General features: G+C 64.6%; 114 protein-coding genes and 1 pseudogene (2 of these 115 cut by a window edge). 48 read left to right on the top strand and 67 right to left on the bottom strand.

Annotated features, from left to right (window positions below; genetic code table 11):
* Window positions 1-432 carry the beginning of a GntR family transcriptional regulator gene (locus OOJ09_RS08455; RefSeq protein ID WP_269904747.1) on the bottom strand. 507 nt of this gene lie to the left of the window's left edge, so only the first 432 of its 939 coding nucleotides appear in the window; its start codon is at window positions 430-432; its stop codon lies beyond the left edge, outside the window.
* Between the two features lie 238 nt (window positions 433-670).
* On the opposite strand from OOJ09_RS08455, the gene OOJ09_RS08450 reads away from it, so the two are divergent.
* The 9 genes from OOJ09_RS08450 (at window position 671) to OOJ09_RS08410 (ending at window position 8,789) form a co-directional block, all read left to right on the top strand.
* Window positions 671-1,735 carry a polyamine ABC transporter substrate-binding protein gene (locus tag OOJ09_RS08450; RefSeq protein WP_269904746.1) on the top strand — a complete coding sequence of 355 codons (1,065 nt, stop codon included), beginning with the start codon at window positions 671-673 and terminating at the stop codon, window positions 1,733-1,735.
* A 360-nt stretch (window positions 1,736-2,095) separates the two neighbouring features.
* Window positions 2,096-2,938, top strand: coding sequence for an ABC transporter permease (locus OOJ09_RS08445; protein WP_269904874.1), 843 nt, complete (start codon window positions 2,096-2,098; stop codon window positions 2,936-2,938).
* Window positions 2,931-3,725, top strand: a complete 795-nt coding sequence (locus OOJ09_RS08440) for an ABC transporter permease (protein WP_269904745.1) — start codon at window positions 2,931-2,933, stop codon at window positions 3,723-3,725. Before OOJ09_RS08445 ends, OOJ09_RS08440 begins: the two co-directional genes overlap by 8 nt.
* Window positions 3,722-4,795 carry an ABC transporter ATP-binding protein gene (locus tag OOJ09_RS08435; protein WP_269904744.1) on the top strand — a complete coding sequence of 358 codons (1,074 nt, stop codon included), beginning with the start codon at window positions 3,722-3,724 and terminating at the stop codon, window positions 4,793-4,795. Before OOJ09_RS08440 ends, OOJ09_RS08435 begins: the two co-directional genes overlap by 4 nt.
* Window positions 4,796-4,807: 12 nt before the next feature.
* A complete protein-coding gene (locus tag OOJ09_RS08430) occupies window positions 4,808-6,082 on the top strand; it encodes a glycosyltransferase (RefSeq protein ID WP_269904743.1) in 1,275 nt (424 codons plus the stop codon).
* Between the two features lie 73 nt (window positions 6,083-6,155).
* The gene (locus OOJ09_RS08425; protein ID WP_269904742.1) at window positions 6,156-6,506 is read left to right on the top strand and encodes a cupin domain-containing protein; all 351 of its coding nucleotides are present in this window, start codon (window positions 6,156-6,158) and stop codon (window positions 6,504-6,506) included.
* Window positions 6,507-6,519: 13 nt separating this feature from the next.
* A complete protein-coding gene (locus OOJ09_RS08420) occupies window positions 6,520-6,861 on the top strand; it encodes a cupin domain-containing protein (RefSeq protein WP_269904741.1) in 342 nt (113 codons plus the stop codon).
* A gap of 22 nt (window positions 6,862-6,883) precedes the next feature.
* Window positions 6,884-7,228: a cupin domain-containing protein gene (locus tag OOJ09_RS08415; RefSeq protein ID WP_269904740.1), complete on the top strand. Its 345-nt coding sequence runs from the start codon at window positions 6,884-6,886 to the stop codon at window positions 7,226-7,228.
* Window positions 7,229-7,280: 52 nt separating this feature from the next.
* Window positions 7,281-8,789, top strand: a complete 1,509-nt coding sequence (locus OOJ09_RS08410) for an aldehyde dehydrogenase family protein (protein ID WP_269904739.1) — start codon at window positions 7,281-7,283, stop codon at window positions 8,787-8,789.
* A 53-nt stretch (window positions 8,790-8,842) separates the two neighbouring features.
* Here OOJ09_RS08410 and uxuA read toward each other — a convergent pair whose 3' ends face one another.
* Window positions 8,843-10,027: a mannonate dehydratase gene (gene uxuA / locus OOJ09_RS08405; protein ID WP_269904738.1), complete on the bottom strand. Its 1,185-nt coding sequence runs from the start codon at window positions 10,025-10,027 to the stop codon at window positions 8,843-8,845.
* 181 nt (window positions 10,028-10,208) lie between these two features.
* On the opposite strand from uxuA, the gene OOJ09_RS08400 reads away from it, so the two are divergent.
* Complete coding sequence (locus OOJ09_RS08400; protein ID WP_269904737.1) at window positions 10,209-10,994, top strand: SDR family NAD(P)-dependent oxidoreductase; 786 nt, start codon at window positions 10,209-10,211, stop codon at window positions 10,992-10,994.
* 32 nt (window positions 10,995-11,026) lie between these two features.
* On the opposite strand, the gene OOJ09_RS08395 is transcribed toward OOJ09_RS08400, so the two are convergent.
* The gene (locus OOJ09_RS08395) at window positions 11,027-13,099 is read right to left on the bottom strand and encodes a 3-hydroxyacyl-CoA dehydrogenase NAD-binding domain-containing protein (RefSeq protein ID WP_269904736.1); all 2,073 of its coding nucleotides are present in this window, start codon (window positions 13,097-13,099) and stop codon (window positions 11,027-11,029) included.
* 118 nt (window positions 13,100-13,217) lie between these two features.
* Window positions 13,218-14,930: an MFS transporter gene (locus tag OOJ09_RS08390; protein ID WP_269904735.1), complete on the bottom strand. Its 1,713-nt coding sequence runs from the start codon at window positions 14,928-14,930 to the stop codon at window positions 13,218-13,220.
* Window positions 14,931-15,093: 163 nt separating this feature from the next.
* Between OOJ09_RS08390 and OOJ09_RS08385 the strand changes: the two genes are divergently transcribed.
* A complete protein-coding gene (locus OOJ09_RS08385; RefSeq protein WP_269904734.1) occupies window positions 15,094-15,621 on the top strand; it encodes a TetR family transcriptional regulator in 528 nt (175 codons plus the stop codon).
* A gap of 9 nt (window positions 15,622-15,630) precedes the next feature.
* Here OOJ09_RS08385 and OOJ09_RS08380 read toward each other — a convergent pair whose 3' ends face one another.
* The 7 genes from OOJ09_RS08380 to OOJ09_RS08350 all read right to left on the bottom strand — a co-directional run bounded on the left by OOJ09_RS08380 (window position 15,631) and on the right by OOJ09_RS08350 (window position 23,268).
* The gene (locus OOJ09_RS08380; protein ID WP_269904733.1) at window positions 15,631-16,578 is read right to left on the bottom strand and encodes an ABC transporter permease; all 948 of its coding nucleotides are present in this window, start codon (window positions 16,576-16,578) and stop codon (window positions 15,631-15,633) included.
* A 4-nt stretch (window positions 16,579-16,582) separates the two neighbouring features.
* Complete coding sequence (locus tag OOJ09_RS08375; protein WP_269904732.1) at window positions 16,583-17,563, bottom strand: ABC transporter permease; 981 nt, start codon at window positions 17,561-17,563, stop codon at window positions 16,583-16,585.
* Window position 17,564: 1 nt separating this feature from the next.
* A complete protein-coding gene (locus tag OOJ09_RS08370) occupies window positions 17,565-19,034 on the bottom strand; it encodes a sugar ABC transporter ATP-binding protein (RefSeq protein ID WP_269904731.1) in 1,470 nt (489 codons plus the stop codon).
* Window positions 19,035-19,083: 49 nt separating this feature from the next.
* Complete coding sequence (locus tag OOJ09_RS08365; protein ID WP_269904730.1) at window positions 19,084-20,097, bottom strand: substrate-binding domain-containing protein; 1,014 nt, start codon at window positions 20,095-20,097, stop codon at window positions 19,084-19,086.
* 93 nt (window positions 20,098-20,190) lie between these two features.
* Complete coding sequence (locus OOJ09_RS08360; protein ID WP_269904729.1) at window positions 20,191-21,081, bottom strand: SMP-30/gluconolactonase/LRE family protein; 891 nt, start codon at window positions 21,079-21,081, stop codon at window positions 20,191-20,193.
* Window positions 21,082-21,253: 172 nt separating this feature from the next.
* Window positions 21,254-21,988 carry a response regulator transcription factor gene (locus tag OOJ09_RS08355; RefSeq protein WP_269904728.1) on the bottom strand — a complete coding sequence of 245 codons (735 nt, stop codon included), beginning with the start codon at window positions 21,986-21,988 and terminating at the stop codon, window positions 21,254-21,256.
* A complete protein-coding gene (locus OOJ09_RS08350; RefSeq protein ID WP_269904727.1) occupies window positions 21,988-23,268 on the bottom strand; it encodes a sensor histidine kinase in 1,281 nt (426 codons plus the stop codon). The genes OOJ09_RS08355 and OOJ09_RS08350 overlap by 1 nt, the downstream gene beginning before the upstream one ends.
* Window positions 23,269-23,505: 237 nt before the next feature.
* Here OOJ09_RS08350 and OOJ09_RS08345 point away from each other — a divergent pair, with 237 nt between their 5' ends.
* The 5 genes from OOJ09_RS08345 (at window position 23,506) to OOJ09_RS08325 (ending at window position 29,781) form a co-directional block, all read left to right on the top strand.
* On the top strand, window positions 23,506-25,923 hold the full coding sequence (locus tag OOJ09_RS08345; protein ID WP_269904726.1) for a glucan 1,4-alpha-glucosidase: 2,418 nt from the start codon (window positions 23,506-23,508) through the stop codon (window positions 25,921-25,923).
* Window positions 25,924-25,972: 49 nt separating this feature from the next.
* The gene (gene gnd / locus OOJ09_RS08340) at window positions 25,973-26,989 is read left to right on the top strand and encodes a phosphogluconate dehydrogenase (NAD(+)-dependent, decarboxylating) (protein WP_269904725.1); all 1,017 of its coding nucleotides are present in this window, start codon (window positions 25,973-25,975) and stop codon (window positions 26,987-26,989) included.
* Window positions 26,990-27,011: 22 nt separating this feature from the next.
* Window positions 27,012-28,388 carry a glucose-6-phosphate dehydrogenase gene (zwf, locus tag OOJ09_RS08335; RefSeq protein WP_269904724.1) on the top strand — a complete coding sequence of 459 codons (1,377 nt, stop codon included), beginning with the start codon at window positions 27,012-27,014 and terminating at the stop codon, window positions 28,386-28,388.
* A 12-nt stretch (window positions 28,389-28,400) separates the two neighbouring features.
* Entirely contained in the window at window positions 28,401-29,105 is a 705-nt protein-coding gene (locus tag OOJ09_RS08330; RefSeq protein WP_269904723.1) for an ROK family protein, read from the top strand.
* A 214-nt stretch (window positions 29,106-29,319) separates the two neighbouring features.
* Window positions 29,320-29,781, top strand: a complete 462-nt coding sequence (locus tag OOJ09_RS08325) for a MucR family transcriptional regulator (protein ID WP_269904722.1) — start codon at window positions 29,320-29,322, stop codon at window positions 29,779-29,781.
* A gap of 61 nt (window positions 29,782-29,842) precedes the next feature.
* On the opposite strand, the gene OOJ09_RS08320 is transcribed toward OOJ09_RS08325, so the two are convergent.
* Window positions 29,843-30,757 (bottom strand): AraC family transcriptional regulator, encoded by a 915-nt coding sequence (locus OOJ09_RS08320; protein ID WP_269904721.1) that lies wholly within the window; start codon window positions 30,755-30,757, stop codon window positions 29,843-29,845.
* A gap of 100 nt (window positions 30,758-30,857) precedes the next feature.
* Here OOJ09_RS08320 and OOJ09_RS08315 point away from each other — a divergent pair, with 100 nt between their 5' ends.
* The 4 genes from OOJ09_RS08315 (at window position 30,858) to OOJ09_RS08300 (ending at window position 35,205) form a co-directional block, all read left to right on the top strand.
* Entirely contained in the window at window positions 30,858-31,586 is a 729-nt protein-coding gene (locus tag OOJ09_RS08315; RefSeq protein WP_269904720.1) for an SDR family oxidoreductase, read from the top strand.
* A 104-nt stretch (window positions 31,587-31,690) separates the two neighbouring features.
* Complete coding sequence (locus tag OOJ09_RS08310) at window positions 31,691-32,791, top strand: pyridoxal phosphate-dependent aminotransferase (protein ID WP_269904719.1); 1,101 nt, start codon at window positions 31,691-31,693, stop codon at window positions 32,789-32,791.
* Window positions 32,792-32,952: 161 nt separating this feature from the next.
* A complete protein-coding gene (locus OOJ09_RS08305; protein WP_269904718.1) occupies window positions 32,953-34,191 on the top strand; it encodes an MFS transporter in 1,239 nt (412 codons plus the stop codon).
* 831 nt (window positions 34,192-35,022) lie between these two features.
* Window positions 35,023-35,205 (top strand): hypothetical protein, encoded by a 183-nt coding sequence (locus tag OOJ09_RS08300; RefSeq protein WP_269904717.1) that lies wholly within the window; start codon window positions 35,023-35,025, stop codon window positions 35,203-35,205.
* Between the two features lie 30 nt (window positions 35,206-35,235).
* On the opposite strand, the gene OOJ09_RS08295 is transcribed toward OOJ09_RS08300, so the two are convergent.
* The 7 genes from OOJ09_RS08295 to hemC all read right to left on the bottom strand — a co-directional run bounded on the left by OOJ09_RS08295 (window position 35,236) and on the right by hemC (window position 42,320).
* Window positions 35,236-35,805 carry a pyridoxamine 5'-phosphate oxidase family protein gene (locus OOJ09_RS08295; RefSeq protein ID WP_269904716.1) on the bottom strand — a complete coding sequence of 190 codons (570 nt, stop codon included), beginning with the start codon at window positions 35,803-35,805 and terminating at the stop codon, window positions 35,236-35,238.
* A gap of 434 nt (window positions 35,806-36,239) precedes the next feature.
* Window positions 36,240-36,977: a glutamine amidotransferase gene (locus OOJ09_RS08290; RefSeq protein WP_269904715.1), complete on the bottom strand. Its 738-nt coding sequence runs from the start codon at window positions 36,975-36,977 to the stop codon at window positions 36,240-36,242.
* 15 nt (window positions 36,978-36,992) lie between these two features.
* A complete protein-coding gene (locus OOJ09_RS08285) occupies window positions 36,993-37,472 on the bottom strand; it encodes a TerB family tellurite resistance protein (RefSeq protein ID WP_269904714.1) in 480 nt (159 codons plus the stop codon).
* Between the two features lie 36 nt (window positions 37,473-37,508).
* Complete coding sequence (locus OOJ09_RS08280) at window positions 37,509-39,107, bottom strand: heme biosynthesis protein HemY (RefSeq protein WP_269904713.1); 1,599 nt, start codon at window positions 39,105-39,107, stop codon at window positions 37,509-37,511.
* Between the two features lie 10 nt (window positions 39,108-39,117).
* Complete coding sequence (locus tag OOJ09_RS08275) at window positions 39,118-40,563, bottom strand: COG4223 family protein (RefSeq protein WP_269904712.1); 1,446 nt, start codon at window positions 40,561-40,563, stop codon at window positions 39,118-39,120.
* A gap of 111 nt (window positions 40,564-40,674) precedes the next feature.
* Window positions 40,675-41,391, bottom strand: coding sequence for a uroporphyrinogen-III synthase (locus OOJ09_RS08270; RefSeq protein WP_269904711.1), 717 nt, complete (start codon window positions 41,389-41,391; stop codon window positions 40,675-40,677).
* A 2-nt stretch (window positions 41,392-41,393) separates the two neighbouring features.
* Window positions 41,394-42,320, bottom strand: coding sequence for a hydroxymethylbilane synthase (gene hemC / locus OOJ09_RS08265; RefSeq protein ID WP_269904710.1), 927 nt, complete (start codon window positions 42,318-42,320; stop codon window positions 41,394-41,396).
* A 225-nt stretch (window positions 42,321-42,545) separates the two neighbouring features.
* On the opposite strand from hemC, the gene tsaD reads away from it, so the two are divergent.
* From tsaD to OOJ09_RS08230, 7 genes are all read left to right on the top strand, one after another.
* Window positions 42,546-43,631 carry a tRNA (adenosine(37)-N6)-threonylcarbamoyltransferase complex transferase subunit TsaD gene (gene tsaD / locus OOJ09_RS08260; protein WP_269904873.1) on the top strand — a complete coding sequence of 362 codons (1,086 nt, stop codon included), beginning with the start codon at window positions 42,546-42,548 and terminating at the stop codon, window positions 43,629-43,631.
* Complete coding sequence (locus tag OOJ09_RS08255) at window positions 43,628-44,659, top strand: NAD(P)H-dependent glycerol-3-phosphate dehydrogenase (RefSeq protein WP_269904709.1); 1,032 nt, start codon at window positions 43,628-43,630, stop codon at window positions 44,657-44,659. Before tsaD ends, OOJ09_RS08255 begins: the two co-directional genes overlap by 4 nt.
* A 37-nt stretch (window positions 44,660-44,696) precedes the next feature.
* The gene (locus tag OOJ09_RS08250) at window positions 44,697-44,993 is read left to right on the top strand and encodes a YciI-like protein (RefSeq protein ID WP_269904708.1); all 297 of its coding nucleotides are present in this window, start codon (window positions 44,697-44,699) and stop codon (window positions 44,991-44,993) included.
* Between the two features lie 100 nt (window positions 44,994-45,093).
* A complete protein-coding gene (locus tag OOJ09_RS08245; RefSeq protein ID WP_269904707.1) occupies window positions 45,094-45,519 on the top strand; it encodes an EVE domain-containing protein in 426 nt (141 codons plus the stop codon).
* Window positions 45,516-46,172 (top strand): class I SAM-dependent methyltransferase, encoded by a 657-nt coding sequence (locus OOJ09_RS08240; protein ID WP_269904706.1) that lies wholly within the window; start codon window positions 45,516-45,518, stop codon window positions 46,170-46,172. Before OOJ09_RS08245 ends, OOJ09_RS08240 begins: the two co-directional genes overlap by 4 nt.
* 52 nt (window positions 46,173-46,224) lie before the next feature.
* Window positions 46,225-46,641, top strand: coding sequence for a DUF1761 domain-containing protein (locus OOJ09_RS08235; RefSeq protein ID WP_269904705.1), 417 nt, complete (start codon window positions 46,225-46,227; stop codon window positions 46,639-46,641).
* Window positions 46,642-46,659: 18 nt separating this feature from the next.
* A complete protein-coding gene (locus OOJ09_RS08230) occupies window positions 46,660-47,406 on the top strand; it encodes a glycosyltransferase family 25 protein (protein WP_269904704.1) in 747 nt (248 codons plus the stop codon).
* A 25-nt stretch (window positions 47,407-47,431) separates the two neighbouring features.
* On the opposite strand, the gene gcvA is transcribed toward OOJ09_RS08230, so the two are convergent.
* Window positions 47,432-48,364: a transcriptional regulator GcvA gene (gcvA, locus tag OOJ09_RS08225; protein ID WP_269904703.1), complete on the bottom strand. Its 933-nt coding sequence runs from the start codon at window positions 48,362-48,364 to the stop codon at window positions 47,432-47,434.
* Between the two features lie 163 nt (window positions 48,365-48,527).
* Here gcvA and OOJ09_RS08220 point away from each other — a divergent pair, with 163 nt between their 5' ends.
* On the top strand, window positions 48,528-48,764 hold the full coding sequence (locus OOJ09_RS08220; protein WP_269904702.1) for a hypothetical protein: 237 nt from the start codon (window positions 48,528-48,530) through the stop codon (window positions 48,762-48,764).
* A 95-nt stretch (window positions 48,765-48,859) separates the two neighbouring features.
* Here the strand turns inward: OOJ09_RS08220 and OOJ09_RS08215 are convergent, their stop codons facing one another.
* On the bottom strand, window positions 48,860-49,444 hold the full coding sequence (locus OOJ09_RS08215; RefSeq protein ID WP_269904701.1) for a L,D-transpeptidase family protein: 585 nt from the start codon (window positions 49,442-49,444) through the stop codon (window positions 48,860-48,862).
* Between the two features lie 96 nt (window positions 49,445-49,540).
* On the opposite strand from OOJ09_RS08215, the gene OOJ09_RS08210 reads away from it, so the two are divergent.
* Both OOJ09_RS08210 and OOJ09_RS08205 read left to right on the top strand, forming a co-directional pair.
* Window positions 49,541-50,224, top strand: coding sequence for a response regulator transcription factor (locus tag OOJ09_RS08210; RefSeq protein ID WP_091576052.1), 684 nt, complete (start codon window positions 49,541-49,543; stop codon window positions 50,222-50,224).
* A 222-nt stretch (window positions 50,225-50,446) separates the two neighbouring features.
* On the top strand, window positions 50,447-50,902 hold the full coding sequence (locus tag OOJ09_RS08205) for a cyclic nucleotide-binding domain-containing protein (RefSeq protein ID WP_269904700.1): 456 nt from the start codon (window positions 50,447-50,449) through the stop codon (window positions 50,900-50,902).
* 95 nt (window positions 50,903-50,997) lie between these two features.
* Here the strand turns inward: OOJ09_RS08205 and OOJ09_RS08200 are convergent, their stop codons facing one another.
* The 7 genes from OOJ09_RS08200 to tesB form a co-directional block, all read right to left on the bottom strand.
* On the bottom strand, window positions 50,998-51,804 hold the full coding sequence (locus OOJ09_RS08200; protein WP_269904699.1) for an exodeoxyribonuclease III: 807 nt from the start codon (window positions 51,802-51,804) through the stop codon (window positions 50,998-51,000).
* A 245-nt stretch (window positions 51,805-52,049) separates the two neighbouring features.
* Entirely contained in the window at window positions 52,050-52,730 is a 681-nt protein-coding gene (locus tag OOJ09_RS08195) for an outer membrane lipoprotein carrier protein LolA (protein ID WP_256752001.1), read from the bottom strand.
* A gap of 152 nt (window positions 52,731-52,882) precedes the next feature.
* Window positions 52,883-55,537, bottom strand: a complete 2,655-nt coding sequence (locus OOJ09_RS08190) for a DNA translocase FtsK (RefSeq protein WP_269904698.1) — start codon at window positions 55,535-55,537, stop codon at window positions 52,883-52,885.
* A 219-nt stretch (window positions 55,538-55,756) separates the two neighbouring features.
* A complete protein-coding gene (locus OOJ09_RS08185; RefSeq protein ID WP_269904697.1) occupies window positions 55,757-56,032 on the bottom strand; it encodes a hypothetical protein in 276 nt (91 codons plus the stop codon).
* Between the two features lie 328 nt (window positions 56,033-56,360).
* On the bottom strand, window positions 56,361-57,716 hold the full coding sequence (locus tag OOJ09_RS08180) for an ammonium transporter (protein ID WP_420107498.1): 1,356 nt from the start codon (window positions 57,714-57,716) through the stop codon (window positions 56,361-56,363).
* 31 nt (window positions 57,717-57,747) lie between these two features.
* Complete coding sequence (locus OOJ09_RS08175) at window positions 57,748-58,086, bottom strand: P-II family nitrogen regulator (protein WP_013528889.1); 339 nt, start codon at window positions 58,084-58,086, stop codon at window positions 57,748-57,750.
* 310 nt (window positions 58,087-58,396) lie between these two features.
* Entirely contained in the window at window positions 58,397-59,257 is an 861-nt protein-coding gene (gene tesB, locus OOJ09_RS08170; RefSeq protein WP_269904696.1) for an acyl-CoA thioesterase II, read from the bottom strand.
* 97 nt (window positions 59,258-59,354) lie between these two features.
* On the opposite strand from tesB, the gene OOJ09_RS08165 reads away from it, so the two are divergent.
* A complete protein-coding gene (locus OOJ09_RS08165) occupies window positions 59,355-60,614 on the top strand; it encodes a ubiquinone biosynthesis hydroxylase (RefSeq protein ID WP_269904695.1) in 1,260 nt (419 codons plus the stop codon).
* 9 nt (window positions 60,615-60,623) lie between these two features.
* Here the strand turns inward: OOJ09_RS08165 and OOJ09_RS08160 are convergent, their stop codons facing one another.
* Entirely contained in the window at window positions 60,624-60,980 is a 357-nt protein-coding gene (locus tag OOJ09_RS08160) for a YciI family protein (protein WP_269904694.1), read from the bottom strand.
* Between the two features lie 2 nt (window positions 60,981-60,982).
* A complete protein-coding gene (locus tag OOJ09_RS08155; protein ID WP_269904693.1) occupies window positions 60,983-61,201 on the bottom strand; it encodes a hypothetical protein in 219 nt (72 codons plus the stop codon).
* A gap of 220 nt (window positions 61,202-61,421) precedes the next feature.
* Between OOJ09_RS08155 and OOJ09_RS08150 the strand changes: the two genes are divergently transcribed.
* Complete coding sequence (locus tag OOJ09_RS08150) at window positions 61,422-61,847, top strand: OsmC family protein (RefSeq protein ID WP_269904692.1); 426 nt, start codon at window positions 61,422-61,424, stop codon at window positions 61,845-61,847.
* A 197-nt stretch (window positions 61,848-62,044) separates the two neighbouring features.
* On the opposite strand, the gene OOJ09_RS08145 is transcribed toward OOJ09_RS08150, so the two are convergent.
* From OOJ09_RS08145 to OOJ09_RS08115, 7 genes are all read right to left on the bottom strand, one after another.
* On the bottom strand, window positions 62,045-62,677 hold the full coding sequence (locus OOJ09_RS08145; protein ID WP_269904691.1) for a YceH family protein: 633 nt from the start codon (window positions 62,675-62,677) through the stop codon (window positions 62,045-62,047).
* Between the two features lie 13 nt (window positions 62,678-62,690).
* Complete coding sequence (locus OOJ09_RS08140; RefSeq protein ID WP_269904690.1) at window positions 62,691-63,470, bottom strand: succinate dehydrogenase iron-sulfur subunit; 780 nt, start codon at window positions 63,468-63,470, stop codon at window positions 62,691-62,693.
* On the bottom strand, window positions 63,470-63,907 hold the full coding sequence (locus OOJ09_RS08135) for a DUF3052 family protein (RefSeq protein ID WP_269904689.1): 438 nt from the start codon (window positions 63,905-63,907) through the stop codon (window positions 63,470-63,472). Before OOJ09_RS08135 ends, OOJ09_RS08140 begins: the two co-directional genes overlap by 1 nt.
* 2 nt (window positions 63,908-63,909) lie before the next feature.
* A complete protein-coding gene (gene sdhA, locus OOJ09_RS08130) occupies window positions 63,910-65,748 on the bottom strand; it encodes a succinate dehydrogenase flavoprotein subunit (RefSeq protein ID WP_269904688.1) in 1,839 nt (612 codons plus the stop codon).
* Between the two features lies 1 nt (window position 65,749).
* Window positions 65,750-66,145, bottom strand: coding sequence for a succinate dehydrogenase, hydrophobic membrane anchor protein (sdhD, locus tag OOJ09_RS08125; protein WP_269904687.1), 396 nt, complete (start codon window positions 66,143-66,145; stop codon window positions 65,750-65,752).
* A gap of 2 nt (window positions 66,146-66,147) precedes the next feature.
* Window positions 66,148-66,567: a succinate dehydrogenase, cytochrome b556 subunit gene (gene sdhC / locus OOJ09_RS08120; RefSeq protein ID WP_269904686.1), complete on the bottom strand. Its 420-nt coding sequence runs from the start codon at window positions 66,565-66,567 to the stop codon at window positions 66,148-66,150.
* Window positions 66,568-66,813: 246 nt separating this feature from the next.
* Window positions 66,814-67,212, bottom strand: a complete 399-nt coding sequence (locus OOJ09_RS08115; RefSeq protein WP_269904685.1) for a hypothetical protein — start codon at window positions 67,210-67,212, stop codon at window positions 66,814-66,816.
* 336 nt (window positions 67,213-67,548) lie between these two features.
* On the opposite strand from OOJ09_RS08115, the gene OOJ09_RS08110 reads away from it, so the two are divergent.
* Window positions 67,549-67,911: a hypothetical protein gene (locus OOJ09_RS08110; protein ID WP_269904684.1), complete on the top strand. Its 363-nt coding sequence runs from the start codon at window positions 67,549-67,551 to the stop codon at window positions 67,909-67,911.
* Window positions 67,912-68,110: 199 nt separating this feature from the next.
* Here the strand turns inward: OOJ09_RS08110 and OOJ09_RS08105 are convergent, their stop codons facing one another.
* From OOJ09_RS08105 to rplS, 9 genes are all read right to left on the bottom strand, one after another.
* A complete protein-coding gene (locus OOJ09_RS08105) occupies window positions 68,111-69,328 on the bottom strand; it encodes a sensor domain-containing diguanylate cyclase (protein WP_269904683.1) in 1,218 nt (405 codons plus the stop codon).
* Window positions 69,329-69,404: 76 nt separating this feature from the next.
* Window positions 69,405-70,601, bottom strand: a complete 1,197-nt coding sequence (locus OOJ09_RS08100) for a sensor domain-containing diguanylate cyclase (RefSeq protein WP_269904682.1) — start codon at window positions 70,599-70,601, stop codon at window positions 69,405-69,407.
* A gap of 199 nt (window positions 70,602-70,800) precedes the next feature.
* Entirely contained in the window at window positions 70,801-72,210 is a 1,410-nt protein-coding gene (leuC, locus tag OOJ09_RS08095; protein WP_269904681.1) for a 3-isopropylmalate dehydratase large subunit, read from the bottom strand.
* A 293-nt stretch (window positions 72,211-72,503) separates the two neighbouring features.
* The gene (locus OOJ09_RS08090; protein WP_269904680.1) at window positions 72,504-73,139 is read right to left on the bottom strand and encodes a class I SAM-dependent DNA methyltransferase; all 636 of its coding nucleotides are present in this window, start codon (window positions 73,137-73,139) and stop codon (window positions 72,504-72,506) included.
* A 103-nt stretch (window positions 73,140-73,242) separates the two neighbouring features.
* Window positions 73,243-74,058, bottom strand: a complete 816-nt coding sequence (locus OOJ09_RS08085) for an amino acid ABC transporter permease (RefSeq protein ID WP_269904679.1) — start codon at window positions 74,056-74,058, stop codon at window positions 73,243-73,245.
* Between the two features lie 214 nt (window positions 74,059-74,272).
* Window positions 74,273-75,070, bottom strand: a complete 798-nt coding sequence (locus OOJ09_RS08080; protein ID WP_269904678.1) for a transporter substrate-binding domain-containing protein — start codon at window positions 75,068-75,070, stop codon at window positions 74,273-74,275.
* 172 nt (window positions 75,071-75,242) lie between these two features.
* Complete coding sequence (locus OOJ09_RS08075) at window positions 75,243-75,743, bottom strand: MarR family winged helix-turn-helix transcriptional regulator (RefSeq protein ID WP_269904677.1); 501 nt, start codon at window positions 75,741-75,743, stop codon at window positions 75,243-75,245.
* Window positions 75,740-76,174, bottom strand: a complete 435-nt coding sequence (locus tag OOJ09_RS08070; RefSeq protein WP_269904676.1) for an organic hydroperoxide resistance protein — start codon at window positions 76,172-76,174, stop codon at window positions 75,740-75,742. The genes OOJ09_RS08075 and OOJ09_RS08070 overlap by 4 nt, the downstream gene beginning before the upstream one ends.
* Window positions 76,175-76,335: 161 nt before the next feature.
* Entirely contained in the window at window positions 76,336-76,875 is a 540-nt protein-coding gene (gene rplS, locus OOJ09_RS08065; RefSeq protein WP_256752025.1) for a 50S ribosomal protein L19, read from the bottom strand.
* Between the two features lie 312 nt (window positions 76,876-77,187).
* Here rplS and OOJ09_RS08060 point away from each other — a divergent pair, with 312 nt between their 5' ends.
* A complete protein-coding gene (locus OOJ09_RS08060; RefSeq protein WP_269904675.1) occupies window positions 77,188-77,940 on the top strand; it encodes a sulfite exporter TauE/SafE family protein in 753 nt (250 codons plus the stop codon).
* Here OOJ09_RS08060 and trmD read toward each other — a convergent pair.
* Together trmD and rimM are read right to left on the bottom strand one after the other, a co-directional pair.
* Window positions 77,922-78,626 (bottom strand): tRNA (guanosine(37)-N1)-methyltransferase TrmD, encoded by a 705-nt coding sequence (gene trmD, locus OOJ09_RS08055; protein ID WP_269904674.1) that lies wholly within the window; start codon window positions 78,624-78,626, stop codon window positions 77,922-77,924. The two genes, OOJ09_RS08060 and trmD, sit on opposite strands and share 19 nt — an antisense overlap.
* Window positions 78,623-79,216 (bottom strand): ribosome maturation factor RimM, encoded by a 594-nt coding sequence (rimM, locus tag OOJ09_RS08050; protein ID WP_269904673.1) that lies wholly within the window; start codon window positions 79,214-79,216, stop codon window positions 78,623-78,625. Before rimM ends, trmD begins: the two co-directional genes overlap by 4 nt.
* A 412-nt stretch (window positions 79,217-79,628) precedes the next feature.
* Between rimM and OOJ09_RS08045 the strand changes: the two genes are divergently transcribed.
* Both OOJ09_RS08045 and OOJ09_RS08040 read left to right on the top strand, forming a co-directional pair.
* The gene (locus OOJ09_RS08045; protein ID WP_269904672.1) at window positions 79,629-80,567 is read left to right on the top strand and encodes a tyrosine recombinase XerC; all 939 of its coding nucleotides are present in this window, start codon (window positions 79,629-79,631) and stop codon (window positions 80,565-80,567) included.
* 132 nt (window positions 80,568-80,699) lie between these two features.
* On the top strand, window positions 80,700-81,770 hold the full coding sequence (locus OOJ09_RS08040; RefSeq protein ID WP_269904671.1) for a TraB/GumN family protein: 1,071 nt from the start codon (window positions 80,700-80,702) through the stop codon (window positions 81,768-81,770).
* 738 nt (window positions 81,771-82,508) lie between these two features.
* Here the strand turns inward: OOJ09_RS08040 and lpdA are convergent.
* From lpdA to mdh, 10 genes and pseudogenes are all read right to left on the bottom strand, one after another.
* Window positions 82,509-83,924, bottom strand: a pseudogene (gene lpdA, locus OOJ09_RS08035) (dihydrolipoyl dehydrogenase); the annotation flags it as partial.
* 76 nt (window positions 83,925-84,000) lie between these two features.
* A complete protein-coding gene (locus OOJ09_RS08030) occupies window positions 84,001-84,756 on the bottom strand; it encodes an SDR family oxidoreductase (RefSeq protein ID WP_269904670.1) in 756 nt (251 codons plus the stop codon).
* Complete coding sequence (locus tag OOJ09_RS08025) at window positions 84,753-85,268, bottom strand: hypothetical protein (RefSeq protein ID WP_269904669.1); 516 nt, start codon at window positions 85,266-85,268, stop codon at window positions 84,753-84,755. The genes OOJ09_RS08030 and OOJ09_RS08025 overlap by 4 nt, the downstream gene beginning before the upstream one ends.
* Before the next feature lie 7 nt (window positions 85,269-85,275).
* On the bottom strand, window positions 85,276-85,854 hold the full coding sequence (locus tag OOJ09_RS08020) for a hypothetical protein (RefSeq protein ID WP_269904668.1): 579 nt from the start codon (window positions 85,852-85,854) through the stop codon (window positions 85,276-85,278).
* 11 nt (window positions 85,855-85,865) lie between these two features.
* A complete protein-coding gene (gene odhB, locus OOJ09_RS08015) occupies window positions 85,866-87,146 on the bottom strand; it encodes a 2-oxoglutarate dehydrogenase complex dihydrolipoyllysine-residue succinyltransferase (RefSeq protein WP_269904667.1) in 1,281 nt (426 codons plus the stop codon).
* 30 nt (window positions 87,147-87,176) lie between these two features.
* A complete protein-coding gene (locus OOJ09_RS08010) occupies window positions 87,177-90,164 on the bottom strand; it encodes a 2-oxoglutarate dehydrogenase E1 component (RefSeq protein ID WP_269904666.1) in 2,988 nt (995 codons plus the stop codon).
* Between the two features lie 213 nt (window positions 90,165-90,377).
* Complete coding sequence (gene sucD / locus OOJ09_RS08005) at window positions 90,378-91,280, bottom strand: succinate--CoA ligase subunit alpha (RefSeq protein ID WP_269904665.1); 903 nt, start codon at window positions 91,278-91,280, stop codon at window positions 90,378-90,380.
* A 49-nt stretch (window positions 91,281-91,329) separates the two neighbouring features.
* Window positions 91,330-91,701 (bottom strand): cupin domain-containing protein, encoded by a 372-nt coding sequence (locus OOJ09_RS08000; protein ID WP_269904664.1) that lies wholly within the window; start codon window positions 91,699-91,701, stop codon window positions 91,330-91,332.
* 4 nt (window positions 91,702-91,705) lie between these two features.
* Window positions 91,706-92,899, bottom strand: a complete 1,194-nt coding sequence (sucC, locus tag OOJ09_RS07995) for an ADP-forming succinate--CoA ligase subunit beta (RefSeq protein WP_269904663.1) — start codon at window positions 92,897-92,899, stop codon at window positions 91,706-91,708.
* Window positions 92,900-92,929: 30 nt separating this feature from the next.
* Window positions 92,930-93,898, bottom strand: a complete 969-nt coding sequence (mdh, locus tag OOJ09_RS07990; protein WP_269904662.1) for a malate dehydrogenase — start codon at window positions 93,896-93,898, stop codon at window positions 92,930-92,932.
* Window positions 93,899-94,114: 216 nt separating this feature from the next.
* Between mdh and OOJ09_RS07985 the strand changes: the two genes are divergently transcribed.
* Entirely contained in the window at window positions 94,115-94,543 is a 429-nt protein-coding gene (locus OOJ09_RS07985) for a GNAT family N-acetyltransferase (protein WP_269904661.1), read from the top strand.
* Window positions 94,544-94,554: 11 nt separating this feature from the next.
* Here the strand turns inward: OOJ09_RS07985 and zapE are convergent, their stop codons facing one another.
* The 3 genes from zapE to OOJ09_RS07970 all read right to left on the bottom strand — a co-directional run bounded on the left by zapE (window position 94,555) and on the right by OOJ09_RS07970 (window position 96,966).
* Entirely contained in the window at window positions 94,555-95,754 is a 1,200-nt protein-coding gene (gene zapE, locus OOJ09_RS07980) for a cell division protein ZapE (RefSeq protein WP_269904660.1), read from the bottom strand.
* Between the two features lie 89 nt (window positions 95,755-95,843).
* The gene (locus OOJ09_RS07975; RefSeq protein ID WP_269904659.1) at window positions 95,844-96,383 is read right to left on the bottom strand and encodes a protease inhibitor Inh/omp19 family protein; all 540 of its coding nucleotides are present in this window, start codon (window positions 96,381-96,383) and stop codon (window positions 95,844-95,846) included.
* 139 nt (window positions 96,384-96,522) lie between these two features.
* Complete coding sequence (locus OOJ09_RS07970; RefSeq protein ID WP_269904658.1) at window positions 96,523-96,966, bottom strand: hypothetical protein; 444 nt, start codon at window positions 96,964-96,966, stop codon at window positions 96,523-96,525.
* A gap of 140 nt (window positions 96,967-97,106) precedes the next feature.
* Between OOJ09_RS07970 and OOJ09_RS07965 the strand changes: the two genes are divergently transcribed.
* The 9 genes from OOJ09_RS07965 (at window position 97,107) to OOJ09_RS07925 (ending at window position 105,017) form a co-directional block, all read left to right on the top strand.
* Window positions 97,107-98,126 (top strand): MBL fold metallo-hydrolase, encoded by a 1,020-nt coding sequence (locus OOJ09_RS07965; protein WP_269904657.1) that lies wholly within the window; start codon window positions 97,107-97,109, stop codon window positions 98,124-98,126.
* A gap of 69 nt (window positions 98,127-98,195) precedes the next feature.
* Entirely contained in the window at window positions 98,196-98,762 is a 567-nt protein-coding gene (locus OOJ09_RS07960; protein ID WP_269904656.1) for a hypothetical protein, read from the top strand.
* A gap of 98 nt (window positions 98,763-98,860) precedes the next feature.
* Complete coding sequence (locus OOJ09_RS07955; RefSeq protein WP_091576005.1) at window positions 98,861-99,022, top strand: DUF1328 family protein; 162 nt, start codon at window positions 98,861-98,863, stop codon at window positions 99,020-99,022.
* Window positions 99,023-99,094: 72 nt separating this feature from the next.
* A complete protein-coding gene (gene dapF, locus OOJ09_RS07950) occupies window positions 99,095-99,979 on the top strand; it encodes a diaminopimelate epimerase (RefSeq protein ID WP_269904655.1) in 885 nt (294 codons plus the stop codon).
* Window positions 99,979-101,307, top strand: coding sequence for a tRNA (N(6)-L-threonylcarbamoyladenosine(37)-C(2))-methylthiotransferase MtaB (mtaB, locus tag OOJ09_RS07945; RefSeq protein ID WP_269904654.1), 1,329 nt, complete (start codon window positions 99,979-99,981; stop codon window positions 101,305-101,307). The genes dapF and mtaB overlap by 1 nt, the downstream gene beginning before the upstream one ends.
* 12 nt (window positions 101,308-101,319) lie before the next feature.
* Window positions 101,320-103,086, top strand: coding sequence for a signal recognition particle-docking protein FtsY (gene ftsY / locus OOJ09_RS07940; RefSeq protein ID WP_269904653.1), 1,767 nt, complete (start codon window positions 101,320-101,322; stop codon window positions 103,084-103,086).
* 60 nt (window positions 103,087-103,146) lie between these two features.
* Window positions 103,147-103,812, top strand: a complete 666-nt coding sequence (locus OOJ09_RS07935) for a septation protein A (protein ID WP_269904652.1) — start codon at window positions 103,147-103,149, stop codon at window positions 103,810-103,812.
* Between the two features lie 10 nt (window positions 103,813-103,822).
* Window positions 103,823-104,443, top strand: a complete 621-nt coding sequence (locus OOJ09_RS07930) for a pyridoxamine 5'-phosphate oxidase family protein (protein ID WP_269904651.1) — start codon at window positions 103,823-103,825, stop codon at window positions 104,441-104,443.
* A 40-nt stretch (window positions 104,444-104,483) separates the two neighbouring features.
* A complete protein-coding gene (locus OOJ09_RS07925; protein WP_269904650.1) occupies window positions 104,484-105,017 on the top strand; it encodes an NADPH-dependent FMN reductase in 534 nt (177 codons plus the stop codon).
* Between the two features lie 28 nt (window positions 105,018-105,045).
* Here the strand turns inward: OOJ09_RS07925 and OOJ09_RS07920 are convergent, their stop codons facing one another.
* Complete coding sequence (locus OOJ09_RS07920) at window positions 105,046-105,255, bottom strand: tautomerase family protein (protein ID WP_091575998.1); 210 nt, start codon at window positions 105,253-105,255, stop codon at window positions 105,046-105,048.
* A gap of 33 nt (window positions 105,256-105,288) precedes the next feature.
* Window positions 105,289-106,206, bottom strand: coding sequence for an SMP-30/gluconolactonase/LRE family protein (locus OOJ09_RS07915; protein ID WP_269904649.1), 918 nt, complete (start codon window positions 106,204-106,206; stop codon window positions 105,289-105,291).
* Between the two features lie 313 nt (window positions 106,207-106,519).
* On the opposite strand from OOJ09_RS07915, the gene OOJ09_RS07910 reads away from it, so the two are divergent.
* Entirely contained in the window at window positions 106,520-106,687 is a 168-nt protein-coding gene (locus OOJ09_RS07910; RefSeq protein WP_140641097.1) for a hypothetical protein, read from the top strand.
* A 171-nt stretch (window positions 106,688-106,858) separates the two neighbouring features.
* Here the strand turns inward: OOJ09_RS07910 and OOJ09_RS07905 are convergent, their stop codons facing one another.
* The 4 genes from OOJ09_RS07905 to ccmA all read right to left on the bottom strand — a co-directional run bounded on the left by OOJ09_RS07905 (window position 106,859) and on the right by ccmA (window position 109,167).
* Complete coding sequence (locus OOJ09_RS07905) at window positions 106,859-107,437, bottom strand: DsbE family thiol:disulfide interchange protein (RefSeq protein ID WP_269904648.1); 579 nt, start codon at window positions 107,435-107,437, stop codon at window positions 106,859-106,861.
* Window positions 107,434-107,601, bottom strand: a complete 168-nt coding sequence (gene ccmD / locus OOJ09_RS07900) for a heme exporter protein CcmD (protein ID WP_269904647.1) — start codon at window positions 107,599-107,601, stop codon at window positions 107,434-107,436. Before ccmD ends, OOJ09_RS07905 begins: the two co-directional genes overlap by 4 nt.
* A 179-nt stretch (window positions 107,602-107,780) precedes the next feature.
* The gene (gene ccmB / locus OOJ09_RS07895; RefSeq protein ID WP_269904646.1) at window positions 107,781-108,446 is read right to left on the bottom strand and encodes a heme exporter protein CcmB; all 666 of its coding nucleotides are present in this window, start codon (window positions 108,444-108,446) and stop codon (window positions 107,781-107,783) included.
* Window positions 108,447-108,507: 61 nt separating this feature from the next.
* Complete coding sequence (ccmA, locus tag OOJ09_RS07890) at window positions 108,508-109,167, bottom strand: heme ABC exporter ATP-binding protein CcmA (protein WP_269904645.1); 660 nt, start codon at window positions 109,165-109,167, stop codon at window positions 108,508-108,510.
* Window positions 109,168-109,453: 286 nt separating this feature from the next.
* Between ccmA and acnA the strand changes: the two genes are divergently transcribed.
* Window positions 109,454-109,823: the 5' end (the start) of an aconitate hydratase AcnA gene (gene acnA / locus OOJ09_RS07885; protein WP_269904644.1), read on the top strand. Its footprint extends 2,321 nt past the window's final position; only the first 370 of its 2,691 coding nucleotides appear in the window; the start codon lies at window positions 109,454-109,456; the stop codon falls past the right edge of the window.

Genomic DNA, 109,823 nt, shown 5'->3' with positions numbered 1-109,823 from the left:
CGCGCGATCAAGCAGATTCTCTTCCGTCAGTTTGTTCAGAGCTTTTAGTACCGTCTTGCGCTCGGCATTGTACCGTCGCATCAGCCCCGCGGCGGTCACCGTCTGGTCCAGCCGCCGTGCCGAGCGGTCGCGCAGGATCGCTTCGGCCAGCTCGTCCTCCTCGGTAACAGGCAGCTCGGCGGCAATGGCCGGCTGCGCGGTGAGGTCGATCGCCAGGTGATAACCCGAATCCGCCTCCCAGCGCACGACGCCCCGGTCCGCGAGCAGGCTGAGCGCCGCGCGCACCGGCGTGCGCGAGACATTGCACAGTGAGGCGATCTGCTGCTCGGGCAGGCGTGCGCCGGGCTCGAAGCCGCGCTGCCGCGCCACATCCAGGATGCGCTGCGCCAGATCGAGGTGGTTGGTGCGAGGTCGTCGGGCTGCGGCTTGCATGACTGGTCTCGTGAGCGGACGTGACCGCGTTGATTTGACCGATCGCCAGCGCGGACGCAATCGGCCAGATTCCTCGGTCGCTTGGCAAATTATGGATTGACGTACTTTTTTCTGCAATAGTACTGTCAGTGCAATCGGCGATAAAAAGACCGAGGGAACGGGATCGAGGCAGCGGCACGAGTCGCAAGCGTTGGTCCGGCGAATGAAATTCGACGATCAACCGGAATGGGAGTCTGTCATGACCGCTACCAGCCTGCGGCGCCGTGCGCTGAGAACGTCTTCAATCGCACTCGGCCTTGCCTTGGCGCTGTCTGCGCCGGCGATGGGCGCCGACCTCGTCATTTCCAATTGGGATGGCTACATGGCGCCCGACGCCATGGCCGCCTTCAAGACCGCGACCGGCGTTTCCGGCGAAGTGGTGGTGCACGCCACCAATGAAGAGATCATGGGCAAGCTTATCGCCGCCGGCGGCAAGGGCTATGACGTGGTCTTCGTCTCCTCGCCCTTCGCCGAGGTGCTGAACAAGCTCGGCCTGACCGAGCCGATCGACCACGCCAAGGTCCCCAACCTCGCCAACCTCTATCCGGAAGCGACGAAGCTGCCGCACGATGTCGGCAACACCTTCTCCGTGCCCTACACCTGGGGTACGACGGGCCTCTGCTACCGCTCGGATCTGGTGAAGGTCGCGCCGACGAGCTGGAGCGACCTGCTCGCACCCTCCGATGACCTCAAGGGCAAGACCACCATGCTGGCGACCGATCGCTGGCTGCTGGCCGCCGGACAGCTCGACAAGGGCTTTTCGGTCAACGAGACCGATCCGGCCAAGATGGCCGAGGTCAAGGACCTGCTGATCTCGGCCAAGAAGACCCTGCTCGCCTATGACGACACCACCTTCTATTCGAAGCTGGTGTCGGGCGAGGCACTGATGGTGCAGGCATGGGACGGCTGGTGCAACTATGGCATCGCCGAGAAGCCCGAGATCAAGTACGTCATCCCCAAGGAAGGCTCGGACCTGTGGGTCGACACGATGGTGGTGATGAAGGCGTCCGCCAACAAGGATGCCGCCTTCCAGTTCATCAACTTCATGCTCGACGCCAAGAACCACGCCTGGGCGGCGCAGAACATCGACTACAAGGTGCCGAACAAGCCGGCCATGGAGAGCCTGCCCGCCGATTTCCTGGCCAAGTTCCCCAATATGGCGATGCCGGTGGCCGATCTCGTCAAATTCGAACAACTGCGTGACGTCGGCGACGCCCAGCGCGACTATTCGAAGCTCGTCAGCGAGATCAAGGCCGCGCAGTAAGCGGAGTTCCAGCAGCATCTTGGAATTAAGCTTGCGTTCCGTGTCGCCTCCCTCTGGCCTGCCGGCCATCTCCCCTTTAGCGGGGGAGATTCGCTGGCTTGCAGCCTTTCGCCAGCACCCCCTCATCCGGCCGCTTCGCGGCCACCTTCTCCCCGGCGGGGAGAAGAGGCAAGTGCCGGCGCTGGCGACCTCCTCTCCCCTCGGGGAGAGGTCGGATTGCCCCGAATTGCCCTTTGCAATTCGGCTGGCAATCCGGGTGAGGGGGCAACTGCCGAGACACCATTCCGACGCTGTTGAGATGCCCGGCAGGGCAGAGGGGGGTACTTCATGAAGCACCAACCCTCCCGTTCCTCCCTGCTGATGGCCCCGGCGCTGGTCTGGCTGACCGCGCTGATGGTGGTGCCGTGTGCGCTGGTGCTGGCGCTCGCCTTCTTCCGGCGCGGCATCTATGGCGGTATCGAATACACCTTCACGCTGGAGAATTTCGGGCTGGTCTTCGACCCCCTCTATGCCGGCATCTTCCTCAAATCGGCGCGCATCGCCGGCACGGCGACCCTGATCGCGGTGGTGATCGGTTATGCCGCCGCTTATGCGATCGCTGCCGCGCCGCGCCGGTGGCAGCCGGTGTTCCTGTTCTTCGCGGTGCTGCCGTTCTGGTCCAACTACCTGATCCGCACCTATGCCTGGATCGTGCTGCTCAACCGCGAGGGCCTCATCACCCAGCTGCTGCGCTGGTTCGGCTACACCGGCGATCCGCCGTCGATGCTCTACACCGAAGGCGCGGTCATCGCCGGCCTCGTCTACAACTATTTGCCCTTCGTCATCCTCGCCTGCTACGCGCCGCTGTCGCGGCTCAACCCGGAACTCGCCGAGGCCTCGCGCGACCTCGGCGCTTCCGCGATGACCACGTTTCGCCGCGTCATCCTGCCGCTGACCGTGCCAGGCATCGCCGCCGGCGCGGTCTTCGTCTTCGTGCTGTCGATCGGCAATTTCGTCACCCCCGCCCTGCTCGGCGGCGGCCGCTTCCAGATGATCGGCAATCTCGTCTACGACCAGTTCCTGACCGCCAATGACTGGCCTTTCGGCGCGGCGCTCGCCATGGCGCTGATCGCGATCATGCTGCTGGTGCTGATGGCGCAGGCGCTCCTCGCCGATCGCGCTTCGGGGCATGCCGCACAAGCCGCGGGTAGCGCCGATGGCTGAGCGCTCCCCCGCCACGCGGCGCACGCTCTGGCTCGTGCTCAGCCTCGTCTTCGCCTTCCTCTACATCCCCATCGCCGTACTGGTGGCGCTGTCCTTCAATGAAGGCGGTCTGCCGACGGCATGGTCCGGCTTTTCGCTGAAATGGTATGTCTCGCTGGCCGGCAATTCCGCCATCCTCTCCGCCGCCCTCAACACGCTTGTCGTGGCGCTGGTTTCCACGGCCATCGCCACATTGCTCGGCACGCTGCTGGCGATCGGCGTCGAGATGCGCCGGCAATACGGCAAGGGGCTCGAGGCGCTGATCTTCGCGCCGATGATCATTCCCGACATCGTGCTGGCGATCGCCCTGCTCTCGTTCTTCTCGATGCTCAACCTCACCATGGGGCTGCACACCATCATCCTTGCCCATGTCGTGTTCAACCTCGCCTTCGTCTGTTCGGTGGTGCGCGCCCGGCTGAAGAGTTTCGACTGGTCGATCGTCGAGGCCTCCGCCGATCTCGGCGCCTCCGCCGTCACCACGTTCCGGCGGGTAACCTTGCCGGTCATCCTGCCGGCGGTGATCGCCGGCGCGCTGCTTGCCTTCACCCTGTCGGTCGACGAGTTCATCATCGCCTTCTTCACCGCCGGCGCCGGCCGTGCCTCGACCACGCTGCCGATGCAGATCTACGCGATGATCCGCTTCGGCATCACACCGGAGATCAACGCGCTGGCGACCATCGTCATGGCGGTCTCGATCACCGCGCTGACCCTGTCGCAGCGGCTCAACCGAGGGATGATAGGCCAATGAGCGAACCCCGCACGCTGTTGGCCATCGATCATGTGTCGAAGAATTTCGGCCGGGTCACCGCCGTCGACGGCATCTCGCTCGATATCCGCGAGAACGAGTTCTTCGCGCTGCTCGGCCCGTCCGGCTGCGGCAAGACCACGCTGTTGCGCATGCTGGCCGGTTTCGAGACGCCCAGTGACGGGCGCATCCTGCTCGACGGCAAGGACATCGCCAGGACGCCGCCCAACAAGCGGCCGGTCAACCTGATGTTCCAGTCCTATGCGCTGTTCCCGCATATGAGCGTGCGCGCTAATGTCTCCTACGGGCTGGAGATGGATCGCTTGCCGGCTAAAGAAATCCGCTCCCGCGTCGACGCCATCCTGACGACCACCGAACTTGTCCCGTTCGCCGACCGCAAGCCGGAGCAATTGTCCGGCGGCCAGAAGCAGCGCGTCGCGCTCGCCCGGGCGCTGGTCAAGCGGCCCCGTCTGCTGTTGCTCGACGAACCGCTCGGCGCGCTCGACAAGAAACTGCGCGGCGCCATGCAGTTGGAGCTGAAGCGCCTGCAGCACGAGGTCGGCATCACCTTCGTCATCGTCACCCACGACCAGGAGGAATCGCTGGTCATGGCCGACCGCATGGCGGTGCTCAGGGATGGCAAGCTGCTGCAATGCGACACCCCGCACACGATCTACGAACATCCCGCCGACCGTTTCGTCGCCGACTTCATCGGCGTGATGAATTTTGTCCCGGGCAAGGTCGTCGCCGATGGCGTGGTGGCCGCGAATGGCGCGCGCATCGCCGGCAAGGTTCCCGCAGCGCTCTCGCCTGGCACTTCGGCGGTGGCTTCGGTGCGGCCCGAACGCATCCGGTTGTTCCCGGAGGCCCAGACTGCCAACCGCACCACCGGCACAGTCGAGGCGCTCGCCTATCACGGGCTCGACTTGCAGCTGCATGTCCGCACGCCCCTGTCGCCAAAACCGTTCCTGGTGCGCGTCACATCCGATGCGGCCGACCGCCGACCGGTCTCGTCGGGCGACCAGGTCGAACTCGGCTGGGACCCCGCCGACGTCAGAATTTTCGCAGAGTGAAGGAGAAGCTTGATGGCGCAGAAGACGATCGCGTTTTTTCCCGAAGCGGCCTACGGCCCGGCGCTCAATTCCGTCGGTATCGCCCAGGCGGTCGAGGCGCGCGGCCACAGGGCGGTGTTCCTGTCCGACCCCGGCTTCGTCGATGTCTACAAGGGCTACGGTTTCGAGGCGCATCCGGTGAACCTGTCCGAACCCATGCCGCCCGAGCAGATGGCCAAGTTCTGGGAGGATTTCATCAACGGCCACATCCCGAACTTCCGCAAATCGCCCTACGACCAGGTCGACAACTACGTCAAGGATTGCTGGACGGCGATCGTCGACAGCGCCAAATGGGCGCAGAAGGACCTGCCGCGCGTTCTGGCCAGCATCAAGCCTGACGTCATCTGCGTCGACAACGTCATCCTGTTCCCGGCGATCAAGCAGTTCGGCAAGCCGTGGGTGCGCGTCATCTCCTGCTCGGAAAACGAGATCGAGGACGAGGACATCCCACCGCATCTGTCGGGCTGCGGCGAGAACGACCATGCCGGCCACCAGCGCTACCGCGACCATTTCAACGCGGTGATCAAGCCGATCCATGACGATTTCAACGCGTTCCTCACCGCCAACAACGAAGCGCCCTATCCGATCGGCCAGTTCTTCGAGGCCTCGCCCTACTTGAACCTGCTGCTCTACCCCGAGGCGGCGAAGTTCAAGCGCCGCGATCCGCTCGACCCGGCAAGGTTCCAGTATCTCGAAGGCTGCGTGCGGCAGGAAAAACCCTACACGGTGCCGACCTTCGCGAAAAACAATGACGGGCCGCTGCTCTATGTTTCCTTCGGCAGCCTGGGCGCCGGCGATGTCGAGCTGTTGAAGCGCATCATCGCGACGCTGGGCAAGACGCGCTACCGCGCGCTGGTCAATGTCGGCGGCTACAAGGACCAGTACACCGACGTGCCCGGCAACGTCATCGTCGAGAGCTGGTTCCCGCAGCCTTCGGTCATCCCGCAGGTCGACGCGGTGATCCACCATGGCGGCAACAACTCGTTCACCGAGTGCCTCTATTTCGGCAAGCCGGCGATCATCATGCCCTATGTCTGGGACGGCCACGACAACGCAACCCGCGTGCAGGAAACCGGCCACGGCTTCGGCATGCCCCGCTATGACTGGAACGATGCCGAGCTGATCGCCAGGATAGAGACCTGCCTGACCGATCCGAAGATGAAGGCGAAACTGGCGAAGACATCGGGACAAATGCAGTCGCAGAACGGCCCGGAAAAGGCCGCTGGGTTGCTAGAGGCACTGCTGTGAGCGCGACGTTTGACATGCCGAGCCACGAGCGAAAATGCATCAGAATTCAGCATCGAGCTAGCGGAGCCTCCGCATGACCTCTTCCGCCCCACACCTCCACCAGGCCTCCACCCGCACCGACCTCGTCGACTGGGGCACCCAGCCCGATGCAGTGGAAGGCGCCTCGCATTCCACCGGCAGGCTGGTGCACAAAGGGCCGAACAATCAGCCTGAGTCCGGCATCTGGGTCTGCACGCCTGGACGCTGGCGCCTGAGCATCCCGCGCGACGAATTGTGCCATTTCGTCGCCGGTCGCGCGACCTACCGCTCGGATGTCGGCGAGGTGATAGAAGTCTCCCCGGGGACCGTGGTCATGTTCCCCGCCGGCTGGACGGGCGAATGCACGGTGCATGAGACCATGCGCAACATCTACATGCTGGCCTGACCGAGGAACTGATATGCCGACACCGCACTGGCCAAAGGCCTCAACCGTGGAACTGGACGACTGGGGCGCGGGCAGCAACACGCTTGCCGGCGCGCCACGCGCCTCCGGCAAGATCCTGTCGCAGAACCCGGACGGATCGAGCGAATGCGGCCTGTGGTCCTGCACGCCGGGCACCCGCAAGGTCACCTTCGCCGCCGACGAGTTCTGCCACTTCCTGTCGGGTCTCGGCAGCTATGTCCATGAGAATGGGGAGCAAATCCCGGTCGAGGCCGGCACGCTCGTGTTCTTCCCCGCCGGCTGGACCGGCATCTCCATCATCACGCAAACGCTGACCAAGGCCTTCATGTGCCGGTGAGCACTCTTTCAAGGAAATCGATATGACCACGCCGATCATGCAATCGCCGCTCGCCATCACCGACCTCGTCGACTGGGGCGTCATCCCGACGATGATAGAGGGCGAATCCCGCACCTCGGGCAAGCTTCTGTACAAGGGACCGGAAGGCCGCTCCGAATGCGGCCTGTGGGTCTGCACGCCCGGCAAATGGCACTGCCACGTCACCCGCGACGAGTTCTGCCACTTCCTCGAGGGCCGCTGCACCTACGTGCACGAAGCCGGCGAGGTGATCGAGATCGAGCCGGACACGGCGGCCTTCTTTCCGCAGGACTGGAAAGGCGTCTGCACCGTCCATGAGACGATCAAGAAGGTCTACATGATCCGCTGAGCCTCGGCAGGGCGAATCCTCAAAAAAGCTCCATAAGTGGAGAAGGACAAAAATGCATTTCTCCCCTGACCGGCCGACCTTCTTCGTCAATCCGGACTACCGGCCGATGGCCGGCGCGAACAAACCGGTGATCGATCCGGCCACGCTTGAAACGGTCGGCACCATCGCGGCGGCCAGCGACGACGAAATCGACGCCGTGCTCACCGCCGCGACCAAGGCTCAAGGTCCCTGGAAAAAGCTCGACGCCAAGAGCCGGGCGAAACACCTCCATGCCGTCGCCAACGCCATCGAGGCGGCGGACCTCACACGCTGCGCCGAGCTGATGGTGCGCGAGATGGGCAAGCCCTATCCGGAAGCCATCGGCGAGATCGCCAATTGCGCGCCGATCTTCCGCTACTATGCCGAGATGGCGCGCGACGACGCCGGCAAGATCGCCGGCACGACGCAGGCCGGTTCTTTCCAGTATGCGCGCTACGAGCCCTATGGCGTCTCCGTCCACATCATGCCCTACAATTTTCCGATCCTGTTGATGTGCTGGACCGTGGCGGCATCGCTCGCCGCGGGCAATGCCTGCGTCATCAAGCCGGCCGAGGCGACGACGCTGTCGACGCTGGACTATATGGCCGTGTTCCGCTCGCTGCCGGAAGGCCTGGTCTCCTGCCTGCCCGGTGGCGCGGCCACGGCGCAGGCGCTGATCGCTTCCGACCGCACCCATGCTGTCGCCTTCACCGGTTCGGTCGCCGCCGGCAAGGCGGTGGCGGTGGCATGCGCCGAGCGCATGAAGCCTTGCGTCATCGAGGCCGGCGGCAGCGATCCGCTGATCATCAGCGAGCATGCTCCACTCGAGGTCGCGGCGGCCGGCAGCGTCACCGCCGCCTTCCACCTCACCGGCCAGGTCTGCACCTCGGCCGAGCGCTTCTTCGTCGTCGACGCCGTGCATGACCGCTTCGTCGCGCTGTTCGCCGAAAGGACGCGCGCCCTGCGCATCGGCAACGGCATGGACAAGACCGAGATCTGCCCGCTGGTCAGCGAGGCGGCGCGGGCGAAAGTCATGCGGCTGGTTGACGACGCCATCGCGCACGGCGCCAAGGCAGTCACCGGCGGGCGCATCCCACCGGCGCATGACACCGGCTGGTTCTACGAGCCAACCATCCTCACCGGCGTCACCCCTGACATGGCGATCGTGCGCGAGGAGTGTTTTGGGCCGGTCGCCGCCATCTGCCGGGTCAAGGATTTCGACGAGGCGATCCGCCTCGCCAATGACAGCCCGTTCGGGCTCGGCGCCTCGGTCTTCACCACCGACCTCGCCGAGGCGCATGAGGCGGCCGAACGGCTCGAGGCCGGCATGGTATGGGTCAACAATCCGCTGATCGACAATGACGCGCTGCCCTTCGGCGGCTGGAAGGCCTCGGGCCTCGGTCGCGAGCTTGGACGCCAGGGGCTCGATGCCTTCCGCCGCTCGAAGATGGTGATCATCGACCACAAGCCGGCAATCCAGGAATGGTGGTACCCCTATCCCGACAGCTGGTTCCGCGAGACCGGCGGCCGCAAGCATGTCTGAGCGAGAAGCCGTCGAAGCATTCGTGCCGAAGGCGTTGACCCGCCCTGCGCGTATCAGGCCAGCCCGAACCTCTCCACCGCCCGCATGATGCCGCGCAATTCGGCGAGGCCCTTGAGCCGGCCGATCAGCGAATAGCCGGGGTTGATCCTGGTCTTGCCGATGTCGTCGGCAAGAAGGTGGCCGTGGTCCGGACGCATCGGTATGCGCCAGTCGGCCCTGCCCTCTTTGCGCCGGCGCGCCTCCTCCTTCATCAGCGCCAAGATGACATCAGCCATGTCGGTGGAGCCCTCCAGGTGCTCCGCTTCGAAGAAGGAGCCGTCGTCCTCGCGCGTCACGTTGCGCAGATGCGCGAAATGGATTTTGGGCGCGAATTCCCTGATCATCGCGACAAGGTCGTTGTCGGCGCGCACACCGTAGGAGCCGGTGCAGAAGGTCAGGCCGTTCGCCGGGCTGTCGACCGTCTCCAGGATGAAGCGCGCATCCTCCGCGGTGGAGACGACCCGCGGCAGCCCGAACAGCGAGAAGGGCGGATCGTCGGGATGGATGCACATGCGCGCGCCGACGTCCTCGGCAACGGGGACGATCTCCTTCAGGAACCAGGCCAGGTTGGCGCGCAATTCCGTCGGGCCGATCGCGTCATAGTCGGCGAGCGCCTCGCGCATCGTCTCGCGATTGTATTTGCGTTCAGTCGCCGGGAGCCCGGCAATCAGGTTGCGCTCTATCCTGGCGACCTGCTCGTCGCTCAGGCTCTTCAGCCGCGCTTGGGCCTCCTTGAGACGCGCCGGGCCGTAGCTTGCCTCGGCATTCCGGCGCTTCAGCACGAACACGTCATAGGCGGCAAAGTCGATCGCATCGAAGCGCAATGCAAAGCCGGTTGTCGGCAGCCGGTAGGCGAGATCGGTGCGGGTCCAGTCGACCACCGGCATAAAGTTGTAGCAGATGGTGGCGATGCCGGCCTTGGCCAGTGCCCGAATCGTGTCCTTGTAGAAGCCGGCATAGCGCTGCCGTTCCGCAGAACCGATCTTGATCGAGTTGTGGACGGGAATGCTCTCCACCACCGACCAGCTCAGCCCTGCCGCTTCGATGATGCGCTTGCGCTCGAGTATGTCGTCCAGGGACCACGCCCGGCCATCATAGATGTTGTGCAAGGCTGAAACGACGCCCGTCGCCCCAGCCTGTTTGACATGGTCGAGCGTGACCGGATCGTCCGGACCGTACCAGCGCCAGCATTGTTCCATGATTGCCTCATCCGTGGTTGCGATAGACCATATTGTCGGACCACAATGGCAGTCAAATCGAGCGATCGCGACAGGCTGGCTCGGCCATCCGCTGAACCAGCCTCCGGACTTTGCGCCACGGTTCCCGCAGGAGGGTCCGCCTCCCGGCAGAATCCCGGCGACCATTGAGGGAGTTTCAGCAATGAAGGATTTCGACGGCAAGGTCGCCCTGGTGACGGGGACGACCGGGATCGGCCTGGCAAGCGCCCGGCGGCTGGCGGCGGGCGGGGCAGCGATCCTCGCCTGCGGCATCGACGAGGCCGCCAATGCGGCCATGCAGGCCGAATTCGAGCGCGCCGGCGCCGCGGCTCTGGTGGCGACTGTGGATGTTTCCGTGCCGGACGAGGTGGCCGGGGCGATCGCAGCCGGTGTCGGGCGCTTCGGCGGGCTGGACATCATCGTCAATTCCGCAGCCGTGCATCCCTATGGCACCGCCACCAGCACGGATTTCGAAACCTGGAACCGGGCGATGTCGGTCAATGTCGGCTCCATCTATCTCACCGCCCGTTTCGGCATTCCCGAAATGATCAAGCGGGGCGGCGGCGCCATCGTCAACGTGTCCTCGGTGCAGGGGCATGCCTGTCAGCAGAACGTCGCCGCCTACGCCACCACCAAGGGCGCGATCCACACGCTGACGCGCTCGCTGGCGCTCGACTATGCACGCCAGGGGATCCGCGTGAACTCGGTCAGTCCAGGATCGATCCGCACGCCTATTCTCGAGCGGGCCGCGCGCGGCGACAACGGCACCGACGCTGACATCGAAGCCGCATTCAAGCGCTTCGGCGAAGCCCACCCGATCGGCCGCATCGGCGAGCCGGAAGAGGTGGCCGAGCTCATCGCCTTTCTGTGCTCGTCCAAGGCGGGCTTCTGCACCGGCGCCGACTACAAGATAGACGGCGGCCTGACCGCCGGCATCGGGGTGAAGTGAGAGGCGGGCCGCCGGCCCCAATCAGCGTTTGATCAGGCGGTCGCGCCGGCTTCCCAGGACCCGGTTTCAGCCATCCGCTTCAGCAGCGGCGCGGGCTTGAACACATCCTTGCCAGTCCGCTGATGCCAATATTCGAGGCGCTCGATGATCTTGCCCGCCCCTTCGAGACCAGCCCAGAACATCGGGCCGCCCTTGCCGATGGGAAAGCCGTAGCCGTTGACCCAGACGACATCGATGTCGGACGCGCGGGCCGCTATCCCTTCCTCCAGAATCTTCGCCCCCTCGTTGACCAGGGGATAGAGCGTGCGCTCGATGATCTCCGCGGCGCCGATCGTGCGCGGCGCGATGCCCTTCTCGGCGGCCTTGTCGCGGATCAGCGCCTCGACCTCGGGATCCGGAACCGGTGTGCGCGTGCCGGCCTCGTAGAGATAGAAGCCTCGGCCGGTCTTCTGGCCGAAACGCCCCAGCTCGCACAGCGTGTCGGCAATGTCAGCCGTCTGGCCGCGCGCCTTGCGGTTGCGCCAGCCGATGTCGAGGCCGGCGAGATCGCCCATCTGGAACGGCCCCATCGGCCAGCCGAAATCGGTGAACGCCTGGTCGATCTGGCGCGGCGTGGCACCCTCCAGCAGCAGCGCCTCGGATTCGGCGCCACGCGCCGCCAGCATGCGGTTGCCGACGAAGCCGTGGCAGACCCCGACGACGACGGCCACCTTGCCGATCCGCCGCGCCAGGTCGACCACGGTCGCCAGCGCATCGGGCGCGGTCTTCTCGGCCCGCACGATCTCCAGCAGCTTCATGACATTGGCCGGCGAGAAGAAATGCAGGCCAAGCACATCCTGAGGCCGCAAGGTCGAGGCGGCGATTTCGTTGATGTCGAGATAGGAGGTGTTGGTGGCGAGGATCGCGCCGGGCCTGGCTATCGCATCCAGCTTGCCGAACACCTCCTTCTTGACCGCCATGTCCTCGAACACGGCCTCGACGATCAGGTCGCAATCGGTGAGATCGGCATAGTCGGTGGAGCCCTTGAACTGGGCGAGCCGCTGCCGCCTGGCATCTTCGGTCAAGGAGCCGCGACTGACCGAGACGGCATAATTCCTGTCGATCGTCGCCAGCCCGCGCTGCAACGCCTCCTGGCTGGTTTCCAGCAATGTGACGGGATAGCCGCCATTGGCGAAGGCAATGGCGATGCCGCCGCCCATCGTGCCGGCGCCGATGACGCCGACACGGCCAATCCTGCGCTTGGGCGTGTCCTTGCCCGGAAGCTTTGCCGCCTCACGTTCGGCGAAGAACAAATGGCGCTGGGCGCGCGACTGGTCGCTGGCGACGAGCCCAGCGAATAGCGCGCGCTCCGCCGCCAGCGCTTCGTCGAAGGGCAGCGTGACGGCATTGCGCACCGCCTGCGCGCAGGCGATCGGCGCTTCGAGGCCGCGCGCCTTCCTGGCAAGATCCGCTGCCTCGGCGTCGAAGGCCGCCAGGTCGGTTTCCCCAAGCCCCTCATCGCGATCGCGCACCGGCGTGAAGGGGCCACCCTTGCGGGCTATCTCCCTGGCGAAGTTCACGACATGCGTGGTCAGATCGCCTTCGAAGACGGCATCGACGAGACCGGCGGCATGCGCCTCGGCCGCACCGATCGGCGCACCGGAAACGATCATCTTGAGCGCCTTCACCGCGCCGACAAGACGCGGCAGCCGCACCGTACCGCCACCGCCCGGCAGCAGGCCGAGCTTCACCTCGGGAAGGCCGAGCTTGGCGCCGGCATCGGCGACACGGAAATGGCAGCCGAGCGCCAGTTCCAGGCCGCCGCCGAGCGCGGTGCCGTGGATGGCGGCGACCGTCGGCTTGGCGATGGTTTCCAGCATGGCCACGATGGCACGCAGATCGGGCTGCTGCACCGGCTTGCCGAACTCGGTGATATCAGCGCCGGCGACGAACGTCCGGCCGGCGCAGGCGATGACAATGGCAGCAACCGAACTGTCATCGCGCAGCCCAACCAGCGCCTTCATCAACGGCTCGCGGACATGAAAACTCAGCGCGTTGACCGGCGGGTTGTCGATGGTGACGATGGCGACATCGCCGTCACGGTTGAGCTTCAGGAAATCGGACACGCAAAACCTCCCAGCAATGGTGCGCGGCCCATGGCCGCGCGAACCGGATTTACAGCGCCATGACGCGGATGGGAACCGGATGCCGGCCTGGCACAATGATTCCCGGCCTTGAAAGTGCCTAGGGCTGGCCGGCAGCCTCGGTCGCCATGATGTCGGGGATCGAGGCGCTGACAGTGCGTCCGCCGCGCCAGGAGGCGAAGGCCGCGATGAGATAGAGGATCGCCGAGAAGGTGAAGGCGAAGACGAGGCCATGCTTGAACGGTCCCGACATCAGCTCGGGGAAGAAGGCGTGGCCGGTCAGCGTATCGATGCTCTGCTGCGGCAGCGCGTGCAGCACATCGGCCGGGATCAGCTCGCCCATCGGATTGTAGCCGAGGAAGGCGGCGAACAGGCTGGCGACCGGCGGCATGTTGGCGATCTGGTGCGCGACCGCCTCCGGCACATGCTGCGCCAGCAACCCGGCCTCCATCGTCTGCGGCAGGCTGGCCGCGAGGCCGAGGATCATCAGGCTGAAGAACAGGCCGATCGACAGCACCTGTCCGGCATTGGTGGTGGTGGCGCGCATGCCCGAGGCCTGGCCGCGCTCGCGCGCCGGCACCGAGTTCATGATCTGCGTCGAGTTCGGCGCGACGAACAGGCCGGAGCCAAGTCCGTTGAGGAACAACAACGCGGCGAATACCGTGTAGGAGAAGTCGGCCGGCAACGCCATTAGCGCCACGAAACTTGCCGCGCCGACGACCATGCCGCCGACCGCGAACGGCACGCCGCCGACCCGGTCAGAGAAATAGCCGGACACCGGACCGGCGATCAGGAAGCCGACCGTCAGCGGCAGCATGAAGATGGCCGACCACAGCGGCGTCTCCTCGAACGAATAGCCATGCAGCGGCAGCCAGATGCCTTGCAGCCAGACGATCAGCATGAACTGCAGCCCGCCGCGCGCAATGCCCGAAGCCAGATTGGCGATGTTGCCATAGGCAAAACCGGGAATGCGGAACAGCTTGAGATCGAGCATCGGCTTGGCGACGCGCTGCTCGATGAACACGAAGGCGATCAGCGAGATGAAGCCGATGGCAAACAGGACAAGCACCTTCGGGCTGGTCCATGCCATGATCTGATCGCCATAGGGCTGCAGACCGTAGGTGATGGCGGTGAGGATGAGCACGAGGCCGAGCCCGAAGCTGATGTTGCCGAGCCAGTCGATCGTGTGCGTGGAGCGGTTCGGCGCATCGTGCAGCTTGAGGTACGCCCAGACCGTGCCGATGAGGCCGAACGGCACGTTGATCCAGAACACCAGCCGCCAGTCCGTGTCGGCAAGCAGGCCACCGATCAACAGGCCGACGAACTGGCCGCCGATGGCCGCCACGACATTGATGCCGAGCGCGAAGCCTCGTTCGTTTTCCGGAAAGGCATCCGTGAGAAGGGCCGTGGAATTGGCCATGATCAGGGCACCGCCGATGCCCTGGATGATGCGCACGCTGATCAGGTAGATCGCCGCGAAATCGCCCTGGCCGGGCAACAGGCTAAGTGCGATCGAGGCGGCGGTGAAGATGGCAAAGCCGAGATTGTACATTTTCGCGCGGCCGAACTGGTCGCCGAGCCGGCCGAAGGCGACGACCAGCACCGCCGTTGCGATCATGTAGCCGATGATCGCCCGGAGCAGGTAATTGATGTTGCCGGGGTCGAGTGCCTTGAGGCCGATGCCACGAAACACCGCCGGCAGGCTGATCAGCAGGATCGAACCGTTGATGGCGGCAGCCAGCATGCCGAGCGTTGTGTTGCTCAGAACCATCCATTTGTGGCTCTGTGGGCGGCTGTCTGCGGCGGTATTCATGACGGTAACGTCCGAAGGTGCTGGCATGGTTGGCGTCAGCGCTATATATGAGGATAGTCTCAGGTTTGGAAATATGAGGATGGCCTCGGAAAAAGCAAGAGCCTCGGTGTCAAATCCGCGTGCACCGCAGCAAAGAAGAGGGCGCGAGCGGGTCGCGGCACTGATGGCGAATGCAGCAATACTATTCGTCGAGAAGGGTTTCTATGCCACGACGATGACCGAGATCGCCGCCCGTGCCGGTGCGGCCATCGGCACGCTCTACCTGTTCTTCCCGACCAAGGAGGCGCTGGCGACAGCCATTCTGGCCGAACATGCGGAAAATCTCTCCACCCAACTCGACGCCTTGCAGGAGAGCGCCAAGGGCCTGGCGCCGGCTGCGATCGCCGATGCGTTGTTCGACGTGCTCGGCGACTTCCTGGCCACGCACCCGGCCTATTCAGCGCTGCTCGACCTGCCCGGCGACGATGGCTGGCGGCGCGCGATGCGGGTCCGGCGGCGCGGCCAGATCGCCGCCCTGTTCGCGCAGGCCGAACCGCCGCTGCCGGCGGGCCAGGCCGAGCGGCTCGCCGTCATCGTGCCGCAGCTGATGCGCATACCGCTGGCGCTGGTCGGTGAGAAGAAAATGCGTGACGGCGTGCTGGAGGAGTTGCGCCTGATGCTCGCCCGGCATCTGCGGGCGAGCGCGGAATAACGCGTAGCCTCAACGCAAGGCCTTCTGCCCACCCGCCGCCGTGATCACGCCAACGATAATCAGCCCGGTCAGCAGCAGGCGCACGCCGGCACTGACGCCGAACGTGTTGAGCATGGTCAAGAGCAGCACCAGGAACAGTGCCGCGCCCCAGACGCCCGGCACGTTGGCCTTGCCGCCGGCCACCGACGTGCCGCCGATGACGACGACGGCGATGGACGCCAGCAGATACTCGTTGCCGATATCGACATTGGCGCCGCGGAAATAGCCGGCGAGCAGCGCGCCGTCGATGCCGCCGAGCGCCCCCGACAGCGTGTAGGTGAGGAAGCGGATCCGGCCGACATTGACGCCGGCCAGCCACGCGGCACGGATGTTCTGGCCGATTGCCAGCACCGAGCGGCCATAGATCATGCGCTGCAGCGCGATGGCCGCGCCGATGGTGAACAGCACGGTGAGGACCGCCAGCACCGGAATGCCCAGGACCTGCGAGTTGGCGAAATCGGCGAAGCCTGGCGGCGGCTTGATCTGCAACCCGCGCCCATAGCTGATGTCGATCGACTGGATGATGAAGCTGGCCGACAGCGTGGCGATGATCGGCGGAATGCGCAGCGCCCAGATCAGCAGGTAATTGACGACACCGATCGCGGCACCGGTGGCGAGCGCCGCCAGCAGCCCGACCGCGATCATGGAATCGTTGCCGTCCATGACCTTCATGGCCACGGCGCTGGCAAGCCCGATATTGGCCGGCAGCGACAGGTCGACATTGCCTGGGCCAAGCGTGATGACGAACATCTGGCCGACGCCGACGATGACGGTGAACACCGCCAGCGACAGGGCCGCGGTGACCATGCCGCCGGCGCCATAGCCGCCGGTGAAGACGATCGTCGCCAGCCACACCAGCACCGCGCCGAGGAACGACCATATCCAGGGTCTGCCGAGCAGCGCCTTCACCGATACCATTGCCTCACCTCTCCCTGCGGCTGATCAGCACCCGCGCCGCCAGCACGATGATCAGGATGGTGCCATTGGCGGCCACCTGCCAGTCGGGTGGGATGTGCATGAAGGTGAGCAGCGGCGATGCGGCGAGCGCCAGCGTCAGTGCACCAAGCACCGCGCCGATCGGGGACACCCGGCCGCCGACGAATTCGCCGCCGCCAAGGATGACGCCGGCGATCGCCAGCAGCGTGTAGCCATTGCCGATATTGGCATCGGCCGAGGTGGTGATGCCGATCAGCGCCATGCCGGACAGCACGCCGAACAGGCCGGCCAGCGCGAACAGCACGATCTTGGTCTTGAGCAGCGACCAGCCGGCGCGCCCGAGCGCCGCCGGATTGCCACCGGAGCCGCGCAGGATCACGCCGTAGGAGGTGCGCATCAGGCCGAAATGAACGACGAGGCCGATCAGCAGCGCCGCGATGATCGGGAACGGCACGAGAGGCGGCTTGAACGCCATGATCGCCAGCAGCCAGTCCGGCGCCTTGCCGCCAGGCTTGGGCAGGACGAGGATGGCCAGACCCTGCCAGACGAAGCTCATGCCGAGCGTCACCACGATCGACGGCAGGTTGCGCAGATGGATCAGCGCGCCGAGCAGCGCATAGACGCCGATCGAGCCGAGCAGGATGGCGACGCCGATGAGCGGCGCGTCCTTCAGCCATGTCGCGGTGACGCAGCCGACGAAACCGACGAAGGTGCCGATCGACAGGTCGAGCTCGTTGCCGGCGATGACGAACATCTGCGCGATCGTCGCCAGCGCGATCGGGATCGCCAGGTTGAGCATCAGGCTGAAGCCGAAATAGCTGATGGCGCGCGGGTTGAGCCAGGCGATGGCGATCAGCACCAGCGCCAGCGACAGCGCCGGCAGCAGCCCGCGCAGCAGGCGGGCACGCGCCAGCGCTCCACGCTCGGAGGAAGCCTTAAGCCCGGTGTCGACGCTGGCGGCCGTCATCTCAGGCCGCGTCGCCGAACGAGGACTGGATGATCTTCTCTTCGGTCAATTCGTCGCGCCGCAAATTGGCGACGATCCGGCCGTTCTTGAAGACATAGATGTGGTCGCAATTGTCGAGCTCTTCGGTTTCCGTGGTGTACCAGAGGAAGGTACGGCCATTGCGGGCTTCTTCGCGCACGAGGTCGTAGACCTCCAGTTTGGTGCCGATATCGACGCCACGCATCGGGTCGTCCATCAGCACGACCTCAGCGTCGGAGCCGAGCGCACGGGCAAACAGCGCCTTCTGCTGGTTGCCGCCCGACAGCGAGAAGATGTTGTTGTTCATGTCAGGCGTGCGGATGCCGATCTTTTTTTGCCAGAACCCGGCGAGTTCGGCCTCACGCTGCGGCGAGATCAACAGCCCGTTGCGCAGGCGTGCCAGCGAGCGGATGCCGATATTCTGCGCGATCGACCATTGCGGGAAGATACCGTCCGACTGGCGGTCGCCGGCCACCAGCGCCACCGGCGCGGTCACCTCGATGCCGGCCCGGGCGCGCGACGCAGCCGCGAAGATCGCCAGCAGCAGGTCGGTCTGTCCATGTCCCGCCAACCCGGCGAGGCCGATGATTTCGCCGGCGCGGGCGACAAGCTCGGCTCCGTCCTTCTGCGCGGCGGGACGGGCCCGCACCCGCAGCGGACTGGCCTCGGGCTTGGCGGCGGCGACTTGCGCCGCGGCCTTCTGGCGCGCTTCCGCCCCGCCCATCGCCGTCACCAGCCGGTCACGGTCGAAGGCACTGGCGGCGGCGGCGACAACCACCTTGCCGTCGCGCATCACCACGATGCGGTCGGCATTCCGCAGCACCTCGCCCAGCACGTGCGAGATCAGGATGCAGCTTCTGCCGCCGGCGACGAAGCGGCGCACGAAAGCCAGCAACTGGCCGGCCGTATGCGCGTCCAGCGACGATGTCGGCTCATCGAGGATGACGAGGTCGAGCCGATCCTGGGTGACCGTGAAGGCGCGCGCCACCTCGACCATCTGGCGCCGGCCGATCGACAGGTCGCCGACAATGTCGGACGCCGAAATGCTATGCCCCGGAAAGATCTCGTCGAGCTTGGCGGCGATCAGCTCGGCCGCCTTGCGCCGCCAGCCGAAGCCGCGCAGCGAAGCGTGGTTGATGCGCGTGTTCTCGGCGACGCTGAGATTGGGACACAGCGACAATTCCTGGAAGACGCAGCGTATGCCGAGCTGCTGCGCCCGCGACACCGAGTAGTTGTCCTCGCTGCCGCCATGCACGCCGATCCTGCCGCTGTCGGGCGTCAAGGTGCCCGCCACCATGTGCATGAGTGTCGACTTGCCGGCGCCATTGTGGCCGACGAGACCGACGCACTCACCAGGGCCGACGTGAAAATCCACGCCGCCCAGGGCGCGAACGGCGCCGAAATGCTTTGCGGCGCCGTTCAGTCTGATGATGTCAGCGTTCCCCTCAGGCATGCTCAACGATATCCGCTCGGCGATACGGACGGCAACGCTGCCGCGACACTCACTTGATGTTGGCTTTGATGGCCGCGATGGCGTCTTCCTGCGTGTATTCGTGGCTGGCGACGCCGCCCTTGACGATCTTCGGCAGCTCGGCCTCGAAATCGTCCTGGGTGAAGGCCAGATACGGCACCAGCAGATCGTGCGGGATGTCCTTGCGGCCGTCGAGCACCTGCTGCGCCACCCAGAAGGCGAGCGACGACACGCCGGGCGCGATCGATGCCGACCAGGTCTTGTAGCCGTCCTTGTCCTTCTGCTCCTTCCACCACTGCAGCTCGTCCTGGCGGTTGCCCATGATGATGGTCGGGCGCGGCTTGCCGGCGGCGGCGAAGGCCTGCGCCGCGCCGTAGCCGTCACCACCCTGGTCGACGATGCCGACGACATCCGGCAGCGATGGCAGGATGGTCGCGACCGCCTTCTGCGCGGTGGTCTGATCCCAGTCGCCGGTCACCGAGCCGACGATCTTGAACTCGGGATGGGCAGCAACGCCCTCGAGGATGCCGGCATGGATGGCATCGTCGATCGAGGTGCCGGCAAGGCCGCGGATTTCCAGCAGATTGCCGCCCTTGGGCTGGAACTTGGCCATCTGTTCGACTTCCTGCTTGCCCATGTCCTTGAAGTCGACGACGACGCGATAGGCGCAAGGTTCGGTGACGGTTCCGTCGAAGGACACGACGGTGATGCCGGCGTCGCAGGCCTGCTTGATGGCGCCGTTGAGTGCGTCGGGCGAAGCGGCATTGATGACGATCGCGTCATAGCCCTGCAGGATCAGGTTCTGCACCTGCGCCGCCTGCGTCGGCACTTCCTTGTCGGCGGTGGTGAAGATGTCGGCGGCGCCAACCACCTTGTTGGCCACCGCTTTCTTGGTGACGATGCCATAGCTGTCGAGCATCGCCTGCCGCCACGAATTGCCGGCATAGTTGTTGGAAAAGGCGATCTTCTTGCCACTGGTGTCGGCAAGTGCCGTGCCCGAGGCGAGCATTGCCGCCAGGGCGCTCAAGACGATTAGTTTCTTCATGTCGTATCCTCCCAGATGTTGACTGCTGCAGTTCCTGCCGGCTTTGATCCCGGCCTCACTCCCAACCTGATTTGAGCACGGATGGTCGCGAGCTCAAAACAGTCTTAATCCCGGCACGCGCACCCTGAGCCGGTAAAGCGATGTCGACGCGGCGATGTAGAGGCTCCTCAGATCGTCGTCACCGAACGTGAAGTTCGCGCAGGGTTCCGGCGTCCGGATGACGCCAAGAATGGCACCCGACGCATCGAAGACATGAATGCCGCCGGGGCCGGTGCAATAGACATTGCCGCGGCTGTCGATCTTCATGCCGTCGGGCGCTCCCGGTCCGTCACCCTCGGTCACTGCCCATACCGCGCCGCCGTTGAGGTCGCCGTTCACTTCCACGCCGAACACCCTGATATGGCCGCGCTCGGTGTCGTTGATGAACAGCCGCGACTCGTCCAGCGAGAAGCAAAGCCCGTTCGGCTGGATGAAATCGTCGGCCAGCAATGTCAGCCGGGCGCCGTCGCTATCGATGCGGTAGACGCCCTGGAACGTCAGCTCCTGGCGACGTGGCACACCGTAGAATTCCATCCTGCCGTAGCCCGGATCGGTGAAGTAGATCGATCCGCCGGTGGCAACGACGATGTCGTTCGGGCTGTTGAGTTGCCTGTCCTGGTGATGTGTGGCGAGCACCGTCACGCTGCCGTTGGGCTCGGCGCGGGTCACCCGGCTCGTCGCGTGCTCGCAAGTGACCAGCCGCCCCTGGCGGTCCAGCGTGTTGCCATTGGCCTTGTGGCTCGGCTCGCGGAACAGCTCGATTTCGCCCTCCGCATGGCGCCGGTAGATGCGGCTTTCCGGAATGTCGCTGAACACCAGCCATTTCTCGTAAGGGTGCCACGCCGGCCCTTCGAGGAAACCGAAGCCGCTCGCCAGCATTTCGATCGTCGCATCGCCGACGACGTCGTCGAAGCCTGATTGGCGGGGGCGCGCCAGCGCCGACATCACTGGCCCCTGGCGGCGCAAACAGCCGTGCGAATCCGCATGGTGACGAATGGCATGAGCGCTTCCCCGATATGGTCTTTTTATGAGGTCGAGCGTAGTTGCGGCGCCGGCGTGGCGATACGGGTCAAAGCGCACGGCCGACTGTGCGTTTGCACAGTCGTGGCGGTTGGAGTCAGTGATCCGGCGGGGCCTGGGCCAGCCAGGCATCGAGCCGGTCCTGTTCGCGGCGCAGCGCGTCGATGTTGATCAGGCCGCGCGCCATGGCCAGATAGATCGCCCGTGTCCGCGAGTTGAACACGGAAGCGTCGCTTGCGCCGTCCTCCGCCGGCACGATGCCGAGCTTGTCGTAGACATGCTTGATGCGGCTCTGGGCACCACGGATCGACAGGCCGCGACGCGCCGCGATGGCGCGGTCGGTCAGGCCGAGCGCGATGTCGATCAGGCTTTCATATTCGCCGTCGGTGATGCCCTCGAACCGATCCTGGACGCGGTGCTGGATGCCGCGTATCTCGCGGTCGATGATGCAATGGCCTTCGCGGAAAACGCCGCGCAGGGCCGACCGCATGCCCTCCTCCGTCGCCGACTTGAGCACGTAGCCATAGACCGAACCCGGCGGCACGATGCGTGCCACCCCGCGTACATAGGCCTCGTCGGCGAAATTCGACCAGAACAGGATGTGCGTGCCGGCGCGGCGGTTCCAGATCGCCCTGGCAACCTCGATTCCCGTCGCCTTCGGCATCTGCAGGTCGAGCACGACATGCGGCGGCTCGCGCTCGGCGGCGAGGTTGATGGCGTCCTCGCCATCGCTCGCTTCGATCACCTCGACGTCGCCGGGCCACAATTGCTCGACGGTGCGGCGCGCGAATGTGCGGTGCAGCCCGTCATTCTCGGCGATCATCACAAGCATCACACACCCTCCGGCACGGCCCGCGGCGCGTGCTCTACTTCAGCCGCCGCATGGGGCAATTCCCGGGACGGCTGGCGGTCTATCTCGATGACGACACGCGTGCCGCCACCCTTGCGGCTGGCTTGACCGATGCGCAGCCGCGCCCCGATAAGAGCCGCCCGCGTGTGCATGTGGCCAATGCCGCCATGGGCGGCCGGATCAACAGTGCCGCATCCCTGGCCGTCATCGGTCACGATCACCCGCAGCATGCTCGCCGTCGACGCCAGCAGCACGTCGATGCGGCGCGGCGTGGCGTGGCGGACCGCATTGTTGATCGCTTCCTGCACGATCCTGTAAAGCGCGGTGCGGACCGGCTCGGGCAGGCTGTCGGCGCTGCCGTCGCTGGTGTCGGCGATGCGCACGGCAATCGGCGGCTTGGCCCTGGCGACACTGCGGTTGAGATGCGCCTCGACGGCGTCGCGCAGGCCGAACAGTTCAAGCACGCTCGGCCGCATGTCGTCGACGATGTGGCGCAGTTCCGTCAGGCAGCCGGCGACCTCCTGCTCGAGGTCGGCAAGCTGCGCCGCCCGCGCCACGCCCTGGCCGCGCAAGGCCGAAAGCTGGCGCGCGATGCGGGCGAGGTCGGCAAGCGTCTGGTCGTGCAGGTCCATGGCCATGCGCCGGCGCTCGCGCTCCATGCCTTCGGTCAGTTGCGAGGCGCCGACCCGCAGCAGTTCGACGCGATTGCGCGCTTCGCTCTCGGCAAGCATGGCCCGGCGCGCCTCCTCGGTCTGGATCAGCGCGAAGATATAGGGCGCGATCAGATCGGCGCATTGCTGGGCGACCTCGACATCGGCAAGCGTGTAGCAGCCGACCTCATGCCGGCTGATGTTGAGGGCGCCGATGATGCCGCCGCGCGCCCTGAGCGGCACGATGATGCGGCTGCGCAGCCTTGCAGCGAAGATCGGTTCGTCGAACGCCCCCGTGAAGTGGAAGCGCTGGTCGAAAAGAGCATCGTCCGCCAGCAGATAGGGCACCTCGCCCCACAGCACCGACCGGATCGGGCTGCCCTCCACCGGATGCTGCGACAGCTCGCTCCAGCTGGTGTGGAAGCCGGCTTCATAGCAGGCATGCATGCGCCGATCGTGCGACAGCACCGCCAGGTCGATATGATTGTGCGGAATGAGCGTACTGATCTCGATGGCCGTTGCGCGGAACGCCGTACCGGTATCGATGTGGCCGGCCAGCGCCCGCGAAATGGCAAGCAGCCGGTCGATCAGTATGGGAGATACTTCCGACATGGTTTTGCGACCTCCCATGACAACTGAACGGACCACGCCGGGCCAGCCGCGGCTCCCGTGCCCGAGCGCGCTGCCGATCCTCGATTTTCGCCAAGCCTCCCTGCCGTGGGAATAGTGGACATCTACGAACGGTGCTGTCAACGACGCCCCCATTGCGACGGTCGATCAACTTGCGGTGCAATGATTGAAAAGGGTTCGCGTCCTGGTCTAGGGAAGGGGCCAGGAGACCGAAACCGAATGCCAGTGACGCCAACCGTTGCTCCGGGCGCCCCGGGAATTCCGGCACGCTGGACGTCAAGCGCCAAGAGCGGCGTCGGAACCTCCCTTTCACCCGCCGGCCGGATCTGGTTCACGATCAGCCACGGCATTCTCAACGAGGTCTACTATCCGCGCGTCGACAGCGCCTGCACGCGCGACCTGGGTCTGATCGTCACCGGCCCCGACGGCTACTTCTCGGAAGAAAAACGCGACGCGGCGCACGCCATCGAACCGTTCGAGGATGGCGTGCCCGCCTACCGGCTGGTCAACACCGCGACCGACGGCGCCTACCGGATCGAAAAGCGCATCCTCGCCGACCCGGCCCGCCCCGCCTTGCTGCAGGAGATCACCTTCACGCCGCTCAAGGGTGCGTCCAGCGACTACCGCGTCTACGCCTTGCTGGCGCCGCATCTGGTCAACGCCGGCATGGGCAACACCGCCTGGGTCGGCGACCACAAGGGAAAGCCGGTGCTGTTTGCCTCGGGGCGCGGCATCTGCCTGGCGCTGGCCTCGTCGCTGCCATGGGCAAGCTGCTCGGCCGGCTATGTCGGCTTCTCCGATGGCTGGCAGCAACTCCACAATACCGGGGAACTCGACCCGGCTTGCCAACGGGCCGAGGACGGCAATGTCGCGCTGACCGGCGAAATCGGCTTTTCCGGCGTGAAGACAACGGCTTTGCTGGCTCTTGGCTTCGGCGCAACCTCTGACGAGGCTGCTGAAAATGCCTTCGCCAGCCTGAAGCGCGGCTTTGCGGCGACGGCCGGGTCCTACGTCCGGAACTGGCGCGCCTGGCAGGCCGGCCTGCTGCCGCTGGACCGGCATGGCGCATCCGGGATCAACTTCTATCGCGTCTCGACCGCGGTTCTGGCGACACACCGCTCGACCGCCGTGCCGGGCGCCGCGGTCGCCAGCCTGTCGATCCCATGGGGCTTCAACAAGGGCGACGACGATCTCGGCGGCTACCATCTGGTCTGGCCGCGCGATCTGGTCGAAACGGCGGGCGGCTTTCTCGCCGCCGGCGATGCCGCGTCGGCCCTGCGGATTCTGGGCTATCTGCGCTCCATCCAGCAACCGGATGGACACTGGCCGCAGAACGCCTGGCTCGACGGGTCGGCCTATTGGCCCGGCATCCAGATGGACGAATGCGCCTTTCCGCTGCTGCTGGCCGACGCGCTGCACCGCGCCGGGCACTTGCCGCGCGCCAGGCTCTCCACCTTCCTGCCGATGATCGAGCGCGCCGCCACCTATGTCGTGCGCAACGGACCCGTGACCGGCGAGGACCGCTGGGAAGAAGATGCCGGCTACAGTCCGTTCACGCTTGCCGTCGAGATCGCCGCGCTGCTTGCCGCGGCGGACCTGCTCGACGCCTGCGGCAAGAAAGACGCGGCGGCCTATCTGCGCGAGACCGCCGATGGCTGGAACGACCAGGTCGAGCGCTGGACCTACGTCACCGGCACGGCAATCTGCGAGGAAACCGGCGTCGATGGTTACTACGTCCGCATCGCGCCACCCGACAGCGCCGAGGCCGGCTCGCCGAAGGACGGCTATGTCCCGATCAAGAACCGGCCGCCCGGCGATACGGATCGGCCCGCCGAGGAAATTGTCAGCCCCGACGCGCTGGCGCTCGTCCGCTTCGGCCTGCGGGCGGCCGACGACCCGCGCATGATCGACACCGTCAAGGTCATCGATGCGCAATTGCGCTGCGATCTGCCGCAAGGACCGCTCTGGTACCGCTACAATGGCGACGGCTACGGCGAGCACGAAGACGGCGCGCCTTTCGACGGCACCGGCCAGGGCCGGCCGTGGCCGCTGCTCGCCGGCGAACGCGCCCATTACGAGCTGGCGGCGGGGCGCATGGACAAGGCGGCCGGCCTGCTGGCGGCGCTGGAAGGCTCGGCCGGGTTTGGCGGCCTGTTGCCGGAGCAGGTCTGGGACGGCGCCGACCTCGCCGAGCGCGAATTGCTGCATGGCCGCCCCTCGGGCAGCGCCATGCCGCTGGTCTGGGCACATTCGGAGCATATCAAGCTCCTGCGCTCGCTGCGCGACGGCGCTGTCTTCGACATGCCGCCGCAAGGCCCCAAGCGCTACATCGAGGACAGGACCGTATCGCCGTTCAGGACCTGGCGGTTCAACCACAAGATCCGTACGCTCCCCGTGGGCAAGACGCTGCGCATCGAGCTGCTGGCCGCGGCGACGGTTCGCTGGAGCACCGACAACTGGGCGACGGCCAGCGACAGCCAGACAAGAGAGAACGCTTTCGGCATCCATCTTGCCGATCTGCCGGTGTCCGGCCTCCCCGGCGCAACCACGCTCACCTTCACTTTTTTCTGGCCCGGGACCGGCGATTGGGAGAATGTCGACTTCTCCGTCATATCAACCGGGCAGGATAGCCGGTAAATCCTTCCTCTCCAAACCCAGCAAATCTCTAGGAAACAGGGACGAAACCATGCAGATCGGAATGATGGGACTGGGACGGATGGGCGCCAACATGGTCCGGCGCCTGATGCGCGACGGCCACCAATGCGTCGTCTACGACATCAACCCCGCCAGCGTGGCGGCGCTGGTGGCCGATGGCGCATCCGGAGCGGCATCGATGGCGGAATTCGTCGGCAAGCTCGCCAAGCCGCGCTGCGTCTGGCTGATGCTGCCGGCCGCGATCACCGGCAAGATCGTCGATCAGGTGGCGGCCCTGATGGAACCCGGCGACATCATCATCGATGGCGGCAATTCCTACTATCACGACGATGTCGATCGCGCGGCCAGGCTCAGGGACAAGGGCCTGAACTATGTCGACGTCGGCACCAGCGGCGGCGTCTGGGGTCTCGATCGCGGCTACTGCCTGATGATCGGCGGCCCTGACGAAGCGGTCCGGCATCTCGATTCGGTATTCGCCACGCTGGCGCCCGGTACCGATGCCGGCGCGCCCGCCCCGGACAAGGCAGCCGGCACCGCACCCTTCGGCTATCTCCATTGTGGCCCGAGTGGTGCTGGCCATTTCGTCAAGATGGTTCACAACGGCATCGAATACGGCGTCATGGCCGCCTATGCCGAGGGCATGAACATCCTCAAGGCCGGCAATGCCGGCAAGGTCAAGCGCGACGCCGACGCCGAGACCAGCCCGCTGCAGAACCCCGAATATTACCAGTTCGACATCGACCTCGCCAACGTCGCCGAGGTCTGGCGGCATGGCAGCGTCATCGGCTCATGGCTGCTCGACCTCACCGCCAGCACGCTGAAGTCAGATGCATCGCTGGCGAACTTTGGCGGCCGCGTCTCGGATTCCGGCGAAGGCCGCTGGACGCTGAAGGCGGCGATCGATACCGGCGTGCCGGCGCCGGTGCTGTCCTCGGCGCTGTTCGACCGCTTCTCCTCGCAAGGCGAATCCGAATTCGCCGACAAGCTGTTGTCCGCCATGCGCTATGCGTTCGGCGGCCATGTCGAGAAGCCGAAGGCCGGATCGTGACGGCGGCAGGGGAGACACGCGCATGAGCCAGGAACGGTCCGACACGCTGGTGCTTTTCGGAGCCACCGGCGACCTCGCCCACAAGAAGATATTTCCGGCGCTCTACCAGATGGTCGCCAAGGGCACGCTCAGCGAACCGGTGATCGGCGTCGCGTTCGATGCCTGGGATTTGAAGCAGCTGCAGGCGCGCGCCCGCGACGGCATCGTCAATGCGCTCGGCAAGATCGACGACAAGGTGTTTGCCAAGCTCGCGTCCCTGCTTCGCTACGTCAGCGGTGACTATCGCGATCCGGCCACTTTCGAGAGGCTGAAGGGTGCGCTCGGCGGCGCCCAGCGGCCGCTGCATTACATGGCGGTGCCGCCGACCATGTTCGAGACGGTCGTCCAGGGGCTGGAGCAATCGGGCACGGCGCACGGCGCGCGGCTGATGGTGGAAAAGCCGTTCGGCCACGACCTGCAGTCGGCGCGCTGGTTGAACCGGGTCCTGCACCTGGTGTTCGACGAACAGTCGATCTTCCGCATCGACCACTATCTCGGCAAGGAAGCGATCCAGAACCTGCTCTATTTCCGCTTCGCCAATTCCCTCCTCGAGCCGATCTGGAATCGCAACTTCGTCGAAAGCGTGCAGATCACCATGGCCGAGGATTTCGGCGTCGAGGGGCGCGGCCGCTTCTATGACGATGTCGGCTGCATCCGCGACGTCATCGAGAACCATCTGCTCAACATCCTGCTGCTGCTGGCCATGGAGCCGCCGGTCGGCCGCTCCGCCGACGACCTGATCGACGAGAAGGTGCAGGTGCTGCGCGCGATCCGGACACTGACGAAAGACGATGTCGTGCGCGGTCAGTTCAAGGGCTATCTCACCGAGCCCGGCGTGGCGCCGAATTCGCCGGTCGAAACCTTCGCGGCGGTGCGCTTCTTCGTCGACACATGGCGCTGGCGGGATGTGCCGTTCTTCATCCGCGCCGGCAAGAACATGCCGGTTCATGTCACCGAGGTGGTGGTGCGGCTGAAGCGGCCGCCGCTCGACGTCTTCGATCCGATCAAGCCCGCCGACCAGAACTACGTGCGCTTCCGCATCGATCCGCAGGTGGTGATCGCCATCGGCGCCCAACGCAAGGCGTCCGGCGACGACATGATCGGCGAGCAGGTCGAACTGACGGCGCTCGACGACAGCAAGGCCGACATGCCGCCCTATGAACGGCTGATCGGCGATGCCATGAACGGCAATGGTCAGCTGTTCACCCGCCAGGACGCCAGCGAACTTGCCTGGCGCATCGTCGGCCCGGTGCTTGGCGACACCACGCCACCGCACATCTACGAGCCGGGAACATGGGGCCCCGCCGATGTCATGAGCGGGTTCGGGCCGCCCAACGGCTGGATCGATCCGGTGAAGTGAGAGGATGACGCGATGACCAAAGCGGTGAAACAACCAGCATCGGATGTCGAAAAGATCGTGCTTTCGATCGATATCGGCGGTTCGCACGTCAAGATCCTGACCAGCGCCGGCGGCGCGGAGTGCCGCGCCGACTCCGGTCCCGGCCTGACGCCGCAGCAGATGGCCGAGGCGGTAAGGAAGCTCGCCGAGGGCTTGTCATACGACGTCATCTCCATGGGCTATCCTGGCCCGGTCACCCACAACAGGCCGTTGGCCGACCCCGCCAATCTCGGCAAGGGTTGGGCCGGCTACGATTTCGCCGCGCAGTTCGGCAAACCGGTGAAGGTGGTCAATGACGCTTTGATGCAAGCCATCGGCAGTTACGAGGGCGGGCGCATGCTGTTCCTCGGGCTGGGAACCGGTCTTGGCGCGGCGATGATCGTCGACAATGTCGCCCAGCCGATGGAAGTCGGCCACCTCCCCTACAAGAATGGCAAGAGTTTCGAGGACTATATCGGCGAACGCGGCCTGGAAAAGCGCGGCAAGAAGAAGTGGCGCAGACATGTCTTCGACGTCGTCGACCGGCTTCGCGCGGCCATGCAGCCGGACTATGTCGTCATTGGCGGCGGCAATGTCGACAAGCTCGATGAATTGCCCGCCGACAGCAGACGCGGCGATAACACACGCGCCTTCGAAGGCGGGTTTCGCCTGTGGCGAGACAAGGCGTTGATCGTCTGATATTGTTACTGTTTAGTATAGTTGTTCAAAATAACGTGTGTCGCCACACCAAGTCATTGCGTTGCGCAGATTTGCCGACTAGGAATTCCGCGCCTCAGTAACGCAGCTCGTCCCGCGAACGCCCAAACGACGCGGTAGCATTTTGATTTGCGCATGATCCTTTCCGGAAATCGAATCCGATTTTCAGGTCATTCGCCTTGGACGGAGAGATAGATTGACCGACGACCACGACAGCGCCCGCAAAGACATCGACCTTCTCGAACTGACCGCTCACATCGTGTCCGCTTACGTCGAGAAGAACCGCTTGCCCGCTTCCGGCCTGCCCGATCTCATCGCCAGCGTCAGCACGTCGATAAGCGGGCTCGGCAGGCCGGTGGTCCCGGTGGCGGCGCCGCTGGTCCCCGCGGTCAACCCCAGGAAGTCGGTCACGCCGGATTTCATCATCTGCCTCGAGGACGGCAAGAAGTTCAAATCCCTGAAGCGTCATCTCGGCGTGCATTTCGGCCTGACGCCGGACGCCTATCGCGCCAAATGGGGCTTGCCCGCGGACTACCCGATGGTCGCCCCCAACTATGCGGCCTCGCGCTCGCTGCTGGCGAAGTCGATCGGGCTCGGCCGCAAGGCCGCCCCGGTGAAGGCACCCGCCAAGGGCAGGAAGGCCAAGGCCTCGGCCTGAGCCGATGGTCTGATCTGCACCCAGCACTGGCAGGCGAAACACATCCAACGCCTGCCAGGCGCTATATGTATTCCGATCCCATCTGCTCCCGCGCATATCGCGTTGGCGCCATGCCGACATGGCGGGTGAATGCCACGCTGAACGTGCTCGCGGAGCCGTAGCCAACGCGTTCCGCAACGGAACCGACACCACCCTCGTTTCGGCGCAACAGATTCTTTGCCAGCGCCATGCGCCAGCCCAGCAGATATTCCATCGGGGCGACGCCCACCGCTTGCTTGAACCGCTCGAAGAACGCCGAGCGGGAAAGAGCCGCCTCTTTTGCCAATTGCGCGACGGTCCAGGATCGGGTCGGGCTCTCGTGCATTCGTCGTAGTGCTGCGGCGAGACGCCCGTCGGCAAGCCCGCGCAGCAGACCTGGCGACGCCTCCGTCTCGGCCGTGGAACGGAGCGCTTCGATGAGCAGGACCTCGAGAAGGCGTGCCAGGATGACATCCCGCGCCGGCCGCTGCTCCCTGGATTCGTCGCCCACCAGCTGCACGAGCGTGGCGAGCCTGCGTTCGCCGCGAATGTGCACGAGTTGCGGGAGCAGCGAAACCAGCAACGCTGCATCAGGCGAACCAAAGACGCAGTAGCCGACGAGCAAGCGAACATCGGGTGGGCCGCTTTGAGTGCCGAGCCTGAATTCGTCGTGCAGCAAAGCGACTGGCGAAGTCTCGATGTCCTCCAGTATCGGCGGCTCGAGGCTCGACATGGCGAAGCCATACGCCGAGGGGATCAGCACGAAGTCGCCCGCCTGGAGTGTGATCGGCTCGTGTCCGTCGACCTTGAGGCGCGAGGACCCCTCGACGATCGCACAGTAGAAGGGTTGCCCGGCTTCCGAGCGCCGGACACGCCAGCAACCAGCTCCAAGGACGACTTTCGAGAATCGGGCTCGGGGTTGAAGCAGCGTGACCATCTCTGCGAGAGGATCAACCATTTCCGGACTCCTGCAAATGATATCTGGACCTTCTATCGTAGCTAGTCCTGCGGATGCACTCTACCCTTCCCAGCACTGCAATCAACCACAGGAGTCCCCCATGAAGACCGTCCTGATTACCGGATGCTCGTCCGGATTCGGTCTGAAAACCGCCCGCTACTTCCTCGACCGCAATTGGAATGTCGTTGCATCGATGCGCACGCCACGCGACGACGTCCTGCCCCGCTCCGGGCATCTGCGCGTGCTTGCCCTCGATGTCACCGATCCTGAAAGCGTTCTCCAGGCCGTGGATGCCGCTGGACCGATCGATGTTCTGGTCAACAATGCGGGCATTGGCGTGCTGAACGCCCTTGAGGGCACTTCCATGGAAACCGCCCGCGACGTCTTCGAGACAAACACCTTGGGAACGATCGCGATGACGCAGGCGGTGCTGCCACAGTTCAGACAACGCAACGCCGGTGTCGTCGTGAACGTCACATCGAGTGTGACACTGAAGCCGCTGCCGCTGCTTTCCGTCTATACCGCAAGCAAGGCGGCGGTGAATGCGTTTACCGAGTCGCTTGCGCTTGAGCTTCGGCCGTTCAACATCCGAGTGAACCTGGTGCTGCCGGGACGGGCTCCAGAGACCCGTTTCGGTGAGAACGCACGGCCCCGGATGCAGGTCCCCGATGCTTATGCCGGCTTCACGCGGAGCGTCTTCACCGAAATGAGCCAGTCTCAAACGGTGACTCGGGCGCTTGACGTAGCAGAAGCGGTATGGAGCGCGGCGAACGACCCCTCGTGCCCGATACGCTTGGCCGCCGGCGCCGACGCTTTGGCGCTGGCCTAGTCTAGTCAGCTCAACTGGACAGAAGCCTGCCGGCGAATCCGCCTTGGCAGGCTTCACGTTTTTGTGGCTTGGATAACCGGACAGGTTCTTTGGGGGGTGAAGCAATGAACTACACCAGGATGGTGATCGAGAAAGAGGCGCCGGAGGAGTACGGCTACGACCGGATCCGCTATAATCTCTCCGAAAGTTCGATCGCCGACCAGAAGCTCTCCGACATCGGCCTGTCCCTGCCCGATCTCACGCTGTTCTACGGCGAGCATCGCGGCGACAAGGAGTTGCGCGCGCTGATCGCGGCGCAGGACGCCGGCGTCTCGCCGGATGATGTCCTGGTCACCGCTGGTGCCGCCGGCGCGCTGTTCATCATCTCGACCTCGCTTTTGTCGGCGAGCGACCATCTGGTCGTCATCAGGCCCAACTACGCCACCAACATCGAAACCCCGAGGGCGATCGGCTGCGCCATCGGCTTTGTCGACCTGGCCTTCGAGGACGGCTTCGCCATCGATGTCGAACGCGTCAAGGCGGCCATCCAGCCGAACACCAGGCTGATCAGCGTCACCTGCCCGCACAACCCGACCGGCACGATGATGAGCCGAACCGAACTCGACGCGCTGGTGGCGATCGCCGAGGCCAGCGGCTGCCATCTGCTGGTCGACGAGACCTACCGCGATCTCTCCTATGGCAAGCGCCTGCCCTCGGCGGCCTCGCTGAGCCCGCGGGCGATCAGCGTCTCGTCCCTGTCCAAGGCCTTCGGCATTCCCGGCATCCGCATCGGCTGGCTGATCACCAGGGATGCGGCGCTCCAGGAAAAATTCCTCGCCGCCAAGGAGCAGATCGGCATCTGCGGCAGCGTCATCGACGAAGGCATCGCGCGCGGCATGCTGGAGCGCCGGGACACCTTCCTGGCAACGCTGTTGCCCGAAATGGCCAAGCGCCGCGACATCGTCCAGGCCTGGATCGACAACGAGCCGCTGGTCGACTGGGTACGGCCGGAAGGCGGCGTCGTCGGCTTTCCCCGTCTGAACGTCGATGCCGGCTTCGACCTCGACCGGTTCTATGTGAACCTGCTGGAGACCCATGGCACCTATGTCGGACCCGGCCACTGGTTCGAAATGCCGAAGCGCTTCTTCCGCGTCGGCTTTGGCTGGCCGACGGAGGCGCAATTGCGGGGCGGGCTCGATGCCATTTCCGCTGGGCTGCGCGGGTAAACTTCGCGTGCGATCCGCCGGACAGGCCGAAAAATTCTTGATCGCCTCCTGATTTTGACGCACATCCCGCCGCGAACTTTGTTAGAAGTTCCATTGGCCGGACCAGCGCCCATCGTGGAAGTGCCCCGCCAACCGATGCCATCGCAACGGGGCCTCCGTCCATGACTGCCGCACGAACCTCGCCGGACCAGCGCTACGCCGCGTTCCGCCACCGCCCTTTCCTGAGCTATTGGGCGGCGCGTTTCCTCACCACATTCGCCACCATGATCGTTTCCGTCGCGGTCGGCTGGCAGATGTATGACCTGACCCGCGATCCGCTCGATCTCGGTCTGGTCGGCATCGTCCAGTTCCTGCCGTCGCTGGTGCTGGTGCTGGTCACCGGCGTCGTCGCCGACCGCTTCGGCCGCCGGCTGATCATGGCGCTGGCGGTGCTGCTCGAAGCCATCTATGCCCTGGCGCTGCTGCTCCTGACGCTGCGCGGCATCAGCGGACCGCTGCCGATCTTCGCCGTGCTCGCCATGTTCGGCGTCGCCCGCGCTTTTTTCGGCCCGGCATCAGCCTCGCTGTTCGCCAATCTGGTGCCGCCGCAGGATTTCGCCAACGCCATCGCCTGGAATTCCTCGGCCTGGCAGACGGCCACCATCGTCGGCCCGGTCGCCGGCGGCCTGCTCTACGGCGTGTCGGCCGAAGTCGCCTATGGCACCGCCGCTGCGCTCATGCTTGCCTCCGGACTGCTGATCTTCACCATCCCGAAGCCCTCGCAGCGCACGGAAACCGAGAAGCCGACGCTGCAGAACCTGTTCGGCGGTTTCAGCTACATATGGAGCGAGAAGATCGTGCTTGGCGCCATCTCGCTCGATCTGTTCGCTGTGCTTTTGTCCGGCGCTTCGGCGCTGCTGCCGGTCTACGCGCGCGACATCCTGCAACTCGGCCCCTGGGGCCTCGGCCTGCTGCGCTCGGCCCCCGGCGTCGGCGCCATCTGCGTCGCCATCTGGCTGGCCGGCCATCCGATCCGCAACCACGCGGGGCTGATCATGCTCGGCTTCGTCGCGGCGTTCGGCGCCTTCACCGTGCTGTTCGGCCTGTCGACCATCACCTGGCTGTCGATCGTCGCACTCGCCTGCCTTGGCGCCACCGACATGTTCAGCGTCTACATCCGGGAAACCTTGATTCAGCTGTGGACGCCCGACCATGTGCGCGGCCGCGTCAACGCCGTCAACCAGGTCTTTGTCGGCGCCTCCAACGAGGTCGGCGAATTCCGTGCCGGCACGATGGCGGCGTTGATCGGCACGGTGCCGGCTGTCGTGGTCGGCGGCGTCGGCGCGATCGTCGTCGCCGGGCTATGGATGGTGCTGTTCCCGCAACTGCGCAAGGTCCGCCATCTCGACGGGCGAAACTGAATCAACGCCGGATCCAGGCCGCTGGATCCGACGCTCAGGCCAATCAGGCTGCGCCGACTTACGGCTGATTTTTGGGCCGTAAGTTGAACGTCCGTTGTTGCGCAGCGTCGACCGGAAAGCTGCCTTTAGGCTGTGGACCTCGAAATCCCTGCATGTGGTGTGAGATTGAAGTCGAGTGCACGGGCTGGACGCGGACGCACTTCTATGGGGAGCCGGGCAAGGGCGCGAAACGCCCGAAGCACTGCAAGCAAGTACCAAACCGTATGAGCACGAGTAGTGGCCCCTGCAATCTCTCCGCTCTCTCGTGGGGCACCGACTAGAGAGTGTCAGACCACTTCCGGAAGGCACGCGGTACATAGGTCCACGGCCGGATGGCGTTCACCCCTAACGACTTCCAGCGAGAAATTCCATTTGTTGTTCACTCGGGGGCAAAGCCCGGTTCCTATTTTTCTAGAGGGACGATGGGCAGACAAGCCAAGTTCGAACCAAGACTTGAGAGCTGCAGTCGCTGCTTCCCTACCTTCGGGCTATTAGCGCTTCGTTTGGAGGTGCTCTTTCTAGCCTCTTGAGCAGACCCTTGCGCACAGGCCGGTCTTGAGTGGAATGAACATTCGAGACACGATAGCGTGCTAGGCCGTCACGTCAGAGCGGCTCGGGCAGGAAACCAAGTTGCTCAAGCGCCCCCGGCCATTGCCGTCGGCAAGGGCCCTACGGACACGCGCTGTCGATTCAAAAAAAACATTGCGACACGGCTGTGTGTAATTGTTCGCATTCAAACGACTTTACGACGCTATTTTTGCGCCCTCTCACTTGGTGATGGTGGAGGAAATCATGGAATCGCCCGAGCAGCACGCCGTCGAGATCATTCGCGACAAGAAATGGACTGTCCGCGTTACCGCCTACGGCAACACGCTGACAGTCCCATTCGAGGCTGAAGGTCACGCACGCTCCTATGCGGATGGCCAGGCGTTCCGGCTTGGCGTCGAAGTGGCGGAACGCAAGAAGAGCGCCTGAAAAGTCCAACGATCACTTGTCGGGCGGTCGTCAGAGATCGACCTTAGCATTGTCGCCCACATCCGGATTGGAGCCGGTGAGGGCCGCTAACGCCATCTTTGCCGTTGCAACGACCAGTCCAGGGCTGTCCCACAATTCGCCTTCGTCCGGCTTGACCGTTATCAGACGGATCTCGGGATCGTGGGCATTGTCCCACCAAGCCGCGTCGGTTTTCTCCCAAAGCTCGGCAATTTTCTTCCTGTCATTGGTCACAGCGGCGGGACCGGAAATGGTGACGTATTTGTAGTGGCTGCTGTCGCTCCAGGCCAATGTCACTTTCGGATAGGCCGACAGCTGCTTGTTCTTGGCGCTGTCATCATTGACGAGGAAGTAGATGGCGCTTTCTTCACGCGAGACGCGCGCGGAGAGCGGTCGAGCGCGATTGTATTCGCCGTCCCAGGTCACGAACATGCAGACGTCGATTTGCTTGGCGAGTTCCCAGATGCGGTCCGTCGCCTCGGCGGGTGTCAGCTCTGTCTTTTGCTCTCGACGCTTGGCCATAACATGTCCTCCAGGGTGAATGCGATCGCTTAAAACTTGCGTAACGCAGCGACGTTCCACCGTGAGTCCACCAAATCTCCCCGAGGTCGCGGCTAGCTCGCGATCCTACCCTATCTCCGACTGAAACCACCTCGGTCACCAACGTGGCATTGTGTTGTGGATTTTCGAATCTCGGGCATTTTGCAAATGGCTATCAAGCTACCTTTGGTGAACTACCATCGCTAACTTTGAGTCGGGCCAGGCGGCTCCAATAGTGGTCTTGCGTCGTCGCATTTGCCCTCGGTCACCACGACCAGCAGTAAACGATCGATCGAAGAACCGTTTTGGGTCGATAGTTGACCGTTGGAAATTCGAGCAACCACGACCCACAGCCCTGTGCTTGGATGTCGGCTTTGGGGAGCGGTAAAAACTAATCTAAACTTCCGAGAAGAGGCGCAAAGCGGCCGTCCACGCCTCAGCAGACGTGAGTCGCCTTCGGGATCAAGCTCGGCCGTTCAGAGTAATTGGGTTTTACTCTTGCCACCTACCGGCTTGCCGAAGATCATGCGCAGGAATTCATCCAGCCAGCGCTTGAGATGCATGTCCCAGATCAGCCGGCCGCCGAGATGATCGCGGCCGGGCTGCGCGCCCGGCAGTTCGAAACGGTGGGCGCCGCGCACCACCCAGCGCTGCATCATCATCCGGGTCAGTTCGCCATGGAACTGGATGCCCCAGGCATTGTCGCCATAGCGGAAGGCCTGGTTGGGATAGGTCTCCGCCGTCGCCAGCAGCGTCGCGTCGCTGGGCAGCGAGAAGCCCTCGCGATGGAACTGGTAGACCATCTCCGGCCAGTGCATCAGGTTCCTGCCGGCCTCGGTCGCCTTCAGCGGATACCAGCCGATCTCGACCAGCCCTTCGCCGTGACCCTCGACCCTGCCGCCGAGATGGTTGACCAGCATCTGCGCGCCCAGGCAGATGCCGAGGAACGGCCGGTTCTCCTTGAGCGGTATCTCCAGCCAGTTGGTCTCGCGGCGGACAAATTCGTCCTCGTCATTGGCGCTCATCGGCCCGCCGAACACCACCGTGCCGGCATGGCCATCCAGCGTTTCCGGCAAGACATCGCCAAGCGGCGGCCGGCGGATGTCGAGATCGAAACCCTCTTCCATGAGCATGTGGCCGACGCGTCCGGGGCTCGAATTCTCCTGATGCAGCACGATCAGGATCCTGGGCTTCGAACTCGTTCTGAGCGGCATGGGAAGGCGAAAACCCTATTCGTCTGCGGATGTTCCGGTGGCGCCCGGTGCCTGCGCCGCTGCCTTGCGGCGCGCCTCGATGCGGTCTCGGCGTTCGACGCCGATCAGCTCGGCGACGCGCCAGACGGTGTTGTCTTCCAATTCATGCAGTTCGCCATCGGCATAGACGATCTCCCACATCAGGCCGATGAAAGCCTTGCGCGCATCGGCATCGAGGTGACGCTTGAGCACGCTGGTGAAGGCATAGAGATCGATCGCTTCATTGTCGGCCCGCTCGCCGGCCGCGGCCAGCGCTTCGAGTTCGGCGCCACTGATCGAGTAGCTCTCCCCCAGCACCGCCTTGAACCGTTCCCACTCGACATCCTGGCGCACACCATCGGCATTCATCACATGGTAGAGAAGCGCCGACGCGGCGATGCGCGGGTCGTCCGTGCTGGCGCGCGTGCCGGAGCCGGTCGGCAAATCCTTCAGAAATGATAGAACGCGTTCAAACATCAATTCATTCCCAAACAGCCGGACAATCGACCCGGTTTAAAACAGGCGGAAGCGGCGCGGCGATTTTTCCGCTTCTTCATCCGGATCGACGCCGGGATCGTCCGGCAACCGCGCAAGTTCCTCGGCCGGCTCGACGGCCTCGGCATCGGCCGGCACCGCGGCGAAGGCTGCCGCCGTGATCGGCCTGACATGGTCCTCGTGGCTCTCGGCTTCCTTGCCCGCTGCCGTGCGCGGACCGGTGTCATCGATCACCTCGACCGGCCTTTCGCTGGCCGGCTTTGCCAGCGCTTCAATGACCGGTACCGGACCGGCTGATGCATCTTCGTGGCTGTCGATCAGCTGACCGAGCCGCTCCATCGGCGCCCGCCACTCGAAGGCGTCGAGCCTGCCGGTGACCGGCGATACCGGAGCCCAGCGCTCGGAAACAACGCCGTCGGCGACCCAGGCCGGATCGCGTGGCGCCCGTACCGCCTTGGACAAGAGCTGCCGCACCTTGCCCTGATCGCCGGTCTCGGCCTCCTCGATGTCGGCCAGGAGCAGATAGGCGCCCTCGCGGCGGTCCATCCTGATCGCGGCCTCGGCCTCGCGGCGGGCGGTCGAAAAATCCTGCGCGTCGAGAGCGGCGCGCGCCACCGTCATCGACGACTCCGCGTGGTTCTTCTTCATCTCCTGCAGCTTCTTCGCCCGGTTGAGGCGGTCGAGCACGGCATCGCCCGGCCTTGCATGGGTATAGAGCTCGGCGATCTCTGGGTGCGGCTCGGCCTTCCACGCCGTCTCGAGGATTTTCGAGCCCTTGCGAACGTCGTTCTGCTTGAACAGCGCCGCGGCGGCGGCAACGGCGGCGGGCGCGAACTCCGGCCGCAACCGGTTGGCCTCGATCGCCGCGGTCCTGGCAGCAGTGGGATCGCTGCCGGCAAGCGCCTGCGCCTTGGCGGTCAACAGCACGGCGCGGCGGCGGTTGGCGGCGTCGCGTTCGATCTGCCGTGTCGATTTCTGCGCGTCGACCAGTTTCAGGGCCCCGTCCCAATCGCCGCGCGCGGTCAGCTCTTCCAGCGTCGATTCGGCCGCCCAGGCCAGTTGCGGCGCCACGGCGGCGGCACGGCCGGCGTAATGCCTGGCGGCGTTGCGGTCGCCGAGGCGTTCGGCTTCCAGATAGAGCCCGCGCAGGCCGAGCAGCCGCATTTCGGGATCGTCGAGCATGCTCTCGAACTTCTGCCGCGCGCCTTCATGATCGCCTTCGAGCAGCGAAGCCTGCGCCTCGAGCAGATGGATCAGCGGCTCCTGGTCGGAACGGATCAGCTTGGCCGCTTCCTTGGTCTTCTTGCGCGCCAGCGCGCCGTCGCCGGCGCCGGCGGCGATCATACCGGTCGACAACGCCTGATAGCCACGGTCGCGGCGGCGCACGCGGAAATAGCGCGAGATGGTATAGGGGCTGTTCCACAGCGACTTGACCAGCCACCAGAAGATCATCACCGCGGCAACGACGGCAACGACGGCCACCGCCGCCACCATCAGGCTGACCTGGTATTGATAGCCATTGAAGGTGACGACCATGTCGCCCGGCCGGTCGGCCAGCCAGGCAAAACCCAGTCCGAGCGCGAAAACGACGATGAGGAAGGCGAGCAGGCGGATCATTGTGTTGCCCTCATGCCTTCATCGCGCCGGAGATCAGTGCGTCGACCTGGGTTTCGACCTCGATGCGCGCCTTCAGTTTGCCGGCAAAGTCGGCGCCCGCGGCCTTGGCGGCCTGCGGCAGCGTGTCATACTCGCTGAGCGCCTTGGCAAAGTCGCCCTGATTGACCGCAACCTCGATGCGCGCGACGGTTTCCGGCGCGCCGGCCCCTTCGACGGCGCCGATCGGCCTGACCTTGACCAGCGATTCGGCGCTCGACAGCAGGTTCTGCAGCAGGCCGGCATTCTCATCGACGGGCCTCGCGGCCGCGACCATCGCGCTGGCGGCGGCATCCATCTGCGATGCGATCTCGGTGCGGGTCGGGACGCCCTCTTCGGCATAGGCGCGCAATGTCGCCAGCTGTGGCGCATCCGGCGAAATCGCCGCGAAGGTCTCGAGTTCGGCCGAGAACGGCGCGCCACGCTCGAGCGCCGACTTCAAAGCCGACGCGGCAATAGCGAGCGCGATTTTTGGCTGCCCTGCCGCTGCCTCGACCTTGCCGGAAAGCTGCGACACCGACTGTTCGAGCGCGGTGAGCCGGCCATCCTGCGCTGTCGCCGCCTCACCGGCTGATTTCACCAGCGCATCGAGACCAGCCAGTTTCTCGTTGAGCGGGCCGAGATCGACAGGAGCCGCGCTGCCGGCCTTGCCAAGCGCGGCGACCGCGGTTTCGATCTGCTTGACCTTGTCACCCAATGCGGCAAGCCCGGCGGTGTCGCCCGCGCCGCCGGATCCGACCGTCGATTTCAGCGCCGCGATGTCCATCTTGACCTGATCGAGCGCCGCCGACAGCCCGTCCACCTTGGCCGACGCGTCGGTGTTGCCACTCGCCTCCTTCAGCCCGGCAATCTCGGTCTTCAGCGAAGCGATCTCGCCATTGACGCCATCGAGCGAAACCCCGGAGCCGGGCGCGCCGAGCAGGCCGGCGAATTGCAGGCCACCGGCGCCGACCAGCGCGATGACACCGCCGATGATGCCGGCGGCGATGCCGTTGAGGCCGCCACGCTTCGGCTGCACTGCCATCGATTCGCCCCTCGTGTCGGCTTTCCCCGGCGCCGCTTTGGTCTCGGCGGTCCTGGTGGTTGCGTCCTCAAAGCTGTAGTCGGAGGTCTTGGCGCGGTTGGGCGGCGCATCCGAACCGGGATAAGGCAGCTCCGGTTCGGCGGCTTTGGCCCCGGCATCCGCCGGCGCGTCTGCCTCGGCCGCCCCTGCGGCGGCATCGGCATGCTCCCAGGGCTCGAGATCGGTCTGGTCGGCATGCACCGGTTCTTCGGGAACCTCGGCCGGCGTTTCTTCGGCGCCCGCTTGCGGCCTGGCGGCGTCCTCGTCGGCGATGCGCGAGACTGCGCCGGGCTCGAGTTCGATGGTCACCGGCTCACGCCGGCTTTTCGAGTGTCGCATCTTCGGCGTCTTGACCATGCCGGGGCTCCGCAAAAATTCGCTTCGTCTCAACGCCGGGCGGCGCTTGATGGTTCAGAAAGGGTCTAGCACATCACCAAGCGGTGAAAAGGGGCGGTGTGATGACGCGGCTCAGCGCCGCGCCCGCAAAAGTGCCAGCAGCGTTTCCTCGTCGGGTTGTTCGGCAATGCGGAGTCTCTCGCCGGCGGTATCGCCAAGGGCGGCGGCGATGCGCGCGGAAAGAGCGAAAAACCGTGTCTTTTCAAAGAGCCGTTGCAGAGTAGGCCGCGAGATCAGGGCCTGTAGCGCCGCAGCCGCCTTGGCCGAATAGAGCAGCACCGCGTCGGCGGGTTCACCCGAGAGACGCGCAAGCACGGCTTCGTCCGGATAATCAACCGCCAGCGTGTCATAGGTCTCGACGGCCTGGACCGGGACACCAGCCGCTTCCAGCCTCTGTTCGAACGCCGGAAACCGGACCCGTCCACAGAGATAGACGATGGTCTTGCCCGGAACATCGCCGGCCAGGCTGTCAGCCAAGGCTTCGGCATCGCCTGGGCCTTCGCTGACGGACAAGAACCCTGCTTTGCGGGCGGCCTCCGCGGTCCTCTTGCCGACGGCGTGACAGGGCAAGGCGGCAAGCGCCGCGATGACTTCTTTCGGCGCATGGCGCACCCCATTGGCGCTGGTGATGGCGACCGCCGCGGCGCCGGCTGCAAGCGGATCGGCAGCGACGGGCATTGCGACGGTCTCGGTGAGCGGCAACAGGACAGGCTCGAAGCCCCTGTCCCGCAGCAGCGACATCGTGCGCGATGCGCCCGGTTCCGGCCGCGTCACCAGAACGCGAAGCATGGTCAGGCCCAGCCGTCGAAGAACTTTTCGCCGGCCTTCGCCCGCACCGTCCCGGCGGCTTCCGCGCCGATGCGGGCGGCATCCCGCGCCGGACCCTGCAGCTCGACTGTGTGCGACTGCGTTCCGTCGGGCGAGATGATCAGCCCGGCGAAAGACAGCCGTTCGGCCTCGATGACGGCATGACCGGCGATCGGCGTGCGGCAGGAGCCATCGAGTGCAGCCAGAAAGGCACGTTCGCAGGCCAGCGCCTGTCCGGTCGGCACGTCATGGATGGCCGCCAGCATCCTGTCGGCGTCACGATCGCCGATGCGGCTCTCGATGCAGATCGCGCCCTGACCCGGCGCCGGCGGGAAGATGTCGAGCGGCATCAGGTCGGTGATGACATGGTCGAGCCCGAGCCGCTTCAGTCCGGCATGGGCGAGGATCGTACCGGCAGCGACGCCCTCGTCCAGCTTGCGCAGCCGCGTCTGCACATTGCCGCGAAACATCACCACGTCGAGATCCGGCCGCATCCTGCGGATCAGCGCCTGCCGCCGCAGCGACGACGAGCCGACTTTCGCCCCTTGCGGGAGGTCGGCGATCGTCTTCGCCGCCTTGCCCACAAAGGCATCGCGCGCATCCTCGCGCGGCAGGAAGGCACTGAGCTCCAGACCGTCGGGCAGTTGCGTCGGCATGTCCTTCGACGAATGCACGGCGATGTCGATCCTGCGCGCGAGCAGCGCCTCCTCGATCTCCTTGGTGAACAGCCCCTTGCCGCCGGCTTCCGACAGCGGCCGGTCCTGGATGCGGTCGCCGCTGGTCGAGATGACGACGACCTCGAACGCCGCCGCCGGCAGGCCATGCGCGGCCATCAGCCGCGCCTGCGTTTCATGCGCCTGCGCCAGCGCCAGCGGGCTGCCGCGTGTTCCGATTCTCAAGATTGTTTGCATGGCGCGCGGTCCGTGATAACCCCCCGGGCAAATGGAGGTCTGTCGAGATTCAGGTCAGGCCGGGCCGAAAATGGTGGTTCCGAGAACCGGAGCGGAGCGTACCTTCGGGTACGCGGGCACGGAAGCGCGGAAATCGCCATATGCAGGCCGGCATCACCTGAATACCGGCAGACCTCCTAACGGGGAAAGCCCGACGATACAATCTCTGGGGACAGCGACCAATTGATCCGCGTTCTGGGCATTGAGACGAGTTGTGACGAGACCGCCGCCAGCGTCGTGGCGCTGGACGGCGATGCCGCGCCGAAAATCCTGTCCAACATCGTGCTCAGCCAGATCGAGGAGCATGCCGCGTTCGGCGGCGTCGTACCGGAGATCGCCGCGCGCGCCCATGTCGAGGCGCTGGACGGCATCGTCGAGGCCGCGTTGGCCGATTCGGGCCTCGACCTAGCCGACATCGATGCCATCGCCGCCACCGCCGGCCCCGGCCTTGTCGGCGGCCTGATTGTCGGGCTGATGACGGCCAAGGCGATCGCCGCCGCCGCGGGCAAGCCGCTGATCGCCATCAATCATCTCGAAGGCCACGCCTTGACCGCAAGGCTGACCGACGGGCTCGATTTTCCCTATCTGCTGCTGCTGGTCTCCGGCGGCCACACGCAGATCCTCGCCGTGCGCGGCGTCGGCGACTATCAGCGCTGGGCAACCACCATCGACGACGCGCTCGGCGAAGCCTTCGACAAGACGGCCAAGATGCTCGGCCTGCCCTATCCCGGCGGACCGAACGTCGAAAAGGCGGCACAGGCCGGCAATGCGGCGCGCTTTGCCTTTCCCCGTCCGATGAAGGGTTCGGCGCAGCCCGACTTCTCCTTCTCCGGTTTGAAGACCGCCGTGCGCCAGGCGGCCACCGCCATCGCCCCCTTGAGCGACCAGGATGTCGCAGACATCTGCGCTTCGTTCCAGGCGGCGGTCGCCGATGCGCTGGCCGACCGTGTCGGGCGCGCCCTGGCGCGCTTCCGCGAGGCATTTCCCGGCACCAGGAACCCGGCGCTGGTCGTCGCCGGCGGTGTCGCCGCCAACCGCACCATCAAGGCGACGCTGGAACGCCAGTGCGCCGAGGCCGGCTTCACCTTCGTCGCGCCGCCGCTGAAGCTTTGCACCGACAATGCGGCAATGATCGCCTGGGCCGGCATCGAACGGTTGCGCGAAGGCATGGCGCAGGAGAACGGCTTCGATTTCGTGCCGCGCTCGCGCTGGCCGCTGGACAGCATCTCGACGCCGATGGTCGGTTCCGGCCGGCGCGGAGCCAAGGCATGAATGATCGAGCCCTGAGCAGCCGAGACATGAACAGTCCGGGCAAAAGCGGCTGGCGCGTCACTGTCCTCGGCGGCGGCGCCTGGGGCACGGCGCTGGCGCTGGCCATGCTGCGCGCTGGCCATTCGGCGCGGCTGTTCGCGCGCGACCCGGAAACCGTCGCCTCGATCGGCCGTGGCGAGAACCCGCGCTATCTGCCCGGCATCGCCATCGCGCCCGGCATCGAGGCGACGAGCGACATCAAGACAGCGCTCGCCGGCGCTGATTGCGTGCTGGCGGTGACGCCGGCGCAATCATTGCGGGCAACGCTGACGCTCGCGAAAGACCATATGCCGCGCGGCATTCCGCTCGTTCTCTGCGCCAAGGGCATCGAGCGCGACACCGGTGCCCTGCTGTCGGCGATCGTCGAGGAAATCCTGCCGCAAAATCCCGTCGCCGCCCTGTCGGGCCCGAGCTTCGCCACCGATGTCGCCCGAGGCCTGCCGACGGCGGTGGTGGTGGCCGCCCGCGACGAAGCTCTGGCCGCCGACCTCGCCGCCCGCTTTTCCGCCGAGAACCTGCGCTGCTATTCGAGCGACGACCTCATCGGTGTCGAGATCGGCGGCGCCTTGAAGAACGTCTTCGCCATCGCCGCCGGGGCGGTCACCGGCGCCGGGCTTGGCGCCAGCGCCCAGGCCGCCATGGTGACGCGCGGTTTCGTCGAGCTGCGCCGCATCGGTGCTGCTTTCGGCGCCAGGCCCGAAACCCTGATGGGGCTTTCCGGCCTCGGTGACCTGCTGCTCACCTGCTCCTCCGCCCAATCGCGCAACTTCGCCTATGGGCTGGCGCTCGGGCAAGGCAAGCCACTTGCCGGACTGCCGCTGGCCGAGGGCGTGCCGACGGCGGCAATCGCCGCCCGCATCGCCAGCGAGCGCAACATCGATGCGCCGATCATCACCGCCGTTGCGGCCATACTGGACGGCACCATCACCATCCAGCAGGCTGTGACCGCCTTGATGACCCGGCCGCTGAAGACCGAAACCAACGATTGATCCCCACGACCTTTGATCCAACGACCAGGAGAAGACCATGCTGTTTGCTCTGATTTGCAAGGACAAGCCCGGAAGCCTGCAGGTGCGCCTCGACACGCGGCCCGAGCATGTTGCCTTTCTGGAGGGATTGAACGGCGACAAGAAGCTGGCTTTTGCCGGTCCGTTCCTCGATGCCGAAGGCAAGCCCAACGGCAGCCTCGTGGTCGTCGAGGCGCCGGACCTGGCCGCAGCGCAAGCCTTGTCGGCCGCCGACCCCTACGCCAGGGCCGGACTGTTCGAAAGCGTCGAAATCCGCCAGTGGAACTGGACGTTCAACAAGCCGGCGGCTAGTTAATTCCGGTCGACGGCGAGCGAACGCCAGAGCAATTCCAGGAAAAGTGTGAAACGGTTTTCCGTCCGCAATTGCGTCAAGATAAAGAGTCCAGGAGGAGCAAATGAACTACTGGCTGTTCAAATCCGAACCCTCGGTCTTCTCCTTCGAGGCGTTGAAGGCCAAGGGCAAGGCCGGCACGCAATGGGATGGCGTGCGCAACTATGCCGCGCGCAACAACATGAAGGCGATGCAGATCGGCGATCTCGGCTTCTTCTACCATTCCAACGAGGGGCTCAACGTGGTCGGCATCGCCGAAGTCTGCGCGCTTGCCCATCCCGACACCACGTCGGACGATCCGCGGTGGGAATGCGTCGACATCCGCGCCTTCACGGATGTGCCGAACCCGCCGACGCTGGAACAGGTCAAGGCCAACCCGAAGCTTGCCGAAATGGCGCTGGTGCGGTTAGGGCGGCTTTCGGTGCAGCCGGTGACGCCGGCCGAGTGGAAGGAAGTCTGCCGCATGGGCGGCCTGACTCCCGCTCCGTGACAGCGCTTACGCCAGGCAGCGCCAGGCAGTTCATTCTCGACAACACGGCGCTGATGGCGCCGCCGCACGTGCCGGAGCTTCTTCTGCATCTTGCCGACGAAGCCCATGATTTGTGGCAGCGGACCGAGGATGAGCTGGTCGAGATCGGGCTGCCACCGCCCTTCTGGGCGTTTGCCTGGGCCGGAGGCCAAGGCCTTGCGCGCTATGTCATCGACAATCCCGATACAGTGCGTGGCAAGCGCGTGCTCGATTTCGCTTCCGGCTCCGGCCTTGTCGCCATCGCCGCCGCCAGGGCGGGTGCCGTTGGGGTTGTCGCCGCCGACATCGACCCGTTCTGCGCGACCGCGATCCGTCTCAACGCGCAAGCCAATGGCGTCGCGATCGACTTCCTCGGCACGGATTGCATCGGGACCGACGCGGGTTGGGACGTGATCCTGGCCGGCGACGTTTTCTATGACAAATCCTTCGCCGACCGGTTGATGCCGTGGTTCGCGACACTCAAGGCGCGCGGCGCCGAGATCCTCGTCGGCGATCCCGGCCGGTCGTATATGCCGAAGGCCGGGCTGGAACCGCTCGCGGTCTATGAAGTCGCCGTCACGCGGGCCTTGGAAGATTCCCTGGTCAAACGCACGACCGTCTGGCGGTTTGCTTGACGCCGTCGCCGAACAGGCGTTTCCATAAATCTGCATCTGGAGGGGGAAGCTCATGGATTTTTCAGCGGTGAACTGGCTGGCGGTGGTCGCCGCCGCCGTGGTGGCGTGGTTGTTCGGCGCCGCCTGGTACATGGCCTTGAGCAAGCCGTGGCTGAAGGCCGCAAAACTCGATCCGGCGACAATGAAGAAATCGCCGCTGCCCTTCGTCACCAGCTTCATCGCCGAGCTGGTCATGGCCTACATAATGGCCCTGGTCGTCGGGGCGATGACCGGCGGTGAGCCGACATGGCTCGCCGGACTGGTCTTCGGCTTCGTGCTTTGGCTGGGTTTCGTCGCGACAACGCTCTCGGTCAACCATCGCTACGAGAATTTCGGCTGGGACCTGACCCTCATCGACGGCGGCCACTGGCTCGGCGTGCTCTTGATCATCGGCGCGGTGATCGGCTGGTTCGGCGCCGCGGCAAGCTGAACGGACGGCGGTGCTTTGATGCTGGCGGATGAGTCCGGATTCCCTCGCGACCTGGTGTTCACCCGGGTCTGTCACGTCAAGCAAGGCTACGAGGATCGGCGTCGGCACATCGTCAAGGAGTTCGAGCGGCGCGGGGTGCCGGTTTACTTCTACACCGACTGGGACCAGCCGGAGGTCACCCCGGACATCCGCGCCGAGCTGATTGCCCCCGACTTTGTCCATCCGGCACGCGTCTCGCTGGCGCTGAAGCATGTCGGCATCTGGCGCGACTTCCTCGAGACCGACCTGCCCTATTGCCTGGTGTTCGAGGATGATGTCTTCCTCGCCCGCGACTTTGTCGCCAAGTTCCGGCAAGGGCTGACCGAACTCGGCGACCCCATGCGCAAGGCCGTCATCTACCTTGGCAATGGCAGCAACTACTACACGCCGATCTGGAAATTGCGCAGGGGTCAGAAGCTTTATCCGGCGCTCCATGCCAGATGCGCCGATTCCTACCTCATCACCCGCCCTGTCGCAGAAGCCCGTTGTGCCTGGATCGCCCGGAACAAGATATCCAGGCCGATCGATCATCAGATCGAACAAATGGACGACGAACTGGGGATTGAAATGCTGTGGTTCGAACGGCCGATTGCCGAGCAGGGCAGCGAAAACGGCGCTTTCCAGACCTCCGTTGCCGGCAAATCGCGTCCGCTGCTGTACAAGAAACTGCAGTGGAACTGGAAGAAGTACAACCGCATGATTTTCGGCCACAACGCCCGCTCCTGAGCAAAAGGACAGGCGGCGGCCGTGCCTATGCCTTGTCCGTGGTTCGCGTCCTGGCCACCTCCTCGAGAATCCATTCGCGAAAGGCGACGATGCGGGGATCGTCAGCCGTGGCCTGGGGATAGACCAGGAAGTAGGCGAATTCCGGCGCGACCCTGATGCTGAGTTCGAAGGGCCGCACCAGCCGGCCTTCGGAAAGGTCGTTTGCCACCATGGCGAAATCGGCGAGCGCCACGGCGTTGCCGTCGAGCGCCGCCTGGACCGCATCCGTGGACGTCCCGAAGACGACGGTGCGGCTGTCGTCGAAATCATCGACGCCGGCCGCCGCCATCCACATCCGCCAGTTCGGCCATGTCACGCCCTGGCGCGCCCATTCGATATGGGCGAGCGTATGGTTGAAGAGATCGCGCGGCTCCCGCAAGGGCGGTCCGGATTTCAGCAGGCTCGGGCTGCACACCGGAATGATGATGTTGTCGAACAGGCGGTGCGCACAAAGCCCGGGATATTTGCCGACGCCGAAGCGGATGCCGACATCGACATCGTCGAGGTCGAAATCGCGCAATCCGTAGGCGATGTCGAATCTGAGCTCGATGCCCGGCCTCTGCTTGCGGAAATCCTCGACGCGCCGCATCAGCCATTTGGCCGCGAACTGCGCGTCTAGTGTCACCTTCAGGAATTCCGTCCCGCGCGCCATCTTGCGCGCCCGCATGGCGGCCCGGCCAAGCAGGTCGAGCGCGTCGGTCGCGGCCTCGAACAGGACCGTGCCCGCCTCCGTCAGCCGGATGGTGCGGCTGGTGCGGGTGAAAAGCACGATGCCGAGCTGATCCTCGATTTCCTTAATCTGGTGGCTGACGGCGGCCGGCGTCAGGCCGAGCTCGTCGGCGGCGCGAGTGAAATTGAGATGCCGGGCCGCTGCCTCCAGCGTCCTGAGCGCCCGGGTTCCCGGCAGGAGGGTTGCCATCAGTGCGTGCCCTGGTCGAAGCGGCCCACGGCCTCTGCATCCTCAAATAAAACTTGATGATAGGGAAAAAACTACTCGTTTCCTGCTTGGATTTCAATCGGGCATGATGCGTGTATCGAAACACCATCAAACCGGATTTGATGTCCGGTAAACGGATCATGTCATGTCGCAAATCGCTCTCAACTCTGCCCCTGCCCGGCCGGCCTGGCTGACCGCCACCCTCGACTGGCTGCGTCAAGCCAGGGTCGCGATCAACCTTCCGCACCAGAACGTCGAGGACCTGTCCGATCGCCAGTTGCGCGATGTTGGCGCCAGGCGCAAGGACATCGCGCGGGCAATGGACCGCGAGATGGGGCGGCTGGGTCTCCTCGACATCGGCTGGCAGCAGCCACGGAAATAGGGGATTAAGGCAGTAGGGCGGTAGGGGAAATCAGGTAACAGCGGAGCCACACCCTACTGCCTACTGCCTACTGCCTACTGCCTATTCCCTATTCCCTACCTTACCACCCTCATCACCGTCCGGTCCGACAGCAGCGGCAAGAGCCGCGCCATCGTGCGTGCCGTCACCGCGACGCACCCTTGCGTCGGCGTGAAACCGGGGCGTGCCAGGTGGAAGAAGATGGCGCTGCCGCGTCCACGCCGGCGCGGCGATAGATTCCAGTCGAGCACCAGGCAGGCGTCATAGAGCCGGTCGTCGCGCCGCATGCGTTCGTGGCTGGCGCCATAGGGGATCTTGACCGGCCGGTTGTAGTTGCGATCGTCAGGCACTTCGCACCAGCCGAGATCGGGCCCGATCGGCGCCATCGCCAGGCGGGTCTTGCGGCCGCCAGAGAACTGATCTCCCCGGAAATAGCCCGACAGGATCCGCATCGAGGCGAGCGGCGTGGCGCCGTCGCCTTCACGCTTGTCGGCCGAGATGCCGCCACGCCCCAGCGCACAGGCAAATACCGTTGCGCCAGCCTGCAGCAGGCCCTGGCTTGGATGGCCGGGCCTGGCCCGCACGGTCAGCACGCGCAGCCCTTTTGGCAAAATTGCGCCGGCTGCATTGCGCTCGCGTTTTTTCTTGTATGATCGTGCCATGGAACAAATCACTGTGATCGGCTGTTGTGCCGGTCAGCTTCCGCATAAACAGGCAGTGGTCAATTGAATTTTCTTTTCAAAACAACGGATTGATCCATGACTTCACGCACCATCCTGATCGTCGACGACGATGACGACCTGCGCGGCACGCTGGTCGAGCAATTGTCCCTTTACGAGGAATTCGACGTGCTGCAGGAATCGACTGCGGCAAAAGGCGTCGCTGCGGCGCGCGGCGGCCTCATCGATCTGCTCATCATGGATGTCGGGCTGCCCGACATGGATGGCCGCGAAGCGGTAAAGATCCTGCGCAAGGGCGGCTACAAGGCGCCCATCATCATGCTGACCGGCCACGATACCGATTCCGACACGATCCTAGGTCTCGAGGCCGGGGCCAACGACTATGTGACGAAACCGTTCCGCTTCGCCGTGCTGCTGGCGCGCATCCGCGCGCAATTGCGCCAGCATGAACAGAGCGAGGACGCCACCTTCTCGGTCGGCCCCTACACCTTCAAGCCCAGCCAGAAACTGCTGATCGACCCGCGCGGCGCCAAGGTGCGGCTGACGGAGAAGGAAGCCTCGATCATCAAATATCTCTATCGCGCCGACCAGAAGGTGGTGACGCGCGATGTGCTGCTCGAGGAAGTCTGGGGCTACAATTCCGGCGTCACCACGCACACGCTGGAAACCCATGTCTACCGGCTGCGCCAGAAGATCGAGCGTGATCCTTCCAATGCGGAAATTCTTGTGACAGAAAGCGGCGGCTACAAGCTGGTTCCTTAAACATTTCATTATCCAATGAGCGGCCGGGGCGGGGCTGCTTTCGGGTACGATCCTGTTGGAGGGGGTTCTGGATCGACTCCGCGCATCGGCCCAAAAATCGGATTCGATTTTTGGAAAGCACGATGCGCAGATTGAAAAATGTTAGAGCGTCCTTTGCGCGTCCAAGAAGACGCGCGGCGCTCTAAAGGAGGGATTGGACTGACCGTTCGGGGACAAAGCTAGATGGCGCTGGATGACGACATCCGCATCCTGTCCGCCGTGAGGCTCTTCGAAGGCTTCACGCAGGAACAGTTGCGCCTGCTCGCCTTCGGCGCCGAGACCACCCTGCTGCAGGCCGACCACAAGCTTTACCGCGAGGACGACGAGGCCGATTCGGCGTATATCGTGGTCAGCGGGCGCATCGTGCTCTATCGCGAGCAGAATGGCGAACGCATCCCGATCGGCACGGCCGGCCCCGGCACGATGCTGAGCGAACTGGCATTGATCGCCGACACCAACCGGCTGACCAGCGCGTCGGCCGAGATCGATTCGGAAGTGATCCGGCTCAGCCGCAAGATGTTCCGCCGCATCCTCGAGGAATACCCGGAAGTGGCCGTGCAGTTGCATCAGCGCATCCTGGAGGATTTCCAGGCAATGATCCGCCGCATCGAGAGCCTGGCGCCGCGCTTCTCGGGCTGAGCCACTGCGGCGAAGCATCCGAGCGTCGCAGCGGTGCGGAAGATGCCGGCGGGGCTGTACAGCGGCTTCAATCGTCGACCCCCTGACGGCCGATCTTATTCAAGATCAAACCGCGCGATCACCGGCACATGGTCCGACGGCCGCTCCCAGCCGCGCGCCGGGCGCAGGATCTCGTAGCCGGCGAAATCGGGCACCAGATTCGGTGACGACCAGACATGGTCGAGCCGCCGGCCGCGGTTCGACGCCTCCCAGTCCTGTGCGCGATAGCTCCACCAAGTGTAGAGCTTCTGTTCATGCGGCACGTTGAGCCGCATCAGGTCGACCCAGTCGCCGGCCAGCCGCATCGCCTCGAAACTCTCCGTCTCGACCGGCGTGTGGCTGACCACGTTGAGCAGCTGCTTGTGCGACCAGACGTCGTGCTCGAGCGGCGCGATGTTGAGGTCGCCGACCAGCACCGAGCCCGACACCTCGTCATGCTCGGCCCGGATGGCATTCATCTCGGCGACGAAATCGAGCTTGTGCTTGAACTTCCTGTTGATGACGGGATCCGGTTCGTCGCCACCCGCCGGAACATAGAAATTGTGCAGCAGGATCGCCTTGCCGCCGGCCCGCACTGTCACCGACAAATGCCGGCTGTCCTCGATCTCGCAGAAGCGTCGCTTTTCGACCACCTCGATCGGCCGCCGCGCCACCGTCGCGACGCCGTGATAGCCCTTCTGGCCATGGAAGGCGATGTGCTCGTAGCCGAGCTTGCGGAACGCCTTCTCGGGAAACAGCTCGTCGGGAACCTTGGTTTCCTGCAGGCAAAGCACGTCGGGTGCATGCTCGACAAGCAGGCGTTCGACGATCGGCATGCGCAGGCGCACGGAGTTGATGTTCCAGGTGGCAATCGAAAAGGGCATTCGGCGGTCCGGAAAGAGGTCCCGAACTACTGCCAGCCGCGCGCCGCAAAGACAAGCCAGCATGCGCGTGCTGCTTCCTCTCGCACCAGCGGCAGCTGGGATTCAGGTCAGGCCGAGTCGGAGTCGAAGACGGGCGCGAAGCGACCAAACAAGGTGGTTTCCGAGAACCGGAGCGGAGCGTACTTGAAGTACGCGAGCACCGGAAGCGCAGGAAACCGTCATTTGCAGACCGGCATCACCTGAATCTACCGCGTCTTGGTGTTCAGCTCGCGGTTGGCGGTGTAGTCGATGGCAAAGGTATCAGGTGCGAAGCTGACGCCTTCCTTGGTGTTGAAGATCATCACCGTGGTGTCCTTGCCTTGCGCGTCGGTGATCGTCCATTGCCGCAAATCATAGGTTTTCGGATCGAACATCATGGTGATCCTGGCATTGCCGAACACCGACTTGTCAGCGAGCTGGATCGTGGTGAGGTCGTCTTCCTCCTTGACGCTTTTGACGCGGTCGCCGGAGAGGTCGATTCTGTTGTCGAGCAGCAGCTTCAGCGGCGTCTTCGACAGCGGATAGAGATCGGACGTGTTGAGCTTCTTGTTCAGGATGACCACCGACTTGCCGTCTGAAATCACCTTGAAATTCGAGGCACCGTCATAGTTGAAGCGGATCTTGCCCGGCCGCTCCAGGAAAAACTTGCCGCCGGTCTGCTCGCCCTTGGGGCCGAACTGCACGAATTCGCCGCTCATCGATTTGACCGAGGAAAAATGGTCGGCGATCTTCTGCGCGGCCGGTGGCACGGCCGCCTGCGCCGAGGCCAGCAACTGGAACCCGGGCATCACGTTGAAGGCCGCGGCTCCTGCGAACGCCAGGCCGAGGCCAAGCAGCTGGCGTCGGCTGGGAGCAAGATCGCTGAGCACTGAAGGAGCATTTTTCATGTCGGTCACTCTCATCTGATTCCTGAGTTGTTCTGGTCCTTGGACCCCCAGTTGGGCTGAAGTTTGGCGGGGCGGGCGCCCCTCGATCGCTTCAACGCGCTGAAAGGTTCAAGGTTGCCGGACAGGACGATGTCGAAGGCCAGGACTCCTGGTCAGAACTTGTCGTCTTCGGTCGGCACCAGGATCTCGCGCTTGCCGGCGTGGTTGGCCGGGCCGACGATACCTTCCTTCTCCATCTTCTCGATGATCGAGGCGGCGCGGTTGTAGCCGATGCCCAGCCGGCGCTGGATATAGCTGGTGGAAGCCTTGCCGTCGCGCAGCACCACGGAAACCGCCTGATCGTATGGATCGTCGGAATCCTCGAAATTGCTGTTGCCGCCGCCACTTCCGGAGCCGCCCTTGCCGGACGGCTCGTCGTCGTCCTCGCCGTCGTCCTCGGTGATGGCGTCCAGATATTCAGGCACGCCCTGCAGTTTCAGATGCGCGACGATCCTTTCGACCTCTTCGTCGGCGACAAACGGGCCGTGGACGCGCTGGATGCGTCCACCGCCGGCCATGTAGAGCATGTCGCCCATGCCGAGCAGCTGCTCGGCGCCCTGCTCGCCCAGGATGGTGCGGCTGTCGATCTTCGACGTCACCTGGAAGGAGATGCGGGTCGGGAAATTGGCCTTGATCGTGCCGGTGATGACGTCGACCGACGGGCGCTGCGTGGCCATGATGACATGGATGCCGGCGGCACGCGCCATCTGCGCCAGGCGCTGCACGGCACCTTCGATGTCCTTGCCGGCGACCATCATCAGGTCGGCCATTTCGTCGATGATGACGACGATATAGGGCATCGGCTCGAGATCGAGATTCTCGGTCTCGTAGATCGCCTCGCCGGTCTGGCGATCGAAGCCGGTCTGCACGGTGCGCGAGATCTTTTCGCCCTTCTTGTCCGCCTGGCTGACACGGGCATTGAAGCCGTCGATGTTGCGCACGCCGACCTTCGACATCTTGCGGTAGCGGTCCTCCATCTCGCGCACGGTCCATTTCAGCGCCACCACCGCCTTCTTCGGGTCGGTGACCACCGGCGTCAACAGGTGCGGGATGCCGTCATAGACCGAGAGTTCCAGCATTTTCGGATCGATCATGATCAGCCGGCAATCCTGCGGCGTCAGCCGGTAGAGCAGCGACAGGATCATGGTGTTGATGGCGACCGATTTGCCCGAGCCGGTGGTGCCGGCGACCAGCACGTGCGGCATCTTGGCGATGTCGACGATGACCGCCTCGCCATTGATGGTCTTGCCCAGCGCCAGCGCCAGCTTGGCCTTGGTCGTCTCGAAGTCACGGCTGGCCAGGATTTCCCGGAGATAGACGGTTTCGCGCTTGGCGTTGGGCAGCTCGATGCCGATGGCGTTGCGGCCGGGCACCACGGCGACGCGGCAGGCGATCGCGCTCATCGAGCGGGCGATATCGTCGGACAGGCCGATGACGCGCGACGATTTGATACCGGGCGCCGGTTCGAGCTCGTAGAGGGTGACCACCGGACCGGGGCGGACGGCGATGATCTCGCCCTTGACGCCGAAATCCTCCAGCACGCCCTCGAGCAGGCGCGCGTTCTGCTCCAGCGCGTCCTTGGACAGGCTGGCATCGCGCACCACGTTCTTTGGCTCGGACAGGAAATGCAGCGACGGCATTTCGAACTTTTCCGAGCCGATCAGCGATGTCTGCGCCTCGCGCTGGACGCGGGCGCCAGGAGCCGGACGCGGCGCCGGCGCCTCGACACGGGTGGCGGCATCGGAGCGGAATTGCTGCACCCTGGCGGTCGGCGCCGCGCGCCGCTGGCTGGCGGGCTCGAAATCCATGTCGTCATCGGCTTCGAACACGTCGGCATCATCGGGGTCGAGCGAGGCGCTGCGGTCATTGACCATGGCGGCGAAGAATTCAGGCTCGACGCGGGCGCGGCCGTCCTGGCTCATCCGCGATTCGGCGAACTCGGCCGATTCGACCCGTTCGGCGGCGCGCCGCCAGGCCGTGGAGCGCTGCTCCATCTCCGGCTCGTATTCGTCCCGCTCCTGCCTGCGGCGCACGGCGCGGCGGTGCATCCAGGCGCGCAGTGACAGCCACCAGTGGGTGATGGCGCCAAGCGCCAGAATGCCTTCGTCGCCCTCGTCCTCGTCATTGTCGAACAAAAGGTCGTCCTCGCGCGGATCCGCGGCCGGCTCGTCCTCCATGACGGCGAAGCCGTTCTTGCGTCCGATCAGCGCCGAACCATGGGCGAAGAGCCACAACGCCGGTGCCGCCAGCAAGATGGCGATGATGCTGGCGACAAGACCGGTCGGATAGCCGCCGATGACAACACCCGGTATCTTCAGCACCATGTCGCCGAACACGCCGCCGAGGCCGGTCGGCAGCGGCCAGGTCTTTGGCGGCACCACGCAGCCGGCCATGGCAGCGGCCAGCAGGGCAAAGCCGAACCAGGACAAGCCGCGCCTGGGCAGCCTGTCGACGCCGCGCGCCGAAAACAGCAGGAACCCCCAGATGACAGCCGGCACCAGCGCCGCGACGGCGGCGAGGCCGAAGAACTGCATGGCAAGGTCGGAGAACACCGCGCCGGCATAGCCCATGGCGTTGGTGACGGTGTTGTTTGTCGCGTGCGAGAAACTCGGGTCAGCGACGTTCCAGGTGGCAAGGCTGGCGACGCCGAAGGCGACCAGCGCGAACAGACCCGCGCCGACCAGCCGGCCGACCTGACGCCGCGCGAACGCCTGCATGCCGTGCCCCGTATCGGTCAGCGCGAGCGGTGCTGAAGCCCCTGAACGCATGCTCTTCCCCGTCTGTCATTGCCTCGCGCGGGTGCATGGCGCACTCCGGCAGATTCGGATGTCAGACTATCGGTGGGAAGGTTAAGGGCGCATTAACCATGGCTTTTGCCGGCGCCTGCTTGCAGAGAGAAAGATGGCGGGCCGCGAAGCCCGCCATCTTTTCATGGCAACGGCGAAACGATCAGGCCCGTCCGGACCCGATCTTGCGCAATCACGCAATCACTTGTGACCGGCGTACGCCATCAGGCTGGCGCAGAATTCGGCGTGAGGCTTGCTCATCGCCGCGTCCTGGCATTCCTTCATCATCGAGTCCTGCTTGTCCTTGGCCGTCGAAGCCCAGGCCGCCTTGAAATCCGCCTCGGACTTCATGGTCTTCATGCCGGTATCGGTGAAGAACGGCGCCATGTTGTCAGGTTCGTCGAGGGCGCCTGCCAACGCAACGCCGCTGACCATGGAAAGAGCGAGTGCGCCGAGGAAGATGTTCTTGAGTTTCATGAGATGGTTCCTTCCCTGTCGTTTTGCACGAGCGTCGGAACGACGATCGTCCTCAAGGTACGGGGCAAGGGCGGTCGATGTTTCTTCCGAAATCTTCTTCACGCGAACGTGATTGCACGAACCACGGCATGGCCGGAACGTTTTTCCAAAAAAAAGAGGCCCGGATGCGATCCGGGCCTCAATGCGTGAACTCCTTTCGGGAGCGTCACGACGGGATCTCTTGAGGCAATTCCGGGAAAGTGTGCAGCGGCTTTCCGTTCGGAATTGTTTGAAGTCGGACAGGGCCGGCGGGAGGAGGGTTCCGCCGGCCCCGTTGGCTAAGCTGGCCTCACGGCACCACTTCGCCATGCTGGGAGATGTCGAGGCCTTCGACCTCTTCCTGCGTCGTCGGACGCAGGCCGACCAGCGCCTTGACGATGTAGAGGATCACGAAGGTGGCAATCGCCGTCCAGATGATGGTGACCGCGACGCCGTAGATCTGCTTGCCGAGCGAAGCACCCGACGACAGGCTGTTGATCGCCGGATCGGCCAGCACGCCGGTGAGCAGGGCGCCGATCACACCGCCTACGCCGTGTACGCCGAAGGCATCGAGCGAGTCGTCATAGCCGAACATGTGCTTGACCTTGACCGCCGAGAGGTAGCAGACGACGCCGGCGACGATGCCGACGATGAAGGCGCCGGTCGGGTTGACGAAGCCGGAAGCCGGGGTCACCGCGACCAGGCCGGCAACGGCGCCCGAGATGATACCGAGCACGGAGGGCTTCTTGGCGACGATCCATTCGGCGAACATCCAGGCCAGCGCCGCGGCTGCGGTGGCAACCTGGGTGTTGAGCATGGCAGCGCCGGCGAGGCCGTCGGCCGCGAGCTCCGAACCGGCATTGAAGCCGAACCAGCCGACCCACAGCAGCGAAGCGCCGATCACCGAATAGACCAGGTTGTGCGGCGCCATGTTGGTGGTGCCGTAGCCTTCGCGTTTGCCAAGCACGAGTGCGCAGACGAGACCGGCGACACCCGCGTTGATGTGGACGACCGTGCCGCCGGCGAAATCGAGCACGCCAGCCGTGCCGAGGAAGCCGCCGCCCCAGACCCAATGCGCGATCGGCACGTAGACGACGAGCAGCCACAGCGCCATGAAGATCAGCAGCGCCGAGAATTTGAAGCGTTCGGCGAAGGCGCCGGCAATCAGCGCCGGGGTGATGATGGCGAAAGTCATCTGGAACATCGAGAAGACGAATTCAGGAATGTTCGCGACGCCCGGCAGCCACAGCGAGGCAGTGGTGATGCCGTGATGGAAGAATTTCGAGGTGCCGCCGAGATAGCTGTTCATGCCGCCGCCGTCGGAGAAGGCCAGCGAGTAGCCGAACATGAACCACAGCACCGTCACCAGGCAGGTGATGGCAAAGCTCTGCATGATGGTGGCCAGCACGTTCTTCTTGCGCACCATGCCGCCGTAGAACAGCGCCAGACCCGGGATGGTCATCATCAGCACGAGGGCCGTCGAGGTCAGCATCCAGGCGGTGTTGCCGGTATCGAGCACCGGGGTGGGGGCGGCAGCCGGCGCGGCCGCCGCGGCGGCGGGGGCCGCTTCCTGTGCGAAGGCGGCAACCGTGCCCAATGCTGCGAGAGCGAGCGAACCCAAAAGGGCGGCGCGTCCCGTTGTCTTCAAGGTGGAAGGAATATTCATTGAACTCTCCATTGGAATACGTTTTCGCCGCTCAGAGCGCGTCGGTGTCTGTTTCGCCGGTGCGGATGCGCACCGCCTGGTCGATGCCGAAAACGAAGATCTTGCCATCGCCGATCTGGCCGGTCTTGGCCGCCGCGGTGATGGCTTCGACGGCCTTGTCGACCATGTCGGCGCTGACCGCGACCTCGATCTTGATCTTCGGCAGGAAGCTGACCGCGTATTCCGCCCCACGATAGATTTCCGTATGTCCCTTCTGACGCCCGTAGCCTTTGACTTCGGTGACGGTCAGGCCCTGGATGCCGACGGCGGTAAGCGCTTCGCGTACCTCGTCGAGCTTGAACGGCTTGATGATTGCCATCACGATTTTCATAAGGTTTCACCCTTTGCTGTTGCGGTCCCCCGCGTTTGCACGACTTCACCGATCCCAAGGAGAGCCGGAGAGTGCCCTCAAGGATTCAAGCTCCGTGCCAGTTGCCGAAGCAGTGTATTAACCTGTTGTAAACAAAGGGATTGGGGTGATCGGCGAAAGAAGGTGCCAGCATCTGCGGCACGGCATGTGCTCAAAAATTATGCAATTTTTCGAAATTGCCTATTTTGCCGGCTTTGGCGGCATGGTCCCTAAAAGTGGGTCCCGGATTTCGGAAAAGATCCGCTCCAGCAAGACGCCGCGGTCAGGGTGCTCAACGCCTGAGCCGGATCAAACCTTCCTGGGCCATTGAGGCGATCAGCGTGCCGTCGCGTGCATAGAGGGTGCCGCGGCTGAAGCCGCGCGATCCCGAGCTTGACGGGCTGTCCTGGGCGTAGAGCAGCCAGCCGTCGAGCGCATGCGGCCGGTGGAACCACATCGAGTGGTCGAGGCTCGCCGCCTGGATATCGGGATCGAAAAGACCGCGCCCATGCGCGAAGGTCGACGTGTCGAGCAGCGTCATGTCGGACAGATAGGCGAGCAGCACCGATTGCAGGGCGCGGTCGTCGGGAACCGGCCCGGCAAGGCGGATCCAGACATTCTGCCGGGGCGGCAGCTTGTCGCGGCTTTCATAGTGCTGGAGATTGACCGGACGCAGCTCCAGCGGCCGTTCCCGTGCCCAGAAGCGGCGCACCGCCTCCGGGACACGTTCGGCCTTCTCGAGCAGCTGCCGCTGCGTCTGCAGCCCTTCCGGCGGCGGCACGTCGTCGGGCAGGGCGAACTGATGCTCGAGCCCCTTCTCGTCGACCTGGAACGAGGCTTCCAGCGAAAAGATCGCTTGCCCGTGCTGGATCGCCAGCACGCGGCGGGTGGTGAACGAGCCGCCGTCGCGGATGCGGTCGACCTCGTAGACGATCGGAACCTTGATATCGCCTGGCCGCATGAAATAGCCATGCAGCGAATGCACGTAGCGATCGGGCTCGACGGTCCGCTGCGCCGCAACCAGGGCCTGGGCGATCGTCTGGCCGCCGAATACGCGCTGCCACTCCACCTGGGGGCTGCGACCACGATACAGATTGTGTTCCAGCCTCTCGAGGTCGAGAATGTTGAGAAGCTCGTCCATGGCCGCCGTCATGTTTCGTGACCTCATACCGAATGCTATGGCGGGTTTCCGACAGGAAGGACGAGCCGTCAAGGGCGGATGCCCGACCGGCGCGCAAGGAGCGAAGATGATGCAATCCAGGAAAGATGCGAACACAAGGTCCGGGCTCGATGTCCTGGTCGCCGGCGCCGGCTATGTCGGGCTTGCCGCCGCCGTGTCGCTGAAGCAGGCACGCCCGAGCCTTGCGATTGCGCTGGTCGATGCCGCGCCCGCCGGGACCTGGCAGAAGGATGGCCGCGCTTCGGCCATTGCCGCGGCCGCCTGCCGCATGCTCGACCAGCTCGGCGTGTGGGCCGAGATCGCGCCGCGGGCCCAGGCGATCACCGAGATGATCATCACCGATTCGCGCAGCTCCGATCCGGTCCGTCCGGTCTTCCTGACCTTCGACGGCGAAGTGGCGCCGGGCGAGCCGTTTGCGCATATGGTGGCCAACAAGGTGCTGAACGGTGCCTTGCGCCGCGCTGCGGAGGAACTTGGCATCGACATCATCGAAGGTGTCGCCGTGCAGGGCTTCGAAACCAGCGGTGCCGGCATATCAGTGCATCTTGCCGACGGCGCGGCGCTGAAGGCTCGGCTGCTGGTTGCCGCCGATGGCGTCAACTCGAAGCTGCGCGACATGGCCGGCATCAAGACGGTGAAATGGGAATACGGCCAGTCCGGCATCGTCTGCACGGTGGCGCATGAACGTCCGCACAACGGCCGCGCCGAAGAGCACTTCCTGCCGGCCGGCCCCTTCGCCACCTTGCCGCTCAAACCGGACGACGACGGCACCAACCGCTCGTCGATCGTCTGGGTCGAGCGCACGCAGGATGCCGACAAGCTGGTTGCCGGCGACGATCTCGTCTTCGAGCATGAACTCGAACAGCGCTTCGGCCTCAAGCTTGGCGAGATCCGCGTTGCCGACAAGCCACGCGCCTGGCCGCTTGGCCTGACCCTTGCGCGCGCCTTCGTCGCGCCGCGCATCGCGCTCGCCGGCGACGCCGCGCATGGCATCCACCCGATCGCCGGCCAGGGCCTCAATCTCGGCTTCAAGGATGTCGCCGCGCTTGCCGAGGTGATTGTCGAGGCCGACCGGCTCGGCCAGGACATTGGCGCGCTCGACGTGCTCGAGCGCTACCAGCAATGGCGCCGCTTCGACACCGTGCAGATGGGCATCACCACGGACGTGCTGAACCGGCTGTTTTCCAACGACATCGGCCCGCTGCGCACCGTCCGCGACATCGGCCTCGGTTTGGTCGAACGGATGCCGCGGCTGAAGGAGTTCTTCATCCGCCAGGCGTCGGGCCTGTCCGGCGGTACGCCTCGCCTCTTGAAGGGCGAGGCGATCTGATCGCCTCGCCTATGATCCCGGTATGTCGTAGATCGCCCTGACCTCGATGGTGCCGATTTCGGCCAGCGGAATGCCGGCGGCAATGTCCAGCGCCTCGTCGAGATTTTTTGCCTCGATCATGACGAAGCCGAGCAGTTGCTCCTTGGTTTCGGCGAAGGGGCCATCGGTGACCAGCCGCTTGCCCTTGCGCCGACGCACGGTTTTCGAGGTTTTGACCGATTGCAGCGCCTGCGCGATGATCAGCACGCCTCGCTGCTCCAGGGACCTGTCATAGGCCAGCGAATCGGCATCGAGCTTGGCCGATCCCTCGGCTGTCAATGCGTAGAGGTCTTTCTCCTCGCCATACACCAGGCAAACATATTGCATCTCTATCTCCCTTGTTGTGACGAACCATAGGTTGACGCGATCACGGTGTCAGCCGGGACCCTGCCCGCCGCATGGTCGAGAAGGCATGCCGCGATCCCGATGATGGCGAGCGCCGCCAGCAGCCGGCCAAAACCGGACGGGGGCGGATGCAACCAGAAGTCTGCTTGTCGCCCGGCCTTGCGGCCTGGGCTCTTCCACAGCGCGAAAAACAGACTGTCCATGTGAACCTCCATCCGGCCACCAGACCGTGACCGCCCGCAGGACGGGCGGGCCGGACGGAAGTCGACATTCTTGCCCGCGGATTTTCAGATAAAGATTTCGCCGCCGACGCCGATCCTGCGGTTTCAGCGGGAACGGCGCGGTGGCCTTCCCGCGCGCCCGCGCTATAGTTGGGAGGAACGCCGGCGCCGGGCCGGCGCAATCGAGGCCAAGGAGGAATTCATGGACCGCACCGCAAACGCCGTCTGGAAAGGCAATCTCAAAGAGGGCAAAGGCACGCTCGACAGCCAGAGCGGGACGCTGAAGGGCACGCCCTATTCGTTCAAGGCGCGCTTCGAGGACGAGAGCGGCAAATCCGGCACCAACCCGGAAGAACTGATCGCGGCGGCCCATGCCGGCTGCTTTGCCATGCAGTTCTCTCATTTCCTGGCCGAGAACGGCACGCCCGCCGCCGAACTCGACGCCAAGGCCGTGGTGACGCTGGTTCCCGGCACGGGAATCACCGGCAGTGCCCTCACGGTGATCGGCAAGGTTCCGGGCATCGATGCGGCGAAATTCAAGGAACTGGCCGAGAAGGCCAAGGCCGAGTGCCCGGTCTCCAAGGCGCTCGGCGCCATCAAGGTTTCGCTCGACGCCAGGCTCGGCTGAGGACGCGCATTCCCTGTGAAATCCGGCGCGTATGAACGGCCGCGCGCCGGGTACACTAAGAGAGGGCGGACCTAGAGCAATTCCAGGAAAAGTGTGAAACGGTTTTCCCGGGAAGAGCGCACAGCGCTTTCCCTTGGGAATTGCGTCAAAACAAAGAGTTGGAGCGGTTTGCCGTTTCCGTGAAACGGTGAACTGCTCTAGGCGCCCAGCGAGTCGAGCCGGGCGCGAAGTGCGGCGACTTCCTGCTCCAGGGCCTCCAATCTCACTTCCAGGTCGGACTGAGGCGCGGACGGCGCACTTCGTTGCGCCGAAAGGGCTGCAACGTCCACCGGTCCGGCGAGGAGATGCACGTAGCGGTCCTCACGCTGGCCTGGCCCGCGCGGGATTTCCTGGATCAGCGGCGGCCGGCGGCCAATCAGCATGTCGAGTTCACCGCGCAGGTCTTCGATCGACGAAAACCGCGCCATGCGTTCGCTGCGCGCCAGGAGTTCATGCGCCGTCTGCGGTCCCCGCAAAAGGAGCAGGCCGAGCAAGGCGGTCTGCGGCGTGGTCAGCGAGAAGCGCTGCGCCATCTGATGCTCATGGCGCTCCACACGCGAGCCGAACATCTGCCGCACCAGCCCCTTCTGCTCAAGCAGCTTCAGAGCCCGGTGCACCTCCGTCTGTTCCAGCGCCATCACCGGCTCGCGTGCCGTCTTCTGGTTGGCGGCGGCAAGTGCTGCATTCAGCGTCAGCGGGTAGACATCCGGCGTCAGTTCCTTCTTCTCGATCAGGCAGCCGAGTATGCGGGCTTCGACAGGAGAAAGAACTGGCAATTCGGTATCTGTCATGACGATCGGCTCGCTATACCCGCCGCTCCACCATCATCTTCTTGATCTCGGCGATCGCCTTGGCCGGGTTGAGGCCCTTGGGGCAGGTCTGCGCGCAGTTCATGATGGTGTGGCAGCGATAGAGCCGGAACGGGTCTTCCAGATTGTCGAGCCGTTCGCCCTTGGCCTCGTCGCGGGAATCGATCAGCCAGCGATAGGCCTGCAGCAGCGTTGCCGGGCCGAGATAGCGGTCGCCGTTCCACCAGTAGCTCGGGCACGAGGTCGAGCAGCAGGCGCACAGGATGCACTCGTAGAGCCCGTCGAGCTTCTCGCGGTCCTCATGGCTCTGCAGCCATTCCTTGGCCGGCTCCGGCGACACCGTCTTCAGCCACGGCTCGATCGAGGCGTGCTGGGCGTAGAAATTGGTGAGGTCCGGCACCAGGTCCTTGACCACCTGCATGTGCGGCAGCGGGTAGACCTTGACGGCGCCGGAAATGTCGTCGCAGCCCTTGGTGCAGGCGAGCGTGTTGGAGCCGTCGATGTTCATGGCGCAGGAGCCGCAAATGCCTTCGCGGCAGGACCGGCGCAAGGCCAGTGTCGGATCGATCTTGTTCTTGATCCAGAGCAGGGCGTCGAGCACCATCGGCCCGCAATCGTCCATGTCGACGAAATAGGTGTCGATGCGCGGGTTCTCGTCATCGTCCGGCGACCAGCGGTAGATGCGGTACTCGCGCAGATTGGTGGCGCCCTCCGGCTTCGGCCAGGTCTTGCCCTGCTTGATCTGCGAATTCTTGGGGAGCGTCAGTTCGACCATTACCTGCGGTCCTTTCGGATGACGAGCTTCAGCCCGGACCAGATTTCATTCACGGCGGCCACCTTGACGTCGACAAGGTCGAGCTTCAGCGCCTCGGCGCGAACGACGCCCTCGGTGACGTCGGTCGGCACTTTCGATGCCTTCTTCGGCCAGGACACCCAGACCATGCCGTCGCGCTTGATGGCCGCCTCGAGATCGACCAGGCGATCCTCGATCTCGGCACGCTGCCGGGCGAAGGCATGAACGGCATCGTATTTCTGGCGAATGCCCGAAATCTCCGACCAGTCCGGCAGCCTGTCGACCTGAGCGAAGTCAACGGCGTCGGCGAGATCGTCGAGGTCGTGCGGCAGCGCGATGAAGGCGGCGGTCATGCCGTCCTTCAGGCCGAGCTTGGCCGGAAGGGGCGTGCCGGAATATCCAGAGGCCGCCAGCGCCATGGTCAGTACACCCTGGCCTTCGGCGCGATCTTGGCCGGGTTGATACCGCCGTCGGCTTCCTTGAGCAGCAATTCGGTGTGCACCGGCCGATAGCTGAGCGTCACCTTGCCGGCCTCGTTGAGCCGGGCCAGCGTGTGCTTGCGCCAGGTCTTGTCGTCGCGCGCCGAAAAATCCTCCCGCGCATGCGCGCCCCGGCTCTCCTTGCGCGCCGCGGCGCCGTGGACGGTGGTGATGGCGTTAGCCATCAGGTTTTCCAGCTCCAGCGTCTCGACCAGGTCCGAATTCCAGATCATCGAGCGGTCGAACACCTTGATGTCCTTGAGCTCGGTCCAGATCTGCGAAATGCGCTTGCAGCCGCTGTCCAGCGATTCCTGGGTGCGGAACACCGCCGCATCCTCCTGCATCGCCTTCTGCATCTTCTCGCGCAACACGGCGGTTGGCGTCGAGCCGCTGGCGTGGCGCAGCCGGTCGAAACGGTCCATGATCTTCTCGACCGAGGCTTCGTTCGGCGAAGGGATCGCCGACTTGCGGTCGATCACCTGGCCGGCCCTGATCGCCGCCGCGCGGCCGAACACGACCAGATCGATCAGCGAGTTCGAGCCAAGCCGGTTGGCGCCGTGCACGGAGGCGCAGCCGGCCTCGCCGACAGCCATCAGCCCTGGCGACACCTGGTCCGGGCTCTTGGCGGTGGGATTGAGCACTTCGCCCCAGTAATTGGTCGGCACGCCGCCCATATTGTAGTGCACCGTCGGCAGCACCGGGATCGGTTCCTTGGTCAGGTCGACGCCGGCGAAGATCTTGGCCGATTCCGAAATGCCGGGCAGCCGCTCATGCAGGACGGCCGGGTCGAGATGGTCGAGATGCAGGAAGATATGGTCCTTCTTCGGGCCGACGCCGCGGCCTTCGCGGATTTCCAGCGTCATGCAGCGCGACACCACATCGCGCGAGGCAAGGTCCTTGGCCGACGGCGCATAGCGCTCCATGAAGCGCTCGCCTTCGGAATTGACGAGATAGCCGCCCTCGCCGCGCGCGCCCTCGGTGATCAGGCAGCCGGCGCCGTAGATGCCCGTCGGATGGAACTGCACGAACTCCATGTCCTGAAGGGGGAGGCCGGCGCGCGAGGCCATGCCGCCGCCATCGCCGGTGCAGGTGTGCGCCGACGTCGCCGAGAAATAGGCGCGGCCATAGCCGCCCGTCGCCAGCACAACCATCTTGGCCGAGAAGCGGTGGATGGTGCCGTCGTCGAGGTTCCAGGCGACGACGCCGGTGCAGGTGCCGTCCGGCTCCATGATCAGGTCGAGCGCGAAATACTCGATGAAGAACTGGGCGTTGTTCTTCAGCGACTGGCCATAGAGCGTGTGCAGCATGGCATGGCCGGTACGGTCGGCGGCCGCGCATGTGCGCTGCACCGGTGGGCCTTCGCCGAAATTCATCATCATGCCGCCGAACGGCCGCTGATAGATCTTGCCCTCTTCGGTGCGCGAGAACGGCACGCCGTAATGTTCGAGCTCGTAGACGGCGGCGGGCGCCTGCTGGACCATGTATTCCTGCGCGTCGATGTCGCCCAGCCAGTCCGAACCCTTGACGGTGTCGAAGAGATGCCATTGCCAGTTGTCGGGGCCCATATTGGCAAGCGAAGCAGCAATGCCGCCCTGCGCCGCCACCGTGTGCGAGCGGGTCGGGAACACCTTGGTGATGCAGGCGGTGCGCAGGCCCTGTTCGGCCATGCCGAGCGTGGCGCGCAGGCCGGCGCCGCCGGCGCCGACGACCACCACGTCGAATTTGTGATCGACATAGGTGTAGGCCGATGCCGTGTTGGCGGTTTTCGCGTCCTTGGCCAACTCAGCCTCCGAATGCCAGCTTGAGCAGGGCGAAGATCGAGGCGACGCCGACCGCTACGGTGAAAAATGTATTGAGCGCGATCAGCGCCAGCTTCATGCCCTCGCCAGGCAGGTAGTCCTCGATGATCACCTGCATGCCGAGCCGCATATGATAGAGCCCGGAGACCAGCACCAGGATCATCACCAGCGCCACGAACGGATTGGCAAGCGCTGCCCGAACCTCGGCATAGCCAGCGCCGTTCAGCGCGATCAGGAACCCGACGAAGAACAGCGTCAGCGGAATGTTGGCGATTGCCGTGAGGCGCTGGCGCCAGAAATGCTGCGTGCCCTCGCGGGCCGAGCCGAGGCCGCGGACTTTCGCCAGCGGCGTGCGCATGTCAGTATTTTTGCCGGCCATGATCAGGCTCCCCGCGCCATGTATCCGACGATCCAGATCAGCAGCGTGAGCAGGATCGAGCCGGCCAGCGTCGCCCAGCTGATCCTGGAGGCCGTGTGCTTCTCGAGGCCGGCGCCGGTATCCCACACCAGATGGCGGATGCCGCCCAGCATGTGATGCATCAGCGCCCAGGTGTAACCGAACAGGATGAGCCGGCCGAGCCAAGTGCCGAAAGCCCAGTTGACCCAGTCAAACGTCGCCTGCGAGCTTGCCGCCGCCATCAACCACACGGCGACGAGCAGCGTGCCGAAATAGAGCGCTCCACCGGTGATGCGATGAATGATCGACATCGTCATGGTGATTGGCGGCCGGTACACGGACAGATGCGGCGAAAGCGGCCGTTCACGTCTGGCAAATTCGCGGGTGGCTGGTGATTTGCTCATGGCTCCCCCAGTTCGGCGTCCCTGGAGCCGCAGGTGGGAATGCGGCATTGCCGCTTCCGGTTGCGACCTCGGACAGCCGGTTTCTAATGCTCTTTTTGCACCGCGTCAAAGCCAGAAAACCGTTTTGAAAACGTAATTTAGTATGACTAAAGACGAGGCTCGGGCTTCAATCGATTAAGGGTTGGCGGTGCGAAGCCGGCGCATTGTCGCTGCAGTGCACCATACGGATGGCGAAGCCGTTTCGGCTCAGCGGGTGCACGTCACCGGAGTCGAGCCGGCCTTCATGACCAGCGCCTCGCGGCCATCGATCACAATCGCGTCATGCGCCTGCTCGTAACGGCTGTTCTGATTGACCGGCGAGGCCTGCAGATCCTCGCTGGCGCCGTCGGGACCGAGAACATGCAAGGAGGTGCCGAGATTCTCGATGGTCATCCTGCCGCCATCGGCACAATTGTAGGTCGCGGTGCGCGGTTGTGGCGTGGTCACGTCGGTGACGGCGCCGCCCGCCGGGGCGGCAGGCGCCAGCGAGGCCGACGTGGCGACCTTGTTACCGGCCTTCGGCTCATTGTCCTGCGGCACGCAGGCGACGGCGGCCAGAAGCGGCGAAAGGGCAAGCGCCACCCGAAACGTCCGGCGTAACGCCATGTGTTGTCCTCCCCCGCGGCAAGCTAGCCACGATGCTCCGCCAAGATCAAGGGGCGCCCGACGTCGAGCCCGGCGCCGGCCGTGATGGTGCGGCCTAGCATGGCCGAATGATGACCGCCGGGTTTTCCCTCCAGTCGGAAATTAACCATGTTTGACGAGACCTCGCCGGAAAGCGCGCCAGGCTCTTAACAAAGGTTAAGAAAAGGTTAATTTCTGATTCGAGGAGGCGTGCATGTCGCCCGGGGATGCGCCAGCGGTTTTGGGGTAACGGCATGCACCCAACCAAGGACTGAAAGCGCGTCGCGTCGCGCTTTGGCCCCTAACATGGAGGACGCCATGCGTTCGAACTCGGGCAGATCGCGCCTCGCGGCGCTCATTGTGGCGGCTTCGGTCGTCGGCCAGGCGGCGCCAGCGCTTGCCGGGGCACGTCATCATGATCGCGTCTACGCCGATTCATTCGGCAATCTCATCATCAACAGCGCCGCCGGCTACAAACGCATCCTGGTCGGCGAGGGCAAGCTCGCCAAGCAGCTGTCGGACTATACCAGCGCTGGTCAGCCCAAGGTGATCTATGAGAACGAATCCGACGAGATCGGCGGCTACAGGGACTGCTACCGGCCGCCGGTGTTCGTGAAGGGCCGCAGCTACATGTACGGTCTCTCCGAAGGCGAGATGCCCGAACTCAGCCCCTGCCGCTAGAGCAATTCCAGGAAAAGTGTGAACGGTTTTCCCGGGAAAAGCGCACAGCGCTTTCCCTTGGGAATTGCGTCAAGACAAAGAGTTAGTGCGGTTCGGCGTTTCCATGAAACGATGACCGCCCTAGGAGCATGATCCCGAGAAGTGGGAACCGGTTTTCGGAAAAGATCGCGCTCGAACGGGAAGACAGGACGAGGCAGGATTAATTCCGGCCGGAATCGGCCCTGATGCTGATTGCCGCCGAAGACTGGCCGTTGACCGGCCCGGCGGACACACGCACGCAATCGCGGCCGGCGTTCTTCGCCTGGTAGAGTGCCTGGTCCGCACGCCGCATCAGGTCGGCGAAGTCTTCGCTGGGATGAAGTTCGGCAACGCCAAAGCTCGCGGTGCAGCGGTTGTCAACCGGCAGTCCGTCGATGGGAAGCGCGCCGAAAGCACTGCGCGCGCCCTCGGCGAACAGCCGCGCGGCGGCAAGGTTGGTTCCCGGCAGGATGATGGCGAACTCCTCGCCGCCGATGCGGCCGGCGACATGGTGGCTGGCGGCGGCCTCGCGCAGGAAGCTGGCGAAGGTCTCGATCACCCGATCGCCGGACGCATGGCCGAAACTGTCGTTGACACCCTTGAAATGATCGAGATCGGCTATGACCAGGGCGACCGGCACGCCTTGCCGCACCGCGCCAAGCACCGCCTGCTCGGCGTGGCGGGTGAAGCCGCCGCGGTTGAGCAGACGCGAAAGCGTGTCCGTTTCGGACTTCGATGTCGCTTCGGCGAGCACGTCGCGAACCAGGATGGCCAGCATCAGCAGTGCCAGCGCCAGGCCGAAGACGGTGCCGAGCGACTGCGACACCAGCGCGTAGCTGCTTTGCACATAGGCCTGCGGGTTGGCGCCCCAGCCACCGAGAGCATGCGCGATGAACGGTTTTGAGGCGAACTGCAGGCCGCTGGCCGCCAGCACGGCCATCAGAATGCGGTCGAGGCGGGCGAGCCTTTGCCTGGACGACCAGACGATGGCGAGGCCGACGAACTGCATGACGGCATAGGGAAGCTGGTAGACCATCATGCGGGCCAGCGACTGGCGCGGCAAGTCCTGCACGAAATACACCGCGACGGTCGTGACGAACAGGAAGAACAGCATCGGCGGCCATGGTGGCGCCACGTCGTATTTGCGGGCAAGCCCGCCATTGAAGGCGATGGTGGCGCCAAGGAAGACCGCGAAGGCGGCAACGACCACCGGGCGCGCATCGGCAAAGACGGGGATGCTGAACTCGACGGCGAAATAGGCCATGCCCAGGAGATAGCCGAAGGCCAGCCAGCGCGCCGGCGCGCGGCCGACATCATGGAACGCGACCGCCATGAAGGACGCCGCCAGCAGGCCGGCGACCGACAGATTGATCAACAGGATGAAGTTAGCGCCACTCATGTCTTTTCGCACACCCGTACGTCACCTAACCATCGACGGGCGAAAAAGACGTTAACGCCGGCCCTGCCCTGCGGGCTCAGCCGGTCTTGAGCGGCTCCGGCACGAGCGCCGTTTCCGGCCGCTGGTAGGACAGGCGCACGCTGTCGCGGCCGTTCTTCTTGGCCTTGTAGAGCGCTTCGTCGGCACGGCGCATCAGCGGCCCCAGTGGCTCGTCGCCGCTGCGGGCGGCAACCCCGAAGCTGGCGGTCACCCGCGTGCCAGGCGGAAGCCCGTCTACGCTGCCGGCCGAGAAGAGCGTGCGCACGGCCTCGGCGAACAGCCGCGCGGCGGCGAGATCGCTCAGTGGCAGGAGCACGGCGAACTCCTCGCCGCCGATGCGGCCGGCAGCGCCGCGCGCGCCGGCGGCCGATCGAAGCTTGGCGGCGAAGTCGGCGATCACCCGGTCGCCCGCCGGATGACCGTGCAGATCGTTGAGCGCCTTGAAATGGTCGAGGTCGGCCAGCACCAGGGCGGTCGGAACCTTAGCCGCGGCGCAACGCTGCAGGAGGAGCCCCGCCCGCTCCTCGAAACCGCGCCGGTTGAGCAGGCCGGACAGCGGGTCGGTGTAAGTCTCGACCTTCAGTGCCTTCATAACGTCGAGCGCGGCGGCCGTGAACAGGGAAAGCGCGATCAGCAGCGACAGCAGCGCGTGCGACAGCAGCGCCGTCGTCCAGTAGGACGAGGCATAGAGATCGTCATAGCTCGCGAAAGGTCCGTGCGCGATGATGACGGCCGGCGTCCGCACGAGGAAGTTCAGCCCCGCGAGCAACGCCAGCACGAACAGGATCTTTTCCGTCGGCCCGTTGCCGCGCACCGTGCGCAGTTCGGCGGCGGCCAGCAGGCTGATGCCGCCGAGTGCGAAATTGACGGCAAGGATCCGCCATGTCAGGTCCGGCTGGACGAACAGGAACCAGCAAAAAGAAGCCATACCACCGCCCGCCAGCGCGCCGATGCCGACATAGGGCACGCGCCGGCCATAACGCGCCACGACGGCGCCGGAGAGACAGGATCCGGCAAGGCAGAAGCATAGGCTGGAGAGCAGCTTGGACGGCGCCAAACCAATGGGCAGCGTGAAATGCTGGAACAGGAAACCGGCCGCCGCGAGCGAGTAGCTCGCCGTCAGCACAGCCAGATAAGGGCGATGGCGCTGATTGAACCACAGCACGAGGAACGCAGCGCCGAGCGCCAACGCTATCGTCGGGTTGAGCAGCGCTATGAGCAGACCCGTGTCCAAACGACTGTGATTTCCCCGCTTACGTAGGGAAGATGCTAGTGCGGAAGCCCCAACAAGCGGTTAAGCGCAGGCTGATGGGTGGGGTGGACCAAGCCGAAATCGCCATAAAAACTCCAGCAACGCCGTGTCGGGCGAAAGAAAACCCCGAACCGCCAGGCGGTTCGGGGTTTGGCACGCGCGTCGACAGGCGGATCCGCTCTTATTTCCAGTCGCGAATGTCGACGAAGTGACCTGCGATCGCCGCCGCCGCCGCCATCGCCGGCGACACCAGATGGGTGCGGCCCTTGAAGCCTTGCCGGCCCTCGAAATTGCGGTTCGAGGTAGAGGCGCAGCGTTCATGCGGCTTCAGCCGGTCGTCATTCATGGCCAGGCACATCGAGCAGCCCGGCTCGCGCCAGTCGAACCCGGCGGCACGGAAGATCTTGTCGAGGCCTTCGGCTTCCGCCTGTTCCTTGACCAGTCCGGAACCCGGCACGATCATCGCATCGACATGCGGGCTGACCGTCTTGCCTTCGACCACCTTGGCGACGGCGCGCAAGTCTTCGATGCGGCCGTTGGTGCAGGAGCCGATGAAGACGCGGTCGAGCGAGATATCGGTGATCTTCGTCCCCGGCGTCAGGCCCATATAGTCCAGCGCGCGCTGCTTGGAGGTGCGCTTGTTTTCATCGGTGATATCGTCCGGGTTCGGCACGATGCCTTGCACGGACACGACATCCTCGGGCGAGGAGCCCCAGGAGACGATCGGCGGCAGTTTCGCCGCGTCGAGCACGACCACCTTATCGAAATGCGCGCCCTCGTCCGACTGCAGCGTCTTCCAGTAGGCAAGGGCTGCATCCCAGGCCGCGCCCTTGGGCGCGCGCGGCTTGTCCTTGACGTAGGCGAAGGTCGTCTCGTCGGCGGCGATCAGGCCGGCGCGCGCGCCGCCTTCGATCGACATGTTGCAGATCGTCATGCGGCCTTCCATCGACAGCGCGCGGATCGCCTCGCCGGCATACTCGATGACGTAGCCGGTACCGCCGGCGGTGCCGATCTCGCCGATGATGGCCAGGATGATGTCCTTGGCGGTGACGCCTTCCGGCAGCTGGCCGTCGACACGCACCAGCATGTTCTTGGCCTTGCGCTGGATCAGCGTCTGCGTCGCCAGCACATGCTCGACTTCCGACGTGCCGATGCCGTGCGCCAGTGCGCCGAAAGCGCCGTGGGTAGAGGTGTGGCTGTCGCCGCAGACGATGGTCATGCCGGGCAGAGTGAAGCCCTGCTCGGGGCCGATGATGTGGACGATGCCCTGTCGGATATCGTTTTCGGAATAGTATTCGACGCCGAAATCCCTGGCGTTCCTGGCCAGCGCCTCGACCTGGATGCGGCTTTCCTCGTTCTTGATGCCGAACTTGCGCTCGGGCGAGGTCGACACGTTGTGATCCACAACGGCCAGCGTCTTTTCCGGATGCCTGACCTTGCGGCCGCTCAGGCGCAGGCCCTCGAAGGCCTGCGGGCTGGTCACTTCATGGACGAGGTGGCGGTCGATGTAGAGCAGGCAGGTGCCGTCGTCCTGGCGGTCGACGACGTGGTCGTCGAAAATCTTGTCGTAGAGGGTGCGCGGTGCGCTCATGTGCGTAAATCCGTCGATATGAGAATGGGAAAAAGCAGACGCCGGCAAGCTTCGGTCCGGCGCGGAGACCTGGACAGGTCGGCCTAGCTAAGCCGGCTGGTCAGCGCGCCGCAGACGCGCGCGGAGAAGCGTGACGGCAGGCGTTTTCTGTCCTGCAGCACGAACCCCTTGTAAGCCGGATCGCCAAAAAGCTCTTCCATGGCGTGGCTCATACCAATGTTTTGGGTTTTCGGCAATTGCGACGTGGTGAGGCTTCCCCTTTCCCCCTTGTGGGAGAAGGGAAGAACCTCCGCTCAAAGCACCTCAAAGACAAAGGTCTTCACCAGCGCGTCGGGTTCGGCGATCGCATAGCAGCGGAACCACGGGCTTTGCTCGACCGGCCGCCATTTCTTCGCTTGCGCCAGTTCGTCGAACACGGCCTGGAAGCCGCCGCTCTCGAACACCTGGTCGCGCACGGTGAAGATGGCGTGGCCGCCCTTTCTGGTGATGCGCGCCAGATCGTGCAGGCCGGATGCCGGAGCGTGGCTGATGGTGAACACGCCGGTCGAGAAGAAGGCCCGGAAATGGCCGTCCGGCCATGGCAGCGGTCCGCCCAGCATCGCCTGTTTCAGTTCGCCGTAGGCGTTGCGGCTGCCGGCGATCTTCAGCATGTCGTCCGAGAGGTCGAGCCCGGCGATGTCGCCGTAGCCGAGCGCCTTCAGCGACGGCCCAGACAGGCCGGTGCCGCAGCCGGCATCGAGCAGCGGCCCTTCGCCTACCGGCACATGACGCGCCACCCAGGCGGTGATCAGGAACGGCAGGAGATAGCCGAGCGAGGCGGTTTCGCTGTCATAGGTCGCCGCCCAGGCGGCGTAGGCTTCGGCCAGCGCTTCCGGCGTGTCGGCCGTGTAGACGGAGTCCAGCGCCGCATTGGCTTTGTCGACAATCATCGGTCGTGCTTCTCCCAGCTGATGCATGTCGCCCAAAAGCGCGCGGCGGTTTTGGGGCAGCGACATGCATGAACCCCAGGATAACGCTGTCCTTGGCCGCGCGCTATTCCTCGTGCTGGCGTCGCAACCGCTTCTCCAGCGCTCTGAGCGCCAGCGACAGGCCGACGGTCAGGATGAGATAGATATAGGCAACGATCGAATAGGTTTCGAAGAAGCGGAACGAGCCGGCCGCATAAACCTTGCCCATCTGGGTGATGTCGGCGACACCGAGCACCGAGACCAGCGACGAGTCCTTGACCATGGCGACGAAGTCATTGCCGAGCGGCGGCAGGATGGTGCGGATCGCCTGCGGAAAGACGATCAGCCGGAAGCGTTGCGAGCGGCTCAGCCCGAGCGCCTTCGCCGCCTCGATCTGGCCTTTCTCGACCGCCTGGATGCCGGCGCGGAAAACCTCCGAGATGAAGGCGGAGTAGCCGATGGTCAGCGCCATGATGGCGCGCCACAACAGCGATACGTCGCGCACCAGAAGTTCGCCGAAGAAACCGGCGCTCTGCAGCGGCGCGGTCAGTGCGTTCCACGCCGCGACGAAGGCCGGCGCGCCGGCAAAGGCGATCCAGAACAGCAGCACCAGGATCGGCACGCCGCGGATGATCTCGACATAGAAGCGGGCGATCTGGCGCATTAAGCGCGAGCCCGACAATCCCATCAGCGCGATACCGAGCCCGATCACCGAAGCCAGCGCGAACGCGACCACGGTGACGAAGACGGTGATGCCGATGCCCTTGGCGACTGTGGCGAAGACCTGGGTGTAGAGATCGCTCGCCGCGACGAACACAGCCGCCGCGATCGCGATGGCCCCAGCCACGACAAGCCACCACGGGAAGTCGGGCTTGGAGGAAGACGAAGGCGGCGTTGCCATCAGGCCGTCGCTGCGCGCAGGTTTGAAAGAGAAATTGGGCGGCGCCAAAACGCGCGCTCACCCTCCCCCTTGTGGGGAGGGTCGGCGAACCGGCTTTGCACCGCAAAGTCGGTGAGAGGGAGTGCGGGTGACGAGGCGCCTGCGTTGGCGCCCCCACCCCGCTCCGCTTCGCGAATCGACCCTCCCCACAAGGGGGAGGGTGAGGGGGCGGAAATCACTGCCCCATCTTGTAATCGAGGAACCACTTCTTGTTGAGCGCGTCGAGCGTGCCGTCGGCCTTCAGCGCCGCGATCGCCGCGTTGACCGGCTTCACCAGATCCGAGCCCTTGGGGAAGATGAAGCCGAAATCTTCGGTGCCGAGCGGTCCGCCGATGAGCTTCAGCTTGCCTTCCGAGGCATCGACATAGCCCTTGCCGGCGGTGCCGTCGGTCAGCACGACATCGACGTCGCCGGACTTCAGCGCCTGCACGGTGGCGCCAAAGGTCTCGAACAGCTTGATGCGCGGGTTCTGCTCATTGCCGTCGAGCACGCTGTAGACGGCGGTGTAGAAGGGCGTCGTGCCGGCCTGCGCGCCGATCAGCCCGTCCTTGAAGGCGCCGAACGTCTTGGCGTCGGTGAAGCGGCTTTCATCGCCACGCACCAGCATGAACTGTTCCGAGCGCATGTAGGGATCGGAGAAATCGACCTTCTCCTTGCGGTCGTCCTTGATGGTGATGCCGGTCATGCCGATGTTGTACTGGTTGTCGGAAACCGCCTGGATCATCGCGTCCCAGGAGGTGTTCTGGTACTCGACCTTGAAATTCAGCCGCTTGGCGATCTCGTTCATCGCGTCATATTCCCAGCCGATCTGCTTTCCCGTCTTGGCGTCGATGAACTGCAGCGGCGGATAGGCGTTTTCGGTCACCACCACCACCTTCTTGCCGCCGAGATCGGGCAATGCCTGCGCGAAGGCGGCGACGGGCGCCAGGATGAGGGCAAACAGGCCGGCCAGCAGCAGTTTCGATTTGGTCATGACACACTCCCGGAAATTGAATGGCCCGGACATGGGCCGGGCTTGCAGGAAATCCGGCGCCGACTTTAGCTTTCCGCAAGCGCCATGCAAGACGGTCCTCTGCGTCAGCTCATGCGAAAGCGGATTCCAGTGCCTTCATTCCCCGGATTTCGGAACGATCCTTGCGGTCTCGTCAATCGCGGTCCGGCACGGGGGCACTGGCTTCACGCAACCCGCCGATCAGCCGGGTCAAGGTGTGGTGCAGGGATTTGAGTTCGTCGCCATCGAGCGGCGAATGGCACCGCATCGTCGCCGACACCGCCTTGGCGCTCTCGCGCAGCGCCTGACCCCGGGGCGTCGGTTCGACCAGCACCCGACGCTCGTCGGCGGGGTCGCGCCGGCGCGTCACCATGCCGTTCGCCTCCAGGCGCTTGAGCAGCGGCGTCAGCGTTGCCGAATCCAGCCCGAGCGTTTCGCCAACCTCGCCAACGGTGCGCGGCGAATGTTCCCACAGCGCCAGCATGGTCAGATATTGCGGATAGGTCAGGCCGAGCGGCTCGAGCAGCGGCCGGTAGAGCCGCGTCATCAGTCCGCTCGCCGAATAGAGCGCGAAGCAGAGATGCTGCGCGAGCTTTGGTATCCCGGCGGGATCCGCCGGGACGTCCAGGGGCGAGGGTATCGTTCTGGTGGTCATGCTGCCTTTGCTGGAAGCGCCTTTGCCGAAAGCGCCACCTCGATGTTGCCCTTGATGGCGTTGGAATAGGGGCAAACCTGGTGCGCCGCCGATACAAGCGCTTCCGCCGCCGCCTGATCAAGACCTTTCGTCTCGGCCGCGAGCGAAACGCCAAGCACAAATCCACCCTGCGCATTGGTATGCAGGCTGACGGTCGCCGTCACCGAGGCATCCTGCAGCGGCAGCTTCTGCTTGCCGGCGATGAAGCGTAGGGCGCTTTCGAAGCAGGCGGCATAGCCGGCGGCGAAAAGCTGCTCGGGATTGGTGGCGCCGCCCTTGCCGCCAAGCTCCTTGGGCATGGCAAGGTCGAGGCTGAGCAGGCCGTCGTCGCTCTGGACATGGCCGGCGCGGCCGCCAACGGCGCGGGCCTGGGTGGAATACAGTGCGGGCATCTCGCTTCTCCATTTATCTTGTGCACGATTCATTAGTGTACAAGATAAATGGAGTCAACCAGCGATTCCGGCCCGAAGCATAGCCTTCAAACGAAAGAGGCATGGCCTTCAAACGAAAAAAGGCGGCCGAAGCCGCCTTTTTGAACATGCTAGCGAAAACCTTATTCCGCCGGGGTCGCTTCAGCGGCGGCGGCTGCCTCAGCGGCGGCCTTCTTCTCGGCGGCGTCCTGGGCGGCCTTCTCGACGGCCAGCGCCTCGGCAGCGGCCACCTTCTCGGCTTCGATGCGGGCCTTCTCGGCGTTCAGCGCATCGCGCTCCTCATCGTTCAGCTTGCGGGCGCGCACGCCGGTGTTTTCCGAAATACGGGCCGACTTGCCGCGACGGTCACGCAGGTAATAGAGCTTGGCGCGACGCACCTTGCCGCGACGCACGATCTCGACGCCTTCGACCATCGGCGAGTAGACCGGGAACACGCGCTCGACGCCTTCGCCGTAGGAGATCTTGCGGACGGTGAAATTTTCCTGGAAGCCGGAGCCGGCGCGGGCGATGACGACGCCCTCATAGGCCTGGACGCGGGTGCGGGTGCCTTCGGTCACGCGGACCTGGACGCGCACGGTGTCGCCGGGCTGGAATTCGGGAAGCTTGCGCTTGGCTTCGATCTTGGCGGCCTGTTCGGCCTCGAGCTGACGGAGAATATCCATCTCAAAAGTCCACTTCTTGTTCTTCCGACAGTCAGAGCGTCCGACACTCGCCTTGCAGTTCCATTGACCGCTCGGCTATGCCCTTTGTCCTGAGACATCGGGCAGGGGCGACTACACCGTCATTGTTGACGGGTCCGGCAGATTCTTCTTCCGGTTCGGCGGGCACATACAGCTATTTCAGCGCTTTGTCACGCCTTGGCCCGAGTCTTTTTTTGCGCGCGTGCCATCATCGCGATCTTCCGGTGCGGGGTTGCGCCCGCGTGCCAAGCTTCCTAAGCCGGGCCTGGCACAGTTTTCCGCGGCGGCTTCCTCATGTCTTTCCTCGACGCCATCCTGCTTTTCCTCGCGGGCTTCCTGTCAGGCGCCGCCAACGCGGTCGCCGGCGGCGGCACCTTCATCACCTTCGGCGCCATGACATTGGTCGGCCTGCCGCCGATCGTCGCCAACGCCACCTCCTCGGTCACGCAGTTTCCAGGCTACATCACCTCGACGCTCGCCTACTCAGACGACATCAGGCATTTCTGGCGCGGCGCGCTGCTGCTCTGCCTGATCTCGGCGGCCGGCGCGCTGGCTGGCGCGCTGATCCTGCTGGCGCTCGACAACCCGTCCTTCCGCGTCCTGGTGCCATGGCTGCTGTTGGGCGCAACGGCGCTGTTTGCCGCCGGGCCGTGGCTGAAGCCGGCGCCAGAACCGGGGCACGAAGCGGCCGTCGGCTCGCTGGCCGGTTCCCTGGCGCAGTTCGTCACCGCCATCTATGGCGGCTTCTTCGGCGCCGGCATGGGTGTGATGATGCTGGCCACGCTCGGCCTCACGCAAGCCGGCGACTATCACCGGCTGAATGCGCTGAAGAACATGCTGGCTATCGTCATTGCCGCGGTGGCGATCGTCGTCTTCGTCTCCGGCGGCGTCGTCGCCTGGCCGCAGGCGATCATCATGATCCCGGGCGGCGCGCTCGGCGGCTATGCCGGCGTCTGGATCGCCAGGCGCGTGCCGCAGACTGTGGTGCGCGGCTTCGTCGTCGCCGTCGGCCTGTTTCTCGCCTTTTACTACTTCACCAAAGGCTGAGGGGCGGCGCCCAGCAAGTCCGGCCGCCGCTCCTTCGTCAGCGCTTCCGACTCCGCCCGCCGCCATGCGGCGATCTTCTTGTGGTTGCCCGAGATCAGCACCTCGGGAATTGGCCTTCCTTCAAATTCCTGCGGCCGCGTGTAGTGCGGATGTTCGAGCAGGCCGTTCTCGAAGCTTTCTTCTTCGCCAGACACCGAATTGCCCATGACGCCGGGCAACAGCCGCACCACCGCGTCGAGCAGCACAAGGGCCGCCGGCTCGCCGCCCGACAGGATGAAATCGCCGATCGAGACCTCCTCCAGGCCGCGCGCTTCGATCAGCCGCTGGTCGACACCCTCGAAGCGGCCGCAGAGAATGACCGCACCCGGCCCGGCGGCCAGGTCGCGCACGCGCGCCTGTGTCAGCGGCTTGCCGCGCGGGCTCATCAACAGCCGTGGCCGCGCATCGCCCGGCGGCGCGGCGTGGTCGATGGCCTTGGCCAGCACGTCGGCGCGCATCACCATGCCGGCGCCGCCGCCGGCCGGCGTGTCGTCGACGGTGCGGTGACGATCGGCGGCGAAGTCGCGGATCTGGATCGCCTCAAGCGACCATGTGCCCGCCTCCAGCGCCCGCCCGGCCAGCGACAGGCCGAGCGCGCCGGGAAACATCTCGGGATAGAGCGTCAGCACCGAGGCCTTGAACGTCACCGGTTGCCCCCGGCGTCCCTTGGTCCGCGCGGCCTGCCCTTCGGGTCGAAGTCCTCTTCGTGCGGCGCATCCTCGTCGTCGACGAGCCCGGCCGCCGCCGGGTCGACGCGGACAAAACCCTCGGCGACCGACACTTGCGGCACGGCGGCCTGCGTGAACGGGATCAGCACGCCCTTGCGCCCGCCCAGCGTCACATCGAGGATGTCGCCGCCGCCGAAATTGTGCACCGCGACGACCTTGCCGATGGCAACACCGGTGTCGTCCCGGACCTCCAGCCCGACCAGGTCGGCATGGTAGAACTCATCCTCCTCGCCGTCGTCCGGCAGCACCGAGCGATCGACGAACAATTCCGTGCCGGCCAGCGCCTCGGCGGCGTTGCGGTCGCTGATGCCTTTGAAGCGAACCACGACGACCGTGTTGGCGGGCCTGATGTCGATGATGTGGAAGGCGCGGCCGTCCTTGGCGTAGAGCGGTCCATAGTCGGCCAGCGCCAGCGGCTCGCCGGTGAAGGTTTTCACCCGCAACTCGCCCTTGATGCCGTGGGCGGCGCCGATCACGGCCATCTGGACAGGGTTCTGGGGCTTGTTCATGGCACTTTACCTTCGTCATCCACGGGCGGAGCAGGCGCAAAGCGGCTGCGGAGACCCGAGGATCCATTCCGTTACGGCGACCAAAAAGCACGGCAGTTCAGAAAGGATCACGTGTCTCGTTCCTGCCAACTCTCTGCTTGCGCATGGTCTCCACTGCAAAGTTATCAGACTTGTAACGCAGCAGCGCTCGCAGGTCACGGCATCCTCGGGTCTCCGCGACGGAGCTTCGCTCCTGCTCCGCCCGTGGATGACGAAGGGACCTTGCGTTTCAGCCAATCACCAGGGTTTGTGACTTGCCACCAATCCGACGACTCTCCTAACCCCAGCCCGGCGTCATTTCAATGATCGCCCGCTGTCATTTCAATGACGCGCTCTTCACCGCTTCCTAACCCGAATACCCGAAAATGCCGTCATGCAGGAATTCCTCATCCCGGCAAAACCCGATCTGCAGGCGGCGCGTGAAAGCTGGCTGAAGATGCTGGCGCGCGAGCGCCGGCTGTCGCCCGAGACCGTCGAAGCCTATGAGCGCGACACCCGACAATTCCTGCATTTTCTCACCGGCCATTGCGGCGGCTCGCCCGGCATCGCCGACATCGCCAACCTGCGCCCGGCCGACCTGCGCGGCTTCCTTGCCGCCCGCCGCAATGCCGGCGCCGGCGCCCGCACGCTTGGCCGTGGACTGGCCGGCATCCGTTCACTGCTGCGTTTCCTCGAGCGGCGCGGCCTCGTCAATGCCGCTGGTGCCGCGGCCTTGCGCGCTCCGCGCCAGCCCAAGTCGCTGCCGAAGCCGCTGACGGCCAGCGATGCAAAGCATGTCGTGTCCGTCGAAGGCCAACTGTCCGAGGAACCCTGGATCGCCGCCCGCAACGCCGCGGTGCTGACCCTGCTCTACGGCTCCGGCCTGCGCATTTCCGAGGCGCTCGGCCTGGCCGGCGCCGATCTGGCGTCGGCGTCCGACACCGTGCTGCGCGTCACCGGCAAGGGCGGCAAGACGCGGCTGGTGCCGGTGCTGCCGGTGGCGCTGCGCGCCATCGCCGAATACCGACGGCTGTGTCCGTATCATCTCGACCCGAAGGGGCTGCTGTTTCGCGGCGCCCGTGGTGGCCCGCTCAACCCGGCCATCGTCCAGCGCGACATGGCGAAACTGCGCTCGGCGCTCAACCTGCCCGACACGGCGACGCCGCATGCGCTACGCCATTCCTTCGCCACGCATCTGCTCGGCCGCGGCGGCGACCTGCGCACCATCCAGGAACTCCTGGGCCACGCCAGCCTGTCGACGACGCAGATCTACACCGGCGTCGACACCGCGAGGCTGCTCGAGATCTACGAGTCCGCCCATCCCCGCGCATGACCGGCGGCTTCGTCCAAGACAATTTCGCCGCGCCGGTTAACCGTTTCGCCGCTTTTTGATCCTAGACCATGATCCGGAAAAGTGGGGCCCGGTTTTCGGGAAGAGATCATGGTCAAGCACGAAGATAGAGCCATGAAACGCGTCATCGCCGTCGCCGACCGCGCCGCTCTCATCTCGCTGAAGCTGCTCGTGGCGCTCAACGTCCTGTTTTTCCTGTCTTTCCTCGCCGCACTGCTGTTCGCTGCGGGCAGGGCGCATGCCGAGATTCCGACCTGCACCGGCGCCAACATGCTGTCGGCCCTGCAGAAGGACGATCCGGCCACCTACCGCAGGATCGAAGCGGAAGCCGCCGCCACGCCGAACGGCAAGGGCCTGCTGTGGAAGCTGGAGAGGCCGGGCGAAAAGCCGTCCTTCCTGTTCGGCACCATGCACATGACCGACCCGCGTGTGACAGCGCTGCCGCCCGCCGCGCAGACAGCCTATGACGCCGCCGGCACCATCGTCATCGAGACCACCGACGTGCTCGACAAGCAGAAGATGATGGCTGCGATGCTCAAGGAGCCGGACCTGATGATGTTCACCGACAACACGACGCTGTCGTCGTTGCTGTCGCCGGACGATGCCGCGGCCATGAACACCGCGCTCGACGCGCGCGGCATTCCGCCATTGACGGTCGCCAAGATGAAGCCTTGGCTGCTGTCGGCGATGCTGGCACTGCCGGCTTGCGAGCTCGCCCGCCAGTCGGGCGGCGCACCGGTGCTCGACGTCAAGCTGGCGGAAAGTGCCAAGGCCGCGGGCAAGCCGGTGGAAGGGTTGGAAACGGCTGCCAGCCAGCTCCGCGCCATGGCCTCGCTGCCGCTCGCCTTTCACATGAAGGGGCTGGTCGATACCGTGAAGCTTGGCGACAAGGTCAACGACGTCAACGAGACCATGATCGTGCTTTACCAGCGCGGCGAGACCGGCATGTTCTGGCCGTTGTTTCGCGCCGTGCTCCCGGATGCGGAAGGCGGCCAGGCCGGCAGCTACGTGGCGTTCGAGGAAACCATGATCACCAGCCGCAACAAGGTGATGGTCGACCATGCCGAACCGATCCTTGCCAAAGGCAATGCCTTCATGGCGGTCGGCGCCCTGCACCTTCCCGGTCCCGATGGACTGGTCGAGGATTTTCGCAAAGCCGGCTATACTGTGACCGCTGTCAATTGAGTCGCATGGCAGCGGGGAATCCAGGCGTCGCCTTTTCGGCGTTTTCCTTCCCTAGCGTGAAACCCATTCAACGGTTGCGCGTTGATGGCTGTTGATTGATCATTTTCATCCATGGAGGACACTTTTATGGCGAATTCATCAAACGACACTTCCAGGCCGGGCGGCGGCGGCAGTCCTTGGCTGATTGCGCTGGTCGTCGTTATTCTGGCCATCGTCGCGTATTATGTTTTCGGAAGAAGGGTCGAACATCCGGCGACTGAGCCTCCGGCGGCCAGCACACCGGCCCCTGCGCCCGCGCCCGCGGAACCGATGAAGCCAGCCGAACCGGCAAAGCCCGCCGAACCGGCTCCTGCGGCACCAGCTCCCGCTGCTCCCGCAGCGCCGGCCCCTGCGGCTCCGGCTCCGGCGCCTGCACCTGCCGCACCGGCCAACTGATCGGCCAGAGATCAAATACGAACGGCCCGCTGAAAAGCGGGCCGTTTTGTTTTGGGCAGTTGCTATTGAGCGTGTGGGCCGTAACGCAGGTACGGTCGACATCGACGCCGCCTCTTGTGCCTGCCGGCCCCAACCTCGGCGCCCTTTCTGCTACGATGGCAATTGGCGACCCTCGGCGCGGGCTTCTCTCTCCCCGTCACTATACGGGGAGAAATGCCCGGCAGGGCAATGAGGGGCAGCGCGACGCTGGAGGCCTTCTTCGCGCCGCTACGGATCAGCGGCGAAGATCGGATAGCCGTCGCCCTAGATATGGATCGGCTTGAAGAAGGTGGCCAGCGCCGCCTCCTTCACCGCTTCCGACATCGTCGGATGGGCGTGGCAGGTGCGGGCGAGATCCTCCGACGAGCCGCCGAACTCCATCAGCACCGCCGCCTCGTGGATCATCTCGCCGGCGCCGAAGCCGACGATATGGACACCCAGCACGCGGTCGGTCGTCCTGTCGGCGAGGATCTTCACGAAACCATCGGTGTGCAGCATGGCGCGCGCCCGGCCATTGGCGCTGAACGGGAATTTTCCCGCCTTGTAGTCGATGCCGGCCTTCTTCAGCTCTTCCTCGGTCTTGCCGACCGAGGCGATTTCCGGGCTGGTGTAGACGACGCTCGGGATGACGTCATAGTTCACATGGCCGGCCTGGCCGGCGATGGTTTCGGCCACCGCCACGCCCTCGTCCTCGGCCTTGTGCGCCAGCATCGGCCCGGCGATGACGTCGCCGATGGCGTAGATGCCTGATACATTGGTCCTGAGATGGCCATCGGTCTTGACCCGGCCACGCTCGTCGACTTCGACACCGGCTTCCTTCAGGCCAAGGCTGTCGGAATAGGCGCGGCGCCCGGTGGCGATCAGCACCGCATCGGCTTCGATGGACTCGGCGGCACCGCCCTTGACCGGCTCGAAGGTGACGGTCGCACCCTTCTTGGCCTTGGCCACACCAGTCACCTTGGCGCCGAGCTTGAACTCGAAACCCTGTTTCGACAGCAGCCGCTGGAACTGCTTGGAGACCTCGCCATCCATGCCGCCGAGGATGGTGTCGAGGAACTCGACCACGGTCACCTTGGCGCCAAGCCGCGCCCACACCGAGCCGAGTTCGAGCCCGATGACGCCGCCACCGACCACCACCAGGTGGCCGGGAACTTTCTCCAGCGACAGCGCGCCGGTCGATGACACGATGACCTTCTCGTCGATGTCGACCTTGACGCCGGGAATGCCGGCGACGTCCGACCCGGTGGCGATGACGATGTTCTGGGTCTCGATCTCCTCGACCTTGCCGTCCTCGCCGGTCACCGAGACCTTGCCGGCCGCGACCACCTTGCCGGTGCCGCGGAACGAGTCGATCTTGTTCTTCTTGAACAGGAAGGCGACGCCGTTGACGTTCGACGACACCGTCGCGTCCTTGTGCGCCATCATCTTCTTCAGGTTCAATTTCGGCGCGGATATCTCGACGCCGAGCGTGTCGAAGGAATGGCCGGCCTCGGCGAACATCTCCGAGGCATGAAGCAGCGCCTTCGACGGAATGCAGCCGATGTTGAGACAGGTGCCGCCGAAGGTCGCATTCTTCTCGACCACCGCGACCTTCAGCCCGAGCTGCGCCGCCTTGATGGCGCAGACATAGCCGCCGGGTCCCGATCCGATGATAACGACGTCATAAGCCATGATATTGTCCTTCTGTTTTGAGCATGATGCCGAAAAGTGTGACGCGGTTTTCGGATGACATCATGCTCGAACTGCTTGAGAGCGCTCAGCGGCCGCCGCTGACATTCAGGATCGCGCCTGTCGTATAGGACGCGGCGTCGGATAGAAGATAGAGAACGGCAGCGGCGACTTCATCGGCGGTGCCGGCTCTTTTCATCGGAAGCGTGTCCTGGATCAGTGCCACCCGGTCCGGCTGTCCGCCGGAGGCATGGATGTCGGTGTCGATGATGCCCGGCCGCACCGCGTTGACGCGAATGCCTTCCAGCGCCACCTCGCGGGCGAGCCCGACGGTGAAGGTGTCGATGGCGCCCTTGGAGGCGGCATAGTCGACATAATTGTCCGGCGCGCCCAGCACCGCAGCGGCCGACGAGATGTTGACGATCGCTCCACCCTTGCCGCCATGGCGGGTCGACATGCGCTTCACCGCCTCGCGTGCGCAGAGGAACGAACCCACGACATTGATGCGCATCATGCGCTCCAGCCGCGAAACATCCATCTCGTCGACGCGCGCCTTGACGTCGACGATGCCGGCATTGTTGACGAAGGCATCGAGCCGGCCATAGGCACGGTCGACAGCCTCGAACATGGCCACGATATCGGCTTCGCTGCCGACATCGCCCTTGACCGAAAAAGCGTCGCCGCCGCCGGCCTTGATGTCGCCGACCAGCGCGTCGGCGGCGGCCTGGTTCGAGGCGTAGTTGACCGCCACGCGATAGCCGGCCTTCGACCCGAGCCGGCAGACGGCGGCGCCAATGCCGCGGCTGCCGCCGGTGACCAGCAGCACCTTTTGCGCCTCGCTCATTCCTGGCATCCCTTCAGCGTAAACACATCCGACGGCACTTTCGAAAATCCGCTGCCGCCATAGGCCAGCGAATGCCGCAATGACGGCCCGAGGTCGGGCAGGATCAGTGTCTTCGGCGCATCGACGCCTTGCGCCGGCAACAACCCGATCGCTCCCTTGTCATCCGACGTATAGATCACACCGTTCCAAAGGGTGCAGGCGGCAAGTTCGCCGCCAGTGACGTCGCCCTCAGGGCATTTGTACATCAAGGAGCCGTTCGGCCGCGCTTCACCCGAGCTCCACATCACAATGCCGTTCAGCACCACATTGTTGTCGAGGATCATGCGGAAGCTGTTGGTGACAACAGCCGAGGTGCCGGTTGGCGTGAAGTCGATCTCGGTGCCGCTCTGCGCGTCACCATAGACCGCGAGCTCGATCGGGCAGGCGGCATGGGCATTTGCAGAAAGCAAGGCGATGCAGGCAGCGAACGATACCGTCGGCAAACTTTTGGAGCGAAAGGAACGTGTCGTCATTTCAGCCCTATCCGCCTGGGACGTTCCGATCGAGGATGAAGACCGTCGAAAGAAAATAATCCATCTCGAAGGCCACGTTGTCATTCCTGTCGACCGGAATCGCGTTCACCTCGTATTTGAGGGTCAAGATGCGAGAACTCTCCGCGAGTTCAATATAGACATCGCGCTCACGGCCGCCGCCGATTGCCCACTTGAATTCACTCTTGTTCATGAACTGCAATGCTTTTGGCAAGGTATGTATTTCTATCGGCTTTGTGCCTGCAAAAATCACCGGATGCCGGCCCACATCGACGTCGAGATGGCCGTACCAGGTCGCCATCGCACCCGCCTGCAATCTTCCGAAGACAGGCTCGACGCTGATCGACCTCAGACGAAAATCAGGGCTGAAAAAGAACTCGCAATTCGCGCCGTAAATGCACCATGCGGATTCGTCGTCACCGTGCCGAACGTGGTTGTCGGCCCGGACATCTTCCGGATCGATCAGGCCGCGAATTGCTTCGCGACTGCTTTTGGCAAGTTCAATCGGGCCTGCCCGGCCTGTCGTCAGAAGTTCGAAGAGATCGATCGGCTCGACAGGCCCGGCCATCGCGGATAACCTTACAAATCGAGCACCAGCCGTTCCGGATCCTCCAGGCTTTCCTTGACGCGCACCAGGAAGGTCACGGCTTCCTTGCCGTCGACGATGCGGTGGTCGTAGCTGAGCGCCAGATACATCATCGGCCGGATGACGATCTGGCCACCAACCACGACCGGCCGATCCTGAATCTTGTGCATGCCCAGGATGCCCGACTGCGGCGCGTTGAGGATCGGCGTCGACATCAGCGACCCGTAGACGCCGCCGTTGGAAATCGTAAACGTGCCGCCCTGCATGTCGGCGACCGACAGCTTGCCGTCGCGCGCGGCGATGCCCAGCCGGCCGATATCCTTCTCGATCTCGGCGATGGACATCTGGTCGGCATTGCGCACGACAGGCACGACGAGGCCCTTTTCGGTGCCGACGGCGACGCCGATATGCGCGTAGTTCTTGAAGATGATGTCGGTGCCGTCGATCTCGGCGTTGACCGAAGGGATTTCCTTCAGCGCGTGCGTCACCGCCTTGGTGAAGAAGCCCATGAAGCCGAGCTTCACGCCATGCTTCTTCTCGAACACATCCTTGTATTTGGTCCTGAGCGCCATCACCGCGCTCATGTCGACCTCGTTGAAGGTGGTCAGCATGGCGGCGGTCGACTGCGCTTCCTTGAGGCGGCGCGCGATCGTCTGGCGCAGCTTGGTCATGCGCACGCGCTCCTCGCGCGCCGCGTCGTCGCCCGAGGACGGCGCACGCACGGCGACCGGCCCCGGTGCCGCCTTCGGCGCTTCGGCCGGCTGCGACGGCGTGCCCTTGGAGATCGCGTCGAGCACGTCGCCCTTCAGCACCTGGCCACGCTTGCCCGAACCCGAGAGCTGGTCGACCGCCAGATTGTTCTCGGCGATCAGCTTCGCCGCCGCCGGCGCCGGGGGCATGCTGCGCGGCTCGACCGCGCCGGCATCACCGGCGATCTTGGCGGTTTCCACCGCCGCCTGCTTGACGGTGGACGCCGCGTCAGGGCTCGAGGCCTGCGACACCGCTTGCGGCTTGGTCGCTGGTGCGGCGGCCTCGCCTCCGGCCGAAATCGACCCCAGCAAGGCGCCGACACCGACCGTCTCGCCTTCCTTGGCGGTGATTTCGCTCAGCGTGCCTGCGGCGGCGGCCGGCACCTCCACCGTCACCTTGTCGGTCTCGAGCTCGACCAAGGGCTCGTCGGCGGCAATGGCGTCGCCCACCTTCTTGAACCATTTGCCGATGGTCGCTTCGGTGACGGATTCGCCGAGAGTGGGAACGCGGATTTCGGTAGCCATTGTGCCTGTCCGTTTCTTGTCGGGTTCTGTTTATTCGCCGAGCGCGTCTTCGAGCAAGGCGGCGAGCTGGGCAAGGTGCTTGGACATCAATCCGGTCGCCGGCGAGGCGGCAGCCGGGCGGCCGGTGTAGCGCACCCGCTGATGCTTGGCGTCGATATGCGCCAGCACCCACTCCAGATACGGGTCGATGAACGACCAGGCGCCCATGTTCTTGGGCTCCTCCTGGCACCACACCATCTCGGCGTTGCGGAAGCGCGACAATTCCGTGATCAGCGCCTTGGCCGGGAACGGATAGAGCTGTTCGACGCGCAGCAGGTAGATATCGTTGACGCCGCGCTTCTCGCGCTCTTCGTAGAGGTCGTAATAGACCTTGCCCGAGCACAGCACGACGCGGCGGATCTTCGAATCCTTGACCAGCTTGATCGCCTGGCCGGGAAGCAGCTGGGCATCGTCCCACAAGAGCCGGTGGAACGAACTCTCGCCGGAAATTTCCGGCAGCGTCGACACCGCCCGCTTGTGGCGCAGCAGCGACTTCGGCGTCATCAGGATCAGCGGCTTGCGGAAGTCCCGCTTCAACTGCCGGCGCAGGATGTGGAAGTAGTTGGCCGGTGTCGTGCAGTTGGCCACTTGCATGTTGTCTTCGGCGCAAAGCTGCAGGAAGCGCTCGAGCCGCGCCGAGGAATGTTCCGGACCCTGGCCTTCATAGCCATGCGGCAGCAGGCAGACGAGGCCCGACATTCTGAGCCACTTGCGCTCGCCCGACGAGATGAACTGGTCGAACACCACCTGGGCGCCGTTGGCGAAGTCACCGAACTGCGCTTCCCACAGCGTCAGCGCCTTCGGCTCGGCAAGGCTGTAGCCATATTCGAAGCCGAGCACCGCCTCTTCCGACAGCATCGAGTTGATGACTTCGTAGCCGGCCTGTGCGGCGGACAGGTTGTTGAGCGGGATGTAGCGGGTCTCGTCGCGCTGGTCGTAGAGCACGGAGTGGCGCTGCGAGAAGGTGCCGCGTTCGGAATCCTGCCCCGACAGCCGGATCGGGTTGCCATCGAGCAGGATGGCGCCGAAGGCCAGCGCCTCGGCCGTCGACCAGTCGATGCCTTCGCCGGACTCGATCGCCTGACGGCGGTTCTCGAGGAAGCGGATGATCGTCTTGTGCGCCTCGAAATCCTTCGGCACCTCGGTCAGCTTCTTGCCGATTTCCTTCAGCGTCTTGACCGGCACGGCGGTCTTGCCGCGCCGCGTTTCGTCCTGGTTGTCGGCCGTGCGCAAGCCCGACCAGGCGCCGTCGAGCCAGTCGGCCTTGTTGGGCTTGTAGTGCTGGCCGACCTCCCATTCCGATTCCAGATGCGCTCGCCAGTCCGCCTTCATCTTGTCGAATTCGGCCTGGGTGATGTGGCCTTCGGCAATCAGGCGGTCGGCGTAGATCTGCACCGTCGTCTTGTGGTTGCGGATGTTGCGATACATGATCGGCTGGGTGAAGGCCGGTTCGTCGCCCTCATTGTGGCCGAAGCGGCGGTAGCAGAACATGTCTACCACCACTGGCTTGTGGAACTTCATGCGGAATTCGATCGCCACCTTGGTGGCATGGACCACCGCTTCCGGATCGTCGCCGTTGACGTGGAAGATCGGCGCCTCGATCATCTTGGCGACGTCGGACGGATAGGGCGACGAGCGCGAGAAGCGCGGATTGGTGGTGAAGCCGATCTGGTTGTTGATGATGAAATGCAGCGTGCCGGCGACGCGGTGGCCGCGCAGGCCGGACAGGCCGAGGATTTCAGCGATCACGCCCTGGCCGGCGAAGGCGGCGTCGCCGTGCAGCAAGAGCGGCAACACCTTGGCGCGCTCCTCCAGCGGCACGATCTCCTCGCGGCTGCGGCCGAACAGATAATCCTGCTTGGCGCGCGCCTTGCCCATCACCACCGGATCGACGATCTCCAGGTGCGAGGGGTTGGCGGTCAGCGACAGATGCACCTTGTTGCCGTCGAACTCGCGGTCCGACGAGGCGCCGAGATGGTACTTGACGTCGCCCGAACCTTCGACCTCGTCGGGGGCGGCCGAGCCGCCCTTGAACTCATGGAAGATGGCGCGGTGCGGCTTGGCCATCACCTGGGAGAGCACATTCAGCCGGCCGCGATGCGCCATGCCGAGCACGATCTCCTTCATGCCGAGCTGGCCGCCGCGCTTGATGATCTGCTCCAGCGCCGGGATCAGCGCTTCACTGCCATCGAGGCCGAAACGCTTGGTGCCCTTGTACTTGATGTCCGCGAACTGTTCGAAACCTTCGGATTCGATCAGCTTCTGCAGGATCGCCTTCTTGCCGGTCGCCGTGAAGGTGATCTCCTTGTCAGCGCCCTCGATGCGCGCCTGGATCCAGGCCTTTTCCTCGGGATCGGAGATGTGCATGAATTCGACGCCGAGCGTCGAGCAATAGGTGCGGGTCAGGATCTCCAGCATCTGCCGGACGGTGCCGAATTCGAGCCCGAGCACATTGTCGAGGAAGATCGGCCGGTCGTAGTCGGCGGCGGTGAAGCCGTAATTCTCCGGCGACAATTCGTTGTAGTCCTCAAGCGGCTTGGCGATGCCGAGCGGGTCGAGATTGGCGTGCAGATGGCCGCGCATGCGGTAGGCGCGGATCATCATGATGGCGCGCACGGAATCGCGCGTCGCCTGATGCACGTCGGCATCGGAAAGGACCGTGCCGTTGATGACGGCCTTGTCCTTGACCTTCTTTTCCAGGTGCTTCTCGACGATGCCCCAGTTGCCGTCGAGCGCCGACACAAGCTCGCCATTGGCCTGCAGCGGCCAGGACGGCTTGGCCCAGGAGGCGCCCTTGGCGTTCTTGCGGACATCGCCGGCGTCGTCCTTCAGCCCGGCGAAGAACTCCTGCCATTCGGGATTGACCGAGGCGGGATCGTCCTCATAGGCGGCATAGAGCGCGTCGATATAGTCGGCGTTGCCGCCATAGAGGAAAGAGGTGAGCGAAAATTGGTCGTTGGCCTGATCTTGTCTTGCCATGTCACTTAGCGGAGCCCGTGCTCCGTCTCCTTGCGTTTGCGGCATTGCCGCGATGTCGAACGGTTCACCCGTCCTTGTTCCCCTCAAGGCCAACGAACCGTCGCCAGCCTTCATTCCATTCCCGCCATTCCCGGCCCTTCGCTTTCGCTCCGGGCGCTCGAAACTCGAAAAGCCAGGCAATTGGCTTTTCGTCGGCCCAGGGCCGACCGTTTCTCACCCTTTGATCGCCTCGACCAGCGTCGTGCCGAGACGGGCCGGCGACGGCGAAACCTTGATGCCGGCCGATTCCATCGCCGCGATCTTGTCCTCGGCGCCGCCCTTGCCGCCGGAGATGACCGCGCCCGCATGGCCCATGGTGCGGCCCGCCGGCGCCGTGCGCCCGGCGATGAAGCCGGCCATCGGCTTCTTGCGGCCACGCTTGGCTTCGTCCTTGAGGAACTGCGCGGCGTCTTCCTCGGCCGAACCGCCGATCTCGCCGATCATGATGATCGACTTGGTCTCGTCGTCGGCGAGGAACATCTCCAGCACGTCGATGAACTCGGTGCCCTTGACGGGATCGCCGCCAATGCCGACGGCGGTGGTCTGGCCGAGGCCGACATTGGTGGTCTGGAACACGGCCTCATAGGTAAGTGTTCCCGAGCGCGAAACAACGCCGACCGAGCCCTTGCGGAAAATGCTGCCGGGCATGATGCCGATCTTGCATTCGTTGGGGGTGAGCACGCCCGGACAGTTCGGGCCGATCAGCCGCGAGGTCGAGCGGTCGAGCCTGGCCTTGACCTTGATCATGTCCATCACCGGTATGCCTTCGGTGATGCAGACGATCAGCGGGATCTCGGCCTCGATCGCTTCCAGGATCGCTTCGGCGGCACCCGCCGGCGGCACATAGACGACGGAGGCGTTGGCGCCGGTCCTGGCCTTGCCCTCGGCGACGGTGGCGAAGATCGGCAGGCTCTCGCCCTTCGAGCCGGCCCAGGTCTCGCCACCCTTCTTCGGATGGATGCCGCCGACCATCTTGGTCCCGTGATAGGCCAGCGCCTGTTCGGTATGGAACGTGCCGGTCTTGCCGGTCAGGCCCTGCACCAGCACCTTGGTGTTCTTGTCGACGAGAATGGACATCGGAGCCCTTTTTAAAAACCGTTGATCGAGGAAGGTTGCGCGGTCATGGTCACAGCCGCTTCAGGTCGGCGACGGTGAGGTCGCTCTTGGCGTTGCCGGTGTTGAGCGTCGTCGCCGGCTCGAACATCAGCACCACGGGCTCGGCCGTGAGCGAACGCGGCCGGTGCTCGACGGCGCGCGGCACGACGATGAAGTCGCCACTGCCAAGCTCCACCGTGCCGTCGCGAAAATCGATGGCGATACGCCCACGCAGCACGAGGAAGGCTTCATCCTCTTTCTCATGCGCGTGCCAGTCGAAGACCTCGCCGAACTTGGCGACCTTCGCCTGGCTGTCATTCACATCACCGGCGATATGCGGATCGAAGACCTTGGTGATCTTCGCATCCGCCGCCTCGACAAGGTTTATCTTGTGCGGAGGCACCAGATCAGCCCTTCACCGCCGCCACGATCTTCTTGGCCGCGTCGTCGAGGTCGTCGGCCGACACGACGTTGAGGCCGCTGTCGTTGATGATCTTCTTGCCGAGTTCGGCATTGGTGCCTTCCAGGCGCACCACCAGCGGCACCTTCAGGCCGACTTCCTTGACCGCGGCGATCACGCCCTCGGCGATGATGTCGCACTTCATGATGCCGCCGAAGATGTTGATCAGGATGCCCTTGACCGCCGGATCCTTGGTGATGATCTTGAACGCCGCCGTCACCTTCTCCTTGGACGCACCGCCGCCCACATCGAGGAAGTTGGCGGGTTCGGCGCCATAGAGCTTGATGATATCCATCGTCGCCATGGCAAGGCCCGCGCCATTGACCATGCAGCCGATATTGCCGTCGAGCGCGACATAGGCGAGGTCGTATTTCGACGCCTCGATCTCCTTCTCGTCCTCTTCGGTGGTGTCGCGCAGTTCGAGCACGTCGGGGTGGCGGAACAACGCGTTGTTGTCGAACGACACCTTTGCGTCGAGCACGCGCAGCCGGCCGTTCTTCATGACGATCAGCGGATTGACCTCGAGCAGGCTCATGTCCTTCTCGACGAAGGCCTTGTAGAGGATCGGGAACAGCGCATTGCCGTCCTTGGCAGCGTCGCCGTCGAGTTTCAGCGCGCCGTTGAGCGCCTTCAGATCGGCTGCCGTGACGCCCTTTTCCGGGTCGATGGCGACGGTGATGATCTTTTCCGGCGTGTCATGCGCGACCGCCTCGATGTCCATGCCGCCTTCGGTCGAAACGACGAAGGCGACGCGGCCGACCGAGCGGTCGACCAGGATAGACAGATAGAGCTCGCGATCGATATCGGCGCCATCCTCGATGTAGAGGCGGTTGACCTGCTTGCCGGCCGGGCCGGTCTGCTTGGTCACCAGCGTGTGGCCGAGCATCTCGTTGGCGTTGGCGACCACTTCGGCCACCGACTTCGCCAGCCGCACGCCACCCTTGGCGTCGGGGCCGAGCTCCTTGAACTTGCCCTTGCCGCGGCCGCCGGCATGGATCTGGCTCTTCACCACGTAGAGCGGGCCGGGCAGCGCCTTGGCGGCGGCTTCCGCCTCGCTCGCCTTGAACACCGGCACGCCTTCGGCCACCGGCGCGCCAAAGCTCTTCAGCAGCGCCTTGCCCTGATACTCATGGATGTTCATCTGGATTGGCTCCGGATCACGTACTGGGGTTTACTTCGAGGCGAGCTGCGGCGCGATCTTGACGCAGGCCTCGGTCAGGCCTTGCACCGTCGCCACCGAACTGTCGAACATCTTCTGCTCGCTCTTGTTCAGGTCGATCTCGATGATGCGCTCGACGCCGCCGGCGCCGATCACCACGGGAACGCCGACATAGGTGTTCTTGACGCCATACTGGCCGGAGAGGAACGCCGCGCAGGGCAGCACGCGCTTCTTGTCCTTGAGATAGGCCTCCGCCATCGAAATCGCCGAGGCGGCCGGCGCGTAATAGGCCGAGCCGGTCTTGAGCAGGCCGACGATCTCGGCGCCGCCGTCGCGGGTGCGCTGGACGATCTGGTCGAGCTTTTCCTTCGAGGTCCAGCCCATCTTGATCAGGTCGGGCAGCGGAATGCCCGATACCGTCGAATAGCGGATCATCGGCACCATGGAATCGCCATGGCCGCCAAGCACGAAGGCGGTGACGTCCTCGACCGAGACCTTGAACTCCTCGGCCAGGAAATAGCGGAAGCGCGCGCTGTCGAGCACGCCGGCCATGCCGACGACATGGCTCTTCGGCAGGCCGGAAAACTTCTGCAGCGCCCAGACCATGGCATCGAGCGGGTTGGTGATGCAGATGACGAACGCCTTCGGCGCGTACTTCTTCAGCCCGGCGCCGACCTGTTCCATGACCTTCAGGTTGATGCCCAGGAGGTCGTCGCGGCTCATGCCGGGCTTGCGCGGCACGCCGGCGGTGACGATGCAGACGTCGGCGCCCTCGATGCCGGCATAGTCGTTGACGCCGGTCAGCCTGGAATCGAACCCGTCGACAGGCGACGACTGCGCGATATCGAGCCCCTTGCCCTGCGGGATGCCCTCGGCAATATCGAACAGCACCACGTCGCCGAGGTCCTTGAGGCCGATCATGTGAGCGAGCGTGCCGCCGATCATGCCAGAGCCGATGAGCGCTATCTTGTTACGTGCCATGTGAGGATGTTTTCCCTTTGTCTGTGACGGCGCCATACGGCGTCGAGGAAGAGGCCGGAATGCTGCGGGGAAACCGCGAGATTTCGCCGCACCCAATAGCTCCGGTGCGCGATAAATTCAAACGATTATTTTGGAGTGAGTATTTTCAATCGGTTAGAGTGTTTGGGATTTACGTAAACGTCAAAATTCATAAGCCGACTTGGTAGATTTTACACAATGAAGATGGAAATCAGAAGGCTTGAAGCGGGCGATGACGCCCTTGTGATGAAGGTCGCCGAGGATGTGTTCGACGCGCCGGCCAGGCCGGATCGGCTGGCAGCCTACCTCAACGAACCCGGCCATTTCATGATCGTGGCGCTGGCCGATGGCGTGGTCGTCGGTCAATGCGCCGCGGTCATCCATCGCCATCCAGACAAGGTCAGCGAACTCTATGTCGACGAGGTCGGCGTTGCGCCGGCCTTCCAGCGCCAGGGCATCGCGCGAAAGATGCTCGACGCGATGTTCGCGATCGGCAGGGAGCATGGCTGCGAGGAAGCCTGGGTTGGCACCGAGCCGGGCAACATTGCCGCCCGCGCGCTCTACGAAGCGCGCAAGGAGCCGCACGGGCCAGCGGAAGAGTTCGTCATGTATGTGTATGAGCTTTAGGGAATGGCGTGTCAGGCTTGCGCCTGCTGCGCCTCCGGCAGCGCCTTCGCCATCCGCCGCTCCGCCCAGTCTTCCAGCCAGTCGCGGCTCTGCATCTCGATCAATCGTGATGCCGTGCGCTCGAACTCGAACACCTCGACGCCCCGCTTGGCCACGTAAAGCTGCGGCGGCGGGGCCTCGGCGCTTACGACCAGCCGCACATGATGATCGTAGAGCGTGTCGATCAAAAGGATGAAGCGCTTGGCCTCGTTGCGCTTGCCTTCGCCCAGCACCGGCACGTGGTCGATGAAGATGGTCGAGAACCGGTTGGCAATGGCCAGGTAGTCGCGTGCCCCGAGCGGTTTTTCGCAAAGATCGGCGAAAGAGAAGCGTGCCGCGACGCCAGCGGCGCGCGGGATCGCCACATGCCGACCCTTGACGGTCAGCGACGCCTCGGCCGTCGGGGCACCATATGTCATGGCCTGCCACGCCTCGTCGAGCGCCTGGTCGGCGGCGGCATCGGCCGGTGTGACATAGACCGGCGTGCGGGCAAGCTTTTCCAGCCGGTAGTCCTTGTCGGTGTCGAGCGACAGCACATGCGTGTGCCGCTCCAGTATGCCGATGAACGGCAGGAAAAGCTGGCGGTTCAGCCCGTCGCGATAGAGGTTTTCCGGCGCCACGTTCGAGGTCGCGACCAGCACCACGCCGCTGGCGAACAGCGCCGAAAACAGCCGCGACAGGATCATCGCATCGGCAATGTCGGTGACCGAGAACTCGTCGAAGCACAGCACCCAGGCCTGCTCGGCGAGCGCCTTGGCCACGGGCGGGATCGGATCGTCCTCCTTGACGTCGCCATTCTTGCGCGCCTGCCGGTGCTTCTGGATGCGGTCCTGCACATCGGCCATGAAGTCGTTGAAGTGCACGCGGCGCTTGCGGCGCACCGGCAGCAGTTCGAAGAATATGTCCATCAGCATGGTCTTGCCGCGGCCGACGCCACCGTGGATGTAGAGGCCCTTGACCGCCTCATGCGTCTCGCGCTTGCGGGCAAACAGCCAGCCCAGCGTACTGGATTTATGCGCCAGCCGCTTTGCCGAGATCTCGTCGATCAGCCGGTCGAGCGCGGCGGCGATCCGTTCCTGCGCCGGGTCGCGTTCGATCGCGCCCGTTTCGACCAGATGGTCATAGCGTTGCCTGACGGTCGCATGGGTCTGGAGGCCGTCGCGCAGATGCATCGGTCACGTCGTTGTCGAGCAATTCCAGGAAAGTGTGTAGCGGTTTTCCGTCCGGAATTGCGTAAAAACAAATAAGAGGAAGGTCGGACTTATCTTGTAAGCGAAATCGGCTGGCCGTTGGAAGTCTGGCCGTCGAATTTCGAACCGCCAGAGGAATAGAGCCGTGCCAGCGTGCCGCCATTCTCGTCATAGAGCGTCAGCTGCTTGCCGGAGACGTTCCACGACTTGATGCCGTCGATTGGCGCCGGGCAGTGCAGCGGTCCGGCGCGGAAGCCGGCGCCGAATTTGGTCTGCGGCGTCGCCACCTTGCAGGTCTGGCCCGAAACGCTGGCGTTCCAGACACCGGCGACGCTGGCTGCGGTCAGATCCGAGGCTCCGGCGGGCGCCGTGCCGTCCGGCGGCAAGGACGCAACCTGCGTATTCGCCGGCGCGGTCGGGAACTGCGACGGATCGGTGGTGCCCGGTGAGGCCGGCGGCGGCAGCTGATTCGCCGTCACCTGGCCGGCCGGGGCCGGCTGCAGCGGCGCGGGCTGCTGGTCATCCATCGACGAGAACCGCGAGGTCGAGCAGCCGCTCGCAACGAGCGCCGCCAGCGATACGGCCACCAGGCCGATTTTCGAAAAAGTCATTCCAACCTCCGTCGGATCCGGCTTGGGGGGACGCCGTCCGCGCAATCTCACCTCCACCAAGATGGAGAAGGTGGCGAAATTTCAACCCGATATGGTTAAAATACGGTTTGCGGCAACATTTGTTGCAAATTTATCGCAATCATCGCGCCAACGGCGCGCTCGGCACGAACACATATCCGTCAGGTCCGACGATATGGCTTTCGCGCAAGCCATGCGGCTTGTCGAGCGCGCCAGCCAGCACGATGTGGCCATGATGCCGTGCCGCCGTTTCGATCGCATCGGGATCGGCGCCGTAGAGGCGCAACTCTATCCCGGCCCCGCGTGTTTCGGTGCCGGCGATGACGCCGGTCATCGGGTTGTCGAGATAGGAATGGTCGGCATGCAGCATGAACACCGATCCCAGCAGCTCGATCGCCGCGAAATCCTCATCGGCGTAGATCACGCGCGCGCCAAGGACGTCGCGGCAAAAAGCTTCCATGGCAACCATGTCGCTCACCAGCAGGTTGACGCCGATGCCGCGCGGCAGCGAGCGGCCGAAATCCTCGGCCTTCATCCATGGGGTCTTCGTCCGCTTCATCGCCATGGCGTCGTCCTCCCGCTCCGCGATCCCTGGCGATCCTAGCCGAGCCGGCCTCCCGGCCCTTGGCATTCGGGAGCCAAATGCTTGCGCCAGCCGGCGCAGGGCCTATCTCTAGCAAACGCAAACCCGCCGGAGCCGCAACATTGGCCGCGAAAAAGACAGCCGCCAATCGCTACTACAGCGGCCCGCCAAGCGATCATTTCGACGGCACCTTGTTCTTCAACCCCGGCGGCCAGCCGCCAGGGCGCTTCACCGACCTGCTGAAATGGCGGTTGAGCGGCGGGCGCTCGAAATGGCCGGCGGCCGATCCGGGTTCGTTCCAGCAGGCAGCTCCCGTGAGAAGGGTCGAAGGCTCCGCTCTGAGAGTGACGATGGTCGGCCATTCCTCGCTGCTCATCCAGACCGCTGGCCTGAACATCCTCACGGATCCGGTCTGGTCGCAACGCACGTCGCCGTTTTCCTTCCTCGGACCAAGACGCGTCAGTCCGCCGGGCATCGCCTTCGTCCACCTGCCGCCGATCGACCTCGTGCTGGTCAGCCATAATCACTACGACCATCTCGACCTCGCGACGCTGAAGCGGCTCAAGGCAAAGCATGATCCCCTGGTGCTGACGCCGCTCGGCAACGACGTCCTCATCGACGGCGCCGTGCCCGGCATGCGGCTGTCGGCGCATGACTGGGGCGACAGGGTCGATACCCATGATGGCGTCGCCATCCATGTCGAGCCGGTTCATCACTGGTCGGCGCGCGGCACCCGCGACCGGTGCATGGCGCTGTGGGCCGGCTTCGTCATCGAGACGCCGGGCGGCAAGATCTACTTCGCCGGCGACACCGGCTTCCACGATGGCGCCAATTACCGGCTGATGGCCGAGAAACATGGCGGCTTCCGCTTCGCCATCCTGCCGATCGGCGCCTATGAGCCACGCTGGTTCATGGCGCCCCAGCACCAGAACCCGGAGGAGGCCGTGCAAGGCATGAAACTGTGCAACGCCGCCCATGCCGCCGGCTGCCACTGGGGCACCTTCCAGCTCACCGACGAACCGATCGAGGAGCCGGTCCGAAAGCTGGCCCAGGCGCTTGACGATCAAGGCATCCCGCAGGAGCGCTTTCGCGCCTTGCGGCCGGGGGAAGTCTGGGACGTGCCGGAGATGGAGCACGGCTGAAGTCTGCATTGGCCATTTACGGCACGATCATTTTCGCCGATGGTCTCTCCAGCAGGCAAAGGGATTCGGATGAAATCGATCGTGGCAGTTCTGATGGCGCTGGCAATTTCGGCGCCGGCTGCTTTCGCAGGTGAAATCAGCGACCGCGCCGCCGAAGCCGAAAAGGCGCTGCAGGCGGGTGACGGTCCCGGCGCGCTGGAAAAATTCCGCAGCGCCGAGGACGCGCTATGGCAAGCGATGCCGCTTGGCGTGCAGAACGTCAAACAGGTCGACACAGCCGGCGGCTTTGGCATCTACAGCGAGCGTGCCAATCACATCTACAAGCCTGGCGAGAAGGTCGTGCTCTATATGGAGCCGGTTGGATATGGCTATGGCTCGGACGGTCTGGGCAATAGCCAGATCGCGCTTGCCGTCGACCTCACCGTGCTTTCCGAATCGGGCGAACCTCTGGGCACGTTCGAGAAGATCGGCAGCGTTCAGGTCGCTTCTCGCTCGCACAACCGCGAACTCTTCTTCAAACTCGACCTTTCCCTCGATGGCCTGCCACCCGGCAAGTACCGGTGCGACTTCGTCATGCATGACCAGAATTCGAGCAAGACGGCGCCCTTCACCACCGATATCGAGATCGCCGGCTAGTTTTGCCCCTGACATACGCCTCGCAGCCAGCGGGAACCCAAGCGCGGCGGCCGCGTTTCCCTGCGGTTTCAAAATCTGTCGGCTTGCGAGGCATTCCCATGATCAAATGGATCATCATTCTCCTGATCGTCGCGGCGGCGGCGAGCCTGCTCGGCATGCCGGCGCTGGCCGGCGCCGCCGCCACCGGCGCGCGCATCCTCATCGGCATCGTTCTCATCATCTTCCTGCTGGTGGTGCTTGGCATCTTCGCGGTGACGTAAAGCTGCTCCGCACTGGTAATTCCTGCCCGTTTCCGCCATATAGCGCCAAACGGACACGGAATTTTCGGAGCAATGGCAAGCACGGCCCCCTTCGCCAAGATGAACGGCATCGGCAACGAGATCATCGTTGCCGATATGCGTGGCCGTGCCGATCGGGTGACGCCGGCTGCGGCCATCGCGCTCAACGCCGACGCCGCGACCAGGTTCGACCAGATCATGGCGATCCACGACGCCAGGACGCCGGGCACCGCCTTTTTCATCGACATCCTGAATTCCGACGGCTCCGGGGCGCAGGCCTGCGGCAACGGCATGCGCTGCGTCGTCCAGGCGCTGGCCGCCGAGACCGGCCAGAAGACCTTCACCTTCGAGACCGTGGCCGGCATCCTCAATGCACGCGAGCATGCCGACGGCTCGATCTCGGTCGACATGGGCACGCCACGTTTCGGCTGGCAGGACATCCCGCTGGCCGAGGAATTCCGCGACACCCGCATGATCGAGCTGCAGATCGGCCCGATCGATGCGCCGGTGCTGCATTCGCCCTCGGTCGTCTCGATGGGCAATCCGCATGCCATCTTCTGGGTCGACCGCGATGTCTGGTCCTATGAGCTCGACCGCTTCGGCCCGCTGCTCGAGAACCACCCGATGTTTCCCGAGCGCGCCAACATCACCATCGCACAGGTGACTTCACCGCAAACCATGGTCATCCGCACCTGGGAGCGCGGCGCCGGCCTGACCAAGGCCTGCGGCTCGGCCGCCTGCGCATCGGTGGTTGCCGCGGCCCGTACCAAGCGGACCGGCCGAAGTGCCAGCCTGTTGACCCCCGGCGGTGGCACGCTGCATGTCGAGTGGCGCGACGACGACCACGTCATCCTTACCGGTGCCGCCGAATGGGAATTTTCGGGCAGCTTCGATCCGTCGACCGGCATCTGGGCCCGCGACGCCGAAAGCGCGGCCTGATGTCCGCTCTGTCCAAGGGCCCGGTCTCCGAGGGCCCCATCTCCAAGGGAATTGACGTGGTGACCTTCGGCTGCCGGCTGAACACCTATGAATCCGAGGTGATGCGGCGCGAGGCTGAAACCGCCGGCCTCGGCGCGCTGGAGGGCGGCGCGGTGATCTTCAACACCTGCGCCGTCACCGGCGAGGCGGTGCGCCAGGCCAGGCAGGCGATCCGCAAGGCGCGCCGCGACAACCCGCGGACGCGCATCATCGTCACCGGCTGCGCCGCGCAGACCGAGCCGCAGAGTTTCGCCGCCATGGACGAGGTGGATCTCGTCCTCGGCAATGAGGAGAAGCTCAAGGCGCATTCCTATCGCGCGCTGCCGGATTTCGGCGTCAACGACACCGAGAAGGCGCGCGTCAACGACATCTTCTCGGTGCGCGAGACCGCCAGCCACATGGTCGACGCCATCGAGGGCCGGGCGCGCGCCTTCGTCCAGGTGCAGAACGGCTGCGACCACCGCTGCACCTTCTGCATCATTCCCTATGGCCGCGGCAATTCGCGCTCGGTGCCGATGGGCGCCGTGGTCGAGCAGGTCAAGCGGCTCAGCAACAACGGCTATGCAGAGATCGTGCTGACCGGCGTCGACATGACCAGCTTCGGCGCCGACCTGCCGGGCGCGCCAAAACTCGGCAGACTGGTGAAGACCATCCTCAAGCAGGTGCCGGACGTAGAGCGGCTGCGGCTGTCGTCGATCGATTCGATCGAGGCCGACGACGATTTGCTCGACGCCATCGCCACCGAGCCGCGGCTGATGCCGCATCTGCATCTGTCGCTGCAGTCGGGCGACGACATGATCCTGAAGCGCATGAAGCGCCGGCATCTGCGCGACCAGTCGATCCGCTTCTGCGAGGATGTGCGCAAGCTGCGCCCAGGCATCGTCTTCGGCGCCGACATCATCGCCGGCTTTCCGACCGAGACCGACGAAATGTTCGAGAACTCGGAAAAGATCGTCGAGGAATGCGGACTGACCCACCTTCACGTCTTCCCGTTCAGCCCCCGCGAGGGCACGCCGGCCGCGCGCATGCCGCAGGTTCGCCGCGAGGTGGTCAAGCAGCGCGCCGCCCGGCTGCGTGCCGCCGGCGAAACCGCCTATGTCAGGCATCTGTCGTCGCTGGCCGGAACGCGTCAGTCGATCCTGATCGAGCGCGACGGCCTTGGCCGCACCGAAGGGTTCACGCTGGCGGCACTTGCCACCGGCTCGCCGGGCGAAATCGTCCAGGCTGACATCACCGGCCATGACGGCGCCCGGCTGATCGCGGCGCCGCTTGCCGCCCGCGCCGCCTGAGAAACGCAAAGCATGGCTGGTTTTTTCAAGAAGATATTTTCGTTCGGCAAGAAAGAGGTTGTCGAGGAGCGCATCGACGAGACCGCTCCGCTGCCGCCGATCAAATGGGAAGCACTCGATGCGCTGAAGCCGGCGGCCGAGCAGGTCGTTCCGGAATTCCTGAAGCGCGACGAGGCGGTGCCCGAAGCAGAGGTCGTGCCGGCACCGCCGGCCGAGCCGGAAATTCAGCCAGAGCCCACACCGATCGAGGAACCGCAGGCACCTGAGCCGCCGGCCCCGGCAATACCCGCCGAAGAGCCGGCGCCACCGGAAGAGCCTGATGTGCCAGCCGTGCCAGAGCGCGTTCCGGAACCGGCGCCACAAGAGATTCCAGTCCCGGGACCGGAACTGCCGGAGATCGTGCCGGACGAACCGCCTGAGCCCGCGCCTGTCGAAGTGCCGGCGCCGCCGATCGAGGTTCCACCAACGATCCCGTCCGCGAGGCCTCCCTCGTCAGAGGTCGGCGCCGGTGAGGGGCAGCGCGAGCCTGCGAAGGATTTGGCACCCCCCGCTGCACCAGCGCCCCACCCTCCCCTCGATGGGGAGGGTCGACGCGGAGCGGCGGGTTGGGGTGACAGCGCCGACGCCGATCACCCCCAACCCCGAGCTGCGCTCGGGACCTCCCCCATCGAGGGGGAGATAAAACGCACGCAGCCCGAAGCTGAACCCGCGTCGGTCGAGCCGCAGCCTATCATCGCTAAGATCGCGCCCGAACCGCAGCCCGTCCCGCCACCGGAGCCAAAACCCGCGCCCGGCAAGGTGACCGTCACCAAGAAGGTCGAGCAGAAGGCCGAACAGCAGAAGGCACCAGAGCCGGCGCCGAGACGCTCGTGGTTCCAACGGATGAAGGACGGGCTCGCCCGCTCCTCGAAGGAACTCACCGGCAACATCGCCGGCGTCTTCACCAAGCGCAAGCTCGACGAGGAGACGCTGCAGGATCTGGAGGACGTGCTGATCCGCGCCGATCTCGGCATGGAAACCGCGCTGCGCGTCACCGATGCGCTGGCCTCCAGCCGCTATGGCAAGGACGTCTCCGACGCCGAAGTGCGCGCCATCATGGCGGCCGAGGTGGAAAAGGTGCTGACCCACGTCGCCATGCCGCTGGAGCTCGACCTCTCCCACAAACCGCATGTCATCCTGGTGGTCGGCGTCAACGGCACCGGCAAGACCACAACCATCGGCAAGCTCGCCGCCAAGCTGACCGATGGCGGCCTGTCGGTGATGCTCGCCGCCGGCGATACCTTCCGCGCCGCCGCGATCGAGCAGTTGAAGATCTGGGGTGAGCGGACGAAATCGCCGGTGATCGCCTCCAAGATTGGCGCCGATGCCGCCGGTCTCGCCTACGACGCCTTCGAGAAGGCCAAGGAAGCCGGCTCCGACGTGCTGATCATCGACACCGCCGGGCGCCTGCAGAACAAGACCGAACTGATGGCCGAGCTCGAAAAGATCGTCCGCGTGCTCGGCAAGCTGGATCCGGAAGCGCCACACACGGTGCTGCAGACGGTCGATGCCACCACCGGCCAGAACGCGCTCAACCAGGTCGAGATCTTCCGCAATGTCGCCGGCGTCAACGGCCTGGTGATGACCAAGCTGGACGGCACGGCGCGTGGCGGTATTCTGGTGGCGATCGCGGCAAAGCATAAACTGCCGGTCTATTTCATCGGCGTCGGCGAACAGGTCGACGACCTCGAACCTTTTTCGGCAAGCGAATTCGCCAGGGCGATCGCTGGAGTGGCGTAACGGCATATCCCAAGAAGTTGCAGGCTTTTTGGATCAGATTATGCGTAAGAAAGAGATTCCATGAACCCGCCCATCCTCGAAAGCGACCCATCCGATCCGCGCCGCAAGACGCTGAACCCCGCCCTGAAATTCGCTCTCGAACTCGGACCGGGCCTGGTGTTCTTTTTCACGACCATTCGCGGTGAGTGGCTCGCCCAGAAATTTCCCATCCTGACGCATCTGGGCGAACCGCTGCTGATCGCCACCGCCTTCTTCATGGTGGCCACGGCGCTGTCGCTTGCTGTTTCGTGGCTGGTGATGCGCAGCTTGCCGATCATGCCGCTGGTGTCGGGCATCATCGTTTTCGCATTTGGGGCCTTGGCGCTGTGGCTGCAGGACAAGACCTTTGCCTACATGAAGCCGACGATCATCAATTCCCTGTTCGGCCTGACGCTGCTCGGCGGACTGGCCTTCGGCAGATCGCTGCTCGGTTATGTCTTTGATTCGGCTTTCAGCCTCGACGCCGAGGGCTGGCGCAAGCTCACCTTCCGCTGGGGACTGTTCTTTCTTTTCCTGGCTGCGCTGAACGAAGTGATGTGGCGCAATTTTTCGGAGGAAACCTGGCTCTATTTCAAGGTCTGGGGCACGATTCCCATCACTTTCGTCTTCACTTTCAGCCAGATGCCGCTGATCCTGCGCCATTCGCTCGAGGAAAAGGCGCCGAAGGAAGAGAAGGCCGGCAAATAGGGAGAGGGCCATGGAATTCGTCACCACGCGCGACGAGCTGAGGACGATCTACAAGACGCCACGCCCGACCGACGGCTCGATCCGCAAGGAATTGAAGGCGCTCGACGGCCATTGCCGTTCCTTCATCGGCAAGAGCCCGTTCGTGCTGATCGGCTCGTCCGACGGCGCCGGCAACGCCGACGTGACGCCGAAGGGCGACAGGCCGGGCTTCGCCGCCGTGCTCGACGACCAGACCATCGCCATCCCCGACCGGCCCGGCAACAACCGGCTCGACACGCTGGAGAACATCCTGCTCAACCCGTCGGTCGGGCTGCTCTTCCTCATCCCCGGCATGAACGAGACGCTGCGCGTCAACGGCGATGCCCGCATCACCATCGACGCAACCCTGCGCGATCGCCTGGCCGTCGACGGCAAGGAACCGCAAAGCGTCGTCGTGGTCACCGTCAAGGCCGCCTACATGCATTGCGCCAAGGCCTTCATGCGCTCCGATCTGTGGAAGCCGGAAACCTGGTACGACCGCTCGACGCTGCCGACGCTCGGCCAGATCCTGCGCGACCAGCTGGCATTGGCAGAGACCGCAGGCAGCATCGACCGCGAACTGGACCAGGATTACCGCAAGACCTTGTGGTAGTTTTTCACGTCACGATTCGCTCGTATCCGGCCGCTCTCCCTTGATCGAAATCCTTGCCATCTCCGGCAGCCTGCGGGCGGCCTCCACCAATTCGGCGCTGGTCGCCGCGCTGGCGCGCAACGCACCGCCCGGCTGCCGCGTCACTGTCTATGATGCGCTTGGCCGGCTGCCGATCTTCAATCCGGACGAGGAGGGCGAGCGCACGCCTGCGGAAGCCGCGCGCCTGATCGAGGCCGTCACCCGGGCCGACGGCGTCATCGTCTCCTGTCCGGAATATGCCCATGGCGTTCCTGGCGGGCTGAAGAACGGGCTCGACTGGATGGTGTCGAGAGACGCGGCCGTCGACAAGCCGGCCATGCTGGTGCACGCCTCGCCACGTTCGCTGTTTGCCCGCGCCGCCTTGGCCGAGATCATGCGGACGATGTCGTTCGCGCTTTATGACGGCGGGGCGCTCGAGATTGCGCTGCTGGGCAAGAAGCCGCCCGAGACCGACACCATCCTGGCGGAGCCGACAAATGTGCTGGCGATGCACAATGCGCTTTCAGCCTTCGCGGATTTCATCGCGGGCCGCTGAGCACAACCTTCGCCACCAAGCCTTCGAACTACTTCTTGCTCCGCAGCGTCTCGACATCGGTCTTGCCGACATACCAGTCGCGCGCGTTGACCTCCTCGAAGACCACCCAGACATCGTCATTGCCCAGTCCGGTGGCCTCCATGATGGCTGCGGTGACTTTTTTGGCTATGTCCGCCTTCTTGCCGGCGGGGTCGGCCGCAATCACTTCCTTGACGAGGCGGATGTTGACGAATGGCATGATTTTCTCCCCTTCGATCCTGTTGACGGCAGCTCAGCACGTTTTGGCGCCGTTGACCATGAGCCGGACCATGTAGAGCGAAGTGGTGCCGGCGATGTAGAGACAGTTCAGCTTGTTGCCGCCGAACACGCAATTGGCGGTGACCTCCGGTACCTTGACCTTGCCGATCAGCGTCCCGTCCGGATCGTAGCAGTGGATGCCGTCGGCAGCGCTCGTCCAGATGCGGCCGCCCTCATCGAGCCTGAAGCCGTCGAACAGGCCGGCCGTGCAGTCGGCGAAGACTTTTTCGCCGGAAACCTTCTTGCCGCCCTTGCCGACATTGAACACGCGGATATGAGCAGGATCTTGCGCGCCATGCGTGCGGCCGGTGTCGGCGACATAGAGCTTGCTCTCGTCGAGCGAGAAGGCGAGGCCATTGGGCCTGACCATGTCGGTGATGACGGCCTCGACCTCACCCGTGCCGGGATCGACCCGATAGACATGGCAGGCGCCGATCTCGCTCTCCGCCTTGTCGCCCTCATAGTCATTGTCGATGCCGTAGCTCGGATCGGTGAACCAGATCGATCCATCCGACTTGACCACCGCGTCGTTGGGCGAATTCAGCCGCTTGCCACGCCATTTCGCGGCAATGGTGGTGATCGAGCCGTCATGCTCGGTGCGGCTGACGCGCCGGCCCGAATGCTCGCAGGTGACCAGCCGGCCCTGCCGGTCGACGGTGTTGCCATTGGAATTGCCGGATGGCTGACGGAACACGCTGACATGGCCGTCGGTCTCGTCGAAGCGCAGCATGCGGTTGTTCGGGATGTCCGACCAGACCACATAGCGGCCGGCGGCGAACCAGGCTGGCCCTTCCGCCCATTGGCAGCCGGTGAAGAGCTTGTTCACATGCGCATTCGTGCCGACCAGGCGCGCGAAACGCGGATCGAGAATTTCGTAATCTTCGGCGGCCATGGCTTCCCTCCCAGGTCATTCAACGCGGCACCGTCACCGATCAAGCCAGCCGGCGATCAATAAGGCAAGATCGATCATCAAATCGTCCGCAACCTCCCGCGGACGTGATGAGGTGCGAATGCCGCGTTAAGGGGCGGGTAACCCGGGTTAAGGGCGCTTAACCCCGGTTAAGGGCCCTTAACCGGCTATGCGCTGAGTGCAATGGTGCATTGCAACATCTTCTTTTTGCAACGCACCACTACTATGTCATGCTTCGTATCGATCAAGGGAGGAATAACCGCCGCGAGAATGCGGCGCCAAAAGGAACCTTGCTATGATCCTCGACAGCCTCATGACCCGCGCTCGTGCCAGCATTGCCAAGCGCAAGCACTACAACCGCCTCGTCGCCGAAATCGACAGCTTTTCCAGCCGCGACCTGGCCGACATGCGCGCCGACCGCTCGGAAATGCTCTACCAGGTCCACAAGCAGATCTACGGCTGACCTCAAGTCCGCGCCGCCCAGGCGTGTTGAGATTCAGGTCAGGCCGAGTCGAGAAGGCTGGGTTCCGAGACCCGGAGCGGAGCGTACTTTCGGGTACGTGAGCACAGTTCTACTGCGACGCAGTAGAACGGGGAAGCGCGGGGAAGCCGCCGTTCGCAGGCCGGCTGAATATCAATGCGCCGCCAGCGCCTTGTCGATCTGCGGCAGCAGCAGCGTCTGCACCGTCTCGGGCGTCAGCGGGCCGACATGCTTGTAGGCGATCTTGCCGTCCTTGCCGATGACGAAGGTTTCCGGCACGCCGTAGACACCCCAGTCGATCGCCGTTCCTCCAGCCTCGTCGACACCGATCGCCTGGAACGGGTTGCCGAGATCGCCGAGGAACCGGCGGGCGTTCTCCGGCTGGTCCTTGTAGTTCAGCGCCGCCATGACGAAGCGCTTGTCCTGCGCCAGCGCCAGCAGCACCGGATGTTCCTCCCGGCACGGCGCGCACCATGACGCGAAGACGTTGACCAGCGTGACCTTGCCGGCGAACAGCTTCGAATCGAGGCCAGGCAGGTTGCTGCCCTTGAGTGCCGGCAGGTTTGTCTGCGGCGCCGGTTGGCCGATCAGCGCCGATGGCACCTCCGAAACGTCGCGCCCCGACAAAAGCTGGGACAGGAACAACCCCGCCAGCCCGAGAAAGATCAAAAGCGGCAAAAGCACGAACAGGCGGCGACGGGGCGGCGCTGGCGTTTCGGTTTCCATGCTCATGACTTGACGGCCTTGTCGGAGCGGCGCCGCACGCCGGACGCTTCCAGTTCGGCGAGTTCGCGCTTGCGGGCCCGCTGGTCGATCAGGATCCAGCCGATCAGTCCGGCCAGCGCCACGGCGGTGATCGCGTAGGCAGCGGTGACGTAGAGTGCATGCGCGCTCATGCCTGCCGCTCCCTCGACGACATCCTTCTCTCCAACCGGATCCTTCCGCCACGCTCGATCATGCTTTTCCTTAACGGCGCGCCGGCGGCTTCGCAATCGGCTGCCGCGCCGCAGCCTCCGAACATAGGCGGTCGCCGCGCCACGGCCTTTGATGTCACGCAAACCCCGACCGACGTCACTCAATCCGTTCCATGGCGCAGCGCCAGCGCCGCCGAGACCGGGCCCAGCACGGCAAGAAACAGGGTCAGCGCGGCAAGAATGAGGAAGGGCTGCAGAAACGGAGCGGGATTGGCCGTCGCGCCGTAGCTCGCCGAAACGCCGAAGATCAGCACCGGGATGGTCAGCGGCAGCACCAGCACCGAGATCAGCAGCCCGCCACGCGGCAGCGCCACCGCCACCGCCGCACCAGCCGCCCCGATGAAGGTGATCGCCGGCGTGCCGACCAGCAGCGTCAGCGCCGTGGCGCCTATTGCCGCCGGCTCCATGTTCATGAACAGGCCGAGCAAGGGAGCGGCAATGACCAGCGGCAGCACGCTGCCCGCCCAATGCGCCAGGCATTTCGTCAGCACGGTCAAGGCCAGCATGTGGCGGTCGTTGCCGAGCACCAGCAGATCGAGCGAGCCGTCCTCACGGTCGGCCTGGAACAGCCGGTCGAGGCCAAGCAGGCAAGACAGCAGCGCGCCGATCCACAGGATCGCCGGGCCGATGCGGGCGAGCAGCTTCAGGTCCGGCCCAACCCCGAACGGGATGGTGGCAATGACGGCAAGGAAGAAGATCACGCCGGTCAAGGCGCCGCCGCCGGCACGGATATTGAGTCGGATGTCACGGAGGAAGAGCGCTAGCACTCCACCCTCCCCCTTGTGGGGAGGGTCGGCGCGCAGCGCCGGGGTGGGGGAGCAGCGGTAGTCATTCGAGACCCCCACCCCGCTCCGCTTCGCGGATCGACCCTCCCCACAAGGGGGAGGGTAAGCCCATCCTTAGTTCTTCCGCCTTGTCCAAACCCAACGGCAGATGCGTTGCGGCAATGATCATCCCACCCTCTTCACAATGCCTCGTCATCAGCGCGGCGAAGCGCCCCTCCGAAGCCTTGTCCAGCCCCGCCGTCGGTTCGTCGAGCAGCCACAGCGGCCGATGGCTGACCAGCAGTTTCGCGATCGCCGCGCGCCGCCTCTGCCCGGTCGAGAGATAGCCGAATGGCAGATGGCCGATGCTGCCCAGGCCGACGGTTTCCAGCGCCGCTTCGACGCCAATATGTCCGTCGCCATTGAAATCGCGCCAGAAGCGCAGGTTTTCCGTCACGCTGAGCGCCGTCTTCATCGCGTTGTGGTGGCCAAGATAATGACAGGCCGAAGCGATCGACGGAAACGCCTCGCCACCATCTTCGATCCGCACGCTGCCTTCCGCCACCGGAAGCAGCCCGGCGATAACCCGCAGCAAGGTCGATTTGCCTGATCCGTTCGGACCGGTGACGACCAGTGCCTGACCGTCCCGCAGGGCAAAGCCGATGCCGGAAAACACCGTGTCGCCGCCGCGTTCGCCGCCCAGATTTTCGGCGATAAGCCGCATCCCTCACTCGTCCCCAAAAACAATGTGTCGCGGCTGCTATCGCATCGCACAAAATAGCCTTTGGACTGTCTAGAACTATTCCAGAAAATTCTCTATATGCGGTGCATCCGTGCCAGCGGTCGGCACGGGATCAGAATTAGCGCCGAACCAGCGCACGCGCCGGCTTGAACGGCTCGGGTTGCTTGGGAGCGGACAGCGGAAATGGCCGTACCCGCACCTTTGCGCGTGATTGCATGCCATCGGCGTCCGTTCCCTTTCAGGCTGAACAGACAAGGACGGATCGCACGTGTCAAAATCCCTCGACAGTTTCAATTGCCGCCGCACGCTGACCGCAAGCGGCACCGAGTATGTCTATTTCGACCTCATCGAGGCCGAAAAGAACGGCCTTACCGGCATCGCCCAGCTGCCCTATTCGATGAAGGTGCTGCTGGAGAACCTGCTGCGCAACGAGGACGGCCGCTCCGTCACCAAGGAGAGCATCCAGGCGGTCGCCGGCTGGCTGACGGACAAGGGCACCGCCGGCGTCGAGATCGCCTATCGCCCGGCCCGCGTGCTGATGCAGGATTTCACCGGCGTTCCGGCCGTGGTCGATCTCGCCGCCATGCGTGACGCCATGGCCTCGCTCGGCGGCGACCCGCAGAAGATCAACCCGCTGG

Origin of the sequence: Mesorhizobium qingshengii, assembly GCF_027563465.1 — a bacterium.
Classification (GTDB): domain Bacteria; phylum Pseudomonadota; class Alphaproteobacteria; order Rhizobiales; family Rhizobiaceae; genus Mesorhizobium; species Mesorhizobium qingshengii_A.
The sequence above is the reverse complement of the archived record's forward strand: the minus strand, read 5'-3'. Positions and strand labels throughout refer to the sequence as shown.

What these genes read in the sequence shown, in the direction of transcription:
- OOJ09_RS08450 (WP_269904746.1), top strand. Translation starts at nt 671, where the DNA reads ATGACCGCTACCAGCCTGCGGCGCCGTGCGCTGAGAACGTCTTCAATC.
- OOJ09_RS08445 (WP_269904874.1), top strand. Translation starts at nt 2,096, where the DNA reads ATGGCCCCGGCGCTGGTCTGGCTGACCGCGCTGATGGTGGTGCCGTGT.
- OOJ09_RS08440 (WP_269904745.1), top strand. Translation starts at nt 2,931, where the DNA reads ATGGCTGAGCGCTCCCCCGCCACGCGGCGCACGCTCTGGCTCGTGCTC.
- OOJ09_RS08435 (WP_269904744.1), top strand. Translation starts at nt 3,722, where the DNA reads ATGAGCGAACCCCGCACGCTGTTGGCCATCGATCATGTGTCGAAGAAT.
- OOJ09_RS08430 (WP_269904743.1), top strand. Translation starts at nt 4,808, where the DNA reads ATGGCGCAGAAGACGATCGCGTTTTTTCCCGAAGCGGCCTACGGCCCG.
- OOJ09_RS08425 (WP_269904742.1), top strand. Translation starts at nt 6,156, where the DNA reads ATGACCTCTTCCGCCCCACACCTCCACCAGGCCTCCACCCGCACCGAC.
- OOJ09_RS08420 (WP_269904741.1), top strand. Translation starts at nt 6,520, where the DNA reads ATGCCGACACCGCACTGGCCAAAGGCCTCAACCGTGGAACTGGACGAC.
- OOJ09_RS08415 (WP_269904740.1), top strand. Translation starts at nt 6,884, where the DNA reads ATGACCACGCCGATCATGCAATCGCCGCTCGCCATCACCGACCTCGTC.
- OOJ09_RS08410 (WP_269904739.1), top strand. Translation starts at nt 7,281, where the DNA reads ATGCATTTCTCCCCTGACCGGCCGACCTTCTTCGTCAATCCGGACTAC.
- uxuA (WP_269904738.1), bottom strand. Translation starts at nt 10,027, where the DNA reads ATGGAACAATGCTGGCGCTGGTACGGTCCGGACGATCCGGTCACGCTC.
- OOJ09_RS08400 (WP_269904737.1), top strand. Translation starts at nt 10,209, where the DNA reads ATGAAGGATTTCGACGGCAAGGTCGCCCTGGTGACGGGGACGACCGGG.
- OOJ09_RS08390 (WP_269904735.1), bottom strand. Translation starts at nt 14,930, where the DNA reads ATGAATACCGCCGCAGACAGCCGCCCACAGAGCCACAAATGGATGGTT.
- OOJ09_RS08385 (WP_269904734.1), top strand. Translation starts at nt 15,094, where the DNA reads ATGGCGAATGCAGCAATACTATTCGTCGAGAAGGGTTTCTATGCCACG.
- OOJ09_RS08380 (WP_269904733.1), bottom strand. Translation starts at nt 16,578, where the DNA reads ATGGTATCGGTGAAGGCGCTGCTCGGCAGACCCTGGATATGGTCGTTC.
- OOJ09_RS08375 (WP_269904732.1), bottom strand. Translation starts at nt 17,563, where the DNA reads ATGACGGCCGCCAGCGTCGACACCGGGCTTAAGGCTTCCTCCGAGCGT.
- OOJ09_RS08370 (WP_269904731.1), bottom strand. Translation starts at nt 19,034, where the DNA reads ATGCCTGAGGGGAACGCTGACATCATCAGACTGAACGGCGCCGCAAAG.
- OOJ09_RS08365 (WP_269904730.1), bottom strand. Translation starts at nt 20,097, where the DNA reads ATGAAGAAACTAATCGTCTTGAGCGCCCTGGCGGCAATGCTCGCCTCG.
- OOJ09_RS08360 (WP_269904729.1), bottom strand. Translation starts at nt 21,081, where the DNA reads ATGTCGGCGCTGGCGCGCCCCCGCCAATCAGGCTTCGACGACGTCGTC.
- OOJ09_RS08355 (WP_269904728.1), bottom strand. Translation starts at nt 21,988, where the DNA reads ATGCTTGTGATGATCGCCGAGAATGACGGGCTGCACCGCACATTCGCG.
- OOJ09_RS08350 (WP_269904727.1), bottom strand. Translation starts at nt 23,268, where the DNA reads ATGTCGGAAGTATCTCCCATACTGATCGACCGGCTGCTTGCCATTTCG.
- OOJ09_RS08345 (WP_269904726.1), top strand. Translation starts at nt 23,506, where the DNA reads ATGCCAGTGACGCCAACCGTTGCTCCGGGCGCCCCGGGAATTCCGGCA.
- gnd (WP_269904725.1), top strand. Translation starts at nt 25,973, where the DNA reads ATGCAGATCGGAATGATGGGACTGGGACGGATGGGCGCCAACATGGTC.
- zwf (WP_269904724.1), top strand. Translation starts at nt 27,012, where the DNA reads ATGAGCCAGGAACGGTCCGACACGCTGGTGCTTTTCGGAGCCACCGGC.
- OOJ09_RS08330 (WP_269904723.1), top strand. Translation starts at nt 28,401, where the DNA reads ATGACCAAAGCGGTGAAACAACCAGCATCGGATGTCGAAAAGATCGTG.
- OOJ09_RS08320 (WP_269904721.1), bottom strand. Translation starts at nt 30,757, where the DNA reads ATGGTTGATCCTCTCGCAGAGATGGTCACGCTGCTTCAACCCCGAGCC.
- OOJ09_RS08315 (WP_269904720.1), top strand. Translation starts at nt 30,858, where the DNA reads ATGAAGACCGTCCTGATTACCGGATGCTCGTCCGGATTCGGTCTGAAA.
- OOJ09_RS08310 (WP_269904719.1), top strand. Translation starts at nt 31,691, where the DNA reads ATGAACTACACCAGGATGGTGATCGAGAAAGAGGCGCCGGAGGAGTAC.
- OOJ09_RS08305 (WP_269904718.1), top strand. Translation starts at nt 32,953, where the DNA reads ATGACTGCCGCACGAACCTCGCCGGACCAGCGCTACGCCGCGTTCCGC.
- OOJ09_RS08300 (WP_269904717.1), top strand. Translation starts at nt 35,023, where the DNA reads ATGGAATCGCCCGAGCAGCACGCCGTCGAGATCATTCGCGACAAGAAA.
- OOJ09_RS08290 (WP_269904715.1), bottom strand. Translation starts at nt 36,977, where the DNA reads ATGCCGCTCAGAACGAGTTCGAAGCCCAGGATCCTGATCGTGCTGCAT.
- OOJ09_RS08285 (WP_269904714.1), bottom strand. Translation starts at nt 37,472, where the DNA reads ATGTTTGAACGCGTTCTATCATTTCTGAAGGATTTGCCGACCGGCTCC.
- OOJ09_RS08280 (WP_269904713.1), bottom strand. Translation starts at nt 39,107, where the DNA reads ATGATCCGCCTGCTCGCCTTCCTCATCGTCGTTTTCGCGCTCGGACTG.
- OOJ09_RS08275 (WP_269904712.1), bottom strand. Translation starts at nt 40,563, where the DNA reads ATGGTCAAGACGCCGAAGATGCGACACTCGAAAAGCCGGCGTGAGCCG.
- OOJ09_RS08270 (WP_269904711.1), bottom strand. Translation starts at nt 41,391, where the DNA reads ATGCTTCGCGTTCTGGTGACGCGGCCGGAACCGGGCGCATCGCGCACG.
- hemC (WP_269904710.1), bottom strand. Translation starts at nt 42,320, where the DNA reads ATGCAAACAATCTTGAGAATCGGAACACGCGGCAGCCCGCTGGCGCTG.
- OOJ09_RS08255 (WP_269904709.1), top strand. Translation starts at nt 43,628, where the DNA reads ATGAATGATCGAGCCCTGAGCAGCCGAGACATGAACAGTCCGGGCAAA.
- OOJ09_RS08250 (WP_269904708.1), top strand. Translation starts at nt 44,697, where the DNA reads ATGCTGTTTGCTCTGATTTGCAAGGACAAGCCCGGAAGCCTGCAGGTG.
- OOJ09_RS08245 (WP_269904707.1), top strand. Translation starts at nt 45,094, where the DNA reads ATGAACTACTGGCTGTTCAAATCCGAACCCTCGGTCTTCTCCTTCGAG.
- OOJ09_RS08235 (WP_269904705.1), top strand. Translation starts at nt 46,225, where the DNA reads ATGGATTTTTCAGCGGTGAACTGGCTGGCGGTGGTCGCCGCCGCCGTG.
- OOJ09_RS08230 (WP_269904704.1), top strand. Translation starts at nt 46,660, where the DNA reads ATGCTGGCGGATGAGTCCGGATTCCCTCGCGACCTGGTGTTCACCCGG.
- gcvA (WP_269904703.1), bottom strand. Translation starts at nt 48,364, where the DNA reads ATGGCAACCCTCCTGCCGGGAACCCGGGCGCTCAGGACGCTGGAGGCA.
- OOJ09_RS08220 (WP_269904702.1), top strand. Translation starts at nt 48,528, where the DNA reads ATGTCGCAAATCGCTCTCAACTCTGCCCCTGCCCGGCCGGCCTGGCTG.
- OOJ09_RS08215 (WP_269904701.1), bottom strand. Translation starts at nt 49,444, where the DNA reads ATGGCACGATCATACAAGAAAAAACGCGAGCGCAATGCAGCCGGCGCA.
- OOJ09_RS08210 (WP_091576052.1), top strand. Translation starts at nt 49,541, where the DNA reads ATGACTTCACGCACCATCCTGATCGTCGACGACGATGACGACCTGCGC.
- OOJ09_RS08205 (WP_269904700.1), top strand. Translation starts at nt 50,447, where the DNA reads ATGGCGCTGGATGACGACATCCGCATCCTGTCCGCCGTGAGGCTCTTC.
- OOJ09_RS08200 (WP_269904699.1), bottom strand. Translation starts at nt 51,804, where the DNA reads ATGCCCTTTTCGATTGCCACCTGGAACATCAACTCCGTGCGCCTGCGC.
- OOJ09_RS08195 (WP_256752001.1), bottom strand. Translation starts at nt 52,730, where the DNA reads ATGAAAAATGCTCCTTCAGTGCTCAGCGATCTTGCTCCCAGCCGACGC.
- OOJ09_RS08190 (WP_269904698.1), bottom strand. Translation starts at nt 55,537, where the DNA reads ATGCGTTCAGGGGCTTCAGCACCGCTCGCGCTGACCGATACGGGGCAC.
- OOJ09_RS08185 (WP_269904697.1), bottom strand. Translation starts at nt 56,032, where the DNA reads ATGAAACTCAAGAACATCTTCCTCGGCGCACTCGCTCTTTCCATGGTC.
- OOJ09_RS08180 (WP_420107498.1), bottom strand. Translation starts at nt 57,716, where the DNA reads ATGAATATTCCTTCCACCTTGAAGACAACGGGACGCGCCGCCCTTTTG.
- OOJ09_RS08175 (WP_013528889.1), bottom strand. Translation starts at nt 58,086, where the DNA reads ATGAAAATCGTGATGGCAATCATCAAGCCGTTCAAGCTCGACGAGGTA.
- tesB (WP_269904696.1), bottom strand. Translation starts at nt 59,257, where the DNA reads ATGACGGCGGCCATGGACGAGCTTCTCAACATTCTCGACCTCGAGAGG.
- OOJ09_RS08165 (WP_269904695.1), top strand. Translation starts at nt 59,355, where the DNA reads ATGCAATCCAGGAAAGATGCGAACACAAGGTCCGGGCTCGATGTCCTG.
- OOJ09_RS08160 (WP_269904694.1), bottom strand. Translation starts at nt 60,980, where the DNA reads ATGCAATATGTTTGCCTGGTGTATGGCGAGGAGAAAGACCTCTACGCA.
- OOJ09_RS08155 (WP_269904693.1), bottom strand. Translation starts at nt 61,201, where the DNA reads ATGGACAGTCTGTTTTTCGCGCTGTGGAAGAGCCCAGGCCGCAAGGCC.
- OOJ09_RS08150 (WP_269904692.1), top strand. Translation starts at nt 61,422, where the DNA reads ATGGACCGCACCGCAAACGCCGTCTGGAAAGGCAATCTCAAAGAGGGC.
- OOJ09_RS08145 (WP_269904691.1), bottom strand. Translation starts at nt 62,677, where the DNA reads ATGACAGATACCGAATTGCCAGTTCTTTCTCCTGTCGAAGCCCGCATA.
- OOJ09_RS08140 (WP_269904690.1), bottom strand. Translation starts at nt 63,470, where the DNA reads ATGGTCGAACTGACGCTCCCCAAGAATTCGCAGATCAAGCAGGGCAAG.
- OOJ09_RS08135 (WP_269904689.1), bottom strand. Translation starts at nt 63,907, where the DNA reads ATGGCGCTGGCGGCCTCTGGATATTCCGGCACGCCCCTTCCGGCCAAG.
- sdhD (WP_269904687.1), bottom strand. Translation starts at nt 66,145, where the DNA reads ATGGCCGGCAAAAATACTGACATGCGCACGCCGCTGGCGAAAGTCCGC.
- sdhC (WP_269904686.1), bottom strand. Translation starts at nt 66,567, where the DNA reads ATGAGCAAATCACCAGCCACCCGCGAATTTGCCAGACGTGAACGGCCG.
- OOJ09_RS08115 (WP_269904685.1), bottom strand. Translation starts at nt 67,212, where the DNA reads ATGGCGTTACGCCGGACGTTTCGGGTGGCGCTTGCCCTTTCGCCGCTT.
- OOJ09_RS08110 (WP_269904684.1), top strand. Translation starts at nt 67,549, where the DNA reads ATGCGTTCGAACTCGGGCAGATCGCGCCTCGCGGCGCTCATTGTGGCG.
- OOJ09_RS08105 (WP_269904683.1), bottom strand. Translation starts at nt 69,328, where the DNA reads ATGAGTGGCGCTAACTTCATCCTGTTGATCAATCTGTCGGTCGCCGGC.
- leuC (WP_269904681.1), bottom strand. Translation starts at nt 72,210, where the DNA reads ATGAGCGCACCGCGCACCCTCTACGACAAGATTTTCGACGACCACGTC.
- OOJ09_RS08090 (WP_269904680.1), bottom strand. Translation starts at nt 73,139, where the DNA reads ATGATTGTCGACAAAGCCAATGCGGCGCTGGACTCCGTCTACACGGCC.
- OOJ09_RS08085 (WP_269904679.1), bottom strand. Translation starts at nt 74,058, where the DNA reads ATGGCAACGCCGCCTTCGTCTTCCTCCAAGCCCGACTTCCCGTGGTGG.
- OOJ09_RS08080 (WP_269904678.1), bottom strand. Translation starts at nt 75,070, where the DNA reads ATGACCAAATCGAAACTGCTGCTGGCCGGCCTGTTTGCCCTCATCCTG.
- OOJ09_RS08075 (WP_269904677.1), bottom strand. Translation starts at nt 75,743, where the DNA reads ATGACCACCAGAACGATACCCTCGCCCCTGGACGTCCCGGCGGATCCC.
- OOJ09_RS08070 (WP_269904676.1), bottom strand. Translation starts at nt 76,174, where the DNA reads ATGCCCGCACTGTATTCCACCCAGGCCCGCGCCGTTGGCGGCCGCGCC.
- rplS (WP_256752025.1), bottom strand. Translation starts at nt 76,875, where the DNA reads ATGGATATTCTCCGTCAGCTCGAGGCCGAACAGGCCGCCAAGATCGAA.
- OOJ09_RS08060 (WP_269904675.1), top strand. Translation starts at nt 77,188, where the DNA reads ATGTCTTTCCTCGACGCCATCCTGCTTTTCCTCGCGGGCTTCCTGTCA.
- rimM (WP_269904673.1), bottom strand. Translation starts at nt 79,216, where the DNA reads ATGAACAAGCCCCAGAACCCTGTCCAGATGGCCGTGATCGGCGCCGCC.
- OOJ09_RS08045 (WP_269904672.1), top strand. Translation starts at nt 79,629, where the DNA reads ATGCAGGAATTCCTCATCCCGGCAAAACCCGATCTGCAGGCGGCGCGT.
- OOJ09_RS08040 (WP_269904671.1), top strand. Translation starts at nt 80,700, where the DNA reads ATGAAACGCGTCATCGCCGTCGCCGACCGCGCCGCTCTCATCTCGCTG.
- OOJ09_RS08030 (WP_269904670.1), bottom strand. Translation starts at nt 84,756, where the DNA reads ATGAGCGAGGCGCAAAAGGTGCTGCTGGTCACCGGCGGCAGCCGCGGC.
- OOJ09_RS08025 (WP_269904669.1), bottom strand. Translation starts at nt 85,268, where the DNA reads ATGACGACACGTTCCTTTCGCTCCAAAAGTTTGCCGACGGTATCGTTC.
- OOJ09_RS08020 (WP_269904668.1), bottom strand. Translation starts at nt 85,854, where the DNA reads ATGGCCGGGCCTGTCGAGCCGATCGATCTCTTCGAACTTCTGACGACA.
- odhB (WP_269904667.1), bottom strand. Translation starts at nt 87,146, where the DNA reads ATGGCTACCGAAATCCGCGTTCCCACTCTCGGCGAATCCGTCACCGAA.
- OOJ09_RS08010 (WP_269904666.1), bottom strand. Translation starts at nt 90,164, where the DNA reads ATGGCAAGACAAGATCAGGCCAACGACCAATTTTCGCTCACCTCTTTC.
- sucD (WP_269904665.1), bottom strand. Translation starts at nt 91,280, where the DNA reads ATGTCCATTCTCGTCGACAAGAACACCAAGGTGCTGGTGCAGGGCCTG.
- sucC (WP_269904663.1), bottom strand. Translation starts at nt 92,899, where the DNA reads ATGAACATCCATGAGTATCAGGGCAAGGCGCTGCTGAAGAGCTTTGGC.
- mdh (WP_269904662.1), bottom strand. Translation starts at nt 93,898, where the DNA reads ATGGCACGTAACAAGATAGCGCTCATCGGCTCTGGCATGATCGGCGGC.
- OOJ09_RS07985 (WP_269904661.1), top strand. Translation starts at nt 94,115, where the DNA reads ATGAAGATGGAAATCAGAAGGCTTGAAGCGGGCGATGACGCCCTTGTG.
- zapE (WP_269904660.1), bottom strand. Translation starts at nt 95,754, where the DNA reads ATGCATCTGCGCGACGGCCTCCAGACCCATGCGACCGTCAGGCAACGC.
- OOJ09_RS07975 (WP_269904659.1), bottom strand. Translation starts at nt 96,383, where the DNA reads ATGACTTTTTCGAAAATCGGCCTGGTGGCCGTATCGCTGGCGGCGCTC.
- OOJ09_RS07970 (WP_269904658.1), bottom strand. Translation starts at nt 96,966, where the DNA reads ATGGCGATGAAGCGGACGAAGACCCCATGGATGAAGGCCGAGGATTTC.
- OOJ09_RS07960 (WP_269904656.1), top strand. Translation starts at nt 98,196, where the DNA reads ATGAAATCGATCGTGGCAGTTCTGATGGCGCTGGCAATTTCGGCGCCG.
- OOJ09_RS07955 (WP_091576005.1), top strand. Translation starts at nt 98,861, where the DNA reads ATGATCAAATGGATCATCATTCTCCTGATCGTCGCGGCGGCGGCGAGC.
- dapF (WP_269904655.1), top strand. Translation starts at nt 99,095, where the DNA reads ATGGCAAGCACGGCCCCCTTCGCCAAGATGAACGGCATCGGCAACGAG.
- mtaB (WP_269904654.1), top strand. Translation starts at nt 99,979, where the DNA reads ATGTCCGCTCTGTCCAAGGGCCCGGTCTCCGAGGGCCCCATCTCCAAG.
- ftsY (WP_269904653.1), top strand. Translation starts at nt 101,320, where the DNA reads ATGGCTGGTTTTTTCAAGAAGATATTTTCGTTCGGCAAGAAAGAGGTT.
- OOJ09_RS07935 (WP_269904652.1), top strand. Translation starts at nt 103,147, where the DNA reads ATGAACCCGCCCATCCTCGAAAGCGACCCATCCGATCCGCGCCGCAAG.
- OOJ09_RS07930 (WP_269904651.1), top strand. Translation starts at nt 103,823, where the DNA reads ATGGAATTCGTCACCACGCGCGACGAGCTGAGGACGATCTACAAGACG.
- OOJ09_RS07920 (WP_091575998.1), bottom strand. Translation starts at nt 105,255, where the DNA reads ATGCCATTCGTCAACATCCGCCTCGTCAAGGAAGTGATTGCGGCCGAC.
- OOJ09_RS07915 (WP_269904649.1), bottom strand. Translation starts at nt 106,206, where the DNA reads ATGGCCGCCGAAGATTACGAAATTCTCGATCCGCGTTTCGCGCGCCTG.
- OOJ09_RS07910 (WP_140641097.1), top strand. Translation starts at nt 106,520, where the DNA reads ATGATCCTCGACAGCCTCATGACCCGCGCTCGTGCCAGCATTGCCAAG.
- OOJ09_RS07905 (WP_269904648.1), bottom strand. Translation starts at nt 107,437, where the DNA reads ATGAGCATGGAAACCGAAACGCCAGCGCCGCCCCGTCGCCGCCTGTTC.
- ccmD (WP_269904647.1), bottom strand. Translation starts at nt 107,601, where the DNA reads ATGAGCGCGCATGCACTCTACGTCACCGCTGCCTACGCGATCACCGCC.
- ccmA (WP_269904645.1), bottom strand. Translation starts at nt 109,167, where the DNA reads ATGCGGCTTATCGCCGAAAATCTGGGCGGCGAACGCGGCGGCGACACG.